The following is a 111,982-nucleotide window of genomic DNA, read 5'->3' as shown; positions in this document are numbered from 1 at the left end:
CATTTTATAGGGTACAGTTCACAAAGGAGTGCTCTTTTTTTGCTTATAAGTTGTGAATAATGAAAAAGATATGTTAATTTTTTATTATGAAGAGAAAAAAGGAGTGGTTTTTATGAATGAGATGATACATAAAATGGAGCAACACGTTTCAGTTCGTAAATATAAAGAAGAACCAATTTCAAAAGAGATAGTAGAAAGAATGGTGCAAGCTGCGCAGCATGCAGCTTCCTCACATTTTGTACAGGCGTATTCTCTTATATATGTAACAGATCAGGAACTAAAGGCTAAACTAGCTGAATTATCCGGGAATCGTCATGTGAAAGACTGCGCAGCATTCTTTGTATGTTGTGCGGATTTAAAACGTCTAGAAACTGCATGTGAGAAACATGGAACAGAAATTAAACATGAGGGAGTAGAGGACTTTATTGTAGCAACAGTAGATGCTTCATTATTTGCACAAAACTTAGCACTTGCAGCTGAATCATTAGGATACGGCATTTGTTATATTGGCGGAATTCGTAATAACCCGAAAGAAGTGAGTGAATTGCTTCATTTACCGGATAAAGTATATCCGGTATTCGGAATGACAGTGGGCGTACCAAATGAAGATCATGGAGTTAAGCCACGTTTACCGGTAGCGGCCATTCTTCATGAAAATGGATACGATGAAAAGAAATATGATGAATTATTAAACGAATATGATGAAACGATGAGTGCGTATTACAAAGAAAGATCGTCAAATCAAAAAAACGTAACATGGACGGAATCAATGAGCTCATTTATGTCCAAAGAGAAAAGAATGCATATGAAAGAGTTTTTAAATGAAAAAGGATTAAATAAGAAATAAGTAAAAAGGCAAACCTGGAATGCGGGTTTGTCTTTTTTGGAGGAGAAATGTATTTTTTTGCTATCATATATATATAAATAAAAATTAATAAATTTTTACAAAAGTGATAGAAAATGAGAATGAAATGCCAATAGTAAGTAAAAGCAGCTGCTAAAGGGGAACTGAGGAAGGTGATGTTTATGATTTTCGATTCTGAAGAGGATTTAATTATAGCTATGAAAAAACGCGATCAAGATGCTTTGAAAGAAGTGATTGATCAATATGGAAAATTAATTTTGTACATTATTCATAAATCATTAAGTACCCCTATTGAAAAACAATATGTGGATGATTGTTATAATGATGTATTTACTATCATTTGGTTTAATATCGAACAATTTGATATAGAAAAGGGAAACTTAAAATCTTGGATGATTGGTATTACTAAATTAAAGGCATTGGAATATAAAAAGAAAGTATATAAAGAGAATAAAATCGATAAAGATGTAGAAGTAGATACAGGTATCCATGATAGGTATGAAATAGAACAAGAAGAAGAGATTATGGAACTCGTACAAGATTTAAATACAAAGGATCTGTATATCTTTTTAAAGAGGTATATTGATGGGTATTCCATTGACGATATTGCAAAAGAATTAAAAGTAACGGCTGACTGTATATACAATCGAATTTCTCGTGGAAAGAAAAAACTTCAAAAACTGTGGAAAGGGAGTGTGTAATATGGATAAAAGATTATTATCGATGTTAAATGAGCTCCAATATTCAGAAGAAGAAATTACACGTTTAGAGAAAGAAGCGAATGATTCTATAAATATAGATAAGTATTATGTAAGAAATGGAGAACTATTAAAAAAATTAACTGTACGAATGTTAGAAGAATCAATTCGCAACGAATTACAAGCTGATGAAGAAATCGAGAAGGAACTGTTAGTAGATGAAGGATATATGACAAATAATAAAGTAATACCAAATATATATTACGTAGGAGCTACTTTTTATTATTATATCGTTTTAACAAATAAAAGAGTAATCATGAAAGGATTAGATTGCTATTTTAAAAAAACAAATGAATATAGCATGCCAATAGAGGATATACAATCCATTTCGCAACATAAAAAAATGAAAAATGTCTTTGAGATTAAATATAATAACACTCATATACAATTTGGAAGTATTGCGTATGCACGTGAAGTTGCAATGATAGTTATGGAGTTAAAAAAACGCGGAGTAAAAGTAGAAAAGTATACAGATTTTGAAAAAGGGTTTTTCTTATTTTTTAATATATTCGTGATAGTAAGTGCAGGTCTTTGCTTTATAAAATATTTAATGTAAAAAGCGGCATAATAGCCGCTTTTTATCGTTTTATTTAGTATTCGATTTAAAATATTTGTCTTATGAAAGAACGAGTATTGCTAATTGTAAACTGCCAATAAAGTTATTTAAGTTTTGATATAGAATGCCCCATCGCACTTGAAAATGCAGCAATAATTTCGTTTGAACCTATCTATTATTGTGCACTATCTAAAGCACCCTCTATAACAAGTTCAAACTTTCAATAAGAAGATAAACCCCCGTACAACTTAAAAGGATGTACGTAAATATTTTAAAAATCCGTTGATTAAGCCATTTGAAAATAATTTGACCTATATACAAACCTAGAAATACGATTGGAATAGCATAAAAACTTGATTCCCAAATTGTTTTGTTTGTGCCAGTAAAGAGTATTTGAGTTAGTAGACTAATGAAATATATAAATAGATAAAAAGCTAAAGTAGTTGCTCTCAACTTCTCTTTTTTCGTATCAGTTCCTGTAAAGTAAAGTAACGGGGGTGGTCCTGGCATACCGATACTTGTCGTTAAAAGGCCTGATAATCCACCAACTATAAAATCTCTAAATGGTGTTGATTTAACCTTAAAGTTGCATATTAGCATCAATGTTAATAGTAAGAGCAGGATGCTAATTGCTAATTTAAAAGCGTTTATATTAATGGAAATGAAGAGTAAAATACCAAAAGGTACACCAACTATACTTCCAATAGTTAACCTTTTCAGTAGAATAAAGTCAATGTCCATTCTTATTTTCCAAATGAGTGATATTGAAATAACTAATGATAAAATAATATTAATTTGTATAGCTTCTTGTGGTAAGAATAACATTAGTAAAAAAGGTGTTGCCATTATGGAAAAGCCAAAACCTGTACTTGTTTGCAAAACAGAAGCCACCAATATAATACATATGAAACTTAATGTAATCTCCAAAATAGCCCTCCTATTTAATCAAATACAATAAATATTTTAATACTATGAAAATCGAATTTAGCTATTTTGAGCCTATAGCATAAGTGCAATGTTTCACAATCTTACTTTTATTTTAACATAAATACTTAGTTTCTTCTAAAATAGCATTCACGTATAGGGCCCATTAACGAATATGGTTGACATTTTCAAATAATTGTATTGTTACGCAGCGCTAATAAATGAGATCAAATAAAATTTGGTGAAGAATCTATTGATTATCAATAGATTCTTCACCAAGCTCACCGCGATAAAACAAGAAAAGCCATATAAAACTAACAAAAATACAGCATATAGCTAACAAGCTACCAATCACTTGAGGAGAAAGGATTTCTAAAAACCATCCTGTAATAAACATAGATAACTGAATAAGCGATCCGTAGATGGAATAATGAAATGAAAAAACTTTACCAATCATGTTTTCTTGCGTATACGTTTGTAGTAATGTCGTATCAAGTGGAACGATGATTCCTCCTGCTATACGCATACAGAGTAATGTAATGATACCGATAATAAGTTGATTGGATAGAATGAATCCGAGAAAGAAAATTCCTTGTAGTAAATAGGCCCAACCAAATGCTCTTTTCATTTTGTCTTCATTTTTAGACATATAAAGATTAACGAGGAGACTGCCAATCATAAGTCCAGCCCCTTGAACCGCATATAAAATACCAATGTTAGTGTGGAAGATTCTTTCGGCATAGATTGTTAGAAGTAACTGATAGGCACCTCCAATAATGCCCCATGAAATGCCGACAAGAATTAATGTTAAAATAATTTTGCTTTGTAATATGTATGTATAACCATCTTTTATATCAGTGAAAAACGCTTTTTTCTTGCTAAAAGTGTCACGAGAAGGGATCTTTATTTTATAAATAATATAGGCTGAAATAAAGTATGATAGGCTATTAATAAAAAAGGCAATCTCGATACTTAAAGATTGTGCAATGAGCCCACCTAAAGAAGCTCCCATAATAGACATAAAACCATTGATTGTACTAGAAAGAGAGTTAGCGGTTACGAAATGCTTTTGATGTACGATATTTTTTAGAGTTGATTGCTTAGCAGGCTCGAATAAGCAAGAGAGTACTGATAAGCATATAGTAGAAACGAAAATAATTTCAATTTTGTAGAATGCTAATAAATAAGTGAGGACGAAAATTCCTCGTAAACTATCGGTAAAAATCATAATTTTCTTTTTTGAAAAACGGTCTACAATTCCGCCTATGAATGGGCTCAGAAGAAGTTGAGGTAACCCTTTGCTCATAAAGGTGAGTGCTAACATAAATGAAGATTCTGTTATGCTATAGACGAGTGTTAATAAAGCGACAGTATGAAACCAATCCCCAAGTACACTTAATGTTTGACCATAAAATAATTTTTTAAAGTTTTTATTTGTTCTAAGAAGTGTGGAATAAGAAACTGATTGCACTGACATAAAAATTAATCCCTATCTATTGGCGATGTTTGTACATGCTTTTTCCATTCACTTAAATACATTTTCTCTGCTTTAGGTAGTCCAACAGGTAATTGTGCAATGAATTCTAAACTATTTCCATCAGGATCGTTAAAATATACGGAGGCGTGTGCTAATTCTGGAAAAACGATTGGCTCAATTGGCTCCATTCCAAAGTCTTTTCGCGCTGGAATTCCTTTCTGTTTGAGCCAGTGTATTGCGTTTTCTAAATCGTGTAAGCTTACTTGGAAAGCGATATGTCGTAAGGATGGATGATAATTGACTTTGTATTCTTTTCCTTCCCAAAGACCAATCCAACTTTCATTTTCTACAATCCAAAAGAAGGCGATATCGTTGTCTCTTTTATATAATTTTAACCCCAGTGATTCATAAAAAGGTATCGAAATTTCTAAATTACAGACAGGTAAATGTGCTTCATAAAGACCTTTAATCATTATAATACTCCTTAGTAAAAATGTTTCTTATTCCATAGTAAACGATTTCTTGTTAGTTGAAATCACAAAAAAGATGGACATAAATTCATACGAAAGTATGAAAAAACAGCTCAAATATGAGCTGTTTTCGTATAGTTTTTAGTTAACATATTTCATTCATTTAGAGTTTAGCGAAAAGGATACGTATTATATTTAAAACCCTCCGCCGCCACCCCAACAGCTACATCCGATAATGATTAGAAGGATGAATAGCACGATGAGTAAAGCAAATCCACCGCCGAAACCAGCGCAACTACCACCAAAGCTCATGTTTTTTCCTCCTTTTTAGGAAATTAATCTATATAACTAATGGATTACTTTATAAGATATGTTTTTATTTAGAAAAGGAGCAAGTCTTACTTCTAATTAGAAAAGAGCCTGTGATCGGATTTAAATGTGATATTTACTTTGTTTCATAGCGCTTTTTTAAAAATGGTAAAACAATATGGAAGTGTATACTAGGTGAATGTATTGCAAATGAAAGGGGTATGTAACTTACAATTACATTAAAATTTCTTTTCATAAATATAAAATTTGTAAAAAAAGCCATTTTTTTATTTTTTTATGAGTGGAAATGTACTATAATTTTACAAGTAATATTATGGGAAAAGGGAGTTTTAGTATAGAGATGGAGATGGGACAATTACACAATAAAATAGAACACAAAAAGAAAGAGTTAATTCAACTTGTTGCTAGGCATGGATTAGATCATGATAAAGTTTTGTTATTTAGTCGAGATTTAGATATACTAATTAATAAGTTTATGAATATAAAAGACAAAGTATATAAGTGATTAATCTTTATTTTTTTATATTAGGATTATTTATTTGTAAGGGGGAAAACAGTTATGGAACATTTACAAGAAGAGTTGTATAAACAAATAAAAGAAGAAAAAGGTGCAGTTACTATATTTTTAAAGAGCGGAGTAAGAATAGTAGGGGAAGTAGTTGGAGTAGATAGATTTACAGTATTAATATTAGTAGATGGAAAACAACAACTTATTTATAAGCAGGCAATATCAACAATTATGAAATAAGACACTCATTTTGAGTGTCTTATTTCATAATTAAATGGTTACTGTTTACATGCTTCAATGTCAATGCCAGCAGCGAGTAATTTTTTTTCTCCGTCTTGTTCAATGATTTTTTGCAATCTAGATAAGAAAGAGTCAAAATCTGTATGTTTACCAACTTGGAAAGTCATTTTATGCTCAATTGGTAGCCAAGTATCAATATCAGCTTCGTTATGCTGAATTTTCACTTCAAGTTTATCAAGTGCATTAGCAACTTTTGCTTCATACGTTTCTTTCGCTTCGAACTCCATCCATAAATCGTATAATTCCACGCCGAGGGAACCTTCTAGTGTACGTTTAATATTTAAAATAGCCTTTTGCTCATTTTTTTGTTTTTGTAATTGTAATTCACGGCTATTCATCGTATCAAAGGCAGGAATATCACCAGCTTCTGCTTCGACAAGGTCATGAATAATAACCATTTTAAGTAATTTTTCTATATTTACTTTTTGATCCAAATAAGGCTCAACTAAGATAGCCATTAGGGACATACGCCACGTATGTTCAGCAACACTTTCTTGACGTCCGTTAGAAAGCCAACTATGTCGCATTTCATATTTTAGTTTTTCTGCTAATGCAATGACTTGTAAAATGTTATGTTCCATCGTGATCCTCCTCATATTTCCATACTATAATTCTAATATAGAAATGAAATGTGTCAATTTAATGAGTATATTGCGATAAATAGATGATACGCGTATAATGATTGTTATATGTGAAAACGCATTATTAAAATAAAAAAATGTTTACGAAAACGAAAAAGGAAGGGCAGGAATATGGGAGACGAAAATCAAGGATTAGCTAGACCGCAAAGGAAAAAAAGGAAGTTTGATATTTCTAGCCCCTTTGGCATTGTAGTAGGTTTCGTTATTTTAATTGCAGCAATCATGCTTGGCGGTGGTGGAATAAAAGCTTTTAAAAATTTCTTAGATGTTTCATCTATTTTGATCGTTATAGGGGGAACAACAGCGACAATTATTGTGGCATATAGATTTGGAGAAATAAAAAAATATACGAAAAGTATTTTTACTGTTTTACATAGAAGAGAGGAAAATCTAGAACAGTTAACGGATTTGTTCGTTGATTTTTCAAAGAAGTCTAAAAAACATGGTTTACTCTCGTTAGAAGTTGATGGAGAGCAAGTAGACAATCCTTTTATTCAAAAGGGGATTCGTTTAATGTTAAGTGGATATGATGAAGCAGAATTAAAAGAAGTATTAATGAGAGATGTTGAAACAGAAGTATATGAGTTAAGAAAAGGAGCAACATTATTAGATAAGATTGGTGATTTCGCTCCAGCGTGGGGTATGATAGGAACTTTAATTGGTCTTATTATTATGCTTCAAAACTTGCAAGATACATCGCAAATTGGTACAGGAATGGCAGTTGCTATGTTGACGACATTGTATGGATCTGTTATTGCAAACATGATTGCAATACCGTTATCTGAAAAAGTGTATCGTGGCATTGAAGATTTGTATACAGAGAAGAAGTTTGTAATAGAAGCAATCACAGAGCTTTACCGAGGACAAATTCCTTCTAAGTTAAAGTTAAAACTTGATACATACGTATATGAAACGAAGATAAAAAAAGAAAAACGAGTAGCCTAATATTTCAAGGAGTGGTATGGTGATGATAAAACGACCGCAAAAAGGATCGCCTCGTTGGATGACGACTTTTACTGATTTAACGATGTTGTTATTGACTTTTTTTGTACTATTAGTTGCTACATCAAAACAAGATACAGTAAAATTATCGAAGATGCTTGAAAAGTTTAGTGATGCAGAACAAGTGGATGCGAAAGTAATGGAAGGTACAATACCAGATATTTCACATGAAAAAAATGATGAAAAAGCAGTTTCAAAAAAACGAATGGATGAATTGTATAAAAAGTTAAAAGCATATGTAGATAATAATGGTGTTAGTCAAGTGAATGTATATCGAGAAGATACAGGTGTTAGCATCGTTATAGTAGATAACTTAATATTCGATACAGGTGATGCGAATGTTAAGCCGGAAGCAAAAGAAGTAATTAGTCAATTAGTAGGGTTCTTTCAATCGGTACCAAACCCAATTGTTGTAGAAGGACATACAGATAGTAGACCGATTCATAATGAAAAATTTCCTTCCAACTGGGAATTATCTTCAGCACGAGCAGCTAATATGATTCACCACTTAATTGAAGTGTATAATGTAGATGATAAACGATTAGCAGCGGTAGGATATGCGGACACAAAACCAGTAGCATCAAATGATTCACCGCAAAATTGGGAGAAAAACCGGCGCGTTGTAATATATATTAAAGAATAATATATTTCCATTTTATTAATAAAATAATAAAAATACAGAAATTCTTTTAAAAAAATATTAAATTTTCTCGTTTTATTTTGTATAATGAGTGAGAATGATAAGGTGAAATATTAAGATATATTTATACATAGAGGGAGAGAACCAAAAAGAATGGCACATAAAATTTTAGTTGTAGACGATGCGATGTTTATGCGAACAATGATTAAAAACTTATTAAAAAGTAATTCAGAATTTGAAGTTATCGGTGAAGCAGAGAATGGGGTAGAAGCGATTCAAAAGTATAAAGAACTTCAACCTGATATTGTAACACTAGATATTACTATGCCAGAAATGGACGGACTTGAAGCATTAAAAGAAATTATGAAAATTGATTCGAGTGCAAAGGTTGTTATTTGTTCTGCAATGGGACAACAAGGTATGGTATTAGATGCAATTAAAGGCGGGGCAAAAGACTTTATTGTAAAGCCATTCCAAGCCGATCGTGTTATCGAAGCTTTAACAAAAGTAGCAAATAGCTAATATAGAAGGGGTGCCACAAAGAATCAAATCAATGATAGCGGATAGACGTGTGGCCCCCTTTTTTCTCGTTATAAAACACTAAATTGTTATACATAAATGAAATGTTTGTTAGACAGGTAGGGGATTAAAATGCAAACAGATCTATTAAATATATTTTTTGAAGAAGCAGAAGAATATTTACAGTCGCTAAATGAAAATGTGCTAAATTTAGAACAGAATCCTGCCGATATGGATGTTGTAGGGGAAATATTCCGCTCAGCTCATACATTTAAAGGTATGTCTGCGAGTATGGAATTTGCGGAAATGGCAGATTTAACTCATAAGATGGAAAATGTTTTAGACGAAATCCGTCATGGAAATATGATGGTGAATGCTAATATTATTGATGTTATTTTTGAGTGCATTGATAATTTAGAAAAGATGGTTACAGATGTGCAGCAGGGCGGAATGGGTAATATAGATGTTGTATCAACGAAACTTAAATTAGAAGCATTATTGAATGGCAATGTAGAAGCTTCCATGGAACAAGTAGAGCAAAGTAGTATAAACAATGATGATACAGTTTCACATGAAGTATATATAACCGTCGAACAACAAGCCATTTTAAAAGCAGTACGTGCCATTATGTGTATTGAAGCATTACAAAATGTAGGGGATATACAAAAAACGGTTCCAAGCATTGAAGAAATCGAAGCGGATGCTTTTGGATTTGAGTTTACAGTATATATGGATACTGATCGTAGTGTTGAAGAATTGAAACAGGTGGTGCTTCACGTTTCTGAAATTGAGAAAGTGGAAGTGAAGCAAGGAAATATGGCTGAAGAAGGAATCGTACAATCTATTGCAGCAACGCAGCTGGATCCATCTCTAGAGGCACGAACTCCAACAGCTAGTACTACACCGGCTAAAAGTAATACAAAAACGAAAAATGCTAAAGTAGAGAATCGTTCTATTCGTGTTCAGTTAGAAAAAATCGAAAGATTAATGAATATGTTTGAAGAAAGTGTAATTGAGCGTGGACGAATTGATGAATTAGCAGAAACGATTCAAAATAAAGAGTTAATCGAGCATTTAAATCGATTAGGGGATATTTCAAAAGATATCCAAAATGTATTATTAAATATGCGTATGGTACCGATTGAAACGGTCTTCAATCGTTTTCCGCGTATGGTACGTATGTTAGCGAAAGATTTAGGTAAAAAAATCGATTTACAAATTAAAGGTGAAGATACTGAAGTTGATAAAATTGTTATTGACGAAATTGGTGATCCACTCGTTCATTTAATTCGTAATGCAATTGATCATGGTATTGAAACTGTCGAAAACCGACGTGATGCCGGGAAAAATGAGACAGGTACTATTAAATTAGAGGCGTTTCATAGTGGAAATCATGTCGTAATTCAAATTACTGATGATGGAAATGGTATTCATAAAGGAAAAGTATTAGAAAAAGCGATAAAAAATGGTGTTGTAACGGAATCAGAGGCAAATAAATTAACGGATCGTGAAGTGTTTGATCTTATCTTCCAACCGGGATTTAGTACAGCGGAAGTTGTATCTGACCTTTCTGGACGTGGGGTTGGATTAGATGTTGTTAAACATACGATTCATAGTTTAGGTGGGCATTTAATTATTGATTCTGAAGAAGGAAAAGGAAGTACATTCAGAATTGAACTTCCTTTAACATTGTCTATTATTCAATCAATGCTTGTTCAAACAAATGATAAGCGTTATGCCTTGCCTCTTGGCAATATTGCTGAAGCCATTCGAATTAAGAAAGAAGACATACAATCGTTACAAGGGAAAGACGTTTTAAACTATCGCAATCAAATTATTGAAGTGAAACATTTAAGTACTGTATTTGGTGAAAAAACAGTAGATGAGGCGTTCGCATCATATGATAGTCAAATGGTTCCTGTGTTAATTGTTCGTAATACACATCGTAGCTATGGACTTATCGTAAACACAATTATCGGTCAAAGAGAAATAGTTTTAAAGTCATTAGGTGATTTCTTTGCAGAGAGCTCTAACTATTTCTCTGGTGCAACAATTCTCGGTGATGGACGAGTGGTCCTCATTTTAAACCCAGAAGGTTTATAATAGGAATGAAGGAAGCTCCCCACTTGTATACAATTGGGGAGCTTTTTGGGTAGAACTAATAATATAAGTATATGAAAACCGTCGTTTACACATATTGTGGAAATAAATACATGTTCACAATTCGGATGATAAGTTTGGTAAAATATAACGAGTGTAATAGAGAGTTTAAATCATTTGATAGAAAAACAAAAATGAGGAGGCAGGAAAAATGCCTGAGCAACACACAAAAGGGGATACTGGCACAATTGTGCTAGAAAAAGAAAATGAACATTTAACGCCTCAAGAATGCGATATTCTTGGTGAGATTGCTAATATATCATTTGGTTCAGCTTCGACTGTATTATCAACAATTTTAAATAGGCAAGTAAGTATTACTGCTCCTCAAGTAGAATTGGTAGATTTATATGATACAAGTGATGTTGAAATTCCACATGTTGTATTAAATATCCATTTCACAAAAGGATTAGATATGGAAAATCTTCTTGTTCTTCAACAAGATGTTGCTTTATCTATTGCTGATTTAATGATGATGGGAACAGGTGAAGTTGAAGAGGGAAAAGAGCTTGGTGAATTAGAGCTAAGTGCAGTACAAGAAGCTATGAATCAAATGATGGGATTCGCAGCAACATCTATGTCAGAATTCTTCCAAGATACGGTAGACATGTCTCCGCCAACAATTAAAGTTGTGCAACTTACAGAAGAGATGGAGAAGATTTCTGGTATTAATGGGAATAATATGGTTGTTAAAGTATCGTTTGAATTAAAAATAGATAATCTTGTGAATTCTCAGCTTGTACAGGTTGTTTCAGTTGAACATGCGAAGCGAATGATAAATAAATTGTTACAATTATCTGGTGGTGTGGAAGAAGAAATAGATGAGCCGGCGGAAGTGCAGGAAACTGAGATTGTAGAAGAGCATGTAGAAAAAGAGCAATTAACACAAGAAGAGAAAGATGTGCTTGGTGAAATTGCGAATATTTCAATCGGTTCGGCTTCAACAGTACTATCGACGCTTTTAAATCAGCCTGTCACTATTAGTACACCAAATGTAGAGGCGATTAATGTTCGTCATTATGAAGGAGTACCGGTTCCGTTTGTTATTTTAAATGTCGATTTTGTTGAAGGACTAAAAAATGAGAATGTATTCGTATTTACGAAAGATGTTGCTTTAACAATGGTAGATTTAATGATGATGGGAACGGGTGAAATTGATCCGGAGAAAGAGCTAAGTGAATTAGAGTTAAGTGGCATTAAAGAAATTATGAACCAAATGATGGGGCATGCTGCAACAGCGATGTCAGAAATGTTTAAAGAAAAAATGGATATGACACCACCAGACGTTAAATTTGTTTCTTTAAAAGAAGAAATGGAATATTTGGGAGAGTCGATGGCAGTTGACGAACTCGTTCAAATTACTTTTAATCTTGAAATTGGTGATCTCCTTCAATCAAAGATGTATCAAATACTACCGATATCAGAAGCGAAAGAAATGGTTAGAAGACTTCTATATCCGATGGTGGAAGAGCAAGAAGAAATAGTTGAGGAAGTTGTTGAAGAGGAAGAAATTCCTGCACCAGTCGTACAGCCAATTGAATATAAAGAAGTCAAGCAAGTTGAGCCAGTATATATGGATACATCTATTCTACAAAATGTAGAAATGAATGTTAAATTTGTATTTGGAAGTACAGTGAGAACAATTCAAGATATTTTAAGTCTACAAGAAAATGAAGCGGTCGTACTTGATGAAGATATTGATGAACCGATTCAAATTTATGTGAACGATGTATTAGTGGCGTATGGAGAACTTGTAAATGTAGATGGGTTTTTCGGAGTAAAAATGACGAAATCGCTATAAGGCGTCAAAATAGGAGTTTGAACAAATAGATGAAAAACGTAAAGTTTTTTCTAGTTAGTTGGCTATTCTTACATATATGTATATTTTTACCATCGCAAGGGCAGGCAGAAGAAAAAAGTGTACAAGATCAAAATATAAGCGAAATGAATGACCAAGAGGGAAAAAATAAAGAAGTTCAGGAACAGCCGGAACAAGTGGAAATGCCCTCGGTTGAAGATGAAAAAAAGCAGTAGAAAATGAGCAAGGGAAAGAAAAAAAAGAAGAAAGAACGATAGAAACAGACCGAGGGGTTATTACAGTTAATAAGCAGGAGCTAAAGGTTGGCGAAGAAGTGCGGATTGCTGTAGAATCAAATGAAAAAAACATTCAAAGTGTAAAAGGCATATTACAATTACAAAAAAATGGTGAGCAGTACAGACAAGAGAGAATAATATCTTTTGAGTATGAAGAAGAAACGAAGCGATGGATCGCTAATTATAAGGCCGGAATATATGATTTACAAGGTGATTGGAACCTTAGGCTCGTTGAAAGCTATAAAGAAGATGAGAAGGAAGAAGTAATAGAGAACGAATTAAATGTCCCGCTCATTCGTATAAACAATGAAGCACCAACTATATATGTATTTCCCTTTTATTTTGTATGGAATCGTTTCGGACAGAGGAAAAGTTACAATTAATTTTAGTAAATCAAAAATTTGTACAAAAGGAAGGAGCTAGGTCTTACTTTGTAGTATTGCGATCAGAAAAATACTAGGAATATGCGTATTGTCACTGTGAAAGGACTTAATACATAATGATTTTAAAGATAAACCGACTCTTCCTCAATATTTAACTGATTTAATTGAGGTGAATAAGCTGTATAATCGTACAGTTGTTATTACATTTCATCAACAAACTTTTAATACGGAGAATTGAAGAGTAAAGTAGGATTCCAAAGCATAGCCAAAAAGGTGGCTGTTATAAGTTATTTGCCTACCAAAATAATCAATATTTGTTTAAAATATAAGATTATCATTTTATTATACCGAGTAATTATTCACATTATATAATAATTACTTACTACACAATTAACATGGTTATCTTACAAAAATGTAAGGTTTTTTTAATTGACACTCGTACATATAAGTAACTATACTGGTTACACGACGTTGGTTAATATATTTAATAGTCTCTATCTATAAGTGTATGTCTCAGGATTCTTTTCGGAATAATAGTTCGATTTGTATTTATTATCTTTGATATAGGGATAATACGGATTTAATCTATTCTTTATTCTAGGTCGTATTATTTAAAGATTAACTATAAATGATATATTTACCAAGTTGTAATAATTTTTTAGAGGTGTTACATTTTGAAATACAAATTAATTGCTACAGGAATTCTTGCTGGAAGTCTACTATCCTATTCATCTAGTGCATTTGCAAATACTCATAAATTCCCAGATGTTCCTGCATGGGCTGACAAATCCGTTAATTATTTAGTTGATAAAAAAGTATTGAGTGGTTATCCAGATGGAACTTTTGGTTCAAGCGATACATTAGATAGAGCTTCTGCGGCAACAATTATGACAAAGGCCCTTGGTATACATATTGACTTAAATGCAAAACCATCTTTTACAGATTCACAAAACCACTGGGGAACGCCGTATATTGCTGCTGCTGAAAAAGCAGGAATAATTAAAGGTGAAGGAAATGGAATATTTAATCCTTCTGGAAAAGTTACTCGTGCTGCAATGGCAACAATGTTAGTAAATGCATATAAGCTACAAGATAGAACAAATAGTAATGGGCAAAGTAAATTTGATGATTTAAAAGGACATTGGGGTGAAAAATTTGCCAATATTTTAATTGATTTAAAGATTTCTGTTGGTACTGATAATGGTTGGCAACCAAATAAATTCATAACACGTGCAGAAGCCGCACAACTTACTGCCAAAACAGATACCCTTCAATACAGTCCGAAAAACCCTTTAGAAAGTAAAACAATCATTATTGATCCTGGACATGGTGGTGCAGATCCCGGAAAGTCCACAAAAGGATTGCCTGAAAGTAAAATCGTATTAGACACTTCCTTACGCCTACAACAATTGCTCGAAAAACATACACCATTTACAGTTTTACTAACTCGTGAATCTGATACTAGACCTGGACATGACCAAAAAAGCTCTTTACAGGAACGTGTTAAATTTGCTAAGCAAAATGAGGGGGATATCTTTATAAGCATTCATGCAAATGCTTTTAATGGTAATGCAAAAGGGACAGAAACATACTACTATAAATCTTCTGAATCCGAAAAAACAAATCCTCATGTGGAAGAAAGTCGTGTGTTAGCGGAAAAAATTCAAACACGTTTAGTAGAGGCTCTTCAAACACGTGATAGAGGCGTTAAACATGGAGATCTTCATGTTATAAGAGAAAACGACATGCCAGCTGTGTTAACGGAACTGGCTTTTATAGATAATGGTATCGACTACAGTAAACTATCTACGGCAAACGGCAGACAGATTGCAGCAGAAGCCATTTATGAAGGGGTTTTAGATTATTATGAATGGAAAGGAAATAATGTATCTGAATATAGATTGTAATAGGTAAAAGAAAGTTTAGTAATTCTAGGAATATGAAATTTATAAATTGCTAAAGTATAGTTTTGTTATTTGAAATGTGTTTTAGTTTTATAGTGTATACTAGCACCGACTTATTAAGGATTATAAATAAGTCGGTGTTTAAGTTAGCGTACTTAATGAATACTATAGAAGTTATGAAGAAAAAAAGATAAATAGATAGGGGCATACACCTACATTCATTATTTTTACGTGAAATTTTAATTTAAAAATAGTTAAGTTATATGATTCAGATGGGCAGTATACAATTAGTTCAAAGAAAACATTCTTTGAACTAATTAGCTATTAAATCTACTTGTTACATAAATAGATCGTATAACAATAATTGATATTGTTAAGGACATAGCTGCAGATATTTGTTGTAATTCCTATTATGGAATTTTTAAATATCTGCAGGTGTAATATAAGGGTGCTTTATTTTGAAAGAAATCTTTTGAAATGGTCATAATATGAATAATAATTAGATACAAATTTTAAAAAATGATGAAAGACTTAAGAAGGTGAATATATTGCTTAAACATTCACATTTGCAATTTATCTTATTAACAATAGCTCTAATATTCTATATAAGCTTTTGCTATATATTTTTATTTGTTTTTCCGAATCAATATTTCGTATCAGATTTTAATATCCGACTATCATCCTTAGTTGTTGAAACTACTGTATTTATGTCATTACTGTATTCTATATTATCCAGAAAAATTAAGTTAGGAGTATTCTGGGTTTGCATTACTATTGCAATAGGGTGTTTCTTGATCGGGAACTTTATATCCGCTTTTCAAGTACTTAATGTAGAATTACCGATACAAAATTTTAATATCTCTGATGTGTTTTTATTGTTTTTCTTATTCTTCTTTCTCTTTGCATTCTTTTATAAAATCATTATGGAATGTAACAAGTGGGAAAAAGCGTATTTAATTTGTGATTTATGTATTGTTGTTACTGCCATTTTTACATTAGAGTGGTAACTGTTTAATAAACCTTCTGCAAATATCTTATTCTTATCAATTGGAGATGTTTTTCTCTCATTTATTTTTCCGATTATAGATTTATTACTTCTTTTATTAGGAGTTAGTCTAATCTTTCGACCAGCTATTTTTAATGCGAAAAGTAAATTATTTATTTTTATTCTCGTATTAACTGGATTGGCTATTACGGACTACTTGTATTTTTACTTACAAGATGATTTGTCAGATCGTTCACTTATATTATTAAGGTGTTTGTATAGAGTTTTCCTTTTATTTATCGCTATTGCTGCTTCGATCTCAAAGAATGCATCTTCTAGAAGGAATTATTTCATTATCGATCCCACATTTGGGAAGAAACTTCTTGTTATATTTCCTTATCTTGCAGTTGCGGTATTAATTGGCTTTACTTTAAAAGAGCAAACTTCCTCGGCTACACTTATTACTGGGAATTGTATTGCATTTGTATTTGTGCTGATTCGTCATACTATCGTACGAATGCAAAACAGCGATTTAACCGAAATGTTAAAAGTGTTTAATAATCAATTAGAACAAAAAGTATCTCAAAGAACAGAAGATTTAATAAACAAATCCAATGACTTGGTCAAAAATCAAGAGAGATTTAAGTCATTATATGAGTATCATCCAGATCCTATTTTAACGATTAATTCAAATGGTACTGTGTTAAATATAAACCAGGCTGGAAGTATGTTATTAGGAAAAAACAGTGATGAATTAATAGGTAAAGAGTGCTTCTCGATTTTTTTAGACGAAGATAGATCTGAATTGGAAGCAGCTATACAGGAAGGGAAACGATGCAGTTCGGCTTCGTTACAATTACGTGTGAAAAATAATAATGAGAAGGACATTCATTTTTGGTACGTCACCATTGTTCCTATTATGATAGAAGGACAAACTTTTGGGAGTTATGTAATGGTAAAAGACATTACGAGAATGAAGAAACAACAAGATGAGATAAACTATCTAGCATTCCATGATACAGTGACGGAGATTGGAAATCGAATATTCTTCCAAAAAGAATTAGAAAAATCCATTGAGCGTGCACGAAAAACGCAGGGGGAATTTGGACTCTTGTATATAGATTTAAATCGTTTTAAAACCATTAACGATACACTGGGACATTCAATTGGTGACAGTGTTTTAAAAGAAGTTGCTAAACGTTTTAGGACATGTCTGTCACCGGCTATTCCTCTAGCGAGAATAGGGGGAGATGAGTTTGCGATCATAGTCCATAACCACACAGAGCAACAGCTATTGGATTTGTGTGAAACTCTATTTCGTATAACTGAAGAACCATTTGTAGTTAATCAACATAGTTTTTATTTATCTCTTAGTATAGGAATAGCGGTGTATCCGTTTGGAGGAATAAATACTACTACACTTTTACAACATGCTGATATTGCTATGTATAGTGCAAAGGAAAAAGGTAATAATGCTGTTTGCATGTATGACGAGACATTATCAAAAAAAATAACAAGACGATTACGATTAGAACAGGATTTACCGAAGGCATTAGAAAATAATGAGTTGTTTTTATTATATCAACCACAAGTTGACAGTAAGACTGGTATGGTTATTGGTGCAGAGGCTTTAATTCGTTGGCAACATCCAGAACTGGGACTTATTTCTCCTTTTGAATTTATACCTATCGCGGAAGAAACGTCGCAAATTATTCCAATTGGGAAATGGACGTTACAGGAAGCGTGTCGACAACTGAAAAAGTGGCATTCTGCAGGCTATGCAAATCTAAAAATGGGGATAAATTTATCAGCTATAGAGTTTGAACAGAAAGATTTTGTTCAAGCAATCATATCTACCATAGAAGAAGTAGGGGTACCTGCTAATTCGATTGATTTAGAATTAACAGAGAGAATAGCAATGGTAGATGAAAAAGAAACCTTATCGAAGTTAAAAGTATTAAAATCATATGGTGTACATTTATCAATTGACGATTTTGGTACAGGGTATTCTTCATTAGCATATCTCCCTTTGTATCCAATTGATACCTTAAAAATTCCAAGAGAATTTGTTAATAGGATCGGAAATTCTACTGATGGAAATGAAATTATTCATACCATTATTTCACTAGCGCATACTTTAAACATGAAAGTGATCGCAGAAGGGGTGGAAACGAAGGAACAATTAACAGTGTTACAACGTAATGCATGTTATCTAATTCAGGGCTATTACTACAGTAAACCTGTAAGTGAAGATGAATTCATCAAGTTTTTAAGCACAATGTCGCGTCACCTTTTCTAAGAAAACCACAATCTAGATTTGTTTTTTGTTGAAATTATAACAAATAGAGGACAGCAAAGTAACTGTCAAAATGTTTTAGCATTTAATTTGGCTTAATAGGAAATTCTATTGAGCAAAGACCTTATCTGATTTTAGTTTTAGAAAGGAGAGAAGCGGATGGATTCAATATGGCTAGAGTATGCTTGGGCATTGTTAATTTTAATCGGATTAGAAGGATTGTTATCGGCTGACAATGCCCTTGTACTAGCAGTTATAGCCAAGCATTTACCCGAAGAAGAGAAAAAAAGAGCTATAAATTACGGAATTATTATGGCCTTTGTTTTTCGATTCGCAGCCCTTTTTGCTATATCATTTATTGCAAATGTTTGGCAAATACAGGCGATAGGAGCAGCTTATCTTCTTTACTTAGGATTAAAGCATGTCATTCAGGCGCAATTCGGAAAAAATAATCAAAATATTCACAAGGAAGATGAAAAGGAAGCAGCAGGAAAAAGCTACTGGTTCACAGTAGGAAAGATTGCATTAGCTGACCTTGCCTTTGCGATTGATTCAATATTAGCCGCAGTTGCTCTTGCTCTGGGGCTTCCGGATTCTCCGCTTGATGATTTCGGAGGTATGGATGGAGGACAGTTCATTGTTGTACTTCTTGGAGGGATAGCTGGACTTATTTTAATTAAATTTGCGGCAACTTGGTTTGTACAATTACTGGAGAAACGTCCAGCACTAGAAACAACAGCATATGCAATTGTTGCCTGGGTTGGTGTCAAACTAGCTGTAATTACACTGGCTCATGAGGACATTGGTATTTTAGACCATGATTTTCCGCATAGTACAACTTGGACTTTAATCTTCTATGGAGTATTAGTTGCCATCGCACTAATTGGTTGGTTTGCACCGGGAAGTAAGTCATCTCAGAATAATCCTAAAATGTAATACAAAGGTCAGAGCATTATGTGCTTTGTCCTTTGTAATGATAATTATATTGTGTATTTTTCGATTTAACGCTATAATTATAGTGTTAAAGATGGAATCGTGATATGACCTGTTATGAATCTATCATTTTATTTATGAATAAATGGATTGGTATTTTAGCAAGATGTGCTAATAAACTACTCCACCATGATGATAACGTGCCAAAAATGTGGTGCGTATATTTTCGTGGTGGAGTTTTTTTATTCTCAAAAAGGGGGAGTAACCATGAACGACAGCATGGTTCATATTACAATTAACGGCAAAGAGTATAATGCTGAGCCTGGTTCAACTATACTGGGCATTATTAATGAGAACGGAATTGAACATCCACAAATTTGTTATGTGCCGGAAGTGGATCCTATTCAAACGTGTGATACTTGTATTGTAGAAGTTAACGGAAAGCTTGTGCGATCCTGTTCTACTGTAGTGACGAGCGGTATGAATATTGAGCTGTCCTCTACTAGTGCGAAGGCAGCACAACATGAGGCGATGGACCGTTTACTAGAAAATCATTTACTTTACTGTACGGTTTGTGACAACAATAACGGGAATTGTAAACTGCATAATACGGCAGAATTAATGGAAATTGAGCATCAAAAATATCCTTATGAGCCAAAAGTTGATGTAAGCGAAGTTGATATGTCTCATCCATTTTATCTCTATGATCCGAATCAATGTATCGCGTGCGGTCAATGTGTAGAGGTGTGTCAAAACTTACAAGTTAATGAAACGTTATCTATTGATTGGGAGGCAGAGCGCCCACGTGTTATTTGGGATGAAGGAGTAGATATTAACGATTCTTCATGTGTAAGCTGCGGTCAATGTGTAACGATTTGTCCTTGTAATGCTTTAATGGAGAAATCGATGCTTGGTGAAGCTGGATTTATGACTGGGCTGAAGCCGGATATTCTTGAACCTATGGTCGATCTTATTAAAGAGGTTGAACCTGGATATAGCGGTATTTTCGCTGTGTCAGAAGTAGAAGCTGCGATGCGCGACACTCGTACGAAGAAGACGAAAACAGTTTGTACGTTTTGTGGTGTAGGTTGTTCATTTGAAGTATGGACGAAAGGGCGCAAAATTTTAAAGGTGCAACCAACTTCTGAAGCACCAGTTAATGCGATTTCTACTTGTGTAAAAGGAAAGTTTGGTTGGGATTTCGTGAATTCTGAAAAACGAATTACGAAACCCTTAATTCGTAAAAATGGAGTATTTGTTGAATCGACTTGGGAAGAAGCGCTTCATGTAGTGGCGAATAAATTGGGCGCTATTAAAGAAGAGTACGGTAAAGGTTCTATTGGCTTTATTTCTTCTTCTAAAATTACGAATGAAGACAACTATGTCATTCAAAAATTAGCGCGACAAGTATTTGAAACGAACAACATTGATAACTGCTCCCGTTATTGTCAATCACCAGCGACAGATGGATTGTTCCGTACAATTGGTATGGGCGGAGATGCAGGGACGATTAAAGATATCGCACAATCGGGTCTTGTTATTATCGTTGGTTGTAATCCAACAGAAGGTCATCCTGTGCTAGCGACTCGTGTGAAACGTGCGCATAAACTTCACGGTCAAAAACTAATTGTCGCAGATCTTCGTAAAACTGAAATGGCAGAGCGTTCGGATATCTTTATTAGTCCAAAGCAAGGAACAGACCAAGTTTGGTTAATGGCTGTTACGAAATATATGATTGATCAAGGTTGGCATAATCAACAGTTCATCGACGAGAATGTAAACTTCTTTGATGATTTCAAAGATAGTCTCGCGGAATATACGCTTGAATATGCAGAAGAGATTACAGGTATTTCAACAGAAACTCTCGTTACAATGGCTGAAATGATTCGTGATGCAGATGGTACGTGTATCCTTTGGGGAATGGGCGTAACGCAAAATACTGGTGGTTCAGATACTTCCGCTGCGATTTCAAACTTACTTCTTGCAACAGGAAACTATCGTCGTCCAGGTGCTGGAGCATACCCGCTTCGAGGTCATAATAACGTACAAGGTGCTTGTGATATGGGAACACTTCCAGGCTGGCTTCCAGGATATCAGCACGTTACTGACGATGTAGAACGTGCGAAATTTGAAATAGCTTACGGAGTAAAAATTGATAACAAACCAGGTCTTAATAACATTGAAATGCTTCACGCAATTGATGAAGGGAAAATGAAAGCTATGTATCTTGTTGGAGAAGATATGGCTCTTGTAGACTCTAACGCAAATCACGTACATGAAGTGTTATCAAGCCTTGAATTCTTTGTCGTTCAAGATGTGTTCCTTTCTAAAACAGCTCAATACGCTGATGTAGTATTACCAGCAGCGCCATCTCTTGAGAAAGAAGGTACTTTTACAAATACAGAGCGTCGTGTACAAAGATTATATCAAGTGCTTCCAACGCTAGGAGATGCGAAACCAGACTGGTGGATCGTGCAGGCAATTGCTAATAAGTTAGGCGCAAACTGGAATTATAATCATCCAAGTGAAATCTTTGCTGAAATGGCAAGCTTATCACCACTATTCGCACACGCAAACTATGAAGTGCTTGAAGGGTGGAACAGTTTCCACTGGGGAAGTTTTGATGGAACGAATACACCGCTTCTATTCAAAGATGGATTTAACTTCCCGGACAAAAAGGCTCGTTTTGCGATAGCTGATTGGGTACGTCCTGCTGAATTCCCAGCAGAATACGATCTTCACATTAATAACGGTCGTATGCTTGAACATTTCCATGAAGGGAACATGACAAATAAATCAACTGGTATTCAATCGAAAGTACCAGGTGTTTTCGTTGAAGTTTCTCCAGAACTTGCAAGGGAACGTGGAGTGAAAACGGGATCGTTAGTACGCCTTGTTTCTCCATTCGGAGCACTTAAATTACGTGGACTTGTAACGGATCGTGTAAAAGCGAATGAACTGTATTTACCGATGAATTCGACTGATAAAGAATCGGCAATTAATTTCTTAACAGGTCCTGCCGTTGACTTGCGTACAAACACGCCTGCATATAAGCAAACGAAAGTACGTATGGAAGTGTTAGAAGTTGATGGCGAAAATCCGATGCCAAAAACGAACCCGCGTAATAAAAAGCGTCATCCTCAAAACGGTATTGAGGTAAATCGTAAGTGGGCTCGTCCAGGATACGTACATTTAACGGATAACTAAGGGGGAGAAAAGAATATGGCAGCACCTATTCAAGCGGTCCAGAAGCAGGAGCTAACTGAGGAAGAACTTAAACAACAAAAACTCGAAGACTTAAAAGAACTGCTAGCTAATAATGAAGATGCTTTAAATCAAATGTTTAATATAGTAGGTGAACTAAATGACATCGGGATGCTGGAAGCTGCAAATTCTATGCTGAAAGCGAAAGAACCAATCGCAAAAATCGTTCTAGGCCAAGTCACTCGTGAACCAGTTACAAATTTAATTAACAATATGATGGGCGCTGCAGGAGCTTTAACAGAACTTGATCCGGCACTTACGAAAAAGCTTATAGGTAGTGTATTAACAGGTATGGATGAAGGAAATCAGCATTTGCAAAGTAATAAAAAAGTAGGAATATTAGACCTTATGAAAGTACTGAAGGATCCAGATATTAATCGTGCTATCGGATTTGGTCTTCATTTCTTAAAAGGTATGGGTAAAGGGTTAAAAGAAGAATAAATAAGCAACAATAATAGTATTTCATATGTTGTTTGCGTACTTGAGATAATTGTAAAAGGTGATCCATTTCGTCTCATTATTAAATAGTTTAGGCGAAATGGTCATTTTGTTAAAATAGTTGTGATGGAATAACTAGGAAGGAATGAGAGTATGTCAAAAATGGTACATGAATTTAATGATATGATCCGAAAGCTTCGAAAAGAGTTGTTCGGGAAAGGGCCGGAAAGAATTCATACTGTATTTACCGAGAACATGGCTATTGCAACACTTTATGGGAATTTAACACCTACTGAGAAATTTATTTCGGGAACTACGGATGGGGCGGAAATGGTTCATATGGCTCGAACGAAAATGATTCAAGAAGTGTATGTGGCTAATCCTCATGAACATTTAGAAGAACTTGTTGGTGCGAAGTTAGTTCATCTGTTTTCTGATATGAAAGTAGATGAAGATATTGCAGTTTCCGTGTTTGTTTTTGATAAAAATATAACGTGAGAGAAGGATGCTCATCGTGAAATCGATTCAGGTGGAACGGAAAATTTTCAAATATGAGCAAGGGGAATTTAAACATATAGAGGACAGCATTGTAACAGAGTTTCCTGTTACGGTTAAAATTAACGGCCAGGAATTTGTTACAATGGTTAGTACTCCAGAGTATATTGAAGATATGGTAATTGGCTTTTTAGCCTCTGAAGGCATTATCCGAAAGTATGAAGATATTGATGAAATATGGATGCAAGAAAAAGAAGGTTATGTACATGTAAAAACGACGAAAATCAATCCTTATTATCGTGACATACAAAACAAACGTTATATTACTTCGTGCTGTGGAATGAGTAGGCAAGGGTTTGTTTTTGCGAACGATGCGCTGACTGCGAAAGAAATGAATGATATTCGCGTAAAGATCTCTGCCGAGGATTGTTTTCGGTTAATGAATGATATGCAGCAATCTGCGTCTACGTTTCAACATACAGGCGGCGTTCATAATGCAGCTTTATGTAATGTGAGTGGAATTGTTTTAAGCCGCATGGATATAGGAAGACATAACGCTTTAGACAAAATTTACGGCTATTGTTTAAAAAATAACATTTCGATTGGTGATAAAATTATTGTTTTTAGTGGACGTATCTCTTCTGAAATTCTATTAAAAGTTGCGAAAATTGGCTGTGAAGTAATATTGTCAAAATCAGCTCCAACTGAGTTAGCATTAGAACTAGCGGAGCAGTTAGGGATTACTACAATAGGCTTCATTCGTAATAAATCTTTAAATGTATATACGCATCCAGAGCGGATTATAAATATAAAATAAGTAGAAACGAGGCAATAATCATGAAATCTGTTACATTAGACAAATTAGATCGTCCTTTAAAGGATTTACGTATTTCTGTTACTGATCGCTGTAATTTTCGCTGTCGATATTGTATGCCAGAAGAAATATTTGGTCGTGATTATTCTTTTTTGTCTAATGATAAAATTTTATCTTTTGATGAAATTGAAAGGATTACACGTATTTTCGTTTCTTTAGGTGTAAGAAAGTTACGTATTACAGGAGGAGAGCCTTTACTTCGAAAAGAATTACCTGAACTCATACAGCGGTTAAACGAAATTGATGGAGTAGAGGATATTGGTTTAACGACAAATGGATCATTACTTAAAAAGTTTGCTCCAGATTTATATAAGGCGGGTTTATCTCGTGTAACAGTTAGTTTAGACTCGTTAAATGAAGAACGATTCTCTTATTTAAATGGGAATAGAAGTAAAGTAAAAACGGTTCTTGCGGGAATACAGGCTGCAGCGGAAGCCGGAATGAAAATTAAAATGAACATGGTTGTCCAAAAAGGGAAAAATGAAGAAGACATCGTTCAGATGGCAGAGTACTTTAAAGAGAATAAGCATATCCTTCGGTTCATTGAATATATGGATGTCGGAAATTTTAACGGCTGGGAATTAGGTGAAGTAGTTTCTAAGCAGGAAATAGTAGAGATGATTCATAAAGTGATGCCGCTTGAACGTATTGAGGCGAACTATCCTGGTGAAGTTGCGACACGTTATCGTTATGTTGGTAGCGAAGAAGAAATAGGAATTATTTCATCTGTAACGGATTCGTTCTGTTCATCATGTACAAGAGCGCGTATTTCTGCAGAAGGAAAATTGTATACATGTTTGTTTGCGTCTAAAGGAAACAATCTTAAAGAATTACTTCGCTTTGGATATACGGATGAGGAGATTACTAATGTTATTCGTGACATTTGGAATAATCGTTCAGACCGTTATTCAGATGAACGGTTAAGCAATACGAATAAAAAAGCAATGCCGAAAATTGAAATGTCGCATATCGGTGGCTGAGAAGCTACTAAGAATGTAGATTCTCTTTGTTAACGTAAATGGTGGGAAATGTGCAAGTTTTGTACACTTTCTATGAGTATAGTAAAAATGATGATTGATATTTCTGTAAGAGATATGCAGAGAGATTAAGCAGCATTCAAAAATCCTTACGATGATAAGGGTTTTTGGTGCTGCTTTTTTTAGATGAGAAAAATGGAGGAATTGGTTATGGCATTTCATAAACCGGAACAAATTGCTGCGCTTGTGATTGAATCCGGTGTTCAAAAGGTGGGGCAACCGCTATCCGCAATGCTTATTCTTGGTTTTTTAGGAGGAGCATTCATTTCGTTAGGATTTTTACTTAATATTCGTGTTCTAGGTAATGTACCGGAGCAGTGGGGAAGTTTAGTCAATTTTATAGGAGGAGCGGTTTTTCCTATAGGACTTATGCTCGTTGTTTTAGCAGGAGGAGAATTAATTACGGGAAACATGATGTCGATGGCCATGGCACTGTATGCACGGAAAATTTCATTGAAACATGTGTTAAACAATTGGGCGTGGATCACTTTAACGAACTTCGCAGGTGCACTTTTCGTAGCGTATTGTTTCGGTCACCTTGGCGGGTTAACTGAAGGTGCCTATTTAAATAAGACGATATCGATAGCTCAAGATAAATTACATGAATCTTTCGGGAGAACATTAATTTTAGCGATTGGCTGTAACTGGCTCGTTTGCCTTGCAATTTGGTTAGCGTATGGAACGAACGATTTAATCGGAAAGATTGTTGGAATATGGATTCCGATTATGGCATTTGTCGTCATTGGATTTCAGCAAGTAGTAGCAAATATGTTTGTCATTTCAGCAGTTATTTTTGCTGGTCACCTTACGTGGATGGATCTTGCGAAAAACTTTGTGCCAGTCTTTATCGGAAATGTAATTGGCGGAGCTGGATTTGTTGGATTCGCTTATTTTTCTTGTTATCAGAAACAAAGTGCTACCGAAGAAGATGTATTGAAAAAATAACAGTATATGAAAGGAAGGCACCTCATGATAGAGCGGTATTCACGACAACAGTTGTTCACTCCTATTGGAAAAGAAGGGCAAGAGAAGATTAGAAATAAGCATGTATTAATAGTAGGGGCAGGTGCATTAGGAAGTGCAAGTGCGGAAAGTTTAGTACGTGCAGGTATCGGGAAATTAACGATTATTGATCGCGATTACGTAGAATGGAGCAATTTACAGCGGCAACAACTTTACGCTGAACAAGATGCGATAGAAAAGTTGCCAAAAGCAATCGCAGCGCAGAATCGTCTCAAACAAATTAATTCAGACGTGCAAATTCAGGCGCTAGTAATGGATGCAAGAGTAGATAATATGGAAGCTTTATTAGGTGGTGTCGATGTCATTATTGATGCCACAGATAATTTCGATATTCGGTTTGTAATCAATGATATATCACAAAAATACAATATTCCTTGGATTTACGGTTCTTGTGTCGGAAGTCATGGCATGAGCTATACAATTATTCCGAAGAAAACACCGTGCTTACATTGTGTACTGAAAAGTGTTCCTGTTACAGGGGCGACGTGTGACACAGTTGGAATTATTAGTCCAGCTGTTCAAATCGTTGCAGCGTGCCAAGTGGCAGAAGCATTCAAAATTTTAGTAGAAGACTATGAAGCAGTTCGGAAAACTTTTTTAATGTTTGATATATGGAGTAATCAATATCATTCTATCAAACTAGGAAAAATCAAAATGGAAGACTGTCCTTCGTGCGGAACAAATAGAACTTATCTTTATTTATCATACGAAAATCAAACGAAGACAGCTGTGTTATGTGGAAGAAATACAGTTCAAATTAGACCAGCGCATAATAGACATTACAACTTTGATGAGTTAGAAAAAGTATTAAAGAATCACGGGAAAGTTGATCGGAATCCGTATTTGCTCTCTTGCCAATTAGAAGAGTATCGCATCGTCATTTTTCATGATGGTCGTGTATTTATTCATGGCACGAATGAAATTCAAAAAGCAAAACAACTATACTATCGGTTATTAGGATAATAGAGAGGGATTGGTAATGATGGAAAGAAGGGTACCGATTACAGTTGAAGAGGCTGTTCGTAAAGTGATGGAATTTGCTAATTGTGGTGTAAAAGAACTAGTACCACTGGAATTAGCATATGGGCGTACGTTAGCAGACGATATAGTAGCGGATCACGATGTTCCTTCCTTCGATCGCTCGCCATATGATGGATTTGCTATTAGGGCAGAAGATACTTCGCGAGCAAGTCGTGAGAATCCGATCGTATTTGAAGTCATCGGTGAAATTGGAGCAGGTTCCGTATTTCCTACAGAAGTAGGAGCGTTTCAAGCAGTTCGAATTATGACAGGGGCACAAATTCCGAAAGGATGTAACGCGGTCGTCATGCTAGAACTGACTCGTCATCGTCAATATGAGAATATCGGAAAAAGCTATATGGAAGTGAGACGCTCATTTAAAGAAGGAGACAATATATCCTTTCAAGGTGAAGATGTTCAGAAAAGAACCGTTCTCGCAAAAAGAGGTGGTTACATTAATCCAGGTATTTCAGCTCTTCTTGCTACATTTGGTTATAGTGAAGTGTCAGTAGCGAAAAAGCCTATCATTGGACTATTAGCGACTGGGAGTGAACTTCTCGATGTAAATGAAGAACTACAACCTGGGAAAATTCGAAATAGTAATACGTATATGATATCGTCTCAAATTCGAAGAGCAGGTGGAAGAGTAAAGTACTTTGGGAAGTTTAGTGACGATTCTAATACGTGCTACGAAGCAGTGAAAAAAGCGTTAAGCGAAGTGGATATGTTAATTACAACTGGTGGTGTTTCGGTAGGCGACTATGACTATTTGCCAGCTATATACGAAAAATTAGGCGCATTAGTTCTTTTTAATAAAGTAGCCATGCGGCCGGGTAGCGTCACGACTGTAGCGCAATTAAATGGAAAATTATTATTTGGATTATCAGGTAATCCATCTGCTTGCTATGTAGGTTTTGAATTATTCGTAAAACCTAGCATTCGTGCGTATATGTTTAGCGAAAAACCACATGTAAAACGAGAAAAAGCAATGCTCGGAGAAGATTTTCTAAAACCGAATCCATTTACAAGATTTGTACGAGGTAAGCTTCAGTATAACGAAGGACAACTAATCGCTTATCCATCAGGATTTGATAAATCTAGTTCCGTTTCTTCATTAGCAGAATCAAACATTTTTATCGTCCTACAGGGCGGAACGAGAGGATATAAGAAAGGGATGTTTGTAGACATTCTTTTATTAGAAGATAACGAAGGTAGTGAATGGCCTTGGACATTCCGTAAAGTGGGGAGAGGTTTTGATGGGAGAAGCACTATTTGAAGTTGTCGATAATCCGATTGTAGTTGAAGAAGTAACGAATAAAGTAGCAAGACGAGAAGCAGGAGCAATTACAACTTTTATAGGAACTGTAAGAGAATTAACGAAAGGAAAACGAACGTTACATCTTGAGTATGAAGCATATAAACCGATGGCGGTGAAAAAGCTTACTGAAATTGGAGAAGAAATTAAGAAACAGTGGCCAGATGCAAAAATAGCAATCACGCACCGAGTAGGCCGACTAGAAATAATGGATATCGCCGTTGGTATTGCAGTATCGTCGCCACATCGTAAAGTGGCATATGAAGCGAATGAATACGCAATTGAACGTATAAAGAAAATCGTCCCAATTTGGAAAAAAGAATTTTGGGAAGATGGAACGGAGTGGATTGGAGATCAACTTGAAAATACTCCATATCCAGAAGGAAAACCAAAGAAAGAAGAATGAGAGAATGATTACAATTTTACTGTTCGCAAATTTACGAGAAGAAGTTGGCTCAGAGAGATTAGTAATAATAGAAAAAAGAGAGATAAATGTTCAGCAATTGAAAAAATGGCTGGAAGATAACTATCAATTACAGACGCTAGATAAAGTTATGGTAGCGATTAACGAAGAATTTGTAACGGACGAAGATATTGTAAAACCTGGAGATATCGTCGCGTTTATCCCGCCTGTAAGCGGAGGGTAATTTTTTTATTCGAGTATTAAATCTTTCATACGTTAAGGAGGATCATTATGAGGGAATTTTCGCACTGGAATGAAGAGGGCAGAGCCAAAATGGTTGATATCTCTCAAAAAGATATTTCAACACGTACAGCTGTTGCGCAAAGTACAATTTCTTTATCAAATGAACTATTTCAAGCAATTCAAAGTGGTGGATTGAAAAAAGGTGATCCGCTCCAAGTGGCACAAGTGGCTGGCATAATCGGTGCTAAAAAAACATCGGATATAATCCCTATGTGTCATCCGATATTAATCCAAGGAACAGACTTTACGTTCCATTATGAAAAGACAAGTGATGGGTATGAGTTAATGATACGAGCTACAGTAAAATGCAGCGGTAAAACAGGTGTAGAAATGGAAGCATTAACTGCTGTATCAATCGCCGCCCTTACTTTTTACGATATGTGTAAAGCAGTTGATAAAACGATGGTTATGAAAGAAATATATTTAGTTCGAAAAACGGGCGGAAAAAGCGGAGACTTTTTTTACAAGGTAAAATAATTATAATGGAAGGAATGTGTATGATGATTACTCACGAACAAATTATGAACGCTTTAAGCCATGTAGAAGATCCAGAGTTACACAAAAGTATTGTGGAATTAAACATGGTAAGAAATATAAAAATAGATGGTACAGAAGTTGGGCTAGAAGTAGTTTTAACAATTCAAGGTTGTCCGTTGAAAGCAAAAATTCAAAACGATATTGAAGACTCACTTCGAAACATTGGGGCATCAAAAGTTGTATTAACATTTGGCTCAATGACACCGGAAGAAAGATCGGCATTAACAGCGTCTTTAAAGAAAGAGGCTAGAACAGAAACAGGAATGCCTAGTATGCTTCGACCTGATTCAGGGGTACATTTTATTACTATAACGAGCGGAAAAGGGGGAGTCGGAAAATCAACTGTGACGATTAACCTTGCTACTGCTTTAGCGCGTATGGGTAAAAAGGTTGGGATTTTAGATGCAGATATATACGGGTTCAGTATCCCGGCAATGATGGAAACGAATGAAAAGCCAACGATGATCGATCAAACCGCACTTCCAGTCGTTAGTCACGGTGTTAAAATTATGTCGATGGGATTCTTCACAGAAGGGAATAACCCAGTAATGTGGCGAGGACCAATGTTAAACAAATGGATTCAAAACTTCCTTGCGAACACACACTGGGGAAAACTAGACTATCTTCTTCTAGATTTACCACCAGGAACAGGAGACGTTGCGATAGATGTCGCTGCCATGATTCCACAAGCGAAGGAAATTATCGTTACAACACCTCATAATGTGGCATCATTTGTTGCGTCTAGAGTAGGAGTCATGGCAAAACATACGAAACACGATATTTTAGGTATCGTTGAAAACATGGCATATTATGAAGAACAAGATGGCTCAAGAAACTATCTCTTCGGAAGAGGCGGTGGCGAAATGTTAGCAGAACAACTGCAAACAGAAGTAATCGCCCAAATCCCGTTTGCAAAACGTGAAGAGAATCATGGCTCATGTGTGTATGACGAAGATTCACTCATTGGGGAAATGTTTACTTCTTTAGCGGAGGATCTTATTTATAAAGGATAAGTTGATATAAAAGTGGGATACATAGCACGTATGTATCCCGCCTTTTATTTTTTATAGAGTTATTTCAATAGTTTTAACGGTTATATTTACGATTGTAGTAATTTAGAAACCATTTGCGGAATTTGGTTTGCTTGTGAAACCATACTAAGCGCAACTTCAGTTAACAATTTAAACTTTAAAAAATCACTCATCTCTTGCGCCATATCCGCATCTTCAATTCGAGAAACAGCATCTGTTAACGCTGTACTTTGACTATTTAAATTTTCGATATTAAATTGTAAACGATTGATCATAGCACCGAGATCAGCCCGATGAAGTGATACATTTTGCAAGGCCTCTTCAATTTTACGAATCGCCACTCTCGCTTCTTGTTCTGTTGAAATCTTGATGTCATGTTGTGTAGGGGAAGGGGGAATAGATTTTGGTATATTTACCGTATGACCGATATCGTTTAACGTAATAGGACGGCTTTGTCCATCGAATGCGGATAAATCATTAAACTCAGTTGTCTCACCAATATAGCCAATTTGTTCTGTTAAAGACTGAAACTCTTTATTCAGTGAATTACGGTTTGTATTTGAATTTGTACCATTCGCAGATTGAACAGCTAAATCACGCATACGTTGCAAAATATTCGTAACAGTTTGAAGGGGAGCTTCCGCTGTACGAAGCATTGATATCGCATCCTCATTATTACGAATCGCCACGCGCATACCACTCGCTCTCGCATGCATACGAGTTACAATCGCAATATTGGCTGGATTATCAGAAGCAGTATTTAATTTCTTACCAGTCACCAAATGCTCCATCGCAACATTCATACGTTTCTCATTCTCATACAACGACTGCCTAGCATTCATACTTAAAACATTCGTACTAATACGCATAATGGACACTCCTTATAGATTGATATAGAGTCGGTGTTCTAAAGTTAATAAACGGTTATGAAAAGAAAAAGGGATTTTATGCTCATTTCCTATTTGTGTTTTAACATGGAAGGGGATCGAGATAGGCACCGACCGCCTCTATGTATAGCGGATGCTCTCTTTCTCCTAAAAAAAGAAAGGTTTTACAAATAATTCATTTGTATAGAAAAAACAAACCTCTCCGCAAGCAGAGAGGTTTGTTCATGAAACTAACTCAAATGGCTTATTGTAATAATTTAGAAACCATTTGTGGAGTTTGGTTTGCTTGAGAAAGCATGCTGATACCAGCTTCGTTCAAGATTTTGAACTTAGTCATTTCAGACATCTCTTTCGCCATGTCAGCGTCTTCGATTTGAGAAGCAGCTGAAGCCATAGAAGAAGATTGGCTCTTAAGGTTATTTACGTTAAAGTCAAGACGGTTTAATGTAGCACCTAGAGTTGCACGGTTATCAGCAACCATTTTTAGAGCTTCGTCGATTTTGTCTACTGCAGCTAATGCGTCAGCTTTAGTTGTAGTCATTGGTTTTACTGTATCAAATAAATTACCAATTTCTTTCGCTGCAGCGTCGCCTTTATCTGCTCCACCTTTAGCTGTATCAAATTTAGTGAAAGCAGCTTCAATTTTTTCGATATCTTCTTTACTGTATCTGTCTTTAACTAAATCGAAAGCATCTTTAGCTTCTTTAACACCGTCTTCTCTATCTTTATCAACTGCAATTGTAGCTTTTAGTTCTCCAAATTCTTTTTGAGCACTAGTCATATTAGTTGTAGCTACTGTATCTTTGCCAGCAAATGTAGTACCAATTGTTCCAGCGTTTGGTAAACTTGTTGGATCTTTATCAAATTCGATGAATTTATCTTCAATTTCTCTAGCATCTTTAATGCTGAATTGGTCTTTAACTTTAGAGAATGCTGCTTTTGCTGCTGCAACATCATCTTTTACAGAAGCAGCATCAGACGTAGCAAGTTTAGCCATAGCAGTTGTAGCATCTTTAAGATTTACTTCAGCACTATTATCAGCACCAATAGCTGTGCTATCAATACCAAGTTTATCAAGAGTAATACCTTTTAATGAAATACCTATTTGTTTTGATTGGTCACTTGAATCAAGAGTTTGAATATTGATTGTTTGATCATTCTTAAGTAGGTTTTTATCGTTAAATTGAGTGTTGTCAGCAATGTAAGTAATTTGCTTTTGTAATTCGCCAAACTCTTTTTGAAGAGCAACTTGGTTTTTATCTGTGTTCGTACCGTTCGCAGATTGGTTGGCGATGTCACGCATACGAAGTAAGATGTTAGATACAGATTTTAAAGCTGAGTCAGCTGTACGGATTAAAGACATACCGTTTTGCGTGTTGTCAGCAGCTACGCTTAATCCGCTTTCACGTGCACGCATACGAGTTGCGATTGAACCGAAGTTTGTAACGACGGAGACAGATCCGAATGCGCTGAAGATTACGACGGCGAGCGATATTATTTCATTATTGAACGTAAATATGAAAACAGAGTTTTGGAATACGACAGTTCGTATTGGTATTCCGTTCTTATCTGTTGAAGAAATTATGGATAAGTTAACGTCTGAAAATATTGTCGAACATTCTTCGGATAAGCGTAAAAAGTATACGTCTGAAGTAGAAGTGAAAGTAAATCAAGTGTACAAGCCTGTTCACGTTGCGGTTGGTGAGCAGAAGATGACAATGGGCGAGATTGAGCAAATTGAAGAAGGCGATATTATTCCGCTTCATACAAAGGTTTCAGACCAACTACGTGGTTATGTAGATGGAAAACATAAATTTAATTGTTTTATCGGGAAAGATGGAACGCGTAAGGCGCTTCTATTTAAAAGTTTTATAGAGTAGGAGGATCTATATGAAGCATGAAGTATCTCCTGTGTCATTAATGGGATTAGAAGAATTTGCAGGGAAGCGAAATGAAGCGGGGAAGGCACATATTGATACCGTTTCGGATATTTCGATTGAACTTGGAGTAAAGCTTGGGAAGTCATCTATTAAGCTTGGTGATGTGAAGCAATTAAAAGTTGGCGATGTTCTTGAAGTAGAGAAAAATTTAGGACATAAAGTAGATGTATATTTAAGTGATATGAAGGTCGGTATTGGTGAAGCGATAGTAATGGATGAGAAATTCGGCATTATTATTTCTGAAATTGAAGCTGATAAGAAACATGCAGCGCTTATGAAGGCACAAAATCAAATGCAGGATAAAGAGTAGAGGAGGAGTCATATGTCGTATATGACGACCTTATTTCAAGTCGTTTTACTGTTTGGTGCGCTCGGCTATGGTGCATATTATATGACGAAAAAGACGCGCAAACAGCAGTTTTTTAAGCAAGGTGAAAATGGACACATTCAAGTGAAAGACGGTGTTTATTTAAATCATCAAACGAGTGCCTTTTTATTTGAAGTGGACGGAAAGCAAGTGTTCACTGTTATTAGTAATAACGGTGTACAATCTGTGCAGTTAACAGGAACAGGAAATCAGTTTCAACAAGCGTTAGAAGACGCGGTGAAGAGTGAAACGAAAAAAGTAGAGGATCCATCATGAGAATAAAGAAACAGTTATCGTTATTTGCCGTTATTTTCGCATTTTCTATTATTTTTTCATTTGTTTTTGTAAATCCAGCGTATGCAGCCCCGAACGGCTTTATTAATTTCGAAAATGGAAAAGAGTTTACGAGTAATTCAAGTATACAACTATTCGCGCTCGTTACCCTTCTATCATTATCTTCTTCTATCGTTCTTTTATTTACGCATTTTACTTATTTTATGATTGTTCTTGGGATTACTCGTCAAGGGCTTGGGGTTATGAATTTACCACCGAACCAAGTGCTTGTTGGACTCGCATTATTTTTATCGCTGTTTACAATGCAGCCAGTGCTTGGTCAATTAAAGAGTGATGTGTGGGACCCGATGACGAAAGAAAAAATAACAGTAAGTCAAGCTGCGGAGACGACAGCTCCGATTATGAAAGATTATATGTCGAAGCATACGTATAAGCATGATTTGAAAATGATGCTGAAAGTGCGTGGAGAAGAGTTGCCGAAAGATTTAAAGGATCTTTCACTGTTTACGCTTGTGCCATCCTTTACGTTAACGCAAATTCAAAAAGGTTTACTTACAGGGATGTTCATTTATTTAGCGTTTGTCTTTATTGATTTAATTATTAGTACACTTTTAATGTACCTTGGGATGATGATGGTACCGCCGATGATTTTAAGTTTACCATTTAAAATACTCGTTTTCGTATATTTAGGTGGATATACAAAAATCGTCGATATTATGTTTAAGACGGTCGCCTGAAGCGTTTGATGCTATGTGATAGGAGTCATATAAATGAATACGTCACCAATTATAGATATTTTCCAAACCTTTTTTTATAAAGGGGTTATGATTTTAATGCCGATTGCCGTTGTAAGTATGATTGTCGTTATTATTATCGCGGTTATTATGGCGATGATGCAAATTCAAGAGCAAACGCTGACGTTTTTACCGAAAATGGCGAGTATTGTGCTCGTTATTATCATTTTAGGTCCGTGGATGTTTCAAGAGTTAACGATGCTTATTTTAGATTTATTTGATAAAATCCCATCGCTATTGCGTTCGTACTAAGATAGGTGAACTGAAATGAATATGGAATTATGGGCGGCGACGTTTTTTGCGTTTTGTCGCATTACTTCATTTTTATATTTTCTACCGTTTTTCTCAGGCCGATCAATTCCGGCGATGGCAAAGGTTACATTTGGACTCGCTCTTTCGATTACAGTGGCAGATCAAGTGGATGTCTCTCACATAAAGACAGTTTGGGATGTAGCAGCTTATGCAGGAACGCAAATTGTAATTGGATTATCACTTTCAAAAATTGTAGAGATGCTGTGGAACATTCCGAAAATGGCAGGGCATATTTTAGACTTTGATATCGGTTTATCACAGGCGAGTTTATTTGATGTAAATGCAGGGTCACAGTCCACTTTGCTATCAACAATTTTTGATATATTTTTTCTTATTATTTTTATTTCACTGGGCGGCATTAACTATTTCGTTGCCACGATTTTAAAGTCGTTTCAATATACAGAGGCGATTTCAAAATTGTTGACGACTAGTTTTTTAGATAGTCTACTTGCAACGTTATTATTTGCAATCACATCAGCGGTTGAAATTGCTTTGCCACTTATGGGCAGTATATTCATTATTAATTTCGTCCTTATTTTAATCGCAAAAAATGCACCGCAATTAAACGTTTTTATGAATGCGTACGTAATTAAAATAACGTGTGGTATTTTGTTTATTGCGATGAGTGTACCGATGCTCGGTTATGTGTTTAAAAATATGACAGACGTATTACTGGAAGAGTATACGAAACTATTTAACTTTTTCTTAACGAAGTAGGGGGACGCGCATGGCAAAGGATAATAAAACAGAAAAGGCCACCCCGCAGAAGCGTAAAAAATCGCGTGAAGAAGGGAATATCGCCCGGAGTAAAGATTTAAATAATTTATTTTCCATTCTTGTATTAGCAGTTGTCGTTTACTTTTTCGGAGATTGGCTCGGCTATGAGATTGCACATTCCGTAGCGGTACTGTTTGATCAAATTGGAAAAAATACAGATTCGACCGAGTATTTTTATTTAATGGGTATATTACTTCTGAAAGTATCGGCTCCTATATTAATACTCGTATATGCTTTTCATTTGTTCAATTATATGATTCAAGTTGGTTTCTTATTTTCTTCTAAAGTACTTAAGCCGAAAGCATCACGTATTAATCCGAAAAACTATTTTACGAGATTGTTTAGTCGTAAAAGTTTAGTAGATATTTTGAAATCACTATTTTATATGGGATTAATCGGTTACGTTTCGTACGTTCTCTTTAAAAAGAATTTAGAGAAAATCGTTAGTATGATTGGATTTAATTGGACAGCGTCACTTACTGAAATTATTAGCCAAATTAAATTTATCTTTCTAGCTATTTTAATTATTTTAATCGTTCTTTCTATTATTGATTTCATTTATCAAAAATGGGAGTACGAACAAGATATTAAAATGAAAAAAGAAGAAGTGAAACAAGAGCATAAAGATAATGAAGGGGACCCGCAAGTAAAGGGGAAACGAAAAAACTTTATGCATGCTATCTTGCAAGGGACAATTGCGAAGAAGATGGATGGCGCAACGTTTATTGTGAACAACCCGACGCACATTTCAGTTGTGCTTCGTTACAATAAACAAGTTGATGCAGCGCCTATTGTCGTTGCAAAAGGGGAAGATGAGCTCGCATTATATATACGAACGCTTGCCCGTGAACAAGAAATACCAATGGTAGAGAACCGTCCGCTCGCTCGTTCTTTATATTATCAAGTCGAGGAAGATGAGACGATTCCAGAAGATTTATATGTAGCTGTAATTGAAGTTATGCGCTATTTAATTCAAACGAAAGAACTTGAAGTATAATAGCGCGTTTGGAGGGGATCTCTTTGTTTAAGATGGATTCTGCAAGAACCTATTTTTCTATCTTTTTAGCAGCGTCATTCGTTGTGGCGCTCTTAATTCCACTTCCACCATTTATACTTGATATCGTTATCGTTTTTCTACTAAGTATGTCAGTGCTTATTTATATGCGAGCTACAAGTATTAACGAGTGGGATGAATTAAAGTCATTTCCGACGATGTTGTTATTAATCGGGATTTTCCGCGTATCGATTAACGTTTCGACGACGCGAGCGATTTTAACAGACGGAAATGCGGGTCATGTTATTGAAGAGTTCGGTCAGTTCGTAATTGGCGGGAACTTATTAATTGGTATCGTTATTTTTATAGTTTTAATCATATTCCAGTTTATCGTTGCAAACGGTGCGTCTCGTACAGCTGAAGTAGCAGCTCGTTTTACACTTGATTCTTTACCAGGGAAACAAATGTCTATCGATGCTGACTTGAATCAGCGTCTTATTACAGAAAAAGATGCACAGGCAAAACGAAAAAAATTAAATATGGAAACAGAGTTTTACGGAGCGATGGATGGTGCCGGAAAGTTCATTAAAGGGGACGTTATTTTCGGGATTGTCATTTTATTCGTAAACATTATTTTCGGTTTAATTGTCGGTATGATGCAGCAAGGAATGAGCTTTGCAGATGCGGCTATTCACTATACACAGTTAACTGTCGGTGACGGAATTGTAAACCAAATCGGTTCGTTAATGCTTGCGATTTCAACAGGTATTATCGTAACGCGAGTATTTGACGGTTCATCTGATACAGTAACTGAAGGAATCTTTAAAGAGTTATTAGCGCATGAAGTTGTTGTATATGCACTCGGTGGTTTATTTATCGCAATGGGTGTTTTTACACCGTTACCATTTCTACCCTTTGCTCTCGTTGGAGGCACGATTGTTTTCTTAGGAGTTCGTAATAAAAAGCGAATAAAGAAAGAAAAAGAAGACGAGCTTCAAAAAGAATTAGAAATGATTCAAGGCGATGAAGAGCAATTGCAACAAGTGGAAGATTCATTCGGAGTCTTTACAGATAAATATCCAATTATTGTAGAGCTTGGTTTAGATTTAGCGGCACTTGTAAAGCAGAAGATAAACGGGGAAACAGCGCGTGATAAAGTTGTTCTTATGAGGAAGTCGATTATTACCGACCTCGGTATTAACGTTCCTGGAATTAACTTTAAAGATAATACGAGTTTTAGACCGCGCGGACGTTACATTATTCGTATTAAAGATGCGAAAGCTGCTGAAGGTGTTTTAAAATCAGGTTATTTACTAGCACTGAAAACACCGAACGTAATGGCGGATTTAGATGCAGAACCAGCGAAAGATCCAATTTTCGGTGAAGATGGATATTGGATTTTGGAGCATATGGTACAAGATGCACAAATGAAGGGCTATCAAGTGTTAGAGCCGCTTAGCATTTTAATTACGCATTTAGATGTTGTCGTTAGACGTAATCTTCATGAGTTAATTCAGCGTCAACATGTGAAAGACTTGATTAACTCGCTTGAAACTGATAATGGCGTTTTATTAGAAGAAATTAAGAAGAAAGAAATCGATTTATCACTCGTGCAAAATGTTATTAAACAACTTCTGAAAGAAGGAATTTCAATTCGTGATTTACCAACAATTATTGAAGGTATTATTGACGGGAAAGAAATTTATCAAAACCATGTTGATGGTGTCACTGCATTTGTTCGTGAATGTATTTCAAAAGTTATTTGTGAGAGTGCGAAAAATCCTGATGGAAAAATTTATGCGGCACTCTTCGCTGACTCGCTTGAGTTAGATGCGGATGTTGTTAATAATTCATACCAAGGTTATTTATTAAACTGGGATTTAGATTTAGAAACGCGAGTAGTAGAGCAAGTACAGCGCGTTTTCAAACAAGCTCGTTTAATGGGAAGAGAGCCAGTATTATTAACACGCAGAAAAGATTTCAGGTTTGCGATTGTGAGACTTCTTGAACGTTATCAAATAGAAGCTAAAGTATTATGTATTAGTGAATTAGCACCAGAAATTGTTGTAGATCAAATTGCTTATATTGAATAGTAGGGGGTGAAGTAATGGAAAGTACAGAAAAAAAAGAAGCGTTAATGCGAATAAAAGCAGCTTCGAAAAATGAATTGTATCGAAAGTTATTTGACCAATATGGTACAGATTATTACTACGTTGTCGATGAAAGTGTAAAACGAAACATCCCGTTTTTTTGGAAAAAGAATTATGAAATGTTAGTCGCTTTTCCTGAGAATAAACAGGAAGAAAGTAATGAAGGCATAGCTCAGTTTCATGCCCAATTAATGGATGTTGTAAATGAACCTTCAGAAGAAGTTGTGAAGGCAAATGGAATTCAATCGGTACTGCACAATTTAGAAAACGTAACGACTTCTATGCCGTACGCAGCGATGCAAACAGGAAATAGTGAAGAATGGGCAAGAAAAAAAGAGAAACTATTACAACTGTTTGAAAAAGGGATTGTCGTTGTGAAACATACGGAGGCGACGAAAGTAACGAAAAAACAGCCTATTGTGAAACAAGCTGTTCCTGTAAAGAAAGAAGAAGTAGTTGTTAAAAAAGAAAAGCAGGAATCTGTGCCATTTATTATTCAAAAAGTAATTCGGATGTTAGAACAAAACGATGTGGAACAATATTTCATTCATGCATATGCTGAAAAATTAAAAGTGAAGTTTGAGAATGCAACGATGATTACAGAAGAGGAAGTCATCGGATACATATTGGAAGATATGAGATCTCATTTCAATACTGAAAACGTATTTGAAAAAGAAGTACAAACGATTGCATTAATAGGTCCAACTGGTGTTGGAAAAACTACGACACTTGCGAAAATGGCATGGCAGTTTCATGCTAAGAGAAAAACAGTTGGTTTTATTACGACGGACCACTCTCGCATTGGAACAGTGCAGCAATTACAAGATTACGTAAAAACAATTGGGGCAGAAGTAATCGCTGTGCGAGATGAAGCAGCTATGACAAGGGCACTCAGTTATTTTAAAGAAGAAGCGCGCGTCGATTATATATTAATAGATACAGCCGGTAAAAATTATCGTACGTCAGAGACAGTTGAAGAGATGATTGAGACGATGGGACAAGTAGAGCCAGACTATATTTGTTTAACGTTATCAGCTTCCATGAAAAGTAAAGACATGATTGAGATTATTACGAACTTTAAAGATATTCATATAGATGGTATCGTGTTTACGAAATTTGATGAAACAGCGAGCAGTGGTGAATTGTTGAAAATTCCAGCTGTATCATCAGCTCCAATTGTATTAATGACAGATGGACAAGACGTGAAGCAACATATACATATCGCTACAGCTGAACATTTAGCAAAGCAAATGTTACAAACATCGTAAGAAAAGAGGTGAAGAATAAGGCACTTGCCTTATTCAAACGAGTATGAACGGTCTTTATATAGGTTCTATGGGTATGATGAATTACATGCAGCATATTAATGTTCATTCGAATAACGTCGCAAATGCCCAAACGACAGGATTTAAAGCAGAAAACATGACGTCTAAAGTATTTGATGTGCAAGACACATATCGCCGCGGAGACGGATCGGCGACAAATATCGGCTCGGTCGATTACGCTGTCGTACCAGCTGCGACGCATGTGAACTTAGTACAAGGAAATGTACAAATGACAAATAGTGCTACAGATTTCTTTTTAGACGACGGTGCGGCTGGCACATCATCATTTTTCGTTACATCTAAAAATGATGAAACATTTTTAACGAGAGACGGTAGCTTTACATTAAATAGTGATCGTTATTTACAAACAGCATCTGGTGCTTTCGTAATGGGTGAGAATAATGAACGTATTCGTATTCCAGAAGGAGCAAAGGTAGCTGTACAAGCAGACGGTACATTATACGATGAAGTAACACAAAATAATATTGCCCGTCTGCAAACGAAAACAGTAGACGTAGAAACGAACGCTCGCCTCGTACGACGTGAAAATAAAAGTTTGACACTGGCAGAAGGAAACGTTGCTGATTTACCGAATGGAACAGGGGCAGTACGTAATCATATGCTAGAAAATTCAAATGTGGATATGACGAAAGAAATGGCTGACCTTATGACGAATCAAAAAATGATTCAAGCATCGCAGCGCATCATGACTTCGTTTGATAAAATTTATGAAAAAGAAGCGAATGAAATATTGAGATAGAGGACTCCTTTTAGTGGGAGTCTTTTTTATGCTTGCTTTTATTTCAGTAATACCATAAAATGATGATGATTATCAATATCGATAAAGTTATTATTTAACGCGTTATCCGAAAGCAAGATGATATACGTGTATTGCCTGGTTTATATTTCTTTATTGGTGATTCATATGAAGAAGCACTAGAAATGCACAGGCAAGCTCACCAACATCTTACAAAAGAGAAGAGGTACGCTTTACTCGAAATGGTTCTCGGATTAGATATTAGAGGGATGCCATTAGAAAGTAAGGTTACTGAACATATGCTACCAAGTAGAGATCAAACTGTACGTAGTAAAACACATGCGGAATTATTACGGAATTTCATCATAAAAAATGAACCAACTGTTGAGCAAATACTAGAACGACCAGAAGTTGTTGGTTCTGCTCATTGGGTCGCTATAGGCACACCACAAGATGTTTGTAAGCAAATTATGGAAAGATTTGAGGCAGGGGCACTAGATGGATTTATTGCAATTCCAGGGGGACCTCCAAAATCATTGGATTTATTCTTTAGTGAAGTCATTCCTTTATTCGTGAGAGCAGGTGTATTTCGAGAAGAGTATACAGGTTCAACCTTACGTGAACATTAGGAGGGTAATATATCAAATGCTCTACAGTTGAAATAATTCATTATGCATAAAAAGCCTTTCAAAAGAAGGCTTTTTATTTCGAATAAAAATTCAGAATTGTCAGTTGACTTGTAGAGGCTTCTTTTTTATATTAGTAGGTATAACAATAACTACTAATGGAAAGTGAAATCGTCGTTTTGAAATTAGAGCTATATAAATTGTGAGGGGTTACCGATGGATGAAATAATAAAGGAGTTACAAAAGTTAGGTTTTTCCCAGTACGAATGTAAAGCGTATATTGGACTATTAAAACATTATCCAGTAACAGGTTTTGAAGTGAGTAAACAAACAGGCGTACCTCGTTCGATGATTTATGAAGTACTTGGCAAGTTGATGGATAAAGGAGCGGTGCATATCGTTCCTTCTGAACCAGTGAAATATGTACCAGTGCCAGCTACGGAATTAATGGATCGAATGCGAAAAGATTTTGAAAAGTCCTTTGAATTTTTAGACCGAAAATTAAATTGTTTAGAACAAGAGCGACAAATTGATGTAATTTCGCATATTCGCTCAAATGATCGTGTTTTGAAAGAAATATGCAATATAATTAATAGAGCAAAAGAAGAGTTATGGATTTCTGTATGGGAAGATCAAGTGCACGAGATTGAGCCATTCATTCATCAAAAGGAAGCGGAAGGCGTACATATTTTTTCAATTTTATTTGGTGCTCCAGAAACAAAAATAGGAGCGACATTTCACCATAATTATATGACACCTCACGTCGTTGAAAAGAGAATGGGTGGTCATTTAACTGTTATCGCGCGTGATGGGGAAGAAGTATTAATTGCTAACTTTGCAAATGATAGCACTTCATGGGCCGTTACAACGTACGATCCAGCTTTAGTTCTCGTCGCTACAGAATATGTTCGGCACGACATTATGGTGGAAGAGATTACGAAGGAGTTTGGAGCTGATAAATTAGATACATTATGGCGTGAAAACATAGATTTAGTTCATGTCGTAACAGGAAAACGTACTATGGAAGAAATGGAGGGAGATAATGGTGAATAAAGCTCAAGCACATATGACACTGCAGAGCGATGATTCATTTCAGCAAGGTGTAAAGGATTGTTTACCAACTGTATTTGGATATTTGAGCATCGGTATAGCGGCTGGTGTTATTGCGAAAACAGCAGGTTTCTCGATCATAGAAATTGCTTTTATGTCCACATTAATTTACGCAGGTTCTGCTCAGTTTATATTAGCGGGTATGTATGCAGCGGGTGCCCCAGCCTCGGCAATTATTTTTACTGTGTTCTTTGTTAATTTACGTCACTTATTAATGAGTGCTGCACTCGCACCTTACTTCACCAAGATACCTCTTTTTAAAAATTTAATAATTGGTTCGCAAATTACAGATGAAACTTTCGGCGTTGCAGTGCAACAAGCAGCACAAAAAGGCTATTTAGGCGAGAAATGGATGTTGGGACTTAATGTGACAGCATATTTAAATTGGATTTTAGCTACAGTTCTCGGAGGTCTTTTTGGAGAGTGGATACCAGATCCTCATACGTACGGAATGGATTATGCGTTACCAGCGATGTTTATCGGATTATTTGTACTTCAGCTAATAAGTAGTAAACCGAAACTAGCCATTCATCTAAGCGTTGCAATTATAGCGATTATTATCGCATACGTTTCACACTTATTTATGCCAGATAGTATAGCAGTTATTATCGCAACGCTGTTAGCTGCGACAATCGGGGTGGTGATTGAAAAATGGAAGTAAGATTGGACGTATTATTCCTTTTACTAGCAGCCGGAGCTGTCACACTCGTACCACGTATTTTACCTCTTCTCGTATTTAGTAAACTACAAATTCCAGACTGGGGTTTAAAATGGTTAAATTACATACCAATTGCGATATTAGCAGCACTTTTAGCACAAGTATTATTTATGCATGAGACAGTGCAGTGGGATTATATCATTGCGGCAATTCCTACATTTTTCGTAGCGATATATACTCGTAGTTTATTAGGAACAGTATTAACAGGAGTCATTGTAATTATTTTGTTACGTTTCTTTTTCTAAAAAGGATTCAGCTCATATTATAGCGAAAGATGTAATAACATAAATTGTATAGGGGTGGTGTTATGATACTTTTAACGATAGGAGCAATATTGTTAACGTTGTTTATTTTCTTTATTATCGGCTTTATTACGTTTATGATGTTTGTTGATAAGGCGACACCTCAAATTTATTACACACCTTGTGAATCAGTGACAGTGAAATCTAAAGGTACACATAGAAGGAAGAAAAGTTGAATGTTGGCTTTTCTTCCTTCTGTTTTTACATTCCCGAAAGAACTAACAACAATAATCCAAATAGAAAACTAATAAAAGAAAGAAAACCGATAGATATGGAAAAAACACGATTGTTTTTCCATTCGCGTGTGAAAACGATTAAACCTAAAACGCAAAGGAAAAAACCAAATAGGTAGAAATATAAATCGATTAACTTTCTCAGGTAGCAATGAATAAAAATTCGTTAAATATAATATCCAATTCGTAAAAAATAGAGCACATACGATGAATGATTGTAAGTATGGTCTGTTTAAAAAATTTCCTTTTTTGACTGTCATAAAAATGAGAGCTAATGCTGAAATGAAGGGAATGATTATGAATATGAGCAATAATAATGTTAGTGGCATATGAAACTTCTTTACAACATAGTTTTCATAAGAAACGAATCTATTATTTTGTATACTTGCGTTGTAGATTGTTCGTTATATGTTACTGCGGATGGATTTAAAAATCCATGTTCGCCATGTAGTTGTTTTATTTCTAATAGAGGATTCCTTTGTTGCTGCAATGCTTTCATTAAAGAGGATACTGAAAAACTAGCTTCTTGTTCAGGGAAAATAAGTAATGTAGCACATGTAGGTTTAATGTGAACATAGTCACGTATACGGGAACCGTAACATCCAATGATAAAATCTATTGTTGGATTGTTACTACAGAGCCAAGCGATGGTAGCCCCAACACTAAAGCCGATAAGTCCTATATGCGTGTAATCATTTGAAAGGGTAGAAATTACCTCATTAATTTGTTCTTTCCCATAATCAAATCCAATATGATTCATAAAATATTGATATGCTTTTTCTTCATCACTATAATGAAATGAATTTTGTAGTTGTAAAAGGTTAGGACAGAATACATCTATATGAGATGTATTGAAGTGGTCAATAACACGATGCATATGATCGTTCACACCGTATATTTCATGAATAGCAACGAGAGCCAATTTTTTCTTCATAAGTTACAAGGTATCTCTATGAAACTTATATTCTTTCTCAACAAGGCAGATACGCAGGTGGAAGTTTTCGTACCATTGCTCACGGCCTCTTTTTTTCGCTTCTTTATGTAAGGCGTTCTGTTTCCAATTTTCAATTGCCGCAAGTGATTCCCAATAAGAAATTGTGATTCCGAGTCCCGAATGATCTCGTGCACTTTCTACACCTAGAAATCCAGGTTGCTGTTTCGCAAGTTCCTCCATTTTTTCGGAAACGGTACTATAGTCTGTTGTATCATTTGATAGATTAGAAGTGAATATAACCGCATAATAAGGGCTAGTTTTTTGTGGATTAGTTCCCATTATCTTTCCTCCTTAACATATATGGTACGAATGTTCAGTTCATAGTTTGTATTGTAGCACGTAATAACAAGAAAAGAAGCAGGAAGCTTCTGTTCTTGTTCAGGTGCTGAAAAACAGGGGTGAGAAGGAATATACAAATTAAGTGATACAAAGTAAGAAAAATGCCACTTCAAAAAAAAGAAGTGGCATTTTTTATATTTCCTCTAAGCTATTAACTGGAACTGTTAATTCGCGTTTTGGATTTGTTACTTCATATATGCGGGCGGTTTCGTTGCTTTCGTCAACGTGTTGAATCATAACAGGCATGCCTTGGAAACTGACATTGGCTTCTTCAGATGACTCGGAAAGCTCTTTTGCGCGTTGTATATTCATTTATATTCCTCCCATCATTATTATCTTTGCAAAAAAGGAGGAATAATATACCATTTCGAGACATTTTTAAAGTTTTTGTATTATTTGTAATGTTTCTTTAATAAATGAAGAGAAGATGGAATCAGGATAGTCATCTATCGCTTGAACTGCTTCTTTTGCTTCTTTCAGAGCAGATTTTTTATCTTGAAGTTCTATATAGCAAAGAGCACGATAAGATCCAGCTGTTAATAACCACGATTGATCAAGTGGATGACTCATATAATCCGGTATGATAGCACGCTCTAATACTTCTAAAGCTTCCTGGTAACGTTTTAAACCATACAAATATTTTCCTTTTTCAAGATAATACAATCCATCGTCTTGAAAAATTGGTTCATCTTTTAGTTTTTCTCGAAATTGTTCTAAATGTTCTAATGCGATTGTATATTCATTCGTAATTGTATTGTAGTAATAAGCTTTTAATATATCTATATTTGCAGCGGATAAAGTATCTTCTGTAAAAATGGCAAATTGCTCAGATTTTTTTATGTAATATAAATATCTTTCTTTATCCGCCGTAATGATTTTTTGATAAGATAAAATACGATAAAAATCATCTGTTTTATAATACACTTGATGTTTTTTGGAAAAGGCAAGTGCATCTAAGATGACTCTTTCACATTTTTCATAATTGCCATATGCGAGTAAAATAATTGCTTCTTTTAAGTATAACTGTATATGTGTAATAAGATCCATTTCTAAATTCTTCGTTTTATATTCATCACGAATAATGGTAATCATCTGTAAACATTCTTTATATTTTTTACGTTTGAAGAGCATATAGTAAAACAGTAGTTTCGTTTCAGTGCTTTCTCGATATAAAGTATATTTTTCAAATATAGAAATAGCGGTTTCGACGTAATATTCAATATTATAATCGTTCATAATAGCTGCTCCAGTTATGAACTGTTTATATATACGAGCCGTATTTAAAGTAGAAGGTAGCTCTTTTTGAACGATAGGTAGTAAAGTATCATATACTTCATCGCATTTATTTGTCTTTATTAGTTCCTCCATTTTTTGAATGAGTTCTACAATTTCTCTATCATCTTCTTCTAGTAAAAAACTCATTTCACATCCAAGTTTATTAGCGATATATTGTAATGCTTTCATGGAAGGTGTAGCTTTTCCATTTTCAATTTGACTTAACATACTTTTTGTCAGTTCTGAACCTGCTAATTCAGTTTGAGTAAGCTTTTTTTCTTTTCGTAACGTTTTAATTTTCTCGCCGAGAGTAGCCATCATATGCTCCTTTATAATCAAAAAGTTAAATATAATTAAACTTTTCGTTGTAAAAATTGGAAAGTTGTATATATAATAAGTTTAACACAATTTAACTTTTAAAGGGAGAGTGTCATAATGGGGGATGTAAGTATAGGTCAAAATGATTGGAAAATGAAGATTGCAACGAGAAATATTATTTTAATGATGATTGGAAAAATGACGTCCTTGTTAGGGGCGGGTATTTATACGTTTGCAATGGGATTATACGTATTAAAGACAACTGGTTCAGGAATGGGGTTTGCAACTACTCTTATTTGCGGATCAATACCAAGAATGATCTGTGGCCCAATTGCAGGTGCTGTAGCTGACCGTGTGAACCGAAGATGGCTTGTAATTGGCACTGATTTATTAAGTAGCTTAACAATGCTTATCATGTTTATTCTTGCTACTATATTTGGACCATCACTTCTGTTTATTTATGTATCAGCGGCATTATTATCAATTTGTGCAAGTTTTTATTCTGTTTCATTAACTTCGTCTATTCCTAATTTAGTAGATGAGGTGCGTATTCAAAAAGCGAGTGCTTTAAATCAGACGGCATCATCTTTATCGAATATTTTAGCGCCGATTATTGGAGGAGTTGTATTTGGTTTCTTTTCAATCAAAACATTTTTCCTGTTAAATAGTATTACATTCTTTTTAGCAGTTATTGTACAATTATTCATCGTATTTGATTTATATAAAAAAGAATTGGCCGAAAGTAAAGAGCATTTCTTGACGAGTATAAAAGAAGGTTTTTCATATGTGAAACGACAGCATGAAATATATGGTTTAATGAAAATTGCAGTAGGGGTAAACTTTTTTGCGAGTGCACTTTTCGTTTCGCTTCCATATATTATTATTAAAAATTTGCATTTATCCTCGAAGCAACTCGGTGTTGTAGAGGGAATGTTAGCAGTCGGGATGCTAATTGGTGCAATTGTTTTATCAGTACGTAAAGAAGTGAATAATCCGTTTCGCTCTGTTTATATTGGACTGTTTTTATTTGCGGGCTTGAGTTTATGCACAGTCTTTCCGTTGTTAGTTATCATTCCGAAAGTAGCAAGTTTTATTTACTATATCACTTTTATGATTTTAACCGGTATATCAATGATGGTTGTAAATATCCCGATGCAAGTACATATGCAAAAGACGACAGATCCAAACTATTTAGGACGTGTATTCGGTCTACTTGAAACAATTTCTACTGCAATCGCACCGCTTGGAATGATTGTATATGGATTATTATTAGATATGTTACCGACTAGCATTGTTATGATGACATTAGGTGGAGGATTATTGTTAGTTGTATTAGTTGGAGTAAAGCAGCATATGGCGAAAAAACAAGTGGATGTATCGGTTTAAAAGAAAATTTTAACAATATAAAAATGACCATATTAGTATTTTAGTTTTTGAAACTCCTTTTCATGTATGTTACAGTAAAGTGAGCAGGCAAAGAAAAGGAGAAAACATCATGAGAAAATTAAGTTTTGTAATGCTTTTTCTGTTAGTCGTAATGACTGGATGTAGTAATTATGACACGTATATTGAAACAGGTATGCAATCATTGAAAAATGAAAAATATAGTGATGCGATTATGTGGTTTGAAAAAGCGGAAAAAGAGAAATCAGGAAATGAAGCGAAGGCGTATAAAGAAGTCGCTCAGTTACTAGATCGCGGTGCGACAGCATTAAAAGACGGTAAGTATTTAGAAACGAAAGATATTGCAAATGAAGTGTTACAAAAGAAAAAAGATGATGCACTTGAAAAAGCTGTGACATCAAATGCAGAGAATATGCTTCAAAAAGCAAAAGATGTGGAAGAGAAAGTAAATGAAAGAGTAGCGAAACGAAAAAAGGTAAATGAAGAAGGAATCGATAAATTAATTAAAGCTGTTGATAGTATAGATGATGTAAAAGAAAAAGAGAAAAAAGTTTCAGAAGCATTAGATAAGGCTGAAGAGGCACAAGCAAAAATTGAGGATAAGAAAAACAAATAGAGTTATAGTTTAAAAGGCTGTCGTGTATAACGACAGCCTTTTAATTTTTTTCTGCAAAAGAAGTAATGCTATGTAGTAAAAAAGAAATTATTTTAGAATTCCATCTGTCCTCATGATGAATGGTATAAATATTACGCTGAAATTCAAAATCAGGGATCGGTATATAGCATAGCTCATTTCGTTGTACTTCTTGCTCAATAGCAAGTTTTGAAATAAAGGCAACCCCATTACCATATTTTAAAATTTGTTTCATCGTTTCTAATGAATCTAGTTCAATTTCTGATTGGAATGTAATGTTATGTGCTAACGTCCATTGTGTAAGTAAATCTCTCGTTGTAGATGGGTTACGATGCAATAATATACGTTCTTTTTCGATATCTTGTAATGATACATTTGTTCTTTTAGAAAGATGATGTTCTTTGGAAAAGGCAAGAACAAGTGTATCAGGCATTACATTCATTTGTTTTAGAAGTGGTTCGTCAAACGGTGCCGCAGAAATTACCCCGAGATCAATTTCATGATTTTGTAGCATCGTTCGAATTTCAGGAGCTGTTTTTACTATGAGTGTTATTTTTATATTTGGAAATTCGCATTGAAATTGGTGAACAACTTCTGGTAAAAGATAAGTCGCGGGTACATAACTAGCACCAATTGTTATAGCGCCTTTATTAAAATCTTTAAACTCTTGTGTGACCCGCCTAGCTTCTTTCATAAGTGCATCTATTTTACAAGCATAATGATGCAACGCTTCACCAGCTGCTGTTAAGAAATACCTTCCGGAACGTAATTCAAATAAAGGCACACCAAGTTCCTCTTCTAAGCTTTTTATATGAAACGTAATAGTAGGTTGTTTAACGCCAAGTTTTTCTGCAACAATAGTAAGCTTTTTGTATTTCTTAATAAGCACTACAATTTCTAATTTTAAGAGATTCATGATAAGTTGGCCCCTTTTTCTTCTAACTATAGAAAAAATCTATAGAAATAAATAGTTTATTAGAGATTTTTTAATTTAATCTTTACAGTACATTAACATTCAGTATAAAACTTCCAGATAGAATGAAAGCAGGTTAAGAATGAGGGGAGAGAGGTGAAACGATGGATATTAAAATTCATGGATTAGAAAAGGCATTTGGGAAAACACAGGCGTTAAAGCCGTTACAGATTGTAATGAAAAAAGGGGAATTCACCACACTTTTAGGACCTTCAGGATGCGGGAAAACGACTTTACTTAGAATGATTGCAGGGCTTGAGGAACCGGATAAAGGTGAAATATATTTTGGAGATAAGTGCATGTATTCTTCTGCTAAAAAGATAAAAACATCTCCTCATGAGCGGAATATCGGCATGGTATTTCAAGATTTTGCTTTATGGCCGCATATGACTATATTTGAAAATGCTGCATTTGGTTTAAGGGCTACAAAGCAAACGAATCACTTAAGAGAAAAGGTAGAAGATGCGATAAAGCGAGTTCGTTTGCAAGGTATGGAGAAAAGATATCCGCATGAACTCTCAGGTGGACAGCAGCAACGTGTCGCATTTGCTAGAGCAATTGTAACGAAACCTCATTTTATTTTGTTCGATGAACCGTTAAGTGCACTCGATGCAATTTTGCGAGAAGAAATGCGATTAGAACTTATGGACATCGTTCATTCAATTGGTTTAACGGCATTGTATGTAACACATGATCAAACAGAAGCTATGTCAATGTCAGACCAAATTATTGTCATGAAGCAGGGTGAAGTATTACAAAAAGGAACACCAGAAGACATTTATGTGAAACCGTCTCATGAATTTGTTGCAAAATTTGTTGGTAAGGCAAATTGGCTTGTAGAGGGGAAAAAAATGATTCGTCCAGAGCATGTGAGCTGGACAAAAAATGACTTGTGCGAAATGTATACAGGTGAAGTTCAGCACGTTACATATGTAGGAGAACGTTATGAAGTGAAAGTAAACATGGGGACACTCGGTGTATGGATAGCTTATCACAATAGTAAGCTAAGCGTTGGTAAACCGGTATCGTTATATGTACCAAAAAAATGTATTCATCATATAGGGGGAGAATCGTATGAAGAAATTCAGTTCGCTTAAGTCTTTATTTGTATGTACTTTACTATTTTCTGCTGTAGTAACAGGTTGTAGCTCAAAGACAGGCAGTGTAGATGCAAAAAATAAAAACGCTAATGAAAAGAAAATTGTTGTATATAGTGCAGGACCAAAAGGATTAGCAGAAAAAATTCAAAAGGACTTTGAAAAGAAAACAGGGATAAAAGTAGAAATGTTTCAAGGAACAACAGGTAAGATTTTAGCAAGAATGGAGGCTGAAAAGAAAAATCCAGTCGTTGACGTTGTCGTACTTGCTTCTTTACCAGCGATGGAAGGATTAAAAAAAGATGGGCAAACGTTAGCTTATAAAGAAGCAAAACAAGCTGATAAGCTTCGTTCTGAATGGTCGGATGATAAAGGACATTATTTTGGATATAGTGCTTCAGCATTAGGAATTGTGTATAACACAAAAAATGTGAAGACAGCACCTGAAGATTGGAGCGATATAACGAAAGGAGAATGGAAAGGGAAAGTGAATCTTCCAGATCCAGCACTTTCAGGTTCAGCTTTAGACTTTGTAACAGGATATGTGAAAAAGAATGGACAAGATGGATGGAATTTATTTGAACAGCTTAAGAAAAATGAAGTTACAGTAGCTGGGGCAAACCAAGAAGCGTTAGACCCAGTTGTAACAGGTGCGAAAGATATGGTAATTGCGGGTGTTGACTATATGACGTACAGTGCAAAAGCAAAGGGTGAACCGGTTGATATCGTATATCCAAAAAGCGGAACAGTCATTAGTCCACGGGCAGCAGGCATTATGAAGGATAGTAAAAATGTAGAAGGTGCAAAAGAGTTTATTGATTATTTATTATCAGATGATGTGCAAAAACAAGTTTCTAAAGCGTATTTGTTGCCAGGTAGAAAAGATATAAAAGCTGAAAATAGACCGAATGTAGAAGAGATTCCAGTATTAAATATTGATTGGAAAACAGTTGAGAAAGAACAAGATGAAATAGCAAAACAATTTAAGAAAGTATTTCAATAAGATGGTGATTACATGGTAAATCGATTCGTATCAGTAAGACAAGTTGGAATGACAGTAGCGTTGTTACTTGTGGCGATGTTAATCGTCATTCCGCTTTTTCTCATTTTATTTTCTAGTGTATATGAAAATAGCAGTTGGAATTTTTTAAAGCCTTTTGAAGTCATGCAAAGTGGTGGATTAGCTGGGATTTTTCTAAATTCGATGCTTCTAGGTGTACTCGTTGTAATAGGAGCTACAATATTTGCGTTTCCATTGGCGTTCATTATGAGCAAAACAGATGTAGGAAAGTATAGTAAGTTAGATATTGTTTTTATGATCCCATTTATGACCCCGCCCTATATCGGATCGATGGGCTGGATTTTGTTCATGCAACCTAACGGTTATTTTGAACAATTTTTTCCGGCTTTAAAGCCGATTTCATCATCGTTTTTTAGTTTAGGCGGTATGGTTTTAATTATGAGTCTGCATTTATTCCCATTCCTTTACTTCATGTTGAAAAACACGTTACTTCAGATTGGGAGTAGTAAAGAAGAAGCTGCAGCAGTTCATGGTGGACGTTTTTTCTATCGCTTAAGAAAGATAATACTACCGTTATTGTTATCAAGTTATGTAATGGGTGCTTTACTCATTTTCGTAAAGACGATTGCTGAATTTGGAACACCAGCTACATTCGGACGTAGAATAGGATTCCATGTGTTAACATCTGAGATTCATAAATTTATCTCTAGTTGGCCGATTGATTTTGGCAGTGCCACAGCATTATCTTCTTTATTACTTAGTGCCTGTATGCTCATTTGGTATATGCAAAATGTATTGAATCGAAAGTATACATATGCAATGGTTAGTGGAAAAGGTGTGAAATCTAAAAGGTATACTTTGTCTATAGTTACACGTTTTATAGCATGGGTTTATGTAATTGGTTTACTAATAGTAGCAATTGGAATCCCATACTTTTCTATACTTATTGCTTCTTTGTCGAAGTTAAGAGGCGGTGACTTACATTTTAATAACTTTACAACAAGCCATTATGAAGCATTATTTACAATTGGTTCTCCGGGATTAGAAGCTTTATGGAACAGTTTTCTTTTTTCACTCGTAACGGCGATTGTTGCTGTAATTATTGGCGTATTTTTGGCGCTTATGATTCGAAAGGGGAAAAAGTCCTCTGAAAAATGGCTTGATATGTGCGGCATGTTACCGAATATGGTACCAGGAATAGTGATGGTTGTAGGGCTTATTTTATTTTGGAATTCACCCTATATGCCTATGTCAATTTACAATACACCAGTCATGGTTATCGTAACGTATGTTGTTCTCTTTTTACCTTATACGGTGCAGTATGTAAAAGCATCGCTCGGACAAATTGATGATTCTCTTGTACAGGCAGGAAGTATTTTTTCCGGGAATTATATTTATATTTTTAGAAAAATAATATTGCCGCTTATTATTCCAGGAATTCTTGCTGGATGGGCGATGACATTTACGATTTCGATAAGAGAGTTAGTAGCATCGCTTCTCGTACTACCTCCATCAGTAGAAACGTCAGCAACGTTTATTTTTGCTCAATTTGAACAAGGAGAAGTATCTATAGGAATGGCAATGGCTGTTGTTTCTGTTGGGCTTACAACAATGTGCTTATTACTTCTGCAACATATGGAGCAAAAACGAAAAGGGGTAGCATGATGAGGATGGAAGTATGGGGAGGAGCGGGAGAATACGGTCGTTCCTGCTATTTTGTAAAAAATAAAGAGACAAAAATAGTATTTGATTGTGGTATTAATCGATCATATGAGGATAGTTATCCCAAAATAGAAAGAGAAGTTGTTCCATTTTTGGATGCAGTATTTTTATCACATATTCATGAAGACCATACGATGGGTTTACCTTTATTGACGAAGTATGGATATAAGAAAAAAATTTGGACGACTCGTTATACGAAGGAGCAACTTCCAGCTTATTTTGAAAAATGGGGAAACTACAATCTTTCAAAAGGGTGGAATTTACCTTATAACGATCAAAATATTAAAGATCTAAATTATGTATGTATTGATGAGATTAGTAATCCAAATGAATGGATACAGATTACACCAACGTTGCGGTTTCAATGGGGGTATAGTGGGCATGTATTAGGAGCTGTTTGGTTTTTAGTGGATATGTGTAATACATACGTATTTTATTCTGGTGATTATTCAGCAGAATCTAATATACTACGAGCTAATTTACCTGAAGATTTGCGAAGCGATATAAAAATTGCAATTGTAGATGCCGCTTATCACACTGATGATGTTTCACAAAAGGAACGAGTAGACGAATTATGTGCAGAAATTGAACGAGTTGCTCAAAATAAAGGAACAGCATTACTACCACTGCCCTCACTTGGTAGGGCGCAAGATATAGTATTGTATTTATATGAACGATATAAAGAACTTCCAATTATAGTAGATAAAGAAATTTTTGCTGGATTTGAAGAGATGTTCATATATAAAGATTGGTTAAAAAATAATGAAAAACTTGAACGGGTTGTGGAGGGTTTAAAAAGAAACATAATAGTTATGGATAAGGACATTTGTATGCAAAATAGTTATGGAATAGTTGTAATGAGTGATGCGAATATGCAAACGAAACGAGCACAGTTGTATTATGAACAACTTCGGCATGAAGAACGAAATTCGATTATCTTTACTGGACATATTGCTAAAGGAAGTTTTGCAGAAAAAGTTTTGAAGGAACGTGTAGGTAAAGAATGTAGGGTGAAGCGAGTTCCATATAAAGTTCATCAAAGTATAAGTGACGTTAAGGAAATGTTAAATACACTATTACCAGAACATACGGTGTTAGTACACGCTTTGAAAGAGGATACGGATCAATTACAGAAAAAGCTTAGCATAGCAGGATATAAAAATGTATATTCACTTGCAATGGAATGTGTAGAAGTCATATAAAATGTAAAGGAGATTGGTATATGAAAAAAGTATTTGTATTCGTAAGTATTTTCTTTTGTTGTTTCCTTTATAACGTTAAGGAAGGTTTTGCTGCTAGTCCAATGAAACCTAGCTTTGAAGTGAAGTTATTATTAAAGCCAGAACAAGTATTAGGTTATAACAAAGAGATGAAGCAAGAGGTACTAGAACATTTCCAGGCTGGTACAAATTATGAAAGAATACAAGTGGAATTTTTAGATACGGCGAATAAAAGTTTAAGTAATGAAGGTTGGTTTGCGAGGATCCGAAAGAAAGAATTTAGTAAAGATTTTGAGCTAACATATAAAAAGAGATACCCGATTCAAAATGGTATGATTCAAGATGCATTAGAAGTAGCTAAGAAGGATGGATTTGATAGTAAAACTGATAACTATGAGGCAGAAATAGATTGGGGATTTGAGAAGAAAACATTAAGTATTTCAAATAAGAAAAGTTATAGTGCTAAAGGATATGGGATACTTGATTTACCAAATGAACAAGCTGCTCAAAATATGTTAATAGAAAAGTTACCAGGGAAAATGAACAAATGGTTGTATACGAATTGGGGAGAAGAAATGCTCAAGAATTCTCGTATTTACGGTCCTGTATTAATGAAACGGTATACAGGGGAGTTTGAAAATATAAAAACGAATATTGAAGTTTGGCCACTAAGTAATACAGGGAAAATAGAAGATGATTTCGTAATAGAAGTGTCGTTTAAAACAAATGAGGAAAGTATTGCAACAAAACAAAGAGAATTATTAATGGCGAGTATAGAGAAAAAAGGATGGTTGTTACCGAAAGATAGTTTGAAGACAGAGCTTATTTTTCAGTAAATAGGAAAGAAGGAATCCATGTGCCATGGATTCCTTCTTCTAATATATGAGTATTAAGCTAAATCAGCTGACACGAACATATCATTATTTTGAAGGTTTTTAGAGCGTAAACTATAAGCAACTACCTTCTTTTTATGTTGTTTTACTACATCAACATGCTCTTCATGACTATAAATATAAAATGTAAAATCTTTTTTGCCACGTTTTGCATTGATAATTAAAGGAGTGCCTTCATTGTGTGGTGGTGCATAATAGCGATCTAAAAATAATCCTTCGTTAAAATCATGAATAATTCTGGATTTCTTTTCGCCTTCTAAGTTATTTCCATTGATTGTAACAGTCACATTCTCTTCTTCAAGTTGTGGATGTGTTTCGTACTTGCTAATAATGGATTCAATAGCAGAGTTAGGAAGGCTAGAAACAATAATTTTAAATGCTCCAAATACAACTAACATTACAATAAACCAAGTCGTCATAGTATTTCATCCCCTTTATCCCACAGTAACGGTCCGTAAAATCCTGGTTGGTGCGGGCTAATAATCAGTGTGGGATAGATACCCCGTACTGACTAAAATTTCACTTTATCCTATTTAACAATATAACTCATGTGGCAATAGTACATATGGTGAAGTTTTGTATAATTTGTGAAAAATATTCCATTTTTATGAACGAAATATTAGAAAAATCAATTTTGTTACAAAAAGTTGAAATCGAAGTATTTTAAAAGAAAAAGGTTTATAATAAAAATATAACTAATAACAACATTACTAATTATAAGGAAGTGTAACTATGAGTACTGTAACAATCGTATATGGTATTATTCTTTCTACAATTATTGTTTTATTTATTGTCGGGGTATCGCGTTATATTCATAAGTGGAAAGAAGGAGTTGCGAAATTAAATCACATTGAAGAAGAACTTAGTGATTTAATGTTACATCATGGTAAGTAAAAAGTTTATTTTTTAACTAAATAATGTGAAAAAAATCACAAAACATGCTCTCATAATGAAAGCATGTTTTTTTGTTATGTTGTTAATAGGCACATTTATAAAATTTCCCCATACGATACAGTGTAAAATTAGAAATGTTCGGAGCGGGAAAGAGGGATTGAATGAGTAGTTCAGGTTATGTTACAGATAATAAAAATTTAAAGAAAAGCTCAGGAACGCCAAATCTTTTCTTTGATTCGAGAAAAAATGTCTTTTTTAAAAGAGATGAGAAAAACGTTGCATATGAAGTTACCTCAACGCAGTTACCTGCGATGATAGGAGGGGCGTTTGTTGATTTATTTATGACGAAAGGGCATATGCGGGAACCACATTGGCATCCGAATGCGTGGGAATTAGATGTTGTTGTATCAGGAGAAGCAGTTACATCCATTTTAAATCCCGAAACGAATCAATTGCAAAATTATCATGTGAAAGCGGGGCAAACTGTCTTTATTCCAATGGGATGGTGGCATTGGATTACAGCGGTAACAGAAGAAGTACAATTACATTTGTTCTTTAATAACGATCAGTTTGAAACAGCAGAGGGATCAGACATACTTAGATTAACACCGCCAGAAGTATTTCAAGCTGCATACGGTGTAAGTGCAGAAAAATTAGGAAAGGACCTTTCGCCAATTAAGGAGTCAGTTGTAATTGGTCCTCCTAACTCAAATCGACTAAATAGAGTTAAAGAAAGTGACGACTCAAATATAGTTGTTACGTTAAATGGACAAATAACATCATGTGAAATAGAGTAACTCTTTCTTTTTTTAGGAAGAGTTACTCTGTTTTGTATAATTTTGTATTTTTATTCGTTATAATTATTATATAGAAGGGAATTTATAGAGGGGGCATATTGTGAACATATTAAAGATTATAGGAATTGTTGCAGGAGTGATTGTAGTAGCTGTTATAGCTTTCTTTGTTATTATGAAGTACTATTTGTCAAAAGAAGATCCTGATTACGTATTAAACTACATAAAAGAACATAAAGGTGATGAAACATGTTCATTACTTATTAGAAAAAACGGTGAAGTAGTAACATCTGTAAATGAAAATAAAAAATTACCATTAGCAAGTACGGCAAAAATCGTAATAGCAGTTGAATTTGCTAAGCAAGTGTCAGAAGGAAAAATAAGTCGAGATGAACAAATTTCATTGCAGGATTTAGAAAAATATTATGTTAAAAACACTGATGGTGGAGCGCATCCTGACTGGTTAGAAGATTCAAAAGTGAGAGAGTTAGTGCAAAATGGACAGATTGCTTTAGAAGAAGTGGCTAAAGGGATGATTCATTATAGTTCTAATGCGAATACAACATATTTGTTAGATAAGCTTGGAATAGAAAGAGTAAATGATAATTTAAAAGAGTTAGAACTTACTAGTCATGACAAGTTCTCTTCGTATACTGCTTCACTATATATGAGAGGGTATGTAGAAAAAGAGCTTAATGAGCCAGAAAATCAATCGTTAGAAATGATACGTAACATGTCTAATGATGAATATAATAAACACGTGTTACAAATACATGAATGGATGAAAGATGAAAGTGAATGGAAGAAACGTGATATACCATTAAAAATAGATATGGAATTCCAGCGTATTTGGTCAGATCGATTAGTGAGTGCAAATGCTAAAGATTATTTGAGTTTAATGGAAAAGATAAATAGTAGAAATTATTTTCCAAAATCAATGCAAGATGAAATTGATAATGTTTTTAAAGGAACAGTTGAAAATAGTAAGTTGGAATATGCTGGTCAAAAAGGTGGTTCTACCGCATTCGTATTGACAAAAAGTTTGTATACTACAGATAAGAAAGGGAATAAGGTAGAAGTTGTAATTATGTTTAACGATATAGAAGATCAAGTTGCATATCAAAAGCTGAGAAATAATATAGATTATTTTATTCAAGATGCTATAACAGATGAAGAATTCAGAAGAAAGTTATAATGAAATAATTTTATTGTGTAAACAAAAGAGCGCTTTTTAAAAGGCGCTCTTTTCTATTCATGATACAGGATTTCCTATTTACTGCATGGAATATAGATTGAAACTAAGAAAGGAAGTTGAATAATGACTACAGTATATTTCGTTCGCCACGCTCACTCTACATATACAAAGGAAGAAAGGGAACGTCCCTTATCTGAAGAAGGAGAGATTGATGCAGGTAATGTAACAAGTTTGTTAAAGGATAAAAACATTGATGTTGTTATTTCTAGCCCGTATAAAAGGGCGATTCAAACCGTGCAAGGAATTGCGAATACATATAATTTATCAATACAACTGGAAGAAGATTTACGGGAAAGGTTATTAAGTAAAGAGCCAGTAACAGATTTTAACGATGCTATTCAGAAGGTATGGGAAGACTGGACTTTTGCATACGAAGGCGGAGAATCAAATGATGTAGCGCAAAGACGCGCTGTAATATGTATGCAAAGTATATTAAAAAAATATAAAGGTAAGAATATTGTAATAGGTACTCATGGGAATATTATGGTATTACTAATGAATTATTTTGATTCGAAATATGGTTTTCAGTTTTGGAAAACCCTTCATATGCCTGATGTGTATAAATTAACTTTTGATAATAATTGTTTCAGTTCTGCTGAAAGAATACAGTCTACAGATTATCAGATAAATAATTTGTAAAAGTTTATCAAAAAAAGAGGAAAGGGAGAAGGTATTGTAGAAGTATGACTTTGTAACATAAAAAATATTGGTTAAAGGAGGCTGTTTACATGTTTGAGAAAGAGAAAGAAGGGCTTATTGAAGTTCACAACGTATATGAAATCGCACCAGCAGATGGAGCAATTATAGGTATGGCAACGGAAGAAGAAATGGAGATTGCTGCTGAACTAGAGTTACAGTACTATGCCCATTCTCGTTTATTAGAAGCAAATATTCAGTTAGACGGTTCCTCCTATAAAGAGTTACTTCAGGAGTTCCAGGAGTACGAAAGAAAATCAATGAACTTTTGGAGAGCAATACATAAACGTTTAGCTGTGCCGTGGGCATGGGTACTACGTATTGATGTTGCGAACGGTCCTATATATGTAAGCAATGGGAGTTCGTATTATGAAGAAGTCGATGATGAAGAAGACTATGAATAGATAAGTAAGGAAGCAGCTTTAGTTGCTTCCTTTTTTTATTTACAATAAGTGAATGGCTTCAATGATAGCATCTGGACGATCGTTTTCTATCCCGTGACTAGCATGTTCAGCCAAAATGTATTGGCTGTTTATTGAGAGATTTAATTGTTCACGAATAAGTTCTTGCCACATATCTTCAAGTTGTGTAGCTTCTTCTTTTGGCATACCGCCCTCAATCAATTGAGCAATAGAATATTGAGGATCTCTACCGATAACGATTAATGGTATTTCTAATGTTTTATGTTGTTTTTTTATTGAGCGAGCACAATTTTTCCACTCGGACAGTTCAGAAGCTGTCGCTTTATATAAGGAAGGAGATGTAGAAAATTTGATATGCTGTTTTGTTGTATTGACGAGCATAGATTTTAGTTCATTATAAAGTACTTCTGCATCCATGTTGGAGTAGGTATGATATTTTTGTAGCCACATATCATCAGAATCAGTTTGATCAGAAACTGGTAAATGAAGCTCATCTAATCGGTGTAAGTTCATGGAAGTAGAATCAACTAAAAGAAGTGCTTGCAGCCTATCTTCATGTAACATTGCAAAATGTTGTGCACATAACCCTCCATAGGAATGGCCGATTAGAATGATTGGCTCGTGAATATGGAGTTTGTTTAGTAACATATGTAGTTCCTTTGTAACTTGCCTTGCTGTACGTGGAGTATTTCCTAGCTCACTTTTTCCGTAACCTGGGCGATGGTATGAAACAACTGTAAAGTGTTGTGAAAGCTCTTCTATAATAGGGAGCCAATCATAAAATGAGCAACTCATTCCTGTTTGAATGACTACAGTTTGTTTACTGTTACCTCTTATATATACTTCTACAGTTTGTCCAAATATCTCTACTGATCTATTAATAGTAATTCCCCCTAAGCTTGAAATACTTTTTGGCAAGTAAAGACGATACACCAGGCACATATGCCGAAGAGTATAGATGTACTAAGTGAAAAGGAGTTCTTTAAACCGATATAAACAATAAATAATAGTAGTGCGGATGCAGGAAATCCATATAATACGCCTAAAGCGAATTGACTTAATTCTTGTTTACTCCCACCTTCGAAAGAAATCCAAAATAGGCTTAGTAAACTAACGAGTGGAAGGGCAGCAATAAAGCCGCCTATCGTACTATAATGTTTAGCGACTTCAGTAATAACGCCGATAATAAGTGCCGAAACGATTACTTTAACGAGGAAATGCATATTTTGCCTCCTTCGCTAATAACGAAAAGGCTTTTTCTATTAGTTGTTGTTCTTCTTTTGATAACTGTGATTCTAATATTTTTATCTTTTCTTTATCTAGTAAAGTATGCTTTTCTAATACTTCAATGCCTTCTTTCGTTAAAGTAAGGTTTACAACCCTTTCATCGTGTTTGTTTCTTTCTTTTATAATAAATCCTTTTTGAATAAGGCGCTTTACGTGTTCAGATGCTGTGTTATGAGAGAGACTAAGCTCAGTAGCAACTTTTCCAATTGTTATATCTTTCTCACGAGAAACGATTTGTAAAATACGAATAGCTTGGTGAGAAAGGTTGTCTTCATATTCATATCGTAAGTGATAATAAATACTTTCCCAATGTTGATTAATGTCTTTCATAATGATAAATCCTCCTATTTTTATATCGTATAGTAAGATATATTCGTTGATTCAGAAGTAAAATCCTTTTATTTTCATTAAAAATGTTGAAAAAGTTTATTTTTATTGAAATATAAGGTAATCTATGTGTAAAGGTATACATTTAGCAAGAGAGAGGATGATAGCTGTGAATACATTTAAATGGATTAGTCATGAAAAGATGTATGTAGATCAAATACATGTTGAAAAATGTGGTCCTCTTTCAGTCGGCGTATATGGAGGAAATCAAGAGAGTGATGCATATGAAAGAGGAGATGCAGTGCTAGCTTGGTGGGATCCGAAATTAGAATTTGAATTTGTTATGATTTTTGATACACATCATAAAACGAAAAATATACATTATATAATAGAAGCGATTTCAGAAAGAGAAGAAAAACTAAAAGAGTTATTTTCATACCCAATCCATTTAGCTTTTCATCATACACATATGTATTTATTAGCGTTATTTACAGATGAGCTCTTTATCGAGAAATGTGACCAAGATGATGAGGAACTTGCATGTTTAATTTGTTTACGAAAAGGCGAGTTCTTATATTGGCTATCAGTTGGTGATTGCTTCGCGTATTTATTCCATTCAGAGCAAACGAAAAATGGAAAAGGTAGGCTAAATAAGCGTAAGAACTATGAATACATAGGAAGAAAAAATGTTTTTGCAGCGAATACACCTTGTTTTACATCAGGGGTAAGGGGATTAGAAAAAGGTCAGAATCACATTGTAATGGCAACGGATGGTATTTTAGAGTGTGATAAACTAAAGTTTGATGATGATCAATCTTTAGTAGAAATATTACACGACGGATCTTGTTTACAGATTGAGCCTGTATTAACAAATGTACTTCAGTGGAAAGGTAGAGATTGTGCCACTATTATTGGATGGTCCATCGATACTGAAAATAGACAATGTGCCAATTAATAAATGAAAGAGAGTTCAAGGGTTTTTGTCCTTGAACTCTTTTTTGTTAAGCAATATGAATATGATACGTTTTTAACCATTCATTTACTTGTAGCATATACTCCATAGCACTTCTTGCTTCAAAATTGGTAATCTCTTTGTTACTTTGATCAGCAATTGCAAGTAATATGGAATGGTTAATGAGTGAGAAAACAGGATTGTTTTTATTACTGCACATATCAAGCGTTAAATTGCGGATTGTTTGTAAATAGTGTGGATCCTGTGAAGTAGGGTAAGCGCTTTTTCTTCTATTTCGCACATCATCAGGTAAAGCTGGTTTCAGCGCTCTACGTAAAATTCCCTTTTCGATATTATCAATACTTTTAATATTGAAAGGAACGTTCCATAAATATTCAACTAATCTATAATCGCAAAACGGTACACGAACTTCAAATCCTACAGCCATACTCATACGGTCTTTACGGTCGAGTAAGAACGGAAGGAATCGTGTTAAAAATAAATAAAACATTTGACGCTGTTTCGCTTCTTTTTTACTTTCACCTTCAAGAGTAGGTACTTCAAGAGCAGCCTCATGGAATCGTTTATTAATATACTGCTCAGGATTACATTGAGTTGTTACGTCGTTTAATAATAGAGAAGATGTGTTTTTCCAGTTTGTTAACCACGGAAACTTATCTACATATAATAGTTCTTCTTGATGAAACCAAGGATATCCCCCGAATACTTCATCAGCAGATTCTCCAGATAAAGCTACGGTTGCATCTTTTTTCATTTCGCAAAATAGTAAATAAAGTGAAGTTTCCATTTCGCCAGCACTGGGTAAATCTTTCGCGTGAAGGGGAACGAATAAGTGATTTGCTAACTCTTCAGCATTCACAATAATGTCATGATGCGATGTCCCTACATGTTCAGAAACACGTTTTACCCAAGGAGCATCTAGACCAGTTCGAGCAAATGTCAGTTCGAAATCTTTCGCGCTATTTAAAAAATCGATTGAATATGTGTGAAGTGTTTTGTGTTCCTCTCTAAATTCTTTACCTGCCAGTGCAGTAATACCACTAGAATCTAATCCGCCTGATAACATACAAACGAGGGGAACATCAGCAATTAATTGTCTTTTTACTGTATCTTGTAAAATAGATAAAATATGAGAAGATGTGTCTTGGGTAGAGTCTGTATGGATCTTACTTTCTAAATTCCAATACTTCTTAACTACTTTTTTATCACGTGTGAATGTTATAGAATGTCCAGCACGAACTTCTTGAATATGTTTAAAGACGCCACATCCTGGAGTTCGAAATAAGCCTAATCCAAATATTTCATTTATGCCGTCCGCATCAATTTCAGCAGGAACAGATGGATGAGCTAATAATGCTTTTATTTCAGATCCGAAAATAATACTGTCATTTCTTTCTGTATAAAAGAGTGGCTTTACGCCTAAATGATCACGTGCTAAAAACAGTTGTTGCTTCTGATCATCCCATAAGGCGAAAGCGAAAATTCCGTTTAAATGTTGTACGCAGTCTTCTTTCCATTCTAAATAAGCATGTAGTAATACTTCTGTATCTGAATGCGTTTCAAATGCATGACCACATTTTCGAAGCTGTTCTCTCAGTTCACGAAAATTATAAATTTCTCCATTATAAGTAAGAGCATACGTATAATCACCGGCACGGAATGTTTTTGGCTGCGTCCCGCCTTCTGGGTCAATAACAATTAAACGTCGGTGTGCAAAAGCCGCATGAGGTGAAAACCAAAATCCTTCAGCATCAGGACCGCGATGCTGAATACTATTCGCCATCTTTTCTAAAATAACATGTTCATTTGAAAGATCTTTCTTCCAATCTACCCAACCTGTAATTCCACACATACAAATCTCATCTCCTAATTTAAAATTATAAAAGTAGATTAATTAAATGAAATGTACACCAGGTTAAAGAGTGTCTGCATAAATAGTGTACTACACTAATTGAATTACAGACTTGAGAAAATTTTCTTCAAGCTTATATTTATATGAGACAATGGCTAAGGAAAAGTATTCCATTACATACAAAAAATAAAAAAGATGAGAGAAAATATTTTTTTAGACGTTATATAGGGTGTAAAAGCTTTTACAAAAAAATAAGGGGAATCGCTACATGAAATCAAATGAGAAAAATTTTATAAAAAGATTACAACGGCAAAAAGAAGATGCGCTAGAATTTGTTGTTGATGCATACTTACCACTCATAAAAGGAATCACGCACAAAGTTCTTCTTCCAGTTCAAAATGATGGACTCATAGAGGAATGTGTAAACGATATATTTCTTTCCATTTGGAATAACGCAAATAAATTTCATGGAGAGCCGAGTGACTTTAAAAAATGGATAGCGGCGATTGCAAAATTTAAGGCGATTGATTATTACCGGAAAGCGACTAGAAAAGTAGAAATTATTTCAGATGAGTTTCATATTAGTATGGAAAAGTCAGCAGAAGATGAATTAATCGTTATGGAAGATAGGGAAGAGTTATTGAAGCTTATTAATCAATTAGAACCGTTAGATCAAAAGGTGTTCATTATGAAATATCTTCTCGGTATGAAGACAGAGGAAATAGGTGACAAATTAGGATTAACCAGGGCAGCGATCGATAATCGTGTGTACCGGGGAAAAAAGAAACTACAACAAAATGCTACGAATATTAGTTTTGGAGGTAGTGCAATATGAAAGACATTTATGAATTATTAAATGACATTGATATAGATGAAAAAGAACTTGAGGAAATTGAGGCTTCTGAAATTGAAAAAGAAAAAGTAAAACGCAATGTAAAACAATCGATACGTACGAAGAAAAAGATGAAAAGTTGGAAAAAAGGTGTTGCTGCTGCATCTATTTTAGTAGGATTATCAGTTGCAACGCTTGGTATCGGGTTTCCTACATATGCTGGAGGATTGCCAATTGTAGGTGATATATTCCGATTTTTAGATAATGGTAGAACAGGGGTACATGAAAATTATAAAGAGTTTTCGACTGAATTGAATATGACGAAAGAGAGCAATGGGGTTAAAGTTACAATTAATGATGCTGTGTTCGATGGTAGAACTGTAACGATAACGTATTCTATCGAAAGTGATAAAGATTTAGGAGAGCATCCGAGCATATTTGGTTCCCCACAGGTAAGCATGTCTAATGGTGCGGCAGGAAGTTCTAAAACTACGAAAGTAGGAGATAAAAAATATGTAGGTATGACTACAACAAGTGATCTTGGTAGTAAAAGAATGGACGTTGCAAATGTTAGATGGAATATGGAATCAATTAATATGTACGAAGAAAAAAAATCAATTAAAGGGAACTGGGATTTCGCACTTAGTTTAAAAGCAATGGATAGTAAGGAAGCAAAGGTTAATGGGGTTTCTGAAAATGAATTAATAAAAGTAAATATAGACAAAATGGAAGTAACCCCGATGTCCTTTATCGTTTTTTACAATCAAGAAGAATCTAAGGCATTAAGAAGTATATGGGATAGCGCTGATGTGGAATTAGAAATAAAAGATGATTTAGGAAATAAATATGCAGGTGAAGGAAATGGCGGAACTAGTACAGTAGCAGAGCCACATAAAAGTAGTTGGAGTGCTACATTCCAAAAGTTAAACGAAAATGCAACAAAGCTTATCGTTACACCTCATGTGAACTTACGAGTGCATACACCAGAAAACTTTGGTGGAGTGGAATTTATTAATGGAATCGAGAAGAAAATTGAAGTGCCGAAAAAAGAAGCGAAGAGTAAAGATATTGTTCTAGATGATATCGTAATTGATTTAAAGAAATAAAAGAGAGACTGCCTAAAGCCATTAGGCAGTCTTTTTTCGTTAAGAACAAGTAACGAGCAATGCATGCGGATGCTGCGTTTTATACTCATCTTTCCATGTAATGTTTAGTTGTTCCCACGTTTCACCGCTATCAGTGGATTGAAAGATGCCATTGTTATTTAAAGTGTAAAACGTATGTGGTTCGGCTGGATTTGTAGCAAACATCGAAATGACTGTACCAATTGCAGATGGTAGACCTTGCTGTACTTGCTGGAACGGAGTCTCTTTCGTTTTACGATAAATATAAGATTCATAAGGAATACGGTGATGAGCTAAATCAGCACTCGGTGCGGCAGAAACGAGAATTGTATTACAATCAGCTGGATCGATAGCCATACTGTATAAATAATGATGCTCAAGTCCGTCACTACATGAGATCCAGCTGTTTCCACTGTTATAACTTTCAAGATATGCGCGATCAGGTCCGCCCATAAATCCGTCACCACATGATGCATAAAGGCGATTTGGGGCTTCAGGGTGCATGAGTAATTGATGAGCATCGATAGGAGCACCGAATTTTTTATCAATCCATGTATGCCCTTTATCATTACTTTGAATAACAGCACCAGCTTCGATTGAAACATGGAGTGTATTTGGATTGTTTGGATCAACTGTAATCCAGCGTACGTGATGGGTAAAAGGTCTAGGCGGAAAAGCCCACGTATAGGAAGATAATAATGATTTCATATTTTTAAGTTCAGTCCACGTTTCACCACCATTTTCTGAACGGAATAAAGCACTAGGTTCTGTACCGACATAAACGACACCATATCCGTTAACTTGTTCATTAGGGCTTATCGTAATGGAAGTAATCGAAGAATGTAAAATACCATCCTCTTTAGGGAAATCAAAGTAACGATATGAATCTCCAATTGGTCTCCACGAATCCCCGCCATCGTCACTTAGCCATAAACCTCGTCCAAATGTGCCGCAATAAACACGATTTGTTTGGAATGGATCAACCACAATACAGGTAGGTTGCATATTTTGTAAATGATATGTGGTTTCATAGTTACCATATTGTTCTTTTACTACAACAAGTTCACGCTCCATGCAGAGAAATAGTCGTTTCAATTTTGTAGCCCCCTTAAAAATTCTTTCATTAGTAAACAATATGAAAATAAAAAAGAAGTAGTCTTGTTTTTAGTTGAGAAAAAGGACTTGTTTGAAAAGTAGCGAAGTTTGTATACAGAGGAAGCGGGATAAAGTGAAACTTTAATCAGTGGGGTATTGTTCATCTTCTACGGATTAGTAGCATTCACTATCGGGCGTTAATGGGGGATAAAGATAGGGAATGTGTTTCATACTAACATACAGATATTGCACTTAAAGGAGTATTTGTATGGGACACTCACATGATCACGGTCATTCAAAAAATAAAAAAGCGTTATTAATTGCCTTCTTATTAACAACAAGTTTTATGATTGCTGAAGTTATTGGCGGATTTGTAACAAATAGCTTAGCACTATTGTCTGACGCAGGGCATATGTTAAGTGATGCAGTATCCTTAGCTTTAAGTTTACTTGCGTTCAAGCTTGGGGAAAAAACGGCAACGGCCGCGAAAACATATGGGTATAAGCGAGTCGAAATGTTAGCGGCATTATGTAATGGTGTCGTTCTTATTGTCATTTCAGTATATATTTTTATTGAAGCAATTCGTCGTTTTAAGGAACCAGTTGAAATCGCTAGTAATGGAATGCTCATTATTGCTGTGCTTGGTCTGCTTATTAATATTGTATCAGCTTGGATATTAATGAGAGGCGGAGATGTGAAAGGTAATTTAAATTTAAGAAGTGCGTTCTTACATGTACTAGGCGATTTATTAGGTTCAGTTGGAGCGATTATTGCTGCGTTACTTATTAAATTTTTTGGATGGACTGCTGCAGATGCGGTTGCTAGTATTCTTGTGTCTATTTTAGTCATTATAAGTGGATGGCGTGTAACACGTGATACAGTTCATATATTAATGGAAGGTGCACCGCAGCACATAGATGCTGAAGAGGTGAAAAATACATTATTAAATATTACTATTGTAAAAGAAGTTCATGATTTACATATATGGTCTGTAACATCAGATTTTCAAGTATTAACTTGCCATCTTATTATCGAAGGTAATGAAACGCAAAGCGTATTGAAAGAAGCAACGGATGTATTAAAGGGGAAATTTCATGTAGAACATGTCACCATTCAAGTTGAAATAGAAGGTGAATTTAACCATAATGAGACAACTTGCAAAGTATGAAAGAAAAAGGGTATGAAAAAGTGTCATAACATTTTTCGCGTGGCATACATATATATAATGTGGCCACAAATACTTTGTAAGGTAAATATTTCATAAGATTACTTTACTTATTAAGAATCATCTTTTATAATCAAAAGTGGTAATTGATAAAGATTATCATTTTCAATGATCGTAGAAAGGAGTTTTTTAAAAGATGAGTAGTCAACTCCGTTTTGCTGTTGAAAATCGTAAGAGACATTTAATTGATGAGTTAATTGGAGCAGGGGTGTTTAAGATTCGCGACCGACAATTATACGAGCTGTCTTTAGAGGAATTGGAAAAAGAGTACGAGCATATTGAAGATTACGCAAATATTCAGGCATAGCATATAGATTATTAAAGAAGGAGCTGGTTACACTTTTGTGTAACCAGCTTTATTATTTCATAGAAATTATTTTTTGTATTTCTTTCATTGGACGGAGCCAGTTTTGAGACATCATTTGTTCCATTCGTTTTTCATCCTGTTTTTGTAGTGCTTGAATTATAGAGTGATGTTCTTTAATAGATTGACTTGCAGGCACGAAGTTTTGGAAAAATAAATATTCAAGGCGTAAAATGTGAAGTTGCATATTTTCTAGAAAAGGTTCAATATATCGGTTTTTAGCAATAGAAGTAATTGTATTGTGAAATCGTATATCTAGTTCTAAAGCTTTTTTTGAATCTTTTTCATGTATAGATTGTTGAAAAGCATCATTTATCTCGGAAAGTAGTTTAATATCAGCGTCTGTAACTTTTTGCAGTGCTTGCTTTCCTATAATTGAGTGAAGACCAGCTATCGTCTCATAAATGATAGATACGTCGTCTAACTTAATAGGCGCGATTTTCGTTTTTTGCCCAGGTACCATTTCAACTAATCCAGAAAGCTCTAAAATTTGTAAAGCTTCTCTAACAGGTGTTCTGCTTACTCCTAGTGCTTCTGCCAATTCCCCATCATTTATTTTTTCATCAGGTCGTAAAACACCTTCTATAATCCAATCTTGCAGTTGATTTAAAACGAGTGACTTTGCTGAAACTCTTCCTGGTTTTTTATAATTTTGAGGGACAGGCATAGTGAATTCAATCCTTTCATTGTATATGTTTCTTTTTCGTATTAACAAGCTTTAATTTTGGTTTTCCTTTATCCGGTTTTTGGCTTAATATGAGCACCATTACAATTACACAAAAAGCACCTAATAACTGAAAAGATTGAAACGGTACGTGCAAAATAAGCACAGAAGAAATAATAGCTGCGAGTGGTTCTGTACAGCCAAATAATGTTGTTTCTTTAGGCGTAAGGTATCTTATGCTATCTAAGTATAAATAAAATGCGATGAGTGTCCCGAAAATGACGACAAATGTAATGAGCGGGAGGGTACTTAGTTTTACATATTTCATAGTTGATAATAAAATGAATTCGTTTGTGGAAATAAAGTGTAAAATCGTTACGCCAATCCCCCCAATGATCATCCCCCATCCAACGATAACGGATGAAGACCACTTTTCTAACAATTCTTTTGAATACAAACTATAAAATGCAAGAGATAGTCCAGATAAAATGCCCCAAATGATAGCAGGTGTAGATACAGCTAAGTTATGAACAGAACCGTTTGTTAATAGGAGAAAGGTCCCTACTAATGAGAGGGTAATTGAAATATAATCAATTTTTGATGGACGAACGCTCCATTTGAAAAGTAAGTATACAGTGATAAATATAGGGGCTAAATATTGTAACAAAGTTGCAACAGCAGCGTTTCCTTCTTTAATAGAAGCGAAGTACGTGTACTGTACAGCAAGCATGCCTAAAAGACCGAACAAAATTATCTTATTTGCATCAGACTTTTGTTTCCAAATTCCAAATATTTCTTTTTTGTTCGCTCCGAATGATGACATAATGAGCAAAATAGCACCGGATATAAGTAAACGGATTGTAACTAACCATTCAGTAGAAACGTTTTCATATTGAAAAAGTTGTTGCGCAGCTGTTCCGGATAAGCCCCATAAACAAGCACCGATTATGACCATTATAATTCCTTTTAATCGATTTGGATCCATAAAATATATAGTCCTCCTTTCAAAAAAAATATATTAGATACAATATGCAATATATCACGAAATGGAGTATTAATAAACTGAAATTTCTAATTAAAAATAAAATTGTTTAGTAAGAACGATCATCTTTTTTTGTGTATAGTAAAATATCGTAGGGGGGAGTTATATGCTAGCAGGATTTTTGGTTTGTTTATTTGTTGGATTACTTATCATTTTTTTAGGGTATCAAATACATGTGAAAAAGAGATTGTTTTTGTTGGCAGGCTATCAGGAAGAAACGTTTGTTGGAGATAAAAATAAATTAGCGAAGCTTTCAGGTGTGTTTTCCTATATAGTCGGAGTTGCTACTATACTATTACCGTTTGGCTTAGAAAAAATAGGTGATGTAGTTGGTATCGTATATGCTATCTTAATTGTTTTAGGTACAATTGTGTTTCTTATTAAAGCAAATATGTTAAATAAGAGTACTACAAAGTGAAAAAGGCTCCATGCTACGGAAGCCTTTTTATTATGAAGTGAAAGTAAAAGCCGGAATAGGATCAACAAATGTATTTCAATCTTGTTTCATTTCTTTTTCTGTTAATAGAACGATTCATATCGATGCCGATAAATACAATTTCAGTTATTTGATCTCCATATCGTTCATCCAAGTTTTTCAATGCTTCTGATTCTAAGGAATGCTATTTCCACTTGTGAAAATAAGTAAAGTAGAGAAGATTAAGAAGCCAGCAAATCCATATGTATATGAAGAATTACCCCAATAAGAATGGGGTAATTCTTCATCTTTTTATGAAATATAATCATAATTGCGACGCCAAAAAAATAAAGATAAGAGTAATTTGGTTTGTTAAAAATATGTGTATAAGGAGATACGCGATGAACTGGGTTACTCATAAACCATCGTTTGAATTTGAAAATTTCAGTCCTATTATTCGGTCACAATCTGCGTGGAGTGGGCATTTAGATTTCGCATATGATTTAGTAAGATTTGAAGAACCAGCAACTTTAGTTGAGTTAGGTACGCATTTAGGTGCTTCCTTTTTTAGTTTTTGCCAGGGGGTAAAAGATGGTGGGTTAGCCACAAAATGTTTTGCTGTAGATACTTGGGCTGGAGATGGGCATACAGGTCCATATGGAGAAGGGGTTTTTCAAATAGTAGAAAAAGTGGTGAGGGATAACTACCTGAATATAGGGAATTTAATTCGGTCTACTTTTGATGATGCTCTGGATGAGTTTCAAGATGAAACGATAAATCTTTTGCATATTGATGGCTATCATACGTATGAAGCTGTTTCTCATGATTATAAAACATGGTTACCTAAAGTTGCGAAAAACGGTATTGTATTATTACATGATATTGAAGTTAAAAACGGTGATTTCGGTGTGTATAAGTTTTGGGATGAGGTCAAGGTGAAATACCCTCATTTTCAGTTTGGGCATTCATATGGACTCGGAGTTTTATTTCCGAAAGGTTGTAGCGATAAGTTTTCGGAAATACTTAAAAATAAAGAAGAGATACAAAATATGTATAAATAAAAGAGGGGCATGCATCGATTAAATGATGTGTGCTCTTTTTTTATGTAGAAATATATTATTACATATGAGGTGAAAGCGGTAGTAAAAAGTTTTGTTGAGGCAAATATTAAAAAGGTTATTATGGGTTAATAATTAGTGGGGATGGATAAAACCCTCATTGATTAAAGTTTTATTTCATTAGGTGTTTTTATCTAAATAAATAAAAATACAACATTTTTTATATTTTTCATTGCGAAAAGCGCAATCTACTTTTACAATAGAAAGGGTTGTGAATATATTATACTGAAAAAATAAATCGAAATAATATGAAAATTTTGTTTTGTCTTCGCTAATTGTATACTACATACACGTAAGACTACATACACGTAAGACTACATACATCATGTTATCGACTTGTAAGGAGAGAAAAAAATGAAAAGTGTAAGATTACCATCGATGCTAGAAATTATTATTCTTTTATGCCTATTTCTTGCTGTCGTCTTTTCCTTCCAAACGATTTTTGATCTCCCAATTCAATTAGCGCTATTTATTTCATGGTTTTTAGTTATTGCGCTTGGATTAAGATTAGGATTTCGTTATCAAGAATTGCAAGATGCAATTACGAAAGGGATTTCTAATGGATTAGAAGCAATTCTTATTTTAGTTGCAGTTGGGGCTTTAATTGGAACGTGGATTGCTGGTGGGGTTGTACCTACATTAATTTATTATGGATTAGAATTCATTCACCCTAGCATATTCTTATTGGCAACTTTAATTATTTGTTCAATCACTTCTATCGCGACAGGAACATCATGGGGAACAGTTGGAACTGCAGGTATTGCTATGATGGCGATAGGTGAAGGGCTTGGATTACCACTTCCGCTTGTTGCGGGTGCAGTCCTTTCAGGAGCTTATTTCGGAGACAAATTATCACCACTTTCTGATAGCACAGTTCTTGCAGCTTCTATGGCGAAAGTAGATGTTATTGCTCACGTTCGAGCCATGCTCGTATTAGACGTTCCAGCTTATATTATTACCAGCATTATGTTTACTGTTGCTGGATGGATGTATGGCGGGGATAATGTAGATTTAAATAGAGTTGAGTTTTTAAAAGAATCTTTATTAAAGCACTTTGATATTAAAATATGGATGCTTGTTCCAGCGGTAATTGTTATTGTGCTATTGGCGATGAAGAAACCATCTATGCCAACAATTGCTATGGGAGCTTTAATTGGTGCAATTTGGGCAACACTTTTCCAAGGAATGAACTTTGGAGAGGCAATTGGAACAGCATATAACGGATTCTCAATTCAATCTGGTGTCGAGTTTGTCGATAAGTTATTAAACCGTGGTGGAATTAATGGTATGCTTGGTTCAGTAGCCGTTATTATTTTCGGCTTAGGTTTTGGTGGATTACTTGAAAAGTTAGGTGTTCTAAAGGTAATCGTATCGAAATTTGAGAAGAAATTAAATTCTGCAGGTAATGTAACATTGTCTACATTAATCGTTGCGTTTTTAGCTAACATATTTGGTTGTGCGATGTACGTATCACTTATTTTAACACCAAAAATTATGGAAGAAAGCTATGATAAATTAAAAATAGATCGCCGCGTATTAGCACGTAACTCAGAAGTAGGTGGAACTTTGACTTCTGGTATGGTTCCATGGTCTGATAATGGTATTTTTATGGCTGGTATTTTAGGTGTATCAACATTATCATACGTTCCATTTATGTGGCTAAGCTTCGTATCACTCATTTTAGCAGTTATTTATGGATATACAGGCAAGTTCATTTGGTATGTAGATGATGCAGATAAAGGAAAGCAAGCATCATAAAATAAAAAATCACCTTCTACAATATGTAGAAGGTGATTTTTTATTTTATAATAGGAGTTGAAGAAGTTATTTCGTCCTCATATTTAGCAATTTTTTGTTGTATCTTTTTTAAGTTTTTTTCAGTGTCTTGAATGAGCTGTAAGACATTGGTCTCCTGTTGTTTCATTAACTCCAACCGTTGAAGGATGGTAGATTCCCCCACCATAGACCAGTCGATAAATTTTTTTATTTTTTGAATTGGCATACTGGTGTTTTTTAAACATAAAATCATCTCTAAATATTTCAGTGCTTCTTCATCAAAAACGCGATCTCCTTTTTCATTTCTTTTAAGAAAAGGGAACAGTCCTTGTTTATCGTAATAACGTATTTGAGAAATAGTTAAGTGGTGCATTTTGGCGACTTGCCCAATTGTATAATACATATCATTCATCCCTTTATTACCAAGGTATAATGCCGTCTTTATTTAGTATTTTACCATTATAGTTTGTTTCACTTAATGCATATTTAATAATAATTTTAGCACTTTCATTGGTCGTATGGCCACCTGGGGAATTTCCATTTAGGTCAGTAGTTGTAAAACCAGGGGTTACTCCGAAAATTGCTGGACCGTTAGTACCAAATTCTTTGCTAAATGCTAATGTTAAAGCATTAATAGCTGTTTTTGAAGAATTGTATCCTAATGTATTAATTGGGTGTGTTTCACCGCTAGCAAACATTGTTAGTGAGGCCATGTCAGTTGTTACATTTATAATTTTACTGTTGCTTGATTTCTTTAATAATGGTAAAAAGGCTTGCACCATTTGGAATGTTCCAAAAAAGTTAACTTCAAATCCTTGGCGTAAAGTTTCAATATTTAATTCACTAGGTAGCGTATGGAAGTCGAGTGCTATGCCTGCATTATTGATTAATAAATCTAAGTGGTCAGTCGTTTCATGGATTTTTTTGATTGCTTCTTGAATGGATTGAGCACTAGAAATGTCTACTTGAATATAGGAAACGTTTGAAACATTTAAAGATTCTACGGCTTGTTGTCCAAGTTGTTTATTACGAGCACCTAAAAATACGTGATAGTCTTTTTCTGCTAATTGACGAACCAATTCATATCCGATCCCTTTATTCGCACCTGTTATGAAAGCATATTTTTTCATTTTGAATTCCTCCAGTGTCGTTATAGTAGGTTACAATGGAAAGGATACAGCCTAAACCTAAGTTTAGGTCAAGAGGAATTTATGAAAAAAATATTGAATATTTGTATATATGAGTGAGAATTCTTATCATTTGATTAAAAGTCTGTTAATATAAGAGATGTAGGTATTATATTTTCAAGGGGATGAAAAAATGGAGTACAGAATTGAAAGAGATACATTAGGAGAAATAAAAGTTCCAGCTGATAAATTATGGGCAGCACAAACACAACGTAGTAAAGAAAACTTCCCGATTGGAACAGAGCAAATGCCGCTTGAAATTGTAAAAGCATTTGCCATTTTAAAGAAGAGTGCAGCGCTTAGCAATCAAAAATTAGGAAAGTTATCAGAAGAAAAAGCAGAAACAATTGTGGCAGCAGCTGACGAAGTAATTGCAGGGAAATGGAATGAACATTTTCCGCTTGTTGTATGGCAAACGGGTAGCGGTACACAGTCAAACATGAATGTGAATGAAGTAATTGCAAATCGAGGGAATCAAATTTTGAAAGATAAGGGATCTGACGTACATATTCATCCGAATGATGACGTGAACATGTCTCAAAGTTCAAATGATACATTTCCAACAGCGCTTCATGTAGCATGTGTAATTGCAGTAGAAAATCACGTATTACCGGCAATTACGAAATTAAAAGAAACTTTAGCAGAAAAAGTAACTGCATTTGAACATATTATAAAAATTGGTCGTACACACTTACAAGATGCAACACCGTTAACATTAGGACAAGAAATTAGCGGATGGCACCGTATGCTTGAAAAAACAGAGCGTATGATTGCAGAGAGCAATACATATATGAAAGAGCTTGCAATTGGTGGTACTGCAGTTGGAACAGGTATTAATGCTCATCCTAAATTTGGTGAGATGGTGTCAGAGGAAATTAGCCAATTTACAGGTAAGCAATTTATTTCTGCACCAAATAAGTTCCACGCATTAACGAGCCATGATGAAGTTGTATATACGCATGGTGCATTAAAGGCATTAGCAGCTGATTTAATGAAGATCGCTAACGATGTACGCTGGCTGGCAAGTGGTCCACGTAGTGGTCTAGGAGAAATTATTATTCCGGCAAATGAGCCAGGAAGCTCTATTATGCCAGGTAAAGTAAATCCAACGCAAAGTGAAGCGTTAACGATGGTTGTAGCGCAAGTGATGGGAAATGACGCAACAATCGGATTTGCTGCGAGCCAAGGTAATTTTGAGCTAAACGTATTTAAACCAGTTATTGCATATAACTTCTTACAATCCGCTCACTTATTAGCAGATGCAATTGTTTCATTTAATGATAATTGTGCAGTTGGCATTGAAGCGGATGAAGAAGTAATTAAAGAGAATGTGAATCGTTCATTAATGCTTGTTACTGCATTAAACCCGCATATAGGATATGAAAATGCAGCGAAAATTGCGAAGCATGCTCATAAAGAGGGGTTAACTTTAAAAGAAGCAGCATTGCAATCGGGCCTATTAACAGAAGAGCAATTTGATGAAATTGTAGATCCGAAAAAAATGATTGCTCCGAAAGAGTAATAGAAAAAGCCAAGGTTCTTAGTTTAGAATCTTGGCTTTTTTTGATATTTATTTTATGTTTCCGCCACTTGTAATACTGCAAGCTCCAAAAGATATTATTTGTTAGAAGACGTATTCATTACTTTCATATGTGGGCAGTTCTCTTTTAAGAGTGAAATGAATTTTTCTTCTTCTTGTGGTACGAAAGTTGTCACAGAGTCAAATAAATTATAATCAATTTCTAATTGCTGCCTAGTCCATTTTTCTGAACGGAGTGTTTTGCCAGAGTATTTAATGTGACGAATATCTTCAAATGGAATTTCAGTACGTAATATGAAACCGTGTTTTACAATAAGAGAAGATTCCGTTATGTTGTAGTGAGAGAAATAGAATGAAGAGAGATTCACGATATTTAACAGCATCATAAGAGTGAAAAAATAGAATTTTCGTTTTGGAAGAATAGCGAAATGAAAAAAATAATTATAAATAATGTAATAAAAATGACGTGAAATGGATTTTTTTTCGCTTTAAACTTAAAGTTAGTCACCTCGTTATACGTGTTATTTAACTAAATTAAATCACAACATCGTAATAAACCGAAAGAATATGCAGAATTGCATATTCTTTCGGTTTATTATTCGTGTAAAATTTTTTGATAGGATAAATTTAAATGAAGTTTTTAATAGTGGAGTGGCATAAAGTGACTAACAAGAATAGAAGTGTAGTGCTAGTCATAATTAGTTGTATGATGATTATGAATGGCTGCTCAAATAGATTCGCTGAGGATGGAAAGCGAAAACATGTATTTGTACAAGCGAGTAAAGTTTTAGTGGAAGTTGTTTATAAAATATATAAAGGGTAAAAAGGGTGTTTCTATATGTGGAAACACCTTTTTTGTAGTTAAAATTGAATACTGAAGTTTTGGAATGAGTGAATGTTGGTTCCATGTTGAACGAGGTTGTTATCACTTAAATATTGAATAGCGTATTTTACTTCTTTCAATATAGTAGGAGAAAGACCAAGTGTATGATGTGAACCGTAAATTTGTTTAATAGGAGAGAAGTTTGTAATTTTGTTTAGAGACTGAACTAAGTCTACAGGATTTGTCGATGGATAAAACGCAAAAATCGTGCCTTCATAAAGTAAATCTCCTGTGAATAAAAACGCAGTTTCATAATCGTATATACAAATATATCCTGGTGAGTGACCTGGAGTATGTATAATTTGAATTTTCCTATTTCCGATATCAATAATGTCTCCATCCTGTAGTAATTTTGTTGGTGTTCCTTGAAATGGATTGAATGTTTCAGGTTGAAATGTTTTAGGTGTAGGTTTAGTAATGTCACGAGCGATGTCGTGCCTAATTTGAGTAATAGGAAGTCCTTTTATGCCGTTAATGAGTCAATCTTCTTCTAAAGCATGTACATAGATTTCTTCATATTGTGAGTGACTACCGATATGATCCCAATGAACGTGTGTTGTGACAACTGTAATTGGTAAGTTTGTTAGTTGGTCCGTTATACGTTTCATATTATCGATACCTAGTCCAGTATCGATAGGGAGTGCGGTGGTATCGCCTACAAGTAAGAAGGAATGTACTTTCTCCCAATGTCCATATTCACTAATCGCATATGTATTTCGAGCGATTTGTTTAACAGTAAACCAAGGGTCGTGCAGAATAGTCATGTTTTGTTTCACATCCTAAATTCATTTATTAAACACATTCGCTTTTCGTTGCTTTAAGTCCTTTTTTAATTTGTTTAATAGATTTTTTTATAAAAGTTTATAAAATGGGTAAACGGAACGTTGAAATGTTTGTTTGTGTTATGTTAAGATGGTGAAGTGGTAATAAACGTTATTGCGATTTGTTTAGTTTTTGAATAAACGTTTTGAAGGAGTGTTTAGTGTGAGTGATATTTCAGAGAAGTTTTGGGATGCATCGGTTGAGGAATTGAAGAAAGGGTATGTGTTTGAAGCGGAAGCAGAGGAATATATTTGTTTAGCTTGTGGAGAAGCGTTTATTAAGGGGGTTATTTATCAAGATAATCAAGTTTTGTATGAAGCAGAGAAGTTTGTGCAATTGCATGTGCAAAATGAACATACGTCTATGTTTGATTATTTATTAAATCTTGATAAGAAGTATACGGGTTTAACGGATTTGCAAAAGAAAATGGTTCAGTTTTTCCATATGGGGCTAAATGATAAAGAGATTGTAAAAGAGATGGATGGCGGAAGTACATCAACCATTCGTAATCATCGATTTACACTTCGAGAAAAAATGAAGCAAGCGAAAGTGTTTTTAGCGTTAATGGAACTGTCAGAAAAAAAATCAAAAGTACAAACGAAATTTGTACCCATTCATAGAACAGCAACGATGGTGGATGATCGCTACAATATTACGGAAGAAGAAAATGAGGAAGTATTAAAAGCACATTTTACAGAAGGATTAGATGGACCGCTTTCTAAATTTCCGAAGAAGCAAAAGCGTAAATTAATTATATTACGCCATTTAGTGACGAAGTTTGATAGTAATAAAAGGTACAATGAAAAAGAAGTAAATACTGTCATAGAAAGTGTATACCCGGATTTTGTAACTTTAAGAAGATATTTAATCGAATATGGGTTTTTAGATAGAACAGCTGATGGAAGCCAATATTGGGTGAAGTTATAATAATACGGAAAAGAAAATGAATGGAAGCACATCGTTATAACAACTATACAAAGAGATAGAAGTTGAAAAACAGATTTTTAGTAAAAGGAGAAATGAAATTTGAAACCACCTACAGATAACAATAAAGAAGGTGTAGAGTCACAGAAGTCAGAAACGGAACATAAGCCGATATGGAAATCGATGTCCATGTTTTTAGTGCCGTTACTTTTAAGTAATGTATTACAATCAGTTGGACAGTTATTTGGAATGGTAGTAGTAGGAAGATGGCTTGGCGTAAATGATCTAGCAGCTATATCGGCATTTTTCCCGTTATTTTTCCTACTCGTTTCATTTGTAATTGGAATTGGTTCTGGTAGTTCAATTTTAATTGGTCAGGCATTTGGTGCTAAAAATGAGGAGCGCTTAAAAGCTATCGTTGGTACGACGCTTACGTTTACTTTTATTATCGGAGTCGTGTTGGCGATAATAGGTAGTATTTTTGCGATGGATATTATGCGTCTTATGGGAACCCCAGAAAATATTATTGAAATAAGTGTGCATTACGCAAGAATTTTATTTATATCTATGCCAGTATTATTTTTATATTTTGCATATACAACATTTATGAGAGGTACAGGAGATTCAAAAACGCCATTTTACTTTTTAATCGTAAGTACAGCGCTAAATATGATTTTATTACCAATTCTTATTTTTGGCTGGTTAGGAGCTCCGAAATTAGATGTTTACGGAGCAGCCTATGCTTCAGTTATATCTACAGTTATTACGTTTATTGTCATGCTAGTGTATTTAAAGAAGAAAAATCATCCACTACAATTAGACGGGACAGTAAGAAAATATCTTCGTATGGACTGGGAGTTATTAAAATTATTGTTACGCCTCGGTATTCCAGCGAGTATTAATATGATATTAGTTTCATTATCAGAGATCGCGGTAATCGCATTTGTAAATCGGTACGGTTCAGATGCAACAGCGGCGTATGGTGTTGTGAACCAAGTTGCAAGTTATGTACAAATGCCAGCGGTTAGCCTCGGTATTACGGTATCAATTTTTGCAGCGCAATCAATTGGTGCGAACCAATTTGATCGATTACAGAAAGTTGTTAAGGCCGGAATTATTATGAATTATATCATTGGTGGTGTATTAATATCTCTTATTTACTTGTTCTCAAGAGATATTTTAGCACTATTTTTAACAAGTCAAAATACAATTGACATTGCTCATAGTCTAATCATGATTACATTATGGAGCTACTTAATTTTCGGTCATGCACAAATTATTAGTGCGACAATGCGAGCAAGTGGTACTGTACTATGGCCAACTGTAATCAGTGTTGTATCAATTTGGCTTGTTGAAGTACCTGTGGCGTATTATCTTTCTTACCATACGAGCCTTGGAATAGAAGGGATATGGATTGGGTATCCAGCTGCATTCATCGTCAGCTTAATATTACAGTATGCATATTATAAGCTTTCATGGCAGAAGAAACGAATTACACGATTAGTGAGTTAAAAGATGAAAATGTCCCTAAGTCATTATACTTAGGGACATTTTTTTATGAATGCTTATAAATAACTTTTTAAAGTTATGTCAAAATGTTGTCTAATGAGTTCTCCATTATTCATATAAAACTCCCAAGCTGTATCTGGCTCACCGATAATTTCAAATGAACCTTCTGTAATATATAAAGCGCAATTATCTTCTAATGCAATACCTTCTATATTACCTTGGTGAGTTTGTAAAAACGTATGGAAGGCATTCATTCTATTTAATTGATTGTAATGGGGGCAAAATCTTTTGTTAACAATACCCCAGCCACTACTTTCTATATAACCGGAACCTTCATAATCTGAACGAATGCTAGATGTGAACCAGCACATAGCACCGGCACTATATCCTGCAATAAGTGTTCCACGTTTTAAAGCAAATAGTAACTTTTCATCTAGTTTATGTTCTTTCCATTGTTCAAGCATGTGAACGTAATTTCCACCGCCAAGGTAAATTAAATCGGCAGAATGAATCATCTCATCTATTTCATATTTAGTAGGTGTTTCGGTTGAAATGCGTAAAATTTGAACCTCACAATGTAATTGCTTTTCAAATGTTGCTAAAAATAACTTTATATATCCTTCATCATCACGACTAGCTGTAGGAATGAATAATACTTTTGGGTATTGTTTATTCGTTAATTCTATAAGTCGTTCATTAATATGCAAGTGATTTGGATCTTGTAAATCACCGCCACCAATGACAGCTAATTTCATAGTAAAGCACCACCTAATAATATTTGTTATGTAAAAATTCGATAGTGGGGAGTTACATACCTTCTGTGATTTAATGAATAAGGGGAAATAAAGTGAACAATATATTGAAATAGCATAAGGAGTCGATAGCTGTGGATAGAAAGGAATTAGAAGCAGTTTATCCCGCTATTTGCGGGCAGTAAACTCCCGCCTCAAAATTCGATTGGAGCAAAGCAGTTAGGTGGGAGCCCTGCTGCCCGTAAACGCCCGATTGGTGTGGGCTAATAATCAATGGGGGATGAACAAAATCCCAATTGATTAAAGTTTCACTTTATTGATATATAATACTGGAAAATATTGTTTCGAAATATGGGGACAATATGTTTAAATGAATATAACGACGTACTAATGAATGTTGAAAGAATATTTATATTTAAAAAGTACAGGGAATACCAAAAGTTTTACAAAAGTGTTTTTACTTTTTATAGGAACTTATTTTATAATATAGTTAAATTATATTAATATATTTATTAGCGTAGACTAAAAAGAGGGAGAGTGAAAGAGTGGATTTTCGATTTGAGTTCGCAGCGAAGGTGAAAGAATATTTAGATGATGAAAAAGATGAAAAAATAATAAAAGATGGACACAGAGATATAATTTATAAATATTTATATCCGTTAGAGAGTGAAATTGGAATTTTTTAAAACCCTAACTTTACTTTTTTTGCATCAGGAAGACGTTCACATATAGTATTAGAAAATATTGAATTTAAAACAGAAGTAAACGTAGAAAGTAATATAATTGAAATTACAAAAATAGTGGATAATGTGGTGATTCCATTAGATACTATCGTAGCTAAAGATCGGGAATTATTTGCACTTGGGCGTAATGAGAAATTTAGTGTGCAAATATTAGAATATTATCTCTATGATACATTTGGAGAGAAGTTAGGTTTACAATGAATCGAACGTGGTACAGATAACTAATTAGTGGAGATTAGGATTCATTTAAGTATCAGTTAATATCATTTATGTTTGACCTTCTATATATTTTATACTACAATCTGTAGTGTGAAAGGGGCCATACGATGTTTACTCAAAACTACAAGTTAAATGAGCAAGGGTTAAATCACTTTTTCGGACCGCTTGAAGCGAAAATAATGGAAATTGTTTGGGATACTGAGGGTATTACCATTAAAGATGTGCAACAGAGATTAAGTGAAGAATCCCCGGTGAATTTTAATACTGTAATGACAGTTATGAACAGATTAGTAGAGAAAGCACATTTAGAAAAGCATATTGTGAAAAGAAGTGGTATGTATCGTACTACACAAACGAAGGAAGAATTTTTATCTAATCAAACGAAGAAAATGACACAGGAATTAATGGGTGAATTTGGAGATCTTGTTGTGAACCATATGATAGATGAGTTAGAACAAGCTGATCCATCTTTAATAAAAAAATTAGAAGAGAAATTAAGTCGGCTAAAAAAAGAGGACCGATAAAATGAAGTGGCAAATGCGTAAAATCGTTTTGTTAGCAGTCACTATTAGTGTGCTTTTTTTAAGCATGTTAGTATACTACGTTACATACCCATTTCTTTTTCAAAATAAAGCATTTTTCCTTTCGCAATTTTGTTTATTTGAATTACAAAAACATATGAGGGAACTATCAATACTTCGTATAATGATAGCCGGATTACTGTTATTTACTGTAATCATTATGAGTAAAAGAATTTGGAAGCAATTTTTTTATAGTAAAAAATTGAAAAGAAATCTCGTGTCTATTACTAGAAAAGGAAAGCAAGTGTACGTATTATCAACGTTACAGATTACGGCATTTACAATTGGATTATTTCGACCGAAAATTGTCATTTCAGAAGGAATGTTTCAGACATTTTCTGAGGAAGAAATTGATGCGATTGTTTTACATGAGGAATATCATCAAAAAAATCGAGATCCATTAAAGTTATTTTTCTTTACCTTGTTAGCTGAGGGAATGATGTATATTCCTATATTAAAAGGGATGCTGCAGCGTTATCATGTATATCAAGAGCTATCAGCTGATAAATATGCGATGCAAAAAATGAAATCTTCATTTGAGCTAGGTAGTGCATTATTAAAGTTAATTAAAATAAAAACGATGGAAAATCAATGTATTACAGCGTCGTTTGCAAAAACCGCAATTAATTTACGAATTGAGCAAGTGTTGAATGAGAAAGTTGTTAAGCTGAATATGCCATTACATACAAATTCAGTATATGTAACGTTAGGGCTATTTTGTATGTCGATTGTACTTATTGTCGGAGAGTGTATATAGCCTCTTTTTTTAATAATAAACACTACGCATTGTAGTGTATCTAGGAGGAATAAAATGAATGCGGCGGATTTAACAATTTGGCTAGTAGTAGGGGCTGGGATACTTTCATTTATATCACCATGTTCTTTACCGCTATATCCATCTTATTTATCATATATTACAGGTGTGTCTATTCAAGATTTAAAAGAAAATCGTGGAATTATGCAAAAATCAGCGATTATACATACAGTATTTTTTATGATCGGTTTCTCGGTTATATTTTATGCGTTAGGTTTATCGGTGAGTTGGATTGGGATTACTTTTTCATCTAATCAAAGATTGATTCAGCAAATTGGTGGGGTTTTTATTGTTTTGATGGGGTTATTTATGACTGGATTGTTTCAGCCTAAGTGGCTTATGGCAGAGAAAAAAGTGCAGTATAGAAGTAAATCGACAGGATATATTCGCTCAGTTTTGGTCGGCATGACATATGCAGCAGGATGGACACCGTGTGTTGGTCCGATATTTTCTGCAGTGCTTATGCTCGGGGCGACCAATCCGGAAAGTGCGCTTCTTTATATTACGGCATATACTCTTGGCTTTGCAGTTCCGTTTTTCGTGATGGCATTTTTTATTGGAAAGGTAAAATGGATTGTTACTTATGCCAATGTCATGATGAAAATCGGCGGTGGAATGATGATTTTAACAGGGGTTTTATTATATACAAATCAAATGACGAAAATTACAGCGTTCTTTATTCGTCTATTCGGCGGATTTACGGGATTTTAGAAATGAGGAGGAAGAAAAGTGAAGAAACTAATTGCTATTATACTAGCTGGGGCACTAATTTGGGCCGGAGTTAACTTTTATAATACTAAGAAAGAAGAAAAAGAAAGAAAAGCGAAACAAGCGGAGTTACAAGAGAAGGAAGTATTACCACAAGTGGGATTTAAAGCGCCGAACATAACATTAAAAGGATTAGATGGGAAGCTTTATTCGTTAAACGATGCAAATGGAAAACCATATGTTATTAATTTTTGGGCATCATGGTGTGGACCATGTGAAATAGAGGCTCCTGACTTAGTTCGTTTGTATGATAAATATAAAAAGGATGTTGAAATCTTTGCGGTAAATGCAACAATCGGGGATCCAATACAAGAAGCGAGTGCATTCGCAGATCGCCACGGATTTAAATTTCCAGTTCTATTAGATATGGACGGAGTAGCTGGATTAGATTATAAAGTATTCTCTTTACCAACGACATTTTTCGTTAATAAAGATGGAATTATAGTAGATCAAGCACGAGGTGTATTACCTCCAGATCAATTAGAAGAGAAGTTTAAGAAAATAATTGAGAATTAAGAGGGGATTTCATAGTGATGGAGTGGATGTTGAGGTTACAACCCGTTTCTCTTATAATAGGAAGCCTATTTGGATTTACTCTAATGAAACTAAGGATGAAAAAGCAAAATATTCAATATGAAAAAATGATGGATGCAGTAACGAATGGCTTTCTTATCATTGTATTAGTATGGAAATTCGCACCGGCAATTTTAAATCCGGTATGGGCCATTGGGGCGCCAATGCCAGCATTATTAGCTGTAGGAAGTATTCAGCATATTATAGTAGGATGCGTAATTGCGAGTATATATATTTTTTGGAAAAGTAAAAAAGAGCAATTTTCTCTTCGGATTTTACTTGATACATTACCTTTTGGATTTTGCGTGAGTATAATCTTTTATTTTATATTCCATCAAGAAGTAGGTGCACAAACGACACTGCCGTGGGGGATGAAAATATATGAATCAAAATTTTTGTATCATCCTATTTTCATGTATGAGATTATACTCGCACTCGGTATAATTGGCTCGTTATGGATTAAAAATGAAAGATTAGGAAATGGAAAGAATATAAGCTTTTTTCTAATTTGCGAGGGAATTGCTCATATCATTATTTCACTTATTAGTGAACAAAATTCAGTTCTATTTGGTCTTTCAATACAGCAAATACTCAGTTTTTTTGTTATTAGTTTAGGGATTTTGTTAGTACCAAAAAAATAAAAGTAGCCATGCACGGAGAGTATGGCTATTTTTGTATCATCATATGAATTAAAAAATCGGCGGAGTAACAGAAAATAAAACAATCGCATTTTTCTCGAATTGATTTACCCATTTATGTTTTAAATAAGCTGGTATTTTTACGCTATCACCAGTTTCTAATGTGTATTCTTCTTCATTTAAGTGCAATGTGATTTTTCCGTCTAATACAAATGCTAATTCTTCACCTTTATGTTCTAGAACATTTTCTGATGAAGCAGTATTTGGTGGGATAGTCATAATTGCTGTTGCTAAATTTCCTGTGAAATCAGGTGATAACAATTCATATGATAAATTATCGATAATCATTTTTTTTCTTTTATGAGAACGTACAATTAAATCGTCTGTATTATTTTCTTCAAGTAAAAAACTAAATGTTGGAACATCAAGAGCTTTTGCAAGTACCTTTAATGTTTGAATAGAAGGGTTAGCAGAACCACGTTCAATTTGACTAAGCATTGATGGTGTGATTTCGGCCATCTTTGCTAATTCTTTACTAGTTAATCCTTTTTCTTTTCTTTGTTTTTCAATCTTTTTACCAATATCTATATTTTCCATAATAAATGCTCCTTAATAATTATTAAATTATATTTAAATAAATTAAATTGAAATTAACTAAAATGAATTATTTATGTTAAACTATATTAAAATTAATTTAATTATAATTTATTATATGGCTATCTACAAGGATATGAGGAGGAAGAGGAATGAAGGAGATAGAGGCATTAAAAGAGCAATATCCACTAGTAAATAACTTAATCGCAACAGAAGAAGTATTTTGGATAAACCCCAATATGGAAAAGTATGAAACAGCAATAAAAAATTCGCCACTTAATGAAGAACATGTAAAAGACGCGGAAGAGAGATTAAAGCGTTTTGCACCATATATTGCGAAAGTATTTCCTGAAACGAAGGAAACAGGCGGTATTATAGAATCACCTTTAGTGAAAATACCTTCTATGAAACAATCTTTAGAGAAAAGTTATGGGCAACCTATTTTAGGGGAATTACTATTAAAATGTGATAGCGGGCTTCCGATATCAGGATCAATAAAAGCTAGAGGCGGAATATACGAAGTGCTGAAACATGCAGAGCAACTGGCACTTCAGCATGGAATGTTAACAGAGAAAGATGATTATTCAATTTTAGATAGTTATAGATTTAGAGGTTTTTTTGCGAAGCATTCAATTGCAGTAGGTTCTACTGGAAATTTAGGGCTTAGCATCGGTATTATGAGTGCGAAATTAGGTTTCAATGTGACAGTCCATATGTCAGCAGACGCAAAACAATGGAAAAAAGATTTATTAAGAAGTAAAGGTGTAAACGTTATTGAATATGAAGCTGATTATAGTAAAGCAGTAGAAGAAGGAAGACTGCAAGCAGATGCAGATCCTAGCTGTTATTTTGTTGATGATGAAAACTCGCATGATTTATTTTTAGGATACGCAGTAGCAGCGTCACGTTTACAAAAACAATTAGAAGAGTTAGAGATTGTAGTAGATGAAGAATACCCTTTATTCGTTTATCTTCCGTGCGGGGTAGGTGGTGGGCCTGGCGGAGTAGCATTTGGTTTAAAGTTATTGTACAAAGACAACGTACACTGTTTCTTTGCGGAGCCTACGCACTCTCCATGTATGTTACTCGGTTTAATGACAGGGCTTCACGATAAAATTGCCGTTCAAGATATCGGAATTGATAATGTAACCGATGCGGATGGACTTGCGGTAGGAAGACCATCTGGATTTGTCGGTAAAACGATGGAACCATTTTTGAGTGGAAATTACACAGTAAGTGATGAGGAGTTATATAGATTATTAAAAGAACTGGCTGATACTGAAAATATTTATTTAGAGCCTTCTGCATTAGCGGGTATGATAGGGCCGTTGAATGTATGTAAAGCTGAAAATGAGTATTTACAAAAACAACAGTTAACAGAGAAGGTGAAGAAAGGTACTCATATTGTGTGGGGAACTGGTGGGAGTATGGTTCCGGAAGACGTGATGAATGGGTATTATAAGAAAGGTTTGGAATTAACGTGTAAATAAAAATGAGGCTATTTACAGCCTCATTTTTTTCATGTACATAAAATTCTTTGTTATTTTCGCACTAGTTCTTTATAGTATAGATATAAAGGATTGCTAATATCGAATAAAAATAACAAAAAGCTTTATTTTACATAATAAGAGGATGTGTATACGATGTCATTACAGACTAAATATATAGCGGGTATTTCGCTTGGGGTTATGGGCGTAGGTTTTGCGGCTTCCATCCCTTTTCAAGGAACGGTAGCTGGGGAGATTATTCAAGGGGGATTTGAAGCTGGGTTAGTTGGTGGACTTGCGGATTGGTTTGCGGTTACAGCTTTATTCCGTCATCCGTTGGGAATCCCAATTCCACATACAGCATTATTACCGAAAAATCGTAAGCGGGTAACAAAGGGACTCGTTTCTACGTTAGAAAATGAATGGCTGACGAAAGACAGTATTACAAGTAAAGTAAAAGAAATGCAGCTAGCGCAAATCGTACTGCAAATTGCTGAGAAAGAGTTACAGTCTGACGCTGTGAAAAAAGGGATTGTAACAATTGCTGAGAAAGCGATTCTTCAAATAGATACGGAAAAATTAGCAGTTATTATTGAAAAAGAATTAAAAACGTATTTGCATACAATTAATACAAGTAACATATTACAAGTTCTCGTGGATCAATTAGTAGTGCAAGAATATGATGAAAAAACACTTGATTACATATTAGTAAAAGTGAAAGATTGGACAGCTCAAGATGAAGCACGTTATCAGCTCGGAAGCTTAGGCATGAAGGCGATGGAAAACATAAAAGTAGATGGATTCCTACAGTTTACTTTGAAATCGTTTATGAATATTGTTGATGAGGATAAAATCGGCGGCATTTTGCAGAAGTTTATCATTAGCAATATTAACAGCTTACAAGATGCAGATAATAGCACAAGGCAACTTATATTAGCGAAAATTCGTCAAGAGATTATAAATGTAAAAGAAAATGAATCTTTATTACAGGAATTAGAGAAGTGGAAAGAAAAATGGATTGCAAATTGGGATGCTACTGACAAAATAAAAGAGATGCTAGAGCAAGTACAGAGTAGGGCAGTTACTTTTGTGAAGAATGAAGAATTTGCTGATAAATATGTTGTTCCATTCTTACAAACACAAATGAATAAAATAAAAGAAGACGAATTGACTGTTCAAAAAATAGAAGATTGGTTACAAAAACAAGTTGTTACTATTGTTGAAAAGAATCATTCGAAAATTGGAAAGCTTGTGCAAGAAAACCTTGATAAGTTAGATGATAAAACATTAATCGAAATGATTGAAAATAATGTCGGTAAAGATTTGCAGTGGATTCGTGTGAACGGGGCTGTTTGTGGTTTTATGATTGGATTAATTTTAGAAGGAATAAAAGCGATTATATGAGAAAAACCTTCCACAATTGTGGAAGGTTTCTTATTTTTCGATAACGCTCATATTTAAATTATAAGCTTTCTCAATATTTAATTTGTACGTTCCATTTCCTGTTTTTATCGAGTTTTTATACCAATGTTCTTGCCCATTTAATTCTAGATTTTCTTCTGAAGAATTATTTTCTTTTTTCGCTAAATCTTCTACTTGTTCCCAAGGTGTGTTTCCGTGAGTTTCTTTTTGATTTGTTACGGCTGTTAAAGAAACATCACTTTCTTTAGTTAAATGAACAGATACGTTTGAACTGTTTTGTACAAACCAATTATTTTGTAATTGACCTGGATAAAGAGATAGTTCGTTATTCGAAGCGCGGATCTCTACATTTTTATTTTGCGGAAGAACGAGTGTTTGTTTCACCTGTGGTGCGAAGTTAAAAAACGTATGCTGAACCGGTAATGGTTTTAACGTTATATACATCGTTTCTCCAGCCGTTTGAACTGAAAGGAAATCCTCTTGTTTTAAATTAGGTTTTTCATTTGCCTTTGTCGTCATTTCATATGTTCCAAAAAGATGAATTTGATTTGTATTATTTCCCTCTATCGTTAGAGGGTGATGCCCCGCATCCACTACGATTTTTTTGATAGATTCAGGTATATCAAGTTGTCCGTCTGGAATATTACTCGTTTGTCTAGTTGTGTTAATAGAATGACGAACTTCTTCTAGCAATCCAGTTGATAATAAGCAGTAAAAAGCAATTCCAACACTTCCTAAAACTCCGATAAAGAAAATACTAAAAATATCATATTTAATAAATGAATGTTCCTTCTTAGAAAATAGAAGGTATAGTAAAATTTCAGCGCCAAGTATGATAAGTAAAACAGGCCACCAGGCTGTTAATGTATCTAATGCTTGAACTCCTTTTACGACTGAAAATAGTAAAAAGCAACCTAATGTAATAATGGAGAGCCCCATTGAGAATGTTCCAACGCGCCATGTTCTCATTCGTTTGTACCACCTTTGTTTTCTTTATTTCCAAGTAATAATTTAAAGCCGCCACCAATTAAAAGGAGAGCAACGATAGATGTTTGGAAATAGCGATAATATAGTTCGCTAAGATGAATATTAAATATAGTTGCAAAATAGTCATTCAAAATAGGAAGGACTGTTTGATCTAATAAATAATAACCACCGAGTGTAATTAACCCAATACCGATCCATCTTTGATGATTTATAAAATAGTCAATGATAGGTTCGTCATTTACACGTTCTTTTCCGTATTTTGCAGTTTGCTGTAACGCATCAAAAAAGCTATAGAACCAAATGATTGGTACTAAAAATAAAAACGCAGAAAGTCTTAATAAGTCGAGCAAATAAATAGATAGTAAAAAGGCTGCCATAAGCTGAAGACCACGGCGCTGTAAGCCTAAATACATATGTCCTGCTCCAGGAAACATTGCTAAAATGGAAGCGAATGTTTTATTTTTCTTTCCTTGTTCTCGGTGCTCTTCAAACTCTTCGAAAATAGTACGGTCATCTAGTTGCTCTCCGCGTTCTTTTTTCTGTAGTTGTTGAACAACATCAAAGAAGTTATAAATCCATAAAACAGGTAGCGTAATAAGGAAGATAAGAAAACTTTCTTGAGATGTTAAGAGTGCAACGAATATAATCATACTTCCTATTCCTGTACAAGCTACTAAAAATGTAAGTCCTCGCTGCATAAGTCCTAATTGAAAATGACCAAGCCCAGGAATGATTGATAGAAGAATGATATAAAATCGTTCGCTTTCTTTAGAGGACTCTGTAAATTCTCCGGCTGCTTGTTTTTTCGATTGATTAATAATAGTGATAACTAAATCTAATAAATTGATCGCCCACAACACGACTAGTAAAAATAGAGAAAGAAAAGCAATATCACGCGCTCCTAATGCTATTGTACAAAATGCTGCAAAGATAAATAGAAATAAAGCCCCGCCGCTATATAAAATAAATCGTCCGAATTTCTTTAAATATAAATGTCCAAGCCCAGGAATTAGCCCTAACACAAGTGCTAAAAAGGGATTTTTATTCATGCTTTGAACCTCCGTCCTTTTTTGATGTGTCTACTGATTTGTTTACAATTTGTTGTGAGATAGAAGACTCGTTATGTTTTGAAGATTTCTCGAAATTTGATGTCGCTGTGAAAATATACTGGAATAAACCACTTACCATAAAAATAATTGTAGCCGCAGTCGCAATTATGTAGTGAATAATTGTGCGCTTTAGTGAGTTTGTTTTTATATTTTCATTAGGCTGTAACGTTTCAAAATTAATTTGCGTCATAACTTCGTTCGTAAATGAATCATCATTTATCATTGGAAGGTTTTCGTGTTGTTCATCAATACTTTCCATATAAAGTGCTAAACAATGATCACATTCATAAAGATGTTCTTCCATAGATTCACGTTCATTGTTTGGTATAACATCTAATGTATAATTGCGCCAATCTTCTTTTGAATAATGCATCATAGAAACTCTTCCTCCTTCCAATGTTTTTTAATCCATTTTCTTGCCCGATACAGTTTCATTTCGACTGTTTTCACTTCAATATTTTCTTGCAAAGCAATTTCTTGATAACTTTTTTCTTCTAAGTAATGTGCGAGAACGACGTCACGGTAATTGTCGGGAAGTTCTCGCAGTTTTTGAGCAATGAGTAATTTTTGCTCTTTCGTCAATAATAATGCCTCAATATTATGAGAGGATTTTATATTTTCCGCAGTTTCTTTACATAAGGAGAGTTCTTCGTTTTCTCTAGCTTTTTTTCTCTTATAATCAATAGCGTGATTGGTGGCAATACGTGCCATCCACGTTTTTAATCCGCGAAATTGATAATTTGGGAGAGAGGCGTGAATTTTTACGAATACTTCTTGTGTAACATCTTTAGCATTTTCTTCATGTCTTAAAATGGAAAAGATAACTTGAAAAATATAATGACGATATGTTTGTACAAGGATACGAAAAGCATGTTCGCTTCCTTGCTGTGCTTTTGCAACTAATTGTTTTTCCTCAATCGGTCTCTCCCTCCTTTTTGACGCATTCTATTATATAGACGTAAGAAATGATAAGTCACCCTACACATGTTATAAAAAAAGAATAATATATTTTTAGCAGGAGGGCTATATGAAAAAGGTGTGAAAAAATGGTAAAGAGAAGTATATAATGAGCAAAGAGGAAATGCTACATGGAGAAAGGATGTGAATGTTAGTAGGATAAGGTCCATACTAACAAACATGAAAATTAAAATATTAATAGCCGATGATAATTCTTTTATTAGAGAAGGTATGAAAATTATTTTAAATACATATGAAGAGTTTGAAGTATTAGATACCGTAAATGATGGAAAAGAAGCTGTAGCGTATTGTAAAAAGTATGAAGTTGATATTGCGCTTTTAGATGTTCGTATGCCAAACATGAACGGGGTAGAGGCAACGAAGTTAATTTGTGAAGAGACAAAAACGAAGCCTCTCATTTTAACGACATTTGATGATGATGAATATATTTTGGACGCAGTAAAAAACGGAGCGAAAGGTTATTTATTAAAAAATAATGATCCGGAGCGTATTCGTGATGCGATAAAAGGAGTTTATAACGGTCAAACTGTTATGCAAGATGTAGTGCTTGATAAAATTAAGTCTAATTTAATGGAAAGTAAAGAGGAAGAATCTAAAATTGATAAGAGCCTTTTCACAGAAAGAGAGCTTAGTATTATCGCATTAATTGCGAAAGGTTTCTCAAATAAAGAAATTTCGAAGCAACTTTTCATATCTGAAGGAACGATTGCAAATTATATTACATCAGTTTTAGGGAAAACTGGACTAGAACATCGCACGCAAATTGCGATTTATTACTTAACAGGGAAAGTAGATTAATGTTATGGAATTTTGGTTAACTGTAAGTAAACTTATTGTCTTTTTATATATAGTGTTTAGCTACATTCATTTAAATGTTACGAACTTACCATGGATTATACTTACTTTGCTTTTATATCTTTCTGTCAATGTGTTGATCTCTATATTTAAAAAAGATACGTACAAAAACATATTAACTTGTGTGTCAATTGGCGTAGTTATGTTATTTACATGGAAGGTTCATCCGTTTTTTATTTTGTTTTTACCTTTGAACTTATATGAAATTGCAAATTATTACATAAAAAAGAAATGGTTAATCTTTTTCATTATGATTCTTCCTATTATTTTTATAGGTGAAGGTATTCAAATGACGTATGGACTTATTAGTGCATTTTGTTTTTTTTCCTTAACGATAGCTCACCGCTATATAGCACGATTATTAAAACTAGAAATGCAAAATGATAAAATGAGAAAAGACATACAAAGACTTACGAAAAGCTTAAATGAAAATAAAGATTACATAAGGCAATCTGAATACACATTTAAATTAGAGGAAAGAAATCGACTATCTCAAGAAATTCATGATAAAATCGGTCACTCAATGACAGGTGCACTAATTCAAATGGAAGCAGCAAAGAGATTAATGGAAATAGATAAAGAAAAATCTGCGGAATTATTACAAAATGCCATTCATATTTCAAAAGATGGAATTGAAAGCATTCGGATTACATTAAAAAATATGAAGCCACCAACTGAGCAAATTGGTATTCATCGTATGAAATTATTCATAGAGGAATTTGCTGGTAAGCATGATATAAATATTCCATTCGTATATAAAGGGAACTTAGATATGATTTCACCAATTCAGTGGAAGATTATTGGTGAAAATGTTATGGAGGCACTAACAAACGCGATGAAATACGCTGATGCGACAGTCATCTCAATAGATATTCATGTACTTAACAAGATGGTAAAAGTACAAGTGAAGGATAATGGTAAGGGGGCAGCTCTTGTTAAGAAAGGCCTCGGTATTATGGGGATGGAGGAGCGAACAGCATCAGTAAACGGAAAAATTATTGTAGATGGAACAAGTGGTTTTTCAGTAACGATGTTGTTGCCGATATGAGGGATGAATCATCTCATATGAAAAAAGTGAATAATCTCATGTGAAAAGGGTGAACTTCTGCACTGAGCAGGTTCATTCTTTTTGTTTATAATAAAAGCAGAGAAACCGAAATAGGGGTGAAATGATGAATACATTGGAAATTAAAAATTTAACGAAAAAATTTGGTGACTTCATCGCAGTAGATAATATGTCTTTATCTATTAAAGAAGGAGAGATATTTGGCTTTTTAGGATCAAATGGTGCTGGTAAAAGTACAACGATTAATATGATTGCTGGTTTGTTAAGAAGTAATGAAGGTGAAATTAGCATACTAGGAAAAAATATAAAGAAACATAATCGATTTGCGAAAATGAATATCGGTATCGTTCCGCAAGATATTGCGATTTATGAAGAGTTAACTGCCTATGAAAATGTGAAATTCTTTGCTGGATTGTATGGATTACGAGGAGTCGAGCTAAAAGCGAGAGTAGAGGAAGCACTTCAATTTGTAGGCCTTAGTGATAAACATAAAAGTTATCCGAAAAACTTTTCTGGCGGGATGAAACGAAGACTGAATATCGCTTGTGCAATCGCTCATAGACCGAAGTTAATTATTATGGATGAACCGACAGTTGGAATTGATCCGCAGTCAAGGAACTACATTCTTCAGTCTGTCCGAAAATTAAATGAAATGGGAAGTACGATTATTTATACGAGTCACTACATGGAAGAAGTAGAAGAGATTTGTACGAAAATAGCAATTGTCGATCACGGTAAAGTAATTGCAGAAGGAACGAAAGAACAGTTAAAAGCGATTATTACAGATACGAAAGATATTTGGATTGAAGTAAAGTCAGTAGAAAATTTAGATGTAGAAAATTTAAAAGAGATAAATGGTGTGAAAGCTGTTCAAATTGAAGAGAACGTAATCAAGGTAAACTCGGATGCAGGATTAAATAATTTAAATAAAATTATTCAGCATTTCATTAATCATGACATTGAAATTCGTTCGTTAGAGGAGCAGGCTCCAAACTTAGAGACAGTATTTCTTACGTTAACTGGAAGAAACTTACGAGATAAATAAAGGTAAATGAAGAAAAGGTAAAGGGAGGTTCATCAATTGAACATCTTTAACATTGCAGTGATGCACATTAAAAGAGATTTCAGGGACGTAAGAACTTTAGTTTTTATGTTAGCATTTCCGATTGTACTTATGCTTGTGTTAGGAACAGCGTTAACGAATGCATTTAATAGCGATAGTCAATCGTTTAAGGATATACAAGTGCTATATAAAGATGAAGCAAGTAGCACGTTTTCTCAATCATTTGAAGCATTTACGAAAGAAGTCGATAAATCAGGTATTCATTTTAAAAAAGCTTCCGAAGGTATAGATGGGAAAGAAGAAGTGAAGCAAAATAAATATGCTGCTTATGTAGAGTTAAATAAAGATGGTGCAAAATTTTATGGAAGTGACAAAAGTAGTATTGAGGGAAGTATTGTGGAAGGCATGCTTACAACATTTGTTGATAAGTACAACGTAGTGGCCGAAGTTGAAAAAGTAGATCCGAGTAAGGTTAGCGCAGTTATTTCAAACGGAAATCATAATGATTATATTAAAGAAACATCTTTACAAGCTGCTAAAAAACCAGGTTCTATGGATTACTATGCGGTTGTAATGACGACGATGATTGCACTGTACGCTGCAATGGGGGCGAGTTTTTTAATTCGAGGAGAACGAATACGTAAAACAGGAGATCGTTTAATTGCAGCACCTATAAGTAAGGCTGAAATTTTCATTGGGAAAGTGCTCGGTAGTCTTGTAGCGAATGCACTTTGTCTATTACTTGTCGTTTTATTTAGTAAATTTGTTTTTCAAGCGAATTGGGGCGACCATATTGGAATCATATTTATTATTTTACTAACAGAAGTCTTTTTAGCAATTAGCTTCGGTTTAGGAATCGGATATATTACAAAAACAGGTGAGGCATCTAGAGCGATTATTATGGTTGTTGTGCAATTAGCGTCTATTTTTGGTGGTGCGTATTTCGTAGTGGAAGAAAATTCCGTTACGAATTTATCACCATTAACGTGGGCAAACACAGCTATTATGAAAATTATTTATGCAAATGATGTAGGAGCGGCACTGCCGGTAATATCTTTAAATCTTGGGATTTCAGCAATCTTCTTATTAATTGCGATTATTGCATTACGTAGACGGGAGGGGCTATAGTATGAAAGATATTTTATGGCTCATACAAAAAACGTTATCTGTGCTTCTGAAAAATAAAAAGGGGCTACTCATTATTATTAGCTTGCCGATAATAGGAACGCTCATTTCCTTTTCGATATATGGGAATGTAGGGCAAGGAACGTTAAATATTGGGGTTATAAATAAAGAAAATCAACCTATCGCAAATGATACAGTGAAATTTTTAGAAGGACTCAATCATGTAAATGTTAGTAAAATTAAGGAATCTGAAGTGGAAGATAAACTCACTTCAAAAAAACTTGATGGTGTTATTACATTACAGTCTGGTTTTTCTGAAAGTGTTCGAGAAGGGAAACCGAGTCATATTGAGATTTCATCGATTAAAGGCGATCAAGTAACAGGATTTATAAAATCGTATTTATATAACTATGTTGATAACATCGCTGCGATTAGTAAAGTGGCAGGGGCCGATCAAAGTACGTTTAATAGTATGTACGCTGGTTATCAAAAAAGTTCATTTAAAGTAAAGTCTGAGACACTTGAAGATACTTCAAAAAATAAAGATATGACAAATCAAACGATGGGTTATCTTATTATGTTTATGTTATTTTCAGCAGTGAACTTATCAGGATTTATTTTAAAAGAAAAAGAGAACAGAACGTATTTTAGATTATTATCAACGCCGATTGACGGAAAGAAATTTATATTATCTAATGTCGCAGTAAATATGATGATATTAACAGTACAAATTGTAATTGCAGTATTCTTTATGACGAATGTTTTTCACACAACTATAAATATGCCTTTCATAGTTATGATTGGTGTGCTTATGATATTCGCTTTAATTGCAATTGGTTTATCGTTAGTCATTGTGTCTTTTTCAAAAAGTTCAACTGCTTCAAATGCAATGCAAAATATAGTAATAGTACCAACATGTTTACTTGCTGGATGTTATTTCCCGTACGACATTATGCCGAAAGCAGTACAAAAAGTAGCTGATTTCCTTCCGCAGCGTTGGTTACTAGATACGATTTCAAAACTACAGCAAGGCATTCCATTTTCTGAGTTGTATTTAAATATTTTAATCTTATTTGCTTTTGCGATAGCATTCTTCTTAATTGCTATTTATAAATTTGGAAGAAATAATGATGCAAGGAACTTCATTTAATGAAAAGGTGTGGCGTAATGCCACGCCTTTTTGTATTCGCAAATAAAAGTAAGAAAGACATTTCGTATGAAAAAATAATTTAATGAAACACTACGAAATAGTAAGTAATATGAGCGGAAGGAAATCAAAATGATTAAAAAAATATTGCGAGTTACTTCTATTATTATTGCTATTTTCGTTTTTATTTTAATTTGGATGCATATCGATGTTACTTTAGGAAGGAAAATGGAAGCTGGGAAAAATATGCCGACAGAGTATGCACCTCATTATAGTGACTTTCAATTATATGTAGAAGGGAAGTCGTTTTATAAACAGTTGTTTACTGATATAAGGGAAGCGAAAAGTTCCATTTACACTTATTTTTTTATTTTGTCGGATGATAAAAGTAGCCATACTTTTTTAAACTTATTAAAAGAGAAAGCGAAAGAAGGAGTAAACGTATATTTATCGGTTGATTTAATTAATGATTTATCATTTGAAAGAAAGATGAAAAAAGAATTACAGGAAAGTGGTGTTCATTTTACATACAGTAGAAAACAAGAATTGCCATTCGGATTTTATTCAATTCACCATCGTAATCATCGCCGCATTACGACGATTGATGGGGAGATTGGCTATACGGGTGGCTTTAATATAGGAGATGAATATTTAGGGAAAGATAAGAAATTTGGATACTGGCGTGATTATCATGTACGACTCAGAGGAGAAGGAGCAAAAGATTTAGAAGAGCAATTCGCTTTAGATTGGAAACGAGATGCGAAAGAAGATATAAAGAGGAGTACGAATAAGGCTAGTAAAGGGAACACGTTACATACTATGGTTAGTTACAATGGGCATCATGTCGCTGAAAAATATATAAAGTTAATAAAACAAGCGAAGCATTCGATTGTAATTACAACACCTTATTTTATAGCGAAAAATAAAGAATTAATGAATGCTTTAATTGGAGCGCAAAAACGTGGTGTTACAGTAAAAATACTATGGTCATATAAACCAGATATTCCTCTCATTAAAGAGGCTGCATACCCTTACATCCGTCAAGCTGTTAATAATGGGATTACGGTATACGGTTATAAAAAAGGGATGTTTCATGGAAAGTTAATGCTTATTGATAATGAATTAACTGTTATCGGTACTACAAACTTTACTTCACGTAGCTTTTATATAAATGATGAGATGAATTTCTATATTCATGGTGGATCTATCGTATCAGAAGTGAATGAGGCGTTAACACAAGATTTTCATGACTCGAAAGAAATGACGAAAGAGTTTTTTGAGAAGTTATCTTTTTGGGAGCGTTGTAAGGAGAAATTTGCGGGATTGGTTGATTTTTATTTGTGATGATTTAACTGGAATACTGGAAATGTAGAATATAGTAAATAGAAAGCTGTATTGTTTATTCAAAAAGTTGAGAAGTAAGAAAGAACCTTCAAAAACAGAAGGTTCTTTCTTATTTTATAATTTATTATTGGTAGTTAAAAAATAGTCTGGTCTGGTGGGATCCTCCGCCTTCATTTGCGCCTCGGTAAAAAATCCAATATGTAGTTACAATAAAGTTAAGCTAATGTCTCTATTTTGATTAAGGGTTCTAAGTGAGTTCTAGTTGAATGCTTAAAAAAATGTGGTTTTATAACTGAAATTTTTTATAAATCAAAATAATCATCTATGTGAATTTAACTATACGTCCAGTAATAACTACAGCACAGCTCTTCAACTAGTGGCTAGCATTACTACCGGCCTCGCTGAAGTTCAAAGCGGGAAAGGATTTAGTCCTATAAGTGGTACGTTTAGTACACAAGGATTAAATATGGATTGGACCGTTTCGATTCAAGAAATTGCTGATGAAAGAAAACGTCAAGTTGATAATCTTTTAAAGGAGAGATCAATGGAAGAGGGAGCGGTGTGCAAGAAACCTCCCGAAAAATCTACATCCGAAAAAATTATAGATGGTATTTTAGAAGGTACGGGTCAAGCTGTTGAAGATACAATAGATGGTGTTGTGGCACTTGGTAAATGGGAAACATGGGAGAACATGGGGTACGCTGTTACTCATTTAGATGAAACCTTACCTGCTATGTGGAACACATTGTCAGATTCGTTTATTAATGATGTAATAAGTGGAGACGCTGAAAGTCGTGCTAAGTGGGGAAGTTATGCATTAACACAAGTTGGATTAGGGCTTATTGGTGATAAAGGGATAAGTAAAGTCACGACATTAGCTAAAGGTGCAAAATTTTCTACAGGAATCTCTTCTTTCACAAATAAATTACCGCTGACAGATCGGTTGGCATTTGCAGGTGCGAGTGGATTTGGAAGCAATCAAATAAAAACTTTTGAAGTTTTACAAAAAGCTCGTGAAACATTTATGTTTTCTACGACTGGTAGAAAAAGTAGAGTTAAGGATGTACAAGAGGTAATTAAGGATTATGCAGATAAAGTACTTGATAGGGTAACTGTAGAAAAGGAATATCCTGATTCTTATACGGCATCCCGAGTGTTACGTGAAGAACTAAAAGACGCTGGGATTGATCCGCCTCCATACCATAATGCAGCACATCATATTGTACCGTGGAACGATGGTAGGGCTGTGGAAATACAAAAATTAATGAAAGAGTTTGAAATAGACCCTAACTCTGCTGTTAACGGAGTATTTTTACCAGGATATCGAGCAATAGATAGTAAATATGTAACTACGGAGGCAATGCATATAGGTAATCATGGACCAGAGTATATAGAATTAGTATATGATACACTGACAGAGATTAAAGAGTTTGGTGGTACTCAAGCTGATGCTGTTGCAGCACTCCAGACAATCAGAGAAGGATTATTAGATGGCAGGATAAAACTAAATCAACCAAAGTAATGAAACTTCAGTAAGTAACAGAGCATGTAGGAGGGAAAATATGAAGATTTGGCAATTAAAAAGTAAGTTTAATAACTATGAGTCTTTCCAGTTATTAAATTTTGAAGAAGACCACAAAAAATATATTGATGGAAAAATAAATTCGATAACTCATTTAGCAAATTCATGGGGCAATATATATATAGAGTGTATTGAAGGAGATAATTATAGTGATTTCCCTAAATTTTGGGGAGGAACTGGTGCACCAATGATTAGTGAAAAAGCCAAGCAAGTACTTGAACCTTTAATAGGCGATAATGTTGAATTCTTACCAATTTTACGCAATTCAACTAGTGAGGTATATTACTTGGTCCATGTGTTGAATGTACTAGATGCGATTGATGGAGATAAAGCAATCTTTAAAAAACTGATTACAGGCCTTATAGTAGGTTGTGAAAAGTTCGCATTTGATTTTAATATAGTTCAAAATGAAATGATATTTAAGGTTTACATAAATGGGAAAATTCATCCTACGGCTGTTTTTATTTCGGATGAATTGAAGGTTTTAATTGAACAAAGTGATTTAAAAGGTTTTGAATTTATTGAAGTGTGGGATTCAGAAGAGAGTGTGTAAAGAAATCTAAATTAAATAGATTATTAATGGGACTCCGTATCTAAGAGAGTAAAAAATAAAAAGCTTATGCATTTGTATAAGCTTTTTATTATGAATAAGTGTAGAAAGGGATGGTAATTAATATTCAATATATATTTTAGGATTACAAAGTAAATAGAAATAAACGATTTTTTGTTACGTAATAATCTATTTACTTTAGAAGATACAAGAAATAGTTAAGGAGAATAAGTATGAAAATATGGGAGTTAAAGAGTGGGTTAGATAACTATGAATCTTATCAACTATTAAATCTAAATACGGATTATACAAGGTATTTTGAGGGGAAAGTTGATTCGGCAGTTGAAATGTCCGATTCTTGGGGAGAACTTTTTGTTGAATGTGTAGAAGGAGATAACCATAGTGATTGTCCCATGTTCTGGGGAGAACTTGGTACGCCAATGATTAGTAGAAAAGCAAAAGAGATATTAGAGCCTCTAATCTGTAATAATGTTGAGCTTCTGCCACTAATTCATGATGTTACAGGTGAAGTTTATTACCTAATAAACGTTTTAAATACAATTGATGCAATTAACTACAATAAAGCAGTTTTCGAAAAACTAAGTACAGGGTTAATAATTGGGTTCGAAAAATACGCATTTTTAGCCAATAGAGTTGAGGGACAGATAATATTTAAAACATTTTTAAATCAAAGATTACATTCTTCTACTGTTTTAGTATGTGATGAGTTTAGAAATGCAGTTTTAGAAAGTGGTTTAAAAGGTTTCGAATTTGTAGAGGTATGGGATTCAGCAGAGCACGTATAAAGAAATCCTAAAATTATAAATGACTCTGATAAGCTTGTTGAATTTAGGAAAGCGGGAATCACAGATGCTGATATAGAAAGAATGAAAAAAGGAAACAACCCAAAAGGCTGGCAAGTACATCATGATCTTCCCTTAGATGATGGTGGAACAAATACATTTGAAAATTTAACTTTGATACAAAATCATCCATATCATAAGGTTATAACTAATACACAACGTACGCTAACCAAAGGATTACAACCAGGTGACAGTGTAGACATAAGTTGGCCTATCCCAAAACACAACATCTATCCTAAAGGGGAATAAATAAATTTAGAAAGAGGTTTTTATATGTGGAAAGATCTAATTTTAGAAATCAAAGATATACTGGAAAGTGTTAATTATAAGTTGAATACACCTGCAACGGATACTGAAGTTCAGAGATTAAGAGAACATGCAAAAGAAAAATTAAATGTTGATTTACCAAGTGAATACGTAGAGTTTCTTAAAACTGTAAATAGTTTGGATTTTGATGGATTGGTCCTTTACGGAGTTGATTCTTTTTTACTAGAAACAGAAAAGGGTGAACAAATTTGTGGATTCATAGAAATGAATGAGATTTGGTATGAAAATGAATTTCAAAAAGAGTATCTTTTCTTTGGAGATTCAAATATTGCATGGTTCTGTAAAAATTTATCTGAAGGTACTTATCATGAACTGGATAAACCGTCTGGTACAGTGATGAACACGTATGATGATTTTAAAACAATGCTTGAGGAAGCATTAAAAATAACACTTCTCTAATACATGGATGAAAAGTAACATAAGGAATTTATGTAGTATTCACTCATCTGAAAAGTACCTATGTAAAATGAACGATTATGTGACTACTGAAACGCTAAATATAGGTAAGCGTAGTCCAGAGTATGTTATAGAAGTATACAGATTGTTAAGTGAAGTTAAACGCTTTGGTGGGTACTTAAGCAGAGTCAATTGCTGCCTTGCCTAATATAAGAGAAAAGTTATTGGACGGAAATTAACTTAAATAATCTTAGATGCTTACTAGTTAAATTCTAAAGGAGTAAAAAGGTATGAAAATTTGGCAATTAAAAAGCTCGACTGATGATTATGAAACCTTTCAATTATTGAACTATGAAGAGGATAAAAAATATTTTAAAACTAGTTTTAATTCTATGGTGAGTTTGTCAGATTCATGGACGCCTAAGTTTATTGAGGTAACAGATGAAGGAAAGTCAAGCGATTCCCCTATTTTTTGGGGGAAGTCTGGTGTACAAATAATTAGTGAAAAAGCCAAGAATGTTTTAGAATCTATAGTAGGAGATAATGTTGAATTTTTACCATTAATTCATAAACAAACAAATAAACAATACTATGCTATGCATGTTTTAAGGGTGTTGGAAGCACTTGATACTAATAAAACAATCTTTGATAAGTTAAGTTCAGGTTTAATAATAGGATGTAAAAAATTTGTATTTATTCCTTATGTTGTCCAGGACGAACCGATTTTTAAATTGAATATAAATGGAAAGGTACATCCTAACTATCTTTTAGTATCAGATCAATTCAAAAATGTAATTTTAGAGAGTGAATTAAAAGGTTTTCAATTTACTGAAGTGTGGGATTCAGAAGAGGGTGCGTAAAGAAATCTAATTTAATTAGATTATTAATGGGAATCCATATCTAAGAGAGTAAAAAATAAAAAGCTTATGCATTTGTATAAGCTTTTTATTATGAATAAGTGTAGAAAGAGATGATAATTAATATTCAATATATATTTTAGGATTACAAAGTAAATAGAAGTAAACGATTTTTTGTTACGTAATAATCTATTTACTTTAGAAGATAAAAGAATAATTAAGGAGAATAAGTATGAAAATATGGGAGTTAAAGAGTGGGTTAGATAACTATGAGTCTTTTCAATTATTAAATTTTAAAGAGGATAAAAAGTTTTTTGAAGGGAAGTTTAACTCTACAATAAAACTAGTAGATTCATGGAGAAAGTTACCTGTTGAATGTTTAGAGGAAGGAAAGGCCAGTGACTTTCCACATTTCTGGGGAGAAATTGGTGCCCTAATGGTCAGTGAAAAGGCAAAGGAATTATTAGAATCTATAGTAGGTGCTGATGTGGAATTCTTACCCCTTATACGTAACTCAAATAGTGAGATATATTATTTAGTTCATGTATTGAATGTACTAGATGCAATTGATAGTGATAAAGCAACTTTAAAAAAACTGATTACAGGTTTAATAATAGGATGCGAAAAATTTGCATTTGATAATAATACTGTTCAAAATGAAATGATTTTTAAGGTTTACATAAATGGAAAAATTCATCCTACGGCTGTTTTTATTTCGGATGAATTGAAGGTTTTAATTGAACAAAGTGATTTAAAAGGTTTTGAATTTATTGAAGTGTGGGATTCAGAAGAGCTCTCATAAAGAAATTCTAAAATTATAAAGGGCCTTGATAAGTTTACGATAAAAACTTAAGTCCCCTTGTTATACAAAGTAGGGGACTATTTATCCTACATTAACGAGCGGTAAGATTCCCACCTCAAAATTCGGCTAAAGCAAAGAAGTTAGGTGGGAGATCAAATGCTCGTAAAAGCCCGATTGGAGAAGGCTAATAATCAGTGGGGATGGACAAAACCTCCACTGATTAAAGTTTCACTTTATTTAAGTTTGTTCTATCAACATTATGGTCACTTAAAGCACTTCACTAAAGAAGATGATCTGTAAAAGCTCCCTTTGTTAATGGAAAATACTATTTTTCATGCACAAGCATCGAAACATCATCATTAATCAACGTCCCAACATGTTCACCTAAACAAATTCTTTTCATAACACCAGGCTCATCAAAGTTAAAGACGTGTGCCGGTAAATTATAATCTCGAGCAAGCAATAAAGCTGCTTGATCCATTACTTGTATGTTTTGCCTAACAATATCGTTATAGTTCAGTTTACTGTACATTTTCGCTGATTTGTTATGTTTCGGATCACTTGTAAAGACACCGTCTACTCCTTGTTTTGCGACTAAAATGGCGTCGCTATTCATTTCAATGGCTCTTTGTACACTTGGGTAATCTGTCGTAACGAATGGTTGCCCGTTACCACCACCGAATATGACAACATAACCGTTATCTAAATGATGTACTGCACGTAGGCGAATATATGGTTCAGCTACTGCATTAAAAGGGATGGAAGTCATAACGCGTACTTCTCTATCTGTTTTACTTGTTAAAACGCCGCGAAGCATTAAGCTGTTAATAATCGTACCTAGCGTACCGATATTATCAGCTTCTACACGATCAATTCCCCATTCTTCAGCTAGATGACCTCTGAAAATGTTACCGCCGCCGATGACAATGGATACTTCGATATTTAGGTCAATAATGGATATTATTTCGTTTGCGATATGTTCTAATCGTTTGGAGTTAAAGCTATTTCCAGATTGATCAGCAAGTGCGCCGCCACTTAGTTTAATTAGGACGCGTTTATATGGTTTCATAACAATTCCCCCTATATAGATTGCAATAAAAAAGGAACAAAGGCGAATGCCTTTGTTCCTTCGTAAGAAAATGAAATAGAAAAGAAATAGATATGATGAACTTCTTCACGTGATTTTTCATAACATCCACTCCTTTTCATCCCCATTTATTTAGAATACGTATATCTTTTAGATTATACGAAATAATCTGATGTTTTATCAAGGTTATTTTATTTCTTTTTTATAAAAAAGTGTCAATGAATATTATAAGAAATAAATTTGAATTTTTTGTGACAAACTTGTAGGTTTTTGTATGATTTTGTAGGTTCGCTTATATGATGTGTGAGTAGCTTTTATAAATTCAAATTGAAAGCGTTCGCATGAAGGGGATGAACATAAATGAAAAAATTCGGATTGGCAACACAAATTTTTGTCGCGCTTGTTTTAGGGATTGTAGTAGGGGCAATCTTTTATGGCAATAAAACGGCGATTTCTTATATCACACCAATTGGGGATATATTTATTCACTTAATTAAGATGATTGTAGTACCAATTGTTATTTCAGCATTAATTGTTGCGGTAGCTGGTGTAGGTGATATGAAAAAGCTTGGGAAACTGGGCGGTAAGACAATTCTTTATTTCGAAATTATTACGACGATTGCTATTTTAATGGGATTACTTGCAGCAAATATATTCCAACCAGGTACTGGCGTTGATATGAGTAATTTACAGCAAAGTGATATTTCTTCTTATAAACAAACAGCAGATGCAACAGAGAAGAAAGGCTTTGCAGAAACGATTGTTCATATTGTACCGAAAAATATATTTGAGTCTATTACACAAGGTGACTTATTACCGATTATATTCTTCTCAGTACTATTCGGTTTAGGAGTTGCAGCAATCGGAGAAAAAGGAAAGCCTGTTTTTAACTTTTTTGAAGGTGTGCTCGAAGCGATGTTCTGGGTTACAAATCAAGTGATGAAATTCGCACCATTTGGTGTATTCGCATTAATTGCTGTTACGGTTGCAAAATTTGGTGTAGCAACACTACTTCCTTTAGGAAAACTAGTGCTAGCTGTATACGTAACTGTTATACTATTCGTTGTGATTGTATTAGGTATTAATGCGCGAATGGTTGGAGTAAATATTTTTACATTAATGAAAATTTTAAAAGAAGAACTTATTCTTTCATTTACGACAGCAAGTTCAGAAGCTGTTTTACCTAATATAATGAGAAAAATGGAAGAGTTCGGTTGTCCAAAGGCAGTTGCCTCTTTCGTAATTCCGACAGGTTATACATTTAACTTGACTGGATCAGCTATTTATCAAGCGTTAGCGGCATTGTTTGTTGCACAAATGTACGGTGTACACATGTCACTGACGGAGCAAATAACGCTATTATTCGTTCTCATGTTAACATCCAAAGGTATGGCGGGAGTTCCGGGTGCATCATTCGTTGTTGTATTAGCGACGTTAGGATCAATGGGCTTACCGCTAGAAGGCATCGCATTAATTGCGGGAATTGACCGCATTTTAGATATGATTCGCTCAGCTGTCAATGTATTAGGAAATGCATTAGCTGCCATTGTTATGTCGAAGTGGGAAGGCGAATTCGATGATGAGAAAGCAAAACAATATGTAGAAACGGTCAAACAAACAAAAGCAGCGTAAGAGATTGTTAAGGAGTGAGTAATCATGGCAACATTAACTGAAGTTAAAAATGGAGTACGAATCGAAAAAGATTTTTTAGGTGAAAAAGAAGTACCAAATTATGCGTACTACGGTGTACAAACAATGCGTGCAGTAGAGAATTTCCCGATTACAGGATACAAAGTTCATGAAGGTTTAATTAAAGCGTTAGCAATTGTAAAAAAAGCGGCAGCACTTGCTAATGCAGATGTAGGAAGATTGGAATTGAAAAAGGGTGGTGCTATCGCAGAAGCATCACAAGAAATCCTTGAGGGGAAATGGCATGATCATTTCATCGTTGATCCAATTCAAGGTGGTGCAGGTACTTCAATGAATATGAACGCAAATGAAGTCATTGCCAATCGTGCCCTTGAATTATTAGGAATGGAAAAGGGAGACTATGATTATATTAGTCCAAACAGTCATGTAAATATGGCACAATCAACAAACGATGCATTCCCAACAGCGATTCATATTGCAACATTAAATGCATTAGAAGGCTTATTACAAACAATGGGTTATATGCATGATGTATTTGAATTAAAAGCAGAACAGTTCGATCATGTTATTAAAATGGGTCGTACACATTTACAAGATGCTGTGCCAATTCGTCTTGGACAAGAATTTAAAGCATACTCCCGCGTACTTGAACGTGACATGAAACGTATCAAGCAATCACGTCAACATTTATATGAAGTAAATATGGGAGCAACTGCAGTTGGTACAGGCTTAAATGCAGATCCAGAATATATTGAAGCAGTTGTAAAACATTTAGCTACAATTAGTGAACTACCACTTGTTGGTGCAGAAGATTTAGTAGATGCAACTCAAAATACGGATGCGTACACTGAAGTATCTGCAGTACTTAAAGTATGTATGATGAACATGTCTAAAATTGCGAACGACCTTCGTCTAATGGCATCAGGTCCACGCGTTGGATTAGCGGAAATTATGCTACCAGCTCGTCAACCAGGTTCATCTATTATGCCAGGGAAAGTAAACCCTGTTATGCCAGAAGTAATTAATCAAATTGCGTTCCAAGTAATTGGTAACGACCATACCATTTGCCTTGCTTCAGAAGCAGGACAATTAGAATTAAATGTTATGGAACCAGTACTTGTTTTCAACTTACTTCAATCTATTAGCATTATGAATAACGGTTTCCGTGCCTTTACAGATAATTGCTTAAAAGGAATTGAAGCGAATGAAGATCGCTTAAAAGAGTACGTTGAGAAGAGTGTAGGAATTATTACAGCCGTGAACCCTCATATCGGCTATGAAGCAGCAGCTCGCGTTGCGAAAGAAGCAATTGCGACAGGGCAATCCGTTCGAGAACTATGTGTGAAAAATGGTGTATTGTCACAAGAAGAATTAGAGTTAATTCTAGATCCATTCGAAATGACACACCCAGGGATTGCAGGAGCAACTCTTTTAAAGAAAAATTAAAAGAAGAGGGGGACAATCCCCTCTTTTTTGTTTACAATATAGAAATGCTATATATGAATAGAGGTAGGGATGTTATGAGTAAGTTTACAGTGGCTTCTAATGGTACATTAGAAACAACATTAAGAGGAGCAGAAGTATTATCAACACCACTTTTAAATAAAGGGGTAGCTTTCACACAAGAGGAAAGAGAAGAGTTAGGTTTAAAAGGGTTATTACCGCCAGCGGTTTTAACGTTAGAAGAACAAGCACGCCGAGCATATGAACAATTTAGTTCTCAGCCGGATGATTTATTAAAGAATGTATACTTAACAGCGTTACATGATCGAAATGAAGTGTTATTTTATCGTATTTTAACAGAGCATTTACGTGAAATGTTACCGATTGTATATACACCAACTGTAGGTGTAGCAATTCAAAGATATAGTCATGAATACCGTAAACCACGTGGCATTTATTTATCAATTAACGATCCATCAGGTATTGAAGATGCATTTGCAAATATCGGTGCAACAGCTGAAAACATTGATTTAGTCGTTGTAACGGATGGAGAAGGTATATTAGGAATTGGTGATTGGGGTGTTGGTGGAATTAACATCGCAATCGGGAAATTGGCTGTATATACGGCCGCAGTTGGAATCGATCCTAGCCGTGTATTACCGGTAATTTTAGATGTAGGTACAAATCGTGAGGAATTATTAAACAATCCATTTTATATTGGAAATCGTCACCCTCGTATAACAGGTGAAGCTTACGATGAATTTATTGATACGTTTGTTCAAGCGGTAAATAAACAATTCCCGAAAGCACTTCTACATTGGGAAGACTTCAGTTCTCGAAATGCACGAAAAATTTTAGATAAATATCGTCATGACGTTTGTACGTTTAATGATGATATTCAAGGTACAGGGGCAGTTTCACTTGCTGCTGTATTATCGGCAGTAAAAGCTTCTGGTGTACCGTTAAGTGAACACCGTGTAGTTGTGTTTGGTGCTGGTACGGCTGGAATCGGTATCGCAGATCAAGTAAGAGATGCAATGGTTCGTGTCGGCTTATCAGACGAAGAATCACATAATCGTTTCTGGTGTATTGACCGTAATGGGTTGGTTACAGATAATATGGAAGATCTTCTTGATTTTCAAATTCCATATGCAAGAAAAGAAGCTGAAGTAAGTGATTGGAAACAAAATGATGCTATCGGACTTGCTGAAGTTGTGAAACATGTAAAACCGACAATTTTAATTGGCACATCTACTGTTGCAGGCGCATTTAAAGAGGAAATTATTAAAGAAATGGCTTCTCATGTAGAAAGACCAATCATTTTACCAATGTCGAATCCAACGCCACTTGCTGAAGCGAAACCAGCAGATTTAATCGAGTGGACAGAAGGAAAAGCATTAGTTGCAACAGGAAGTCCGTTTGAACCGGTTACATATAACGGTGTAACGTATGTGATTGGACAGTCAAATAACGCACTTATTTTCCCAGGACTAGGTCTTGGTACAATTGTTGTTCGTGCAAGCGTCATGACGGATGGAATGTTCGCAGCAGCAGCAGAAGCAGTTGCAAGTATGGTAGATACAAGTCAGCCAGGAGCGCCTATTTTGCCAGAAGTTGAAGAGTTACGTAATATCTCTGAACTGGTTGCGATTGAAGTAGCGAAAGTTGCAGTTGCAGAAGGTGTTGCTAGAGAGAACTTAAGTGATGACGATATTAAGATTGCAGTAAAAGAAGCAATATGGGAACCGGAGTATCGCCAAATAAAAGCGGTAGAAAAGGTTAGAATATAGAAATAAAGCCCGTTTATAATTATAAGCGGGCTTTCACTTTTACAATTGAAAAAAGCATAGGAAGTGGCACCTTTGAATTGGAATCAATTATGGAAGAAAGATATGTATCTTTTAATTATATTAATGGTTGTTGTTCCGATTGCTGGAGAGCTGAATTTTCATCCTTTTAATGATATGTTTCGTGTTAGTTTCGGGACACCGCTTTTCTTCTTTCTATTACTATTTTTAAGAAGAGTGCCAGCAGCAGCTGCAGGTATTCTTGTAGGTATATCTGTAGTCTTATTTCGTGTATGTCTTGACTGGGTATTGCAAGGTTCATTCCATATGACAGAATCATTTTATTTGCGTTATCCTGTGTTCTTTTATTATTTTATTTATGGAAGTCTTTTTTC

The 111,982-nt window shown here is 34.5% G+C and carries 114 protein-coding genes and 10 pseudogenes (1 of these 124 only partly in view); 92 read left to right on the top strand and 32 right to left on the bottom strand.

Features of this window, described 5'->3' with window-relative positions; genetic code table 11:
• The first annotated feature begins 112 nt into the window (after positions 1-112).
• The 3 genes from nfsA (at position 113) to B5P42_RS26625 (ending at position 2,179) form a co-directional block, all read left to right on the top strand.
• The gene (gene nfsA / locus B5P42_RS26635; protein WP_113735616.1) at positions 113-847 is read left to right on the top strand and encodes an oxygen-insensitive NADPH nitroreductase; all 735 of its coding nucleotides are present in this window, start codon (positions 113-115) and stop codon (positions 845-847) included.
• Positions 848-1,020: 173 nt separating this feature from the next.
• Complete coding sequence (locus B5P42_RS26630; protein ID WP_113735615.1) at positions 1,021-1,566, top strand: sigma-70 family RNA polymerase sigma factor; 546 nt, start codon at positions 1,021-1,023, stop codon at positions 1,564-1,566.
• A 1-nt stretch (position 1,567) separates the two neighbouring features.
• Positions 1,568-2,179 (top strand): PH domain-containing protein, encoded by a 612-nt coding sequence (locus tag B5P42_RS26625; RefSeq protein ID WP_113735612.1) that lies wholly within the window; start codon positions 1,568-1,570, stop codon positions 2,177-2,179.
• A gap of 201 nt (positions 2,180-2,380) precedes the next feature.
• Here the strand turns inward: B5P42_RS26625 and B5P42_RS26620 are convergent, their stop codons facing one another.
• The 4 genes from B5P42_RS26620 to B5P42_RS26605 form a co-directional block, all read right to left on the bottom strand.
• Positions 2,381-3,106: a sulfite exporter TauE/SafE family protein gene (locus tag B5P42_RS26620; protein ID WP_113735611.1), complete on the bottom strand. Its 726-nt coding sequence runs from the start codon at positions 3,104-3,106 to the stop codon at positions 2,381-2,383.
• A 247-nt stretch (positions 3,107-3,353) separates the two neighbouring features.
• Positions 3,354-4,580, bottom strand: coding sequence for an MFS transporter (locus B5P42_RS26615; protein ID WP_113735610.1), 1,227 nt, complete (start codon positions 4,578-4,580; stop codon positions 3,354-3,356).
• A gap of 5 nt (positions 4,581-4,585) precedes the next feature.
• Entirely contained in the window at positions 4,586-5,053 is a 468-nt protein-coding gene (locus tag B5P42_RS26610; protein WP_033730498.1) for a VOC family protein, read from the bottom strand.
• A 192-nt stretch (positions 5,054-5,245) separates the two neighbouring features.
• A complete protein-coding gene (locus tag B5P42_RS26605) occupies positions 5,246-5,362 on the bottom strand; it encodes a YjcZ family sporulation protein (protein WP_000007805.1) in 117 nt (38 codons plus the stop codon).
• Between the two features lie 304 nt (positions 5,363-5,666).
• On the opposite strand from B5P42_RS26605, the gene B5P42_RS26600 reads away from it, so the two are divergent.
• Positions 5,667-5,885 carry an aspartyl-phosphate phosphatase Spo0E family protein gene (locus B5P42_RS26600; RefSeq protein ID WP_033658168.1) on the top strand — a complete coding sequence of 73 codons (219 nt, stop codon included), beginning with the start codon at positions 5,667-5,669 and terminating at the stop codon, positions 5,883-5,885.
• Between the two features lie 54 nt (positions 5,886-5,939).
• On the top strand, positions 5,940-6,128 hold the full coding sequence (gene hfq, locus B5P42_RS26595) for an RNA chaperone Hfq (RefSeq protein ID WP_002012071.1): 189 nt from the start codon (positions 5,940-5,942) through the stop codon (positions 6,126-6,128).
• Positions 6,129-6,166: 38 nt separating this feature from the next.
• Here hfq and B5P42_RS26590 read toward each other — a convergent pair whose 3' ends face one another.
• Entirely contained in the window at positions 6,167-6,769 is a 603-nt protein-coding gene (locus B5P42_RS26590; RefSeq protein ID WP_113735609.1) for an HD domain-containing protein, read from the bottom strand.
• 171 nt (positions 6,770-6,940) lie between these two features.
• On the opposite strand from B5P42_RS26590, the gene B5P42_RS26585 reads away from it, so the two are divergent.
• The 23 genes and pseudogenes from B5P42_RS26585 (at position 6,941) to B5P42_RS26475 (ending at position 31,464) form a co-directional block, all read left to right on the top strand.
• The gene (locus B5P42_RS26585; RefSeq protein ID WP_113735608.1) at positions 6,941-7,774 is read left to right on the top strand and encodes a flagellar motor protein MotP; all 834 of its coding nucleotides are present in this window, start codon (positions 6,941-6,943) and stop codon (positions 7,772-7,774) included.
• Between the two features lie 22 nt (positions 7,775-7,796).
• The gene (locus B5P42_RS26580) at positions 7,797-8,474 is read left to right on the top strand and encodes an OmpA family protein (protein ID WP_002012067.1); all 678 of its coding nucleotides are present in this window, start codon (positions 7,797-7,799) and stop codon (positions 8,472-8,474) included.
• Positions 8,475-8,624: 150 nt separating this feature from the next.
• Positions 8,625-8,993 carry a response regulator gene (locus B5P42_RS26575; RefSeq protein ID WP_000940577.1) on the top strand — a complete coding sequence of 123 codons (369 nt, stop codon included), beginning with the start codon at positions 8,625-8,627 and terminating at the stop codon, positions 8,991-8,993.
• A 129-nt stretch (positions 8,994-9,122) separates the two neighbouring features.
• Positions 9,123-11,093, top strand: coding sequence for a chemotaxis protein CheA (locus tag B5P42_RS26570; protein WP_113735607.1), 1,971 nt, complete (start codon positions 9,123-9,125; stop codon positions 11,091-11,093).
• A gap of 208 nt (positions 11,094-11,301) precedes the next feature.
• A complete protein-coding gene (locus tag B5P42_RS26565) occupies positions 11,302-12,948 on the top strand; it encodes a flagellar motor switch protein (RefSeq protein ID WP_002086512.1) in 1,647 nt (548 codons plus the stop codon).
• 29 nt (positions 12,949-12,977) lie between these two features.
• Positions 12,978-13,564, top strand: a pseudogene (locus B5P42_RS26560) (transglycosylase); the annotation flags it as partial.
• 44 nt (positions 13,565-13,608) lie between these two features.
• Positions 13,609-13,850, top strand: a pseudogene (locus B5P42_RS32925) (Ger(x)C family spore germination protein); the annotation flags it as partial.
• Positions 13,851-14,298: 448 nt separating this feature from the next.
• Positions 14,299-15,531, top strand: coding sequence for an N-acetylmuramoyl-L-alanine amidase (locus B5P42_RS26550; protein ID WP_061675181.1), 1,233 nt, complete (start codon positions 14,299-14,301; stop codon positions 15,529-15,531).
• 545 nt (positions 15,532-16,076) lie between these two features.
• A pseudogene (locus B5P42_RS26545) lies at positions 16,077-18,812 on the top strand (putative bifunctional diguanylate cyclase/phosphodiesterase).
• Between the two features lie 156 nt (positions 18,813-18,968).
• Positions 18,969-19,745, top strand: a complete 777-nt coding sequence (locus B5P42_RS26540; RefSeq protein WP_002086470.1) for a TerC family protein — start codon at positions 18,969-18,971, stop codon at positions 19,743-19,745.
• Positions 19,746-19,849: 104 nt separating this feature from the next.
• The gene (locus B5P42_RS26535) at positions 19,850-20,041 is read left to right on the top strand and encodes a hypothetical protein (protein WP_002158491.1); all 192 of its coding nucleotides are present in this window, start codon (positions 19,850-19,852) and stop codon (positions 20,039-20,041) included.
• Positions 20,010-22,949 carry a formate dehydrogenase subunit alpha gene (fdhF, locus tag B5P42_RS26530; protein ID WP_113735606.1) on the top strand — a complete coding sequence of 980 codons (2,940 nt, stop codon included), beginning with the start codon at positions 20,010-20,012 and terminating at the stop codon, positions 22,947-22,949. Before B5P42_RS26535 ends, fdhF begins: the two co-directional genes overlap by 32 nt.
• 15 nt (positions 22,950-22,964) lie before the next feature.
• A complete protein-coding gene (locus B5P42_RS26525) occupies positions 22,965-23,447 on the top strand; it encodes a helical membrane plugin domain-containing protein (protein ID WP_113735605.1) in 483 nt (160 codons plus the stop codon).
• Positions 23,448-23,597: 150 nt separating this feature from the next.
• Positions 23,598-23,942: a Na-translocating system protein MpsC family protein gene (locus tag B5P42_RS26520; protein WP_002012015.1), complete on the top strand. Its 345-nt coding sequence runs from the start codon at positions 23,598-23,600 to the stop codon at positions 23,940-23,942.
• Positions 23,943-23,958: 16 nt separating this feature from the next.
• Entirely contained in the window at positions 23,959-24,756 is a 798-nt protein-coding gene (fdhD, locus tag B5P42_RS26515; protein ID WP_002086466.1) for a formate dehydrogenase accessory sulfurtransferase FdhD, read from the top strand.
• Positions 24,757-24,776: 20 nt separating this feature from the next.
• Complete coding sequence (moaA, locus tag B5P42_RS26510; RefSeq protein ID WP_113735604.1) at positions 24,777-25,793, top strand: GTP 3',8-cyclase MoaA; 1,017 nt, start codon at positions 24,777-24,779, stop codon at positions 25,791-25,793.
• Positions 25,794-26,000: 207 nt separating this feature from the next.
• Positions 26,001-26,795 (top strand): formate channel, encoded by a 795-nt coding sequence (locus B5P42_RS26505; RefSeq protein ID WP_113735603.1) that lies wholly within the window; start codon positions 26,001-26,003, stop codon positions 26,793-26,795.
• A 24-nt stretch (positions 26,796-26,819) separates the two neighbouring features.
• A complete protein-coding gene (locus tag B5P42_RS26500) occupies positions 26,820-27,836 on the top strand; it encodes a molybdopterin-synthase adenylyltransferase MoeB (RefSeq protein ID WP_113735602.1) in 1,017 nt (338 codons plus the stop codon).
• A gap of 19 nt (positions 27,837-27,855) precedes the next feature.
• A complete protein-coding gene (locus B5P42_RS26495; RefSeq protein WP_113735614.1) occupies positions 27,856-29,169 on the top strand; it encodes a molybdopterin molybdotransferase MoeA in 1,314 nt (437 codons plus the stop codon).
• On the top strand, positions 29,150-29,614 hold the full coding sequence (locus B5P42_RS26490; RefSeq protein WP_113735601.1) for a molybdenum cofactor biosynthesis protein MoaE: 465 nt from the start codon (positions 29,150-29,152) through the stop codon (positions 29,612-29,614). The genes B5P42_RS26495 and B5P42_RS26490 overlap by 20 nt, the downstream gene beginning before the upstream one ends.
• 4 nt (positions 29,615-29,618) lie before the next feature.
• Complete coding sequence (gene moaD, locus B5P42_RS26485; RefSeq protein WP_002012006.1) at positions 29,619-29,855, top strand: molybdopterin converting factor subunit 1; 237 nt, start codon at positions 29,619-29,621, stop codon at positions 29,853-29,855.
• A 47-nt stretch (positions 29,856-29,902) separates the two neighbouring features.
• Positions 29,903-30,391, top strand: a complete 489-nt coding sequence (gene moaC, locus B5P42_RS26480) for a cyclic pyranopterin monophosphate synthase MoaC (RefSeq protein WP_113735600.1) — start codon at positions 29,903-29,905, stop codon at positions 30,389-30,391.
• A gap of 20 nt (positions 30,392-30,411) precedes the next feature.
• Positions 30,412-31,464, top strand: a complete 1,053-nt coding sequence (locus B5P42_RS26475) for a P-loop NTPase (protein ID WP_113735599.1) — start codon at positions 30,412-30,414, stop codon at positions 31,462-31,464.
• A gap of 86 nt (positions 31,465-31,550) precedes the next feature.
• On the opposite strand, the gene B5P42_RS26470 is transcribed toward B5P42_RS26475, so the two are convergent.
• Entirely contained in the window at positions 31,551-32,351 is an 801-nt protein-coding gene (locus tag B5P42_RS26470; RefSeq protein WP_113735598.1) for a flagellin N-terminal helical domain-containing protein, read from the bottom strand.
• Between the two features lie 262 nt (positions 32,352-32,613).
• Complete coding sequence (locus tag B5P42_RS26465) at positions 32,614-33,786, bottom strand: flagellin (RefSeq protein ID WP_113735597.1); 1,173 nt, start codon at positions 33,784-33,786, stop codon at positions 32,614-32,616.
• Positions 33,787-33,790: 4 nt separating this feature from the next.
• Here B5P42_RS26465 and fliM point away from each other — a divergent pair.
• The 15 genes and pseudogenes from fliM to B5P42_RS26390 form a co-directional block, all read left to right on the top strand.
• Positions 33,791-34,249, top strand: a pseudogene (gene fliM / locus B5P42_RS26460) (flagellar motor switch protein FliM); the annotation flags it as partial.
• Positions 34,250-34,259: 10 nt separating this feature from the next.
• Positions 34,260-34,619: a flagellar motor switch protein FliN gene (gene fliN, locus B5P42_RS26455; RefSeq protein ID WP_002031054.1), complete on the top strand. Its 360-nt coding sequence runs from the start codon at positions 34,260-34,262 to the stop codon at positions 34,617-34,619.
• A gap of 12 nt (positions 34,620-34,631) precedes the next feature.
• On the top strand, positions 34,632-34,952 hold the full coding sequence (locus B5P42_RS26450; protein WP_000121176.1) for a hypothetical protein: 321 nt from the start codon (positions 34,632-34,634) through the stop codon (positions 34,950-34,952).
• Positions 34,949-35,707, top strand: a complete 759-nt coding sequence (locus B5P42_RS26445) for a flagellar type III secretion system pore protein FliP (RefSeq protein ID WP_113735596.1) — start codon at positions 34,949-34,951, stop codon at positions 35,705-35,707. The genes B5P42_RS26450 and B5P42_RS26445 overlap by 4 nt, the downstream gene beginning before the upstream one ends.
• 33 nt (positions 35,708-35,740) lie before the next feature.
• Positions 35,741-36,016 (top strand): flagellar biosynthetic protein FliQ, encoded by a 276-nt coding sequence (locus B5P42_RS26440; protein WP_002011993.1) that lies wholly within the window; start codon positions 35,741-35,743, stop codon positions 36,014-36,016.
• Positions 36,017-36,031: 15 nt separating this feature from the next.
• Complete coding sequence (locus B5P42_RS26435) at positions 36,032-36,793, top strand: flagellar biosynthetic protein FliR (RefSeq protein WP_113735595.1); 762 nt, start codon at positions 36,032-36,034, stop codon at positions 36,791-36,793.
• Between the two features lie 10 nt (positions 36,794-36,803).
• Positions 36,804-37,850, top strand: a complete 1,047-nt coding sequence (gene flhB, locus B5P42_RS26430) for a flagellar type III secretion system protein FlhB (protein WP_002126637.1) — start codon at positions 36,804-36,806, stop codon at positions 37,848-37,850.
• Between the two features lie 23 nt (positions 37,851-37,873).
• On the top strand, positions 37,874-39,940 hold the full coding sequence (gene flhA, locus B5P42_RS26425; protein WP_113735594.1) for a flagellar biosynthesis protein FlhA: 2,067 nt from the start codon (positions 37,874-37,876) through the stop codon (positions 39,938-39,940).
• A gap of 14 nt (positions 39,941-39,954) precedes the next feature.
• Positions 39,955-41,265, top strand: a complete 1,311-nt coding sequence (gene flhF / locus B5P42_RS26420) for a flagellar biosynthesis GTPase FlhF (protein ID WP_113735593.1) — start codon at positions 39,955-39,957, stop codon at positions 41,263-41,265.
• A gap of 43 nt (positions 41,266-41,308) precedes the next feature.
• Positions 41,309-42,082, top strand: a complete 774-nt coding sequence (locus B5P42_RS26415) for a flagellar basal-body rod protein FlgG (RefSeq protein ID WP_113735592.1) — start codon at positions 41,309-41,311, stop codon at positions 42,080-42,082.
• A 107-nt stretch (positions 42,083-42,189) separates the two neighbouring features.
• Positions 42,190-42,708: pseudogene (locus tag B5P42_RS26410) on the top strand (LLM class oxidoreductase); the annotation flags it as partial.
• A 213-nt stretch (positions 42,709-42,921) separates the two neighbouring features.
• The gene (locus tag B5P42_RS26405) at positions 42,922-43,758 is read left to right on the top strand and encodes a TrmB family transcriptional regulator (RefSeq protein WP_113735591.1); all 837 of its coding nucleotides are present in this window, start codon (positions 42,922-42,924) and stop codon (positions 43,756-43,758) included.
• A complete protein-coding gene (locus B5P42_RS26400; protein ID WP_113735590.1) occupies positions 43,748-44,476 on the top strand; it encodes an AzlC family ABC transporter permease in 729 nt (242 codons plus the stop codon). Before B5P42_RS26405 ends, B5P42_RS26400 begins: the two co-directional genes overlap by 11 nt.
• The gene (locus B5P42_RS26395) at positions 44,467-44,778 is read left to right on the top strand and encodes an AzlD domain-containing protein (protein WP_113735589.1); all 312 of its coding nucleotides are present in this window, start codon (positions 44,467-44,469) and stop codon (positions 44,776-44,778) included. Before B5P42_RS26400 ends, B5P42_RS26395 begins: the two co-directional genes overlap by 10 nt.
• A 62-nt stretch (positions 44,779-44,840) precedes the next feature.
• Entirely contained in the window at positions 44,841-45,011 is a 171-nt protein-coding gene (locus tag B5P42_RS26390) for a DUF3951 domain-containing protein (RefSeq protein WP_113735588.1), read from the top strand.
• A 25-nt stretch (positions 45,012-45,036) separates the two neighbouring features.
• On the opposite strand, the pseudogene B5P42_RS26385 reads toward B5P42_RS26390, so the two are convergent.
• The 5 genes and pseudogenes from B5P42_RS26385 to B5P42_RS26365 all read right to left on the bottom strand — a co-directional run bounded on the left by B5P42_RS26385 (position 45,037) and on the right by B5P42_RS26365 (position 47,994).
• Positions 45,037-45,397 (bottom strand): annotated as a pseudogene (locus B5P42_RS26385) (hypothetical protein).
• A gap of 11 nt (positions 45,398-45,408) precedes the next feature.
• Positions 45,409-46,002, bottom strand: a complete 594-nt coding sequence (locus B5P42_RS26380) for a dienelactone hydrolase family protein (RefSeq protein ID WP_107887758.1) — start codon at positions 46,000-46,002, stop codon at positions 45,409-45,411.
• Between the two features lie 3 nt (positions 46,003-46,005).
• Positions 46,006-46,341: an antibiotic biosynthesis monooxygenase family protein gene (locus tag B5P42_RS26375; RefSeq protein WP_113735587.1), complete on the bottom strand. Its 336-nt coding sequence runs from the start codon at positions 46,339-46,341 to the stop codon at positions 46,006-46,008.
• A 192-nt stretch (positions 46,342-46,533) separates the two neighbouring features.
• Complete coding sequence (locus tag B5P42_RS26370; protein WP_001025736.1) at positions 46,534-46,713, bottom strand: H-type small acid-soluble spore protein; 180 nt, start codon at positions 46,711-46,713, stop codon at positions 46,534-46,536.
• A gap of 66 nt (positions 46,714-46,779) precedes the next feature.
• Positions 46,780-47,994, bottom strand: coding sequence for a helix-turn-helix domain-containing protein (locus B5P42_RS26365; protein WP_113735586.1), 1,215 nt, complete (start codon positions 47,992-47,994; stop codon positions 46,780-46,782).
• A gap of 117 nt (positions 47,995-48,111) precedes the next feature.
• On the opposite strand from B5P42_RS26365, the gene B5P42_RS26360 reads away from it, so the two are divergent.
• Together B5P42_RS26360 and B5P42_RS26355 are read left to right on the top strand one after the other, a co-directional pair.
• Positions 48,112-49,380, top strand: coding sequence for an MFS transporter (locus B5P42_RS26360; RefSeq protein ID WP_113735585.1), 1,269 nt, complete (start codon positions 48,112-48,114; stop codon positions 49,378-49,380).
• Between the two features lie 109 nt (positions 49,381-49,489).
• Positions 49,490-50,014 (top strand): outer membrane protein assembly factor BamD, encoded by a 525-nt coding sequence (locus B5P42_RS26355; protein WP_002086429.1) that lies wholly within the window; start codon positions 49,490-49,492, stop codon positions 50,012-50,014.
• Positions 50,015-50,054: 40 nt separating this feature from the next.
• Here the strand turns inward: B5P42_RS26355 and B5P42_RS26350 are convergent, their stop codons facing one another.
• Positions 50,055-50,948 carry a LysR family transcriptional regulator gene (locus B5P42_RS26350; RefSeq protein ID WP_113735584.1) on the bottom strand — a complete coding sequence of 298 codons (894 nt, stop codon included), beginning with the start codon at positions 50,946-50,948 and terminating at the stop codon, positions 50,055-50,057.
• A 161-nt stretch (positions 50,949-51,109) separates the two neighbouring features.
• Between B5P42_RS26350 and B5P42_RS26345 the strand changes: the two genes are divergently transcribed.
• The 5 genes from B5P42_RS26345 to B5P42_RS26325 are packed head-to-tail and all read left to right on the top strand — an operon-like array spanning position 51,110 to position 56,901.
• A complete protein-coding gene (locus tag B5P42_RS26345) occupies positions 51,110-52,102 on the top strand; it encodes an ABC transporter ATP-binding protein (RefSeq protein ID WP_113735583.1) in 993 nt (330 codons plus the stop codon).
• Positions 52,080-53,105 carry an ABC transporter substrate-binding protein gene (locus B5P42_RS26340; RefSeq protein WP_002086426.1) on the top strand — a complete coding sequence of 342 codons (1,026 nt, stop codon included), beginning with the start codon at positions 52,080-52,082 and terminating at the stop codon, positions 53,103-53,105. The genes B5P42_RS26345 and B5P42_RS26340 overlap by 23 nt, the downstream gene beginning before the upstream one ends.
• Before the next feature lie 12 nt (positions 53,106-53,117).
• On the top strand, positions 53,118-54,788 hold the full coding sequence (locus tag B5P42_RS26335; protein WP_113735582.1) for an ABC transporter permease: 1,671 nt from the start codon (positions 53,118-53,120) through the stop codon (positions 54,786-54,788).
• Complete coding sequence (locus B5P42_RS26330; protein WP_113735581.1) at positions 54,785-56,047, top strand: MBL fold metallo-hydrolase; 1,263 nt, start codon at positions 54,785-54,787, stop codon at positions 56,045-56,047. Before B5P42_RS26335 ends, B5P42_RS26330 begins: the two co-directional genes overlap by 4 nt.
• Positions 56,048-56,067: 20 nt before the next feature.
• Positions 56,068-56,901, top strand: a complete 834-nt coding sequence (locus tag B5P42_RS26325) for a hypothetical protein (RefSeq protein ID WP_113735580.1) — start codon at positions 56,068-56,070, stop codon at positions 56,899-56,901.
• Between the two features lie 53 nt (positions 56,902-56,954).
• Here B5P42_RS26325 and B5P42_RS26320 read toward each other — a convergent pair whose 3' ends face one another.
• Positions 56,955-57,377, bottom strand: a complete 423-nt coding sequence (locus tag B5P42_RS26320) for a YfmQ family protein (protein ID WP_113735579.1) — start codon at positions 57,375-57,377, stop codon at positions 56,955-56,957.
• Positions 57,378-57,508: 131 nt separating this feature from the next.
• Here B5P42_RS26320 and B5P42_RS26315 point away from each other — a divergent pair, with 131 nt between their 5' ends.
• The 6 genes from B5P42_RS26315 (at position 57,509) to B5P42_RS26290 (ending at position 61,001) form a co-directional block, all read left to right on the top strand.
• On the top strand, positions 57,509-57,625 hold the full coding sequence (locus B5P42_RS26315; RefSeq protein WP_002031004.1) for a hypothetical protein: 117 nt from the start codon (positions 57,509-57,511) through the stop codon (positions 57,623-57,625).
• Between the two features lie 65 nt (positions 57,626-57,690).
• Positions 57,691-57,852: a hypothetical protein gene (locus tag B5P42_RS26310; RefSeq protein ID WP_000109008.1), complete on the top strand. Its 162-nt coding sequence runs from the start codon at positions 57,691-57,693 to the stop codon at positions 57,850-57,852.
• A gap of 161 nt (positions 57,853-58,013) precedes the next feature.
• Positions 58,014-58,649, top strand: a complete 636-nt coding sequence (locus B5P42_RS26305; protein ID WP_061675762.1) for a cupin domain-containing protein — start codon at positions 58,014-58,016, stop codon at positions 58,647-58,649.
• Between the two features lie 100 nt (positions 58,650-58,749).
• Positions 58,750-59,841, top strand: a complete 1,092-nt coding sequence (locus B5P42_RS26300) for a serine hydrolase (RefSeq protein WP_113735578.1) — start codon at positions 58,750-58,752, stop codon at positions 59,839-59,841.
• Between the two features lie 123 nt (positions 59,842-59,964).
• Positions 59,965-60,540: a histidine phosphatase family protein gene (locus B5P42_RS26295; RefSeq protein WP_002030998.1), complete on the top strand. Its 576-nt coding sequence runs from the start codon at positions 59,965-59,967 to the stop codon at positions 60,538-60,540.
• Between the two features lie 89 nt (positions 60,541-60,629).
• On the top strand, positions 60,630-61,001 hold the full coding sequence (locus tag B5P42_RS26290) for a hypothetical protein (RefSeq protein ID WP_000461762.1): 372 nt from the start codon (positions 60,630-60,632) through the stop codon (positions 60,999-61,001).
• Between the two features lie 39 nt (positions 61,002-61,040).
• On the opposite strand, the gene B5P42_RS26285 is transcribed toward B5P42_RS26290, so the two are convergent.
• Genes B5P42_RS26285 through B5P42_RS26275 form a run of 3 tightly spaced genes read right to left on the bottom strand, consistent with a single transcriptional unit; the run spans position 61,041 to position 62,636 of the window.
• Complete coding sequence (locus tag B5P42_RS26285; protein WP_113735577.1) at positions 61,041-61,961, bottom strand: alpha/beta fold hydrolase; 921 nt, start codon at positions 61,959-61,961, stop codon at positions 61,041-61,043.
• Positions 61,913-62,242, bottom strand: coding sequence for a DUF3147 family protein (locus B5P42_RS26280; RefSeq protein ID WP_002086410.1), 330 nt, complete (start codon positions 62,240-62,242; stop codon positions 61,913-61,915). The genes B5P42_RS26285 and B5P42_RS26280 overlap by 49 nt, the downstream gene beginning before the upstream one ends.
• Positions 62,226-62,636, bottom strand: a complete 411-nt coding sequence (locus B5P42_RS26275; protein WP_002030991.1) for a MarR family winged helix-turn-helix transcriptional regulator — start codon at positions 62,634-62,636, stop codon at positions 62,226-62,228. Before B5P42_RS26275 ends, B5P42_RS26280 begins: the two co-directional genes overlap by 17 nt.
• Before the next feature lie 124 nt (positions 62,637-62,760).
• On the opposite strand from B5P42_RS26275, the gene B5P42_RS26270 reads away from it, so the two are divergent.
• Positions 62,761-63,588, top strand: coding sequence for a PP2C family serine/threonine-protein phosphatase (locus tag B5P42_RS26270; protein WP_002012083.1), 828 nt, complete (start codon positions 62,761-62,763; stop codon positions 63,586-63,588).
• A gap of 46 nt (positions 63,589-63,634) precedes the next feature.
• Here B5P42_RS26270 and asnB read toward each other — a convergent pair whose 3' ends face one another.
• Positions 63,635-65,458, bottom strand: a complete 1,824-nt coding sequence (gene asnB / locus B5P42_RS26265) for an asparagine synthase (glutamine-hydrolyzing) (protein WP_002193118.1) — start codon at positions 65,456-65,458, stop codon at positions 63,635-63,637.
• A 268-nt stretch (positions 65,459-65,726) separates the two neighbouring features.
• Between asnB and B5P42_RS26260 the strand changes: the two genes are divergently transcribed.
• Positions 65,727-66,293, top strand: coding sequence for a sigma-70 family RNA polymerase sigma factor (locus B5P42_RS26260; RefSeq protein WP_033730433.1), 567 nt, complete (start codon positions 65,727-65,729; stop codon positions 66,291-66,293).
• Positions 66,290-67,396: a DUF4179 domain-containing protein gene (locus tag B5P42_RS26255; RefSeq protein WP_113735576.1), complete on the top strand. Its 1,107-nt coding sequence runs from the start codon at positions 66,290-66,292 to the stop codon at positions 67,394-67,396. The genes B5P42_RS26260 and B5P42_RS26255 overlap by 4 nt, the downstream gene beginning before the upstream one ends.
• 39 nt (positions 67,397-67,435) lie before the next feature.
• Here B5P42_RS26255 and B5P42_RS26250 read toward each other — a convergent pair whose 3' ends face one another.
• Positions 67,436-68,509, bottom strand: coding sequence for a WD40/YVTN/BNR-like repeat-containing protein (locus tag B5P42_RS26250; RefSeq protein ID WP_080784549.1), 1,074 nt, complete (start codon positions 68,507-68,509; stop codon positions 67,436-67,438).
• Positions 68,510-68,777: 268 nt separating this feature from the next.
• Here B5P42_RS26250 and B5P42_RS26245 point away from each other — a divergent pair, with 268 nt between their 5' ends.
• Complete coding sequence (locus tag B5P42_RS26245; RefSeq protein WP_002012090.1) at positions 68,778-69,677, top strand: cation diffusion facilitator family transporter; 900 nt, start codon at positions 68,778-68,780, stop codon at positions 69,675-69,677.
• A 193-nt stretch (positions 69,678-69,870) separates the two neighbouring features.
• Positions 69,871-70,041 carry a Fur-regulated basic protein FbpA gene (fbpA, locus tag B5P42_RS26240; protein WP_002012091.1) on the top strand — a complete coding sequence of 57 codons (171 nt, stop codon included), beginning with the start codon at positions 69,871-69,873 and terminating at the stop codon, positions 70,039-70,041.
• A 52-nt stretch (positions 70,042-70,093) separates the two neighbouring features.
• Here the strand turns inward: fbpA and B5P42_RS26235 are convergent, their stop codons facing one another.
• Both B5P42_RS26235 and B5P42_RS26230 read right to left on the bottom strand, forming a co-directional pair.
• Positions 70,094-70,765, bottom strand: a complete 672-nt coding sequence (locus B5P42_RS26235) for a GntR family transcriptional regulator (protein ID WP_002030983.1) — start codon at positions 70,763-70,765, stop codon at positions 70,094-70,096.
• A 16-nt stretch (positions 70,766-70,781) separates the two neighbouring features.
• Entirely contained in the window at positions 70,782-71,747 is a 966-nt protein-coding gene (locus tag B5P42_RS26230) for a DMT family transporter (RefSeq protein WP_002126685.1), read from the bottom strand.
• A 163-nt stretch (positions 71,748-71,910) separates the two neighbouring features.
• Between B5P42_RS26230 and B5P42_RS26225 the strand changes: the two genes are divergently transcribed.
• The 3 genes from B5P42_RS26225 to nhaC all read left to right on the top strand — a co-directional run bounded on the left by B5P42_RS26225 (position 71,911) and on the right by nhaC (position 75,095).
• Entirely contained in the window at positions 71,911-72,222 is a 312-nt protein-coding gene (locus B5P42_RS26225; protein WP_002064702.1) for a DUF3784 domain-containing protein, read from the top strand.
• A 398-nt stretch (positions 72,223-72,620) separates the two neighbouring features.
• Positions 72,621-73,280: a class I SAM-dependent methyltransferase gene (locus B5P42_RS26215; RefSeq protein ID WP_113735574.1), complete on the top strand. Its 660-nt coding sequence runs from the start codon at positions 72,621-72,623 to the stop codon at positions 73,278-73,280.
• 411 nt (positions 73,281-73,691) lie between these two features.
• Positions 73,692-75,095, top strand: a complete 1,404-nt coding sequence (nhaC, locus tag B5P42_RS26210) for a Na+/H+ antiporter NhaC (protein WP_002135474.1) — start codon at positions 73,692-73,694, stop codon at positions 75,093-75,095.
• A 40-nt stretch (positions 75,096-75,135) separates the two neighbouring features.
• Here nhaC and B5P42_RS26205 read toward each other — a convergent pair whose 3' ends face one another.
• Positions 75,136-75,525 (bottom strand): MerR family transcriptional regulator, encoded by a 390-nt coding sequence (locus B5P42_RS26205; RefSeq protein WP_080019756.1) that lies wholly within the window; start codon positions 75,523-75,525, stop codon positions 75,136-75,138.
• 7 nt (positions 75,526-75,532) lie between these two features.
• Positions 75,533-76,243 (bottom strand): SDR family NAD(P)-dependent oxidoreductase, encoded by a 711-nt coding sequence (locus B5P42_RS26200; RefSeq protein WP_088039152.1) that lies wholly within the window; start codon positions 76,241-76,243, stop codon positions 75,533-75,535.
• 190 nt (positions 76,244-76,433) lie between these two features.
• Between B5P42_RS26200 and fumC the strand changes: the two genes are divergently transcribed.
• Positions 76,434-77,822, top strand: a complete 1,389-nt coding sequence (gene fumC / locus B5P42_RS26195; protein WP_113735573.1) for a class II fumarate hydratase — start codon at positions 76,434-76,436, stop codon at positions 77,820-77,822.
• Between the two features lie 95 nt (positions 77,823-77,917).
• On the opposite strand, the pseudogene B5P42_RS26190 reads toward fumC, so the two are convergent.
• Positions 77,918-78,348 (bottom strand): annotated as a pseudogene (locus tag B5P42_RS26190) (PH domain-containing protein).
• A gap of 123 nt (positions 78,349-78,471) precedes the next feature.
• Here B5P42_RS26190 and B5P42_RS26185 point away from each other — a divergent pair.
• Positions 78,472-78,663 carry a hypothetical protein gene (locus tag B5P42_RS26185; protein WP_002141208.1) on the top strand — a complete coding sequence of 64 codons (192 nt, stop codon included), beginning with the start codon at positions 78,472-78,474 and terminating at the stop codon, positions 78,661-78,663.
• A 38-nt stretch (positions 78,664-78,701) separates the two neighbouring features.
• Here B5P42_RS26185 and B5P42_RS26180 read toward each other — a convergent pair.
• Positions 78,702-79,487 (bottom strand): annotated as a pseudogene (locus B5P42_RS26180) (MBL fold metallo-hydrolase).
• A 220-nt stretch (positions 79,488-79,707) separates the two neighbouring features.
• On the opposite strand from B5P42_RS26180, the gene B5P42_RS26175 reads away from it, so the two are divergent.
• Positions 79,708-80,472: a DUF2087 domain-containing protein gene (locus tag B5P42_RS26175; RefSeq protein WP_113735572.1), complete on the top strand. Its 765-nt coding sequence runs from the start codon at positions 79,708-79,710 to the stop codon at positions 80,470-80,472.
• Between the two features lie 99 nt (positions 80,473-80,571).
• Positions 80,572-81,981, top strand: a complete 1,410-nt coding sequence (locus B5P42_RS26170) for an MATE family efflux transporter (protein WP_002086395.1) — start codon at positions 80,572-80,574, stop codon at positions 81,979-81,981.
• Between the two features lie 53 nt (positions 81,982-82,034).
• On the opposite strand, the gene B5P42_RS26165 is transcribed toward B5P42_RS26170, so the two are convergent.
• Positions 82,035-82,733 (bottom strand): peptidase E, encoded by a 699-nt coding sequence (locus B5P42_RS26165; protein WP_002031081.1) that lies wholly within the window; start codon positions 82,731-82,733, stop codon positions 82,035-82,037.
• A 542-nt stretch (positions 82,734-83,275) separates the two neighbouring features.
• On the opposite strand from B5P42_RS26165, the pseudogene B5P42_RS26160 reads away from it, so the two are divergent.
• From B5P42_RS26160 to B5P42_RS26135, 6 genes and pseudogenes are all read left to right on the top strand, one after another.
• Positions 83,276-83,674, top strand: a pseudogene (locus tag B5P42_RS26160) (DUF3942 family protein).
• 125 nt (positions 83,675-83,799) lie between these two features.
• Positions 83,800-84,216, top strand: a complete 417-nt coding sequence (locus B5P42_RS26155; protein ID WP_113735571.1) for a BlaI/MecI/CopY family transcriptional regulator — start codon at positions 83,800-83,802, stop codon at positions 84,214-84,216.
• Between the two features lies 1 nt (position 84,217).
• On the top strand, positions 84,218-85,030 hold the full coding sequence (locus B5P42_RS26150) for a M56 family metallopeptidase (protein WP_113735570.1): 813 nt from the start codon (positions 84,218-84,220) through the stop codon (positions 85,028-85,030).
• 54 nt (positions 85,031-85,084) lie between these two features.
• Positions 85,085-85,798: a cytochrome c-type biogenesis protein CcdA gene (ccdA, locus tag B5P42_RS26145; protein WP_002031088.1), complete on the top strand. Its 714-nt coding sequence runs from the start codon at positions 85,085-85,087 to the stop codon at positions 85,796-85,798.
• 18 nt (positions 85,799-85,816) lie between these two features.
• Positions 85,817-86,371 (top strand): TlpA family protein disulfide reductase, encoded by a 555-nt coding sequence (locus B5P42_RS26140; RefSeq protein ID WP_113735569.1) that lies wholly within the window; start codon positions 85,817-85,819, stop codon positions 86,369-86,371.
• A 14-nt stretch (positions 86,372-86,385) separates the two neighbouring features.
• Positions 86,386-87,069, top strand: coding sequence for a prolipoprotein diacylglyceryl transferase family protein (locus tag B5P42_RS26135; protein ID WP_113735568.1), 684 nt, complete (start codon positions 86,386-86,388; stop codon positions 87,067-87,069).
• A 48-nt stretch (positions 87,070-87,117) separates the two neighbouring features.
• On the opposite strand, the gene B5P42_RS26130 is transcribed toward B5P42_RS26135, so the two are convergent.
• Positions 87,118-87,663 (bottom strand): helix-turn-helix domain-containing protein, encoded by a 546-nt coding sequence (locus tag B5P42_RS26130; protein ID WP_002012259.1) that lies wholly within the window; start codon positions 87,661-87,663, stop codon positions 87,118-87,120.
• Positions 87,664-87,812: 149 nt separating this feature from the next.
• On the opposite strand from B5P42_RS26130, the gene B5P42_RS26125 reads away from it, so the two are divergent.
• Together B5P42_RS26125 and B5P42_RS26120 are read left to right on the top strand one after the other, a co-directional pair.
• On the top strand, positions 87,813-89,150 hold the full coding sequence (locus tag B5P42_RS26125) for a D-serine ammonia-lyase (protein WP_113735567.1): 1,338 nt from the start codon (positions 87,813-87,815) through the stop codon (positions 89,148-89,150).
• A gap of 153 nt (positions 89,151-89,303) precedes the next feature.
• Positions 89,304-90,551 (top strand): DUF445 domain-containing protein, encoded by a 1,248-nt coding sequence (locus B5P42_RS26120; RefSeq protein ID WP_113735566.1) that lies wholly within the window; start codon positions 89,304-89,306, stop codon positions 90,549-90,551.
• Positions 90,552-90,581: 30 nt separating this feature from the next.
• Here B5P42_RS26120 and exsE read toward each other — a convergent pair whose 3' ends face one another.
• From exsE to B5P42_RS26100, 4 genes are read right to left on the bottom strand one after another with little or no spacing between them, the layout of a single operon-like run.
• On the bottom strand, positions 90,582-91,538 hold the full coding sequence (gene exsE / locus B5P42_RS26115; RefSeq protein ID WP_113735565.1) for an exosporium protein ExsE: 957 nt from the start codon (positions 91,536-91,538) through the stop codon (positions 90,582-90,584).
• On the bottom strand, positions 91,535-92,605 hold the full coding sequence (locus tag B5P42_RS26110) for a hypothetical protein (RefSeq protein ID WP_016119984.1): 1,071 nt from the start codon (positions 92,603-92,605) through the stop codon (positions 91,535-91,537). The genes exsE and B5P42_RS26110 overlap by 4 nt, the downstream gene beginning before the upstream one ends.
• Positions 92,598-93,041 (bottom strand): hypothetical protein, encoded by a 444-nt coding sequence (locus B5P42_RS26105; protein ID WP_113735564.1) that lies wholly within the window; start codon positions 93,039-93,041, stop codon positions 92,598-92,600. The genes B5P42_RS26110 and B5P42_RS26105 overlap by 8 nt, the downstream gene beginning before the upstream one ends.
• Entirely contained in the window at positions 93,038-93,526 is a 489-nt protein-coding gene (locus B5P42_RS26100; protein WP_113735563.1) for an RNA polymerase sigma factor, read from the bottom strand. The genes B5P42_RS26105 and B5P42_RS26100 overlap by 4 nt, the downstream gene beginning before the upstream one ends.
• 276 nt (positions 93,527-93,802) lie before the next feature.
• Between B5P42_RS26100 and B5P42_RS26090 the strand changes: the two genes are divergently transcribed.
• The 12 genes and pseudogenes from B5P42_RS26090 to B5P42_RS26030 all read left to right on the top strand — a co-directional run bounded on the left by B5P42_RS26090 (position 93,803) and on the right by B5P42_RS26030 (position 105,620).
• On the top strand, positions 93,803-94,441 hold the full coding sequence (locus B5P42_RS26090) for a response regulator transcription factor (protein WP_002012250.1): 639 nt from the start codon (positions 93,803-93,805) through the stop codon (positions 94,439-94,441).
• Positions 94,442-94,445: 4 nt separating this feature from the next.
• Positions 94,446-95,546: a sensor histidine kinase gene (locus tag B5P42_RS26085; RefSeq protein WP_078203058.1), complete on the top strand. Its 1,101-nt coding sequence runs from the start codon at positions 94,446-94,448 to the stop codon at positions 95,544-95,546.
• Positions 95,547-95,670: 124 nt separating this feature from the next.
• Positions 95,671-96,609, top strand: a complete 939-nt coding sequence (locus tag B5P42_RS26080) for an ABC transporter ATP-binding protein (RefSeq protein WP_113735562.1) — start codon at positions 95,671-95,673, stop codon at positions 96,607-96,609.
• Between the two features lie 36 nt (positions 96,610-96,645).
• The gene (locus B5P42_RS26075) at positions 96,646-97,755 is read left to right on the top strand and encodes an ABC transporter permease (RefSeq protein ID WP_113735561.1); all 1,110 of its coding nucleotides are present in this window, start codon (positions 96,646-96,648) and stop codon (positions 97,753-97,755) included.
• Position 97,756: 1 nt separating this feature from the next.
• Positions 97,757-98,902: an ABC transporter permease gene (locus B5P42_RS26070; protein WP_002086373.1), complete on the top strand. Its 1,146-nt coding sequence runs from the start codon at positions 97,757-97,759 to the stop codon at positions 98,900-98,902.
• Between the two features lie 129 nt (positions 98,903-99,031).
• Positions 99,032-100,243 (top strand): cardiolipin synthase, encoded by a 1,212-nt coding sequence (cls, locus tag B5P42_RS26065; protein ID WP_113735560.1) that lies wholly within the window; start codon positions 99,032-99,034, stop codon positions 100,241-100,243.
• A 319-nt stretch (positions 100,244-100,562) separates the two neighbouring features.
• Positions 100,563-101,765 (top strand): annotated as a pseudogene (locus B5P42_RS26060) (AHH domain-containing protein); the annotation flags it as partial.
• 40 nt (positions 101,766-101,805) lie between these two features.
• The gene (locus B5P42_RS26055; RefSeq protein WP_016094337.1) at positions 101,806-102,378 is read left to right on the top strand and encodes an imm11 family protein; all 573 of its coding nucleotides are present in this window, start codon (positions 101,806-101,808) and stop codon (positions 102,376-102,378) included.
• A 230-nt stretch (positions 102,379-102,608) separates the two neighbouring features.
• On the top strand, positions 102,609-103,181 hold the full coding sequence (locus tag B5P42_RS26050) for an imm11 family protein (protein ID WP_044441565.1): 573 nt from the start codon (positions 102,609-102,611) through the stop codon (positions 103,179-103,181).
• A gap of 330 nt (positions 103,182-103,511) precedes the next feature.
• Positions 103,512-103,964 carry a YrhA family protein gene (locus tag B5P42_RS26040; protein WP_044441571.1) on the top strand — a complete coding sequence of 151 codons (453 nt, stop codon included), beginning with the start codon at positions 103,512-103,514 and terminating at the stop codon, positions 103,962-103,964.
• Between the two features lie 287 nt (positions 103,965-104,251).
• On the top strand, positions 104,252-104,821 hold the full coding sequence (locus B5P42_RS26035) for an imm11 family protein (RefSeq protein WP_113735558.1): 570 nt from the start codon (positions 104,252-104,254) through the stop codon (positions 104,819-104,821).
• A 229-nt stretch (positions 104,822-105,050) separates the two neighbouring features.
• Entirely contained in the window at positions 105,051-105,620 is a 570-nt protein-coding gene (locus B5P42_RS26030) for an imm11 family protein (RefSeq protein ID WP_044441576.1), read from the top strand.
• Between the two features lie 325 nt (positions 105,621-105,945).
• On the opposite strand, the gene pyrH is transcribed toward B5P42_RS26030, so the two are convergent.
• The gene (gene pyrH, locus B5P42_RS26025; protein ID WP_113735557.1) at positions 105,946-106,689 is read right to left on the bottom strand and encodes a UMP kinase; all 744 of its coding nucleotides are present in this window, start codon (positions 106,687-106,689) and stop codon (positions 105,946-105,948) included.
• A gap of 378 nt (positions 106,690-107,067) precedes the next feature.
• Here pyrH and B5P42_RS26020 point away from each other — a divergent pair, with 378 nt between their 5' ends.
• The 4 genes from B5P42_RS26020 to B5P42_RS26005 all read left to right on the top strand — a co-directional run.
• Complete coding sequence (locus B5P42_RS26020) at positions 107,068-108,339, top strand: cation:dicarboxylate symporter family transporter (RefSeq protein ID WP_060751549.1); 1,272 nt, start codon at positions 107,068-107,070, stop codon at positions 108,337-108,339.
• 24 nt (positions 108,340-108,363) lie between these two features.
• A complete protein-coding gene (gene aspA, locus B5P42_RS26015; RefSeq protein ID WP_113735556.1) occupies positions 108,364-109,803 on the top strand; it encodes an aspartate ammonia-lyase in 1,440 nt (479 codons plus the stop codon).
• Positions 109,804-109,877: 74 nt separating this feature from the next.
• Positions 109,878-111,590: an oxaloacetate-decarboxylating malate dehydrogenase gene (gene malS, locus B5P42_RS26010; RefSeq protein WP_113735613.1), complete on the top strand. Its 1,713-nt coding sequence runs from the start codon at positions 109,878-109,880 to the stop codon at positions 111,588-111,590.
• A gap of 63 nt (positions 111,591-111,653) precedes the next feature.
• Positions 111,654-111,982: the 5' portion of a sensor histidine kinase gene (locus B5P42_RS26005; protein WP_087946990.1), read on the top strand. Its footprint extends 970 nt past the window's final position; the window shows 329 of its 1,299 coding nt (coding positions 1-329); the start codon lies at positions 111,654-111,656; its stop codon lies off the right edge, out of view.

It is taken from the genome of Bacillus sp. SRB_331 (assembly GCF_003264175.1).
GTDB classification, from domain to species: Bacteria; Bacillota; Bacilli; order Bacillales; family Bacillaceae_G; genus Bacillus_A; species Bacillus_A mycoides.
The sequence above is the reverse complement of the archived record's forward strand: the minus strand, read 5'-3'. Positions and strand labels throughout refer to the sequence as shown.

Coding starts and splice junctions, on each gene's coding strand:
- B5P42_RS26500 (WP_113735602.1), top strand. CDS start 26,820: ATGATAGAGCGGTATTCACGACAACAGTTGTTCACTCCTATTGGAAAA.
- B5P42_RS26020 (WP_060751549.1), top strand. CDS start 107,068: ATGAAAAAATTCGGATTGGCAACACAAATTTTTGTCGCGCTTGTTTTA.
- B5P42_RS26165 (WP_002031081.1), bottom strand. CDS start 82,733: ATGAAATTAGCTGTCATTGGTGGCGGTGATTTACAAGATCCAAATCAC.
- B5P42_RS26030 (WP_044441576.1), top strand. CDS start 105,051: ATGAAAATATGGGAGTTAAAGAGTGGGTTAGATAACTATGAGTCTTTT.
- B5P42_RS26110 (WP_016119984.1), bottom strand. CDS start 92,605: ATGAATAAAAATCCCTTTTTAGCACTTGTGTTAGGGCTAATTCCTGGG.
- hfq (WP_002012071.1), top strand. CDS start 5,940: ATGGAACATTTACAAGAAGAGTTGTATAAACAAATAAAAGAAGAAAAA.
- B5P42_RS26320 (WP_113735579.1), bottom strand. CDS start 57,377: ATGACGACTTGGTTTATTGTAATGTTAGTTGTATTTGGAGCATTTAAA.
- B5P42_RS26615 (WP_113735610.1), bottom strand. CDS start 4,580: ATGTCAGTGCAATCAGTTTCTTATTCCACACTTCTTAGAACAAATAAA.
- fdhF (WP_113735606.1), top strand. CDS start 20,010: ATGAACGACAGCATGGTTCATATTACAATTAACGGCAAAGAGTATAAT.
- B5P42_RS26130 (WP_002012259.1), bottom strand. CDS start 87,663: ATGGAAAATATAGATATTGGTAAAAAGATTGAAAAACAAAGAAAAGAA.
- B5P42_RS26345 (WP_113735583.1), top strand. CDS start 51,110: ATGGATATTAAAATTCATGGATTAGAAAAGGCATTTGGGAAAACACAG.
- aspA (WP_113735556.1), top strand. CDS start 108,364: ATGGCAACATTAACTGAAGTTAAAAATGGAGTACGAATCGAAAAAGAT.
- nhaC (WP_002135474.1), top strand. CDS start 73,692: ATGAAAAGTGTAAGATTACCATCGATGCTAGAAATTATTATTCTTTTA.
- B5P42_RS26580 (WP_002012067.1), top strand. CDS start 7,797: ATGATAAAACGACCGCAAAAAGGATCGCCTCGTTGGATGACGACTTTT.
- nfsA (WP_113735616.1), top strand. CDS start 113: ATGAATGAGATGATACATAAAATGGAGCAACACGTTTCAGTTCGTAAA.
- flhB (WP_002126637.1), top strand. CDS start 36,804: ATGGCAAAGGATAATAAAACAGAAAAGGCCACCCCGCAGAAGCGTAAA.
- B5P42_RS26380 (WP_107887758.1), bottom strand. CDS start 46,002: ATGAAGAAAAAATTGGCTCTCGTTGCTATTCATGAAATATACGGTGTG.
- B5P42_RS26205 (WP_080019756.1), bottom strand. CDS start 75,525: ATGAATGATATGTATTATACAATTGGGCAAGTCGCCAAAATGCACCAC.
- B5P42_RS26260 (WP_033730433.1), top strand. CDS start 65,727: ATGAAATCAAATGAGAAAAATTTTATAAAAAGATTACAACGGCAAAAA.
- B5P42_RS26495 (WP_113735614.1), top strand. CDS start 27,856: ATGGAAAGAAGGGTACCGATTACAGTTGAAGAGGCTGTTCGTAAAGTG.
- fliN (WP_002031054.1), top strand. CDS start 34,260: ATGAAGCATGAAGTATCTCCTGTGTCATTAATGGGATTAGAAGAATTT.
- B5P42_RS26355 (WP_002086429.1), top strand. CDS start 49,490: ATGAGAAAATTAAGTTTTGTAATGCTTTTTCTGTTAGTCGTAATGACT.
- pyrH (WP_113735557.1), bottom strand. CDS start 106,689: ATGAAACCATATAAACGCGTCCTAATTAAACTAAGTGGCGGCGCACTT.
- B5P42_RS26520 (WP_002012015.1), top strand. CDS start 23,598: ATGTCAAAAATGGTACATGAATTTAATGATATGATCCGAAAGCTTCGA.
- B5P42_RS26505 (WP_113735603.1), top strand. CDS start 26,001: ATGGCATTTCATAAACCGGAACAAATTGCTGCGCTTGTGATTGAATCC.
- B5P42_RS26070 (WP_002086373.1), top strand. CDS start 97,757: ATGAAAGATATTTTATGGCTCATACAAAAAACGTTATCTGTGCTTCTG.
- ccdA (WP_002031088.1), top strand. CDS start 85,085: ATGAATGCGGCGGATTTAACAATTTGGCTAGTAGTAGGGGCTGGGATA.
- B5P42_RS26310 (WP_000109008.1), top strand. CDS start 57,691: ATGAGTACTGTAACAATCGTATATGGTATTATTCTTTCTACAATTATT.
- cls (WP_113735560.1), top strand. CDS start 99,032: ATGATTAAAAAAATATTGCGAGTTACTTCTATTATTATTGCTATTTTC.
- fumC (WP_113735573.1), top strand. CDS start 76,434: ATGGAGTACAGAATTGAAAGAGATACATTAGGAGAAATAAAAGTTCCA.
- B5P42_RS26270 (WP_002012083.1), top strand. CDS start 62,761: ATGTGTAAAGGTATACATTTAGCAAGAGAGAGGATGATAGCTGTGAAT.
- B5P42_RS26575 (WP_000940577.1), top strand. CDS start 8,625: ATGGCACATAAAATTTTAGTTGTAGACGATGCGATGTTTATGCGAACA.
- B5P42_RS26200 (WP_088039152.1), bottom strand. CDS start 76,243: ATGAAAAAATATGCTTTCATAACAGGTGCGAATAAAGGGATCGGATAT.
- B5P42_RS26390 (WP_113735588.1), top strand. CDS start 44,841: ATGATACTTTTAACGATAGGAGCAATATTGTTAACGTTGTTTATTTTC.
- B5P42_RS26125 (WP_113735567.1), top strand. CDS start 87,813: ATGAAGGAGATAGAGGCATTAAAAGAGCAATATCCACTAGTAAATAAC.
- B5P42_RS26590 (WP_113735609.1), bottom strand. CDS start 6,769: ATGGAACATAACATTTTACAAGTCATTGCATTAGCAGAAAAACTAAAA.
- B5P42_RS26235 (WP_002030983.1), bottom strand. CDS start 70,765: ATGCCTGTCCCTCAAAATTATAAAAAACCAGGAAGAGTTTCAGCAAAG.
- B5P42_RS26255 (WP_113735576.1), top strand. CDS start 66,290: ATGAAAGACATTTATGAATTATTAAATGACATTGATATAGATGAAAAA.
- B5P42_RS26335 (WP_113735582.1), top strand. CDS start 53,118: ATGGTAAATCGATTCGTATCAGTAAGACAAGTTGGAATGACAGTAGCG.
- B5P42_RS26340 (WP_002086426.1), top strand. CDS start 52,080: ATGAAGAAATTCAGTTCGCTTAAGTCTTTATTTGTATGTACTTTACTA.
- B5P42_RS26585 (WP_113735608.1), top strand. CDS start 6,941: ATGGGAGACGAAAATCAAGGATTAGCTAGACCGCAAAGGAAAAAAAGG.
- B5P42_RS26450 (WP_000121176.1), top strand. CDS start 34,632: ATGTCGTATATGACGACCTTATTTCAAGTCGTTTTACTGTTTGGTGCG.
- B5P42_RS26085 (WP_078203058.1), top strand. CDS start 94,446: ATGGAATTTTGGTTAACTGTAAGTAAACTTATTGTCTTTTTATATATA.
- B5P42_RS26565 (WP_002086512.1), top strand. CDS start 11,302: ATGCCTGAGCAACACACAAAAGGGGATACTGGCACAATTGTGCTAGAA.
- B5P42_RS26570 (WP_113735607.1), top strand. CDS start 9,123: ATGCAAACAGATCTATTAAATATATTTTTTGAAGAAGCAGAAGAATAT.
- B5P42_RS26475 (WP_113735599.1), top strand. CDS start 30,412: ATGATGATTACTCACGAACAAATTATGAACGCTTTAAGCCATGTAGAA.
- B5P42_RS26465 (WP_113735597.1), bottom strand. CDS start 33,786: ATGCGTGCACGTGAAAGCGGATTAAGCGTAGCTGCTGACAACACGCAA.
- B5P42_RS26400 (WP_113735590.1), top strand. CDS start 43,748: ATGGTGAATAAAGCTCAAGCACATATGACACTGCAGAGCGATGATTCA.
- B5P42_RS26470 (WP_113735598.1), bottom strand. CDS start 32,351: ATGCGTATTAGTACGAATGTTTTAAGTATGAATGCTAGGCAGTCGTTG.
- B5P42_RS26035 (WP_113735558.1), top strand. CDS start 104,252: ATGAAAATTTGGCAATTAAAAAGCTCGACTGATGATTATGAAACCTTT.
- B5P42_RS26490 (WP_113735601.1), top strand. CDS start 29,150: ATGGGAGAAGCACTATTTGAAGTTGTCGATAATCCGATTGTAGTTGAA.
- B5P42_RS26040 (WP_044441571.1), top strand. CDS start 103,512: ATGTGGAAAGATCTAATTTTAGAAATCAAAGATATACTGGAAAGTGTT.
- moaD (WP_002012006.1), top strand. CDS start 29,619: ATGATTACAATTTTACTGTTCGCAAATTTACGAGAAGAAGTTGGCTCA.
- fbpA (WP_002012091.1), top strand. CDS start 69,871: ATGAGTAGTCAACTCCGTTTTGCTGTTGAAAATCGTAAGAGACATTTA.
- B5P42_RS26540 (WP_002086470.1), top strand. CDS start 18,969: ATGGATTCAATATGGCTAGAGTATGCTTGGGCATTGTTAATTTTAATC.
- B5P42_RS26625 (WP_113735612.1), top strand. CDS start 1,568: ATGGATAAAAGATTATTATCGATGTTAAATGAGCTCCAATATTCAGAA.
- flhF (WP_113735593.1), top strand. CDS start 39,955: ATGGAAAGTACAGAAAAAAAAGAAGCGTTAATGCGAATAAAAGCAGCT.
- B5P42_RS26120 (WP_113735566.1), top strand. CDS start 89,304: ATGTCATTACAGACTAAATATATAGCGGGTATTTCGCTTGGGGTTATG.
- B5P42_RS26295 (WP_002030998.1), top strand. CDS start 59,965: ATGACTACAGTATATTTCGTTCGCCACGCTCACTCTACATATACAAAG.
- B5P42_RS26370 (WP_001025736.1), bottom strand. CDS start 46,713: ATGAATATACAACGCGCAAAAGAGCTTTCCGAGTCATCTGAAGAAGCC.
- exsE (WP_113735565.1), bottom strand. CDS start 91,538: ATGAGAACATGGCGCGTTGGAACATTCTCAATGGGGCTCTCCATTATT.
- B5P42_RS26360 (WP_113735585.1), top strand. CDS start 48,112: ATGGGGGATGTAAGTATAGGTCAAAATGATTGGAAAATGAAGATTGCA.
- B5P42_RS26415 (WP_113735592.1), top strand. CDS start 41,309: ATGAACGGTCTTTATATAGGTTCTATGGGTATGATGAATTACATGCAG.
- B5P42_RS26090 (WP_002012250.1), top strand. CDS start 93,803: ATGAAAATTAAAATATTAATAGCCGATGATAATTCTTTTATTAGAGAA.
- B5P42_RS26230 (WP_002126685.1), bottom strand. CDS start 71,747: ATGGATCCAAATCGATTAAAAGGAATTATAATGGTCATAATCGGTGCT.
- B5P42_RS26600 (WP_033658168.1), top strand. CDS start 5,667: ATGTACTATAATTTTACAAGTAATATTATGGGAAAAGGGAGTTTTAGT.
- B5P42_RS26350 (WP_113735584.1), bottom strand. CDS start 50,948: ATGAATCTCTTAAAATTAGAAATTGTAGTGCTTATTAAGAAATACAAA.
- B5P42_RS26610 (WP_033730498.1), bottom strand. CDS start 5,053: ATGATTAAAGGTCTTTATGAAGCACATTTACCTGTCTGTAATTTAGAA.
- B5P42_RS26305 (WP_061675762.1), top strand. CDS start 58,014: ATGAGTAGTTCAGGTTATGTTACAGATAATAAAAATTTAAAGAAAAGC.
- B5P42_RS26055 (WP_016094337.1), top strand. CDS start 101,806: ATGAAGATTTGGCAATTAAAAAGTAAGTTTAATAACTATGAGTCTTTC.
- B5P42_RS26445 (WP_113735596.1), top strand. CDS start 34,949: ATGAGAATAAAGAAACAGTTATCGTTATTTGCCGTTATTTTCGCATTT.
- B5P42_RS26225 (WP_002064702.1), top strand. CDS start 71,911: ATGCTAGCAGGATTTTTGGTTTGTTTATTTGTTGGATTACTTATCATT.
- B5P42_RS26535 (WP_002158491.1), top strand. CDS start 19,850: ATGACCTGTTATGAATCTATCATTTTATTTATGAATAAATGGATTGGT.
- B5P42_RS26080 (WP_113735562.1), top strand. CDS start 95,671: ATGAATACATTGGAAATTAAAAATTTAACGAAAAAATTTGGTGACTTC.
- B5P42_RS26395 (WP_113735589.1), top strand. CDS start 44,467: ATGGAAGTAAGATTGGACGTATTATTCCTTTTACTAGCAGCCGGAGCT.
- B5P42_RS26290 (WP_000461762.1), top strand. CDS start 60,630: ATGTTTGAGAAAGAGAAAGAAGGGCTTATTGAAGTTCACAACGTATAT.
- B5P42_RS26405 (WP_113735591.1), top strand. CDS start 42,922: ATGGATGAAATAATAAAGGAGTTACAAAAGTTAGGTTTTTCCCAGTAC.
- moaC (WP_113735600.1), top strand. CDS start 29,903: ATGAGGGAATTTTCGCACTGGAATGAAGAGGGCAGAGCCAAAATGGTT.
- malS (WP_113735613.1), top strand. CDS start 109,878: ATGAGTAAGTTTACAGTGGCTTCTAATGGTACATTAGAAACAACATTA.
- moaA (WP_113735604.1), top strand. CDS start 24,777: ATGAAATCTGTTACATTAGACAAATTAGATCGTCCTTTAAAGGATTTA.
- B5P42_RS26105 (WP_113735564.1), bottom strand. CDS start 93,041: ATGATGCATTATTCAAAAGAAGATTGGCGCAATTATACATTAGATGTT.
- B5P42_RS26435 (WP_113735595.1), top strand. CDS start 36,032: ATGAATATGGAATTATGGGCGGCGACGTTTTTTGCGTTTTGTCGCATT.
- B5P42_RS26630 (WP_113735615.1), top strand. CDS start 1,021: ATGTTTATGATTTTCGATTCTGAAGAGGATTTAATTATAGCTATGAAA.
- B5P42_RS26365 (WP_113735586.1), bottom strand. CDS start 47,994: ATGGCTACTCTCGGCGAGAAAATTAAAACGTTACGAAAAGAAAAAAAG.
- B5P42_RS26525 (WP_113735605.1), top strand. CDS start 22,965: ATGGCAGCACCTATTCAAGCGGTCCAGAAGCAGGAGCTAACTGAGGAA.
- B5P42_RS26185 (WP_002141208.1), top strand. CDS start 78,472: ATGAAGTTTTTAATAGTGGAGTGGCATAAAGTGACTAACAAGAATAGA.
- B5P42_RS26245 (WP_002012090.1), top strand. CDS start 68,778: ATGGGACACTCACATGATCACGGTCATTCAAAAAATAAAAAAGCGTTA.
- B5P42_RS26050 (WP_044441565.1), top strand. CDS start 102,609: ATGAAAATATGGGAGTTAAAGAGTGGGTTAGATAACTATGAATCTTAT.
- B5P42_RS26605 (WP_000007805.1), bottom strand. CDS start 5,362: ATGAGCTTTGGTGGTAGTTGCGCTGGTTTCGGCGGTGGATTTGCTTTA.
- B5P42_RS26330 (WP_113735581.1), top strand. CDS start 54,785: ATGATGAGGATGGAAGTATGGGGAGGAGCGGGAGAATACGGTCGTTCC.
- B5P42_RS26325 (WP_113735580.1), top strand. CDS start 56,068: ATGAAAAAAGTATTTGTATTCGTAAGTATTTTCTTTTGTTGTTTCCTT.
- B5P42_RS26275 (WP_002030991.1), bottom strand. CDS start 62,636: ATGAAAGACATTAATCAACATTGGGAAAGTATTTATTATCACTTACGA.
- B5P42_RS26285 (WP_113735577.1), bottom strand. CDS start 61,961: ATGTGCCTGGTGTATCGTCTTTACTTGCCAAAAAGTATTTCAAGCTTA.
- B5P42_RS26155 (WP_113735571.1), top strand. CDS start 83,800: ATGTTTACTCAAAACTACAAGTTAAATGAGCAAGGGTTAAATCACTTT.
- B5P42_RS26375 (WP_113735587.1), bottom strand. CDS start 46,341: ATGGGAACTAATCCACAAAAAACTAGCCCTTATTATGCGGTTATATTC.
- B5P42_RS26280 (WP_002086410.1), bottom strand. CDS start 62,242: ATGCATTTCCTCGTTAAAGTAATCGTTTCGGCACTTATTATCGGCGTT.
- B5P42_RS26215 (WP_113735574.1), top strand. CDS start 72,621: ATGAACTGGGTTACTCATAAACCATCGTTTGAATTTGAAAATTTCAGT.
- asnB (WP_002193118.1), bottom strand. CDS start 65,458: ATGTGTGGAATTACAGGTTGGGTAGATTGGAAGAAAGATCTTTCAAAT.
- B5P42_RS26150 (WP_113735570.1), top strand. CDS start 84,218: ATGAAGTGGCAAATGCGTAAAATCGTTTTGTTAGCAGTCACTATTAGT.
- B5P42_RS26440 (WP_002011993.1), top strand. CDS start 35,741: ATGAATACGTCACCAATTATAGATATTTTCCAAACCTTTTTTTATAAA.